The organism is Nocardia sp. NPDC058518 (assembly GCF_042719655.1).
In the GTDB taxonomy this organism is placed as follows: domain Bacteria; phylum Actinomycetota; class Actinomycetes; order Mycobacteriales; family Mycobacteriaceae; genus Nocardia.
The window spans coordinates 396,624-494,556 of the sequence record NZ_JBHXNJ010000001.1; the positions used below are offsets into that span (position 1 = coordinate 396,624).

General features: G+C 66.4%; 90 protein-coding genes and 2 pseudogenes. 45 read left to right on the forward strand and 47 right to left on the reverse strand.

Going from position 1 to position 97,933, the window contains the following annotated elements:
• Positions 1-121 precede the first annotated feature (121 nt).
• The 8 genes from ACFWPX_RS01755 to ACFWPX_RS01790 all read right to left on the reverse strand — a co-directional run bounded on the left by ACFWPX_RS01755 (position 122) and on the right by ACFWPX_RS01790 (position 9,587).
• The gene (locus tag ACFWPX_RS01755; protein WP_378925000.1) at positions 122-1,189 is read right to left on the reverse strand and encodes an ABC transporter ATP-binding protein; all 1,068 of its coding nucleotides are present in this window, start codon (positions 1,187-1,189) and stop codon (positions 122-124) included.
• A 34-nt stretch (positions 1,190-1,223) separates the two neighbouring features.
• Positions 1,224-2,108: an ABC transporter permease gene (locus ACFWPX_RS01760; RefSeq protein WP_378925002.1), complete on the reverse strand. Its 885-nt coding sequence runs from the start codon at positions 2,106-2,108 to the stop codon at positions 1,224-1,226.
• Positions 2,109-2,116: 8 nt separating this feature from the next.
• Positions 2,117-3,037, reverse strand: a complete 921-nt coding sequence (locus tag ACFWPX_RS01765; protein WP_378925004.1) for an ABC transporter permease — start codon at positions 3,035-3,037, stop codon at positions 2,117-2,119.
• Complete coding sequence (locus ACFWPX_RS01770; protein WP_378925006.1) at positions 3,038-4,162, reverse strand: ABC transporter ATP-binding protein; 1,125 nt, start codon at positions 4,160-4,162, stop codon at positions 3,038-3,040.
• Positions 4,159-5,577 carry an MmgE/PrpD family protein gene (locus tag ACFWPX_RS01775; RefSeq protein WP_378925008.1) on the reverse strand — a complete coding sequence of 473 codons (1,419 nt, stop codon included), beginning with the start codon at positions 5,575-5,577 and terminating at the stop codon, positions 4,159-4,161. Before ACFWPX_RS01775 ends, ACFWPX_RS01770 begins: the two co-directional genes overlap by 4 nt.
• Positions 5,578-5,627: 50 nt before the next feature.
• A complete protein-coding gene (locus ACFWPX_RS01780) occupies positions 5,628-7,298 on the reverse strand; it encodes an ABC transporter substrate-binding protein (protein WP_378925010.1) in 1,671 nt (556 codons plus the stop codon).
• A 288-nt stretch (positions 7,299-7,586) separates the two neighbouring features.
• A complete protein-coding gene (locus ACFWPX_RS01785) occupies positions 7,587-8,432 on the reverse strand; it encodes a helix-turn-helix domain-containing protein (protein ID WP_378925011.1) in 846 nt (281 codons plus the stop codon).
• Positions 8,433-8,711: 279 nt separating this feature from the next.
• A complete protein-coding gene (locus tag ACFWPX_RS01790; protein ID WP_378925013.1) occupies positions 8,712-9,587 on the reverse strand; it encodes a helix-turn-helix transcriptional regulator in 876 nt (291 codons plus the stop codon).
• Positions 9,588-9,689: 102 nt separating this feature from the next.
• Here ACFWPX_RS01790 and ACFWPX_RS01795 point away from each other — a divergent pair, with 102 nt between their 5' ends.
• The 6 genes from ACFWPX_RS01795 to ACFWPX_RS01820 all read left to right on the forward strand — a co-directional run bounded on the left by ACFWPX_RS01795 (position 9,690) and on the right by ACFWPX_RS01820 (position 12,765).
• Positions 9,690-10,022: a hypothetical protein gene (locus tag ACFWPX_RS01795; RefSeq protein WP_378925015.1), complete on the forward strand. Its 333-nt coding sequence runs from the start codon at positions 9,690-9,692 to the stop codon at positions 10,020-10,022.
• Between the two features lie 11 nt (positions 10,023-10,033).
• A complete protein-coding gene (locus ACFWPX_RS01800; protein WP_378925016.1) occupies positions 10,034-10,750 on the forward strand; it encodes an MFS transporter in 717 nt (238 codons plus the stop codon).
• 28 nt (positions 10,751-10,778) lie between these two features.
• Entirely contained in the window at positions 10,779-11,624 is an 846-nt protein-coding gene (locus tag ACFWPX_RS01805; RefSeq protein ID WP_378925018.1) for an aldo/keto reductase, read from the forward strand.
• Positions 11,625-11,655: 31 nt separating this feature from the next.
• Entirely contained in the window at positions 11,656-12,033 is a 378-nt protein-coding gene (locus ACFWPX_RS01810; RefSeq protein WP_378925020.1) for a DUF2255 family protein, read from the forward strand.
• Between the two features lie 4 nt (positions 12,034-12,037).
• Complete coding sequence (locus tag ACFWPX_RS01815) at positions 12,038-12,256, forward strand: hypothetical protein (RefSeq protein ID WP_378925022.1); 219 nt, start codon at positions 12,038-12,040, stop codon at positions 12,254-12,256.
• A gap of 260 nt (positions 12,257-12,516) precedes the next feature.
• Positions 12,517-12,765: a low temperature requirement protein A gene (locus ACFWPX_RS01820; protein ID WP_378926086.1), complete on the forward strand. Its 249-nt coding sequence runs from the start codon at positions 12,517-12,519 to the stop codon at positions 12,763-12,765.
• 363 nt (positions 12,766-13,128) lie between these two features.
• Here the strand turns inward: ACFWPX_RS01820 and ACFWPX_RS01825 are convergent, their stop codons facing one another.
• Entirely contained in the window at positions 13,129-13,380 is a 252-nt protein-coding gene (locus ACFWPX_RS01825; RefSeq protein ID WP_378925024.1) for a hypothetical protein, read from the reverse strand.
• A gap of 231 nt (positions 13,381-13,611) precedes the next feature.
• On the opposite strand from ACFWPX_RS01825, the gene ACFWPX_RS01830 reads away from it, so the two are divergent.
• On the forward strand, positions 13,612-15,213 hold the full coding sequence (locus ACFWPX_RS01830) for a hypothetical protein (protein ID WP_378925025.1): 1,602 nt from the start codon (positions 13,612-13,614) through the stop codon (positions 15,211-15,213).
• Positions 15,214-15,398: 185 nt separating this feature from the next.
• Positions 15,399-16,694: pseudogene (locus ACFWPX_RS01835) on the forward strand (transposase).
• 7 nt (positions 16,695-16,701) lie between these two features.
• Here ACFWPX_RS01835 and ACFWPX_RS01840 read toward each other — a convergent pair.
• The gene (locus tag ACFWPX_RS01840) at positions 16,702-17,535 is read right to left on the reverse strand and encodes a hypothetical protein (RefSeq protein ID WP_378925027.1); all 834 of its coding nucleotides are present in this window, start codon (positions 17,533-17,535) and stop codon (positions 16,702-16,704) included.
• 380 nt (positions 17,536-17,915) lie between these two features.
• On the opposite strand from ACFWPX_RS01840, the gene ACFWPX_RS01845 reads away from it, so the two are divergent.
• From ACFWPX_RS01845 to ACFWPX_RS01860, 4 genes are all read left to right on the forward strand, one after another.
• The gene (locus ACFWPX_RS01845; protein ID WP_378925029.1) at positions 17,916-19,748 is read left to right on the forward strand and encodes a GNAT family N-acetyltransferase; all 1,833 of its coding nucleotides are present in this window, start codon (positions 17,916-17,918) and stop codon (positions 19,746-19,748) included.
• 330 nt (positions 19,749-20,078) lie between these two features.
• On the forward strand, positions 20,079-21,146 hold the full coding sequence (locus tag ACFWPX_RS01850; RefSeq protein ID WP_378925031.1) for a TIGR03857 family LLM class F420-dependent oxidoreductase: 1,068 nt from the start codon (positions 20,079-20,081) through the stop codon (positions 21,144-21,146).
• Positions 21,143-22,234, forward strand: a complete 1,092-nt coding sequence (locus tag ACFWPX_RS01855; protein WP_378925033.1) for a phosphotransferase family protein — start codon at positions 21,143-21,145, stop codon at positions 22,232-22,234. Before ACFWPX_RS01850 ends, ACFWPX_RS01855 begins: the two co-directional genes overlap by 4 nt.
• A gap of 197 nt (positions 22,235-22,431) precedes the next feature.
• On the forward strand, positions 22,432-23,652 hold the full coding sequence (locus ACFWPX_RS01860; RefSeq protein ID WP_378925035.1) for an amidohydrolase family protein: 1,221 nt from the start codon (positions 22,432-22,434) through the stop codon (positions 23,650-23,652).
• Between the two features lie 108 nt (positions 23,653-23,760).
• On the opposite strand, the gene ACFWPX_RS01865 is transcribed toward ACFWPX_RS01860, so the two are convergent.
• Entirely contained in the window at positions 23,761-24,153 is a 393-nt protein-coding gene (locus ACFWPX_RS01865) for a pyridoxamine 5'-phosphate oxidase family protein (RefSeq protein WP_378917835.1), read from the reverse strand.
• A 172-nt stretch (positions 24,154-24,325) separates the two neighbouring features.
• Positions 24,326-25,240: a TIGR03619 family F420-dependent LLM class oxidoreductase gene (locus ACFWPX_RS01870; protein WP_378925037.1), complete on the reverse strand. Its 915-nt coding sequence runs from the start codon at positions 25,238-25,240 to the stop codon at positions 24,326-24,328.
• Between the two features lie 258 nt (positions 25,241-25,498).
• On the opposite strand from ACFWPX_RS01870, the gene ACFWPX_RS01875 reads away from it, so the two are divergent.
• The 7 genes and pseudogenes from ACFWPX_RS01875 (at position 25,499) to ACFWPX_RS01905 (ending at position 33,265) form a co-directional block, all read left to right on the forward strand.
• The gene (locus tag ACFWPX_RS01875) at positions 25,499-26,695 is read left to right on the forward strand and encodes a CaiB/BaiF CoA transferase family protein (RefSeq protein WP_378926088.1); all 1,197 of its coding nucleotides are present in this window, start codon (positions 25,499-25,501) and stop codon (positions 26,693-26,695) included.
• A 4-nt stretch (positions 26,696-26,699) separates the two neighbouring features.
• Entirely contained in the window at positions 26,700-27,503 is an 804-nt protein-coding gene (locus ACFWPX_RS01880) for an enoyl-CoA hydratase/isomerase family protein (protein WP_378925038.1), read from the forward strand.
• Complete coding sequence (locus ACFWPX_RS01885; protein WP_378917829.1) at positions 27,500-28,213, forward strand: TetR/AcrR family transcriptional regulator; 714 nt, start codon at positions 27,500-27,502, stop codon at positions 28,211-28,213. The genes ACFWPX_RS01880 and ACFWPX_RS01885 overlap by 4 nt, the downstream gene beginning before the upstream one ends.
• 40 nt (positions 28,214-28,253) lie before the next feature.
• A complete protein-coding gene (locus ACFWPX_RS01890) occupies positions 28,254-29,180 on the forward strand; it encodes an alpha/beta hydrolase (protein ID WP_378925040.1) in 927 nt (308 codons plus the stop codon).
• Between the two features lie 126 nt (positions 29,181-29,306).
• Positions 29,307-30,335: pseudogene (locus tag ACFWPX_RS01895) on the forward strand (AMP-binding protein); the annotation flags it as partial.
• A 156-nt stretch (positions 30,336-30,491) separates the two neighbouring features.
• Complete coding sequence (locus ACFWPX_RS01900; protein WP_378926090.1) at positions 30,492-32,039, forward strand: class I adenylate-forming enzyme family protein; 1,548 nt, start codon at positions 30,492-30,494, stop codon at positions 32,037-32,039.
• Entirely contained in the window at positions 32,036-33,265 is a 1,230-nt protein-coding gene (locus ACFWPX_RS01905) for a CoA transferase (RefSeq protein ID WP_378925042.1), read from the forward strand. Before ACFWPX_RS01900 ends, ACFWPX_RS01905 begins: the two co-directional genes overlap by 4 nt.
• A gap of 65 nt (positions 33,266-33,330) precedes the next feature.
• On the opposite strand, the gene ACFWPX_RS01910 is transcribed toward ACFWPX_RS01905, so the two are convergent.
• Positions 33,331-34,227, reverse strand: a complete 897-nt coding sequence (locus tag ACFWPX_RS01910) for an HpcH/HpaI aldolase/citrate lyase family protein (RefSeq protein ID WP_378925044.1) — start codon at positions 34,225-34,227, stop codon at positions 33,331-33,333.
• 235 nt (positions 34,228-34,462) lie between these two features.
• Between ACFWPX_RS01910 and ACFWPX_RS01915 the strand changes: the two genes are divergently transcribed.
• A complete protein-coding gene (locus ACFWPX_RS01915; RefSeq protein WP_378926093.1) occupies positions 34,463-35,326 on the forward strand; it encodes a TetR/AcrR family transcriptional regulator in 864 nt (287 codons plus the stop codon).
• A gap of 8 nt (positions 35,327-35,334) precedes the next feature.
• Here the strand turns inward: ACFWPX_RS01915 and ACFWPX_RS01920 are convergent, their stop codons facing one another.
• Both ACFWPX_RS01920 and ACFWPX_RS01925 read right to left on the reverse strand, forming a co-directional pair.
• Positions 35,335-36,141: an enoyl-CoA hydratase/isomerase family protein gene (locus tag ACFWPX_RS01920; RefSeq protein WP_378925046.1), complete on the reverse strand. Its 807-nt coding sequence runs from the start codon at positions 36,139-36,141 to the stop codon at positions 35,335-35,337.
• Positions 36,142-36,159: 18 nt separating this feature from the next.
• The gene (locus tag ACFWPX_RS01925; protein WP_378925048.1) at positions 36,160-37,008 is read right to left on the reverse strand and encodes an SDR family oxidoreductase; all 849 of its coding nucleotides are present in this window, start codon (positions 37,006-37,008) and stop codon (positions 36,160-36,162) included.
• Positions 37,009-37,183: 175 nt separating this feature from the next.
• On the opposite strand from ACFWPX_RS01925, the gene ACFWPX_RS01930 reads away from it, so the two are divergent.
• A complete protein-coding gene (locus ACFWPX_RS01930) occupies positions 37,184-38,869 on the forward strand; it encodes an FAD-dependent oxidoreductase (RefSeq protein ID WP_378925050.1) in 1,686 nt (561 codons plus the stop codon).
• Positions 38,870-38,929: 60 nt separating this feature from the next.
• Here ACFWPX_RS01930 and ACFWPX_RS01935 read toward each other — a convergent pair whose 3' ends face one another.
• The 4 genes from ACFWPX_RS01935 to ACFWPX_RS01950 are packed head-to-tail and all read right to left on the reverse strand — an operon-like array spanning position 38,930 to position 42,836.
• Positions 38,930-40,195, reverse strand: a complete 1,266-nt coding sequence (locus ACFWPX_RS01935) for an NAD(P)/FAD-dependent oxidoreductase (protein WP_378926096.1) — start codon at positions 40,193-40,195, stop codon at positions 38,930-38,932.
• A 2-nt stretch (positions 40,196-40,197) separates the two neighbouring features.
• Positions 40,198-40,389, reverse strand: a complete 192-nt coding sequence (locus ACFWPX_RS01940) for a rubredoxin (RefSeq protein ID WP_378917814.1) — start codon at positions 40,387-40,389, stop codon at positions 40,198-40,200.
• Between the two features lie 3 nt (positions 40,390-40,392).
• Positions 40,393-41,241, reverse strand: coding sequence for a mycofactocin-coupled SDR family oxidoreductase (locus ACFWPX_RS01945; RefSeq protein ID WP_378925052.1), 849 nt, complete (start codon positions 41,239-41,241; stop codon positions 40,393-40,395).
• 53 nt (positions 41,242-41,294) lie between these two features.
• Positions 41,295-42,836 (reverse strand): aldehyde dehydrogenase family protein, encoded by a 1,542-nt coding sequence (locus tag ACFWPX_RS01950; protein ID WP_378925054.1) that lies wholly within the window; start codon positions 42,834-42,836, stop codon positions 41,295-41,297.
• 91 nt (positions 42,837-42,927) lie between these two features.
• On the opposite strand from ACFWPX_RS01950, the gene ACFWPX_RS01955 reads away from it, so the two are divergent.
• The 5 genes from ACFWPX_RS01955 to ACFWPX_RS01975 all read left to right on the forward strand — a co-directional run bounded on the left by ACFWPX_RS01955 (position 42,928) and on the right by ACFWPX_RS01975 (position 47,571).
• On the forward strand, positions 42,928-44,148 hold the full coding sequence (locus tag ACFWPX_RS01955) for a CaiB/BaiF CoA transferase family protein (RefSeq protein WP_378925056.1): 1,221 nt from the start codon (positions 42,928-42,930) through the stop codon (positions 44,146-44,148).
• 25 nt (positions 44,149-44,173) lie between these two features.
• A complete protein-coding gene (locus tag ACFWPX_RS01960) occupies positions 44,174-44,320 on the forward strand; it encodes a DUF1059 domain-containing protein (RefSeq protein WP_378917807.1) in 147 nt (48 codons plus the stop codon).
• Positions 44,321-44,374: 54 nt separating this feature from the next.
• Positions 44,375-45,673, forward strand: coding sequence for an amidohydrolase family protein (locus ACFWPX_RS01965; RefSeq protein WP_378925058.1), 1,299 nt, complete (start codon positions 44,375-44,377; stop codon positions 45,671-45,673).
• A 78-nt stretch (positions 45,674-45,751) separates the two neighbouring features.
• A complete protein-coding gene (locus ACFWPX_RS01970; protein ID WP_378925060.1) occupies positions 45,752-47,272 on the forward strand; it encodes a class I adenylate-forming enzyme family protein in 1,521 nt (506 codons plus the stop codon).
• Positions 47,269-47,571 (forward strand): hypothetical protein, encoded by a 303-nt coding sequence (locus ACFWPX_RS01975; protein WP_378925062.1) that lies wholly within the window; start codon positions 47,269-47,271, stop codon positions 47,569-47,571. Before ACFWPX_RS01970 ends, ACFWPX_RS01975 begins: the two co-directional genes overlap by 4 nt.
• Positions 47,572-47,654: 83 nt before the next feature.
• Here ACFWPX_RS01975 and ACFWPX_RS01980 read toward each other — a convergent pair whose 3' ends face one another.
• The 10 genes from ACFWPX_RS01980 to ACFWPX_RS02025 all read right to left on the reverse strand — a co-directional run bounded on the left by ACFWPX_RS01980 (position 47,655) and on the right by ACFWPX_RS02025 (position 58,362).
• On the reverse strand, positions 47,655-48,272 hold the full coding sequence (locus ACFWPX_RS01980) for a cysteine hydrolase (RefSeq protein WP_378925064.1): 618 nt from the start codon (positions 48,270-48,272) through the stop codon (positions 47,655-47,657).
• Positions 48,273-48,309: 37 nt separating this feature from the next.
• Positions 48,310-49,323, reverse strand: coding sequence for an aromatic ring-hydroxylating dioxygenase subunit alpha (locus ACFWPX_RS01985; protein WP_378925065.1), 1,014 nt, complete (start codon positions 49,321-49,323; stop codon positions 48,310-48,312).
• 63 nt (positions 49,324-49,386) lie between these two features.
• Complete coding sequence (locus ACFWPX_RS01990; RefSeq protein ID WP_378917795.1) at positions 49,387-50,535, reverse strand: thiolase family protein; 1,149 nt, start codon at positions 50,533-50,535, stop codon at positions 49,387-49,389.
• A 17-nt stretch (positions 50,536-50,552) separates the two neighbouring features.
• Positions 50,553-50,969 (reverse strand): Zn-ribbon domain-containing OB-fold protein, encoded by a 417-nt coding sequence (locus ACFWPX_RS01995; RefSeq protein ID WP_378925067.1) that lies wholly within the window; start codon positions 50,967-50,969, stop codon positions 50,553-50,555.
• 9 nt (positions 50,970-50,978) lie between these two features.
• Positions 50,979-51,899 (reverse strand): alpha/beta hydrolase, encoded by a 921-nt coding sequence (locus tag ACFWPX_RS02000; protein ID WP_378925069.1) that lies wholly within the window; start codon positions 51,897-51,899, stop codon positions 50,979-50,981.
• Positions 51,896-53,554: an OB-fold domain-containing protein gene (locus ACFWPX_RS02005; RefSeq protein ID WP_378925071.1), complete on the reverse strand. Its 1,659-nt coding sequence runs from the start codon at positions 53,552-53,554 to the stop codon at positions 51,896-51,898. Before ACFWPX_RS02005 ends, ACFWPX_RS02000 begins: the two co-directional genes overlap by 4 nt.
• 20 nt (positions 53,555-53,574) lie before the next feature.
• Positions 53,575-54,777: an acyl-CoA dehydrogenase family protein gene (locus ACFWPX_RS02010; RefSeq protein ID WP_378925073.1), complete on the reverse strand. Its 1,203-nt coding sequence runs from the start codon at positions 54,775-54,777 to the stop codon at positions 53,575-53,577.
• A gap of 13 nt (positions 54,778-54,790) precedes the next feature.
• Positions 54,791-55,843: an acyl-CoA dehydrogenase family protein gene (locus tag ACFWPX_RS02015; RefSeq protein WP_378926099.1), complete on the reverse strand. Its 1,053-nt coding sequence runs from the start codon at positions 55,841-55,843 to the stop codon at positions 54,791-54,793.
• Between the two features lie 27 nt (positions 55,844-55,870).
• On the reverse strand, positions 55,871-56,710 hold the full coding sequence (locus ACFWPX_RS02020) for an amidohydrolase family protein (protein WP_378925075.1): 840 nt from the start codon (positions 56,708-56,710) through the stop codon (positions 55,871-55,873).
• The gene (locus tag ACFWPX_RS02025) at positions 56,707-58,362 is read right to left on the reverse strand and encodes an AMP-binding protein (RefSeq protein WP_378925077.1); all 1,656 of its coding nucleotides are present in this window, start codon (positions 58,360-58,362) and stop codon (positions 56,707-56,709) included. The genes ACFWPX_RS02020 and ACFWPX_RS02025 overlap by 4 nt, the downstream gene beginning before the upstream one ends.
• Before the next feature lie 303 nt (positions 58,363-58,665).
• Here ACFWPX_RS02025 and ACFWPX_RS02030 point away from each other — a divergent pair, with 303 nt between their 5' ends.
• Together ACFWPX_RS02030 and ACFWPX_RS02035 are read left to right on the forward strand one after the other, a co-directional pair.
• A complete protein-coding gene (locus ACFWPX_RS02030) occupies positions 58,666-59,484 on the forward strand; it encodes an enoyl-CoA hydratase/isomerase family protein (RefSeq protein ID WP_378925079.1) in 819 nt (272 codons plus the stop codon).
• Positions 59,485-59,534: 50 nt separating this feature from the next.
• Complete coding sequence (locus ACFWPX_RS02035) at positions 59,535-60,662, forward strand: NDMA-dependent alcohol dehydrogenase (RefSeq protein ID WP_378925081.1); 1,128 nt, start codon at positions 59,535-59,537, stop codon at positions 60,660-60,662.
• 54 nt (positions 60,663-60,716) lie between these two features.
• Here ACFWPX_RS02035 and ACFWPX_RS02040 read toward each other — a convergent pair whose 3' ends face one another.
• Both ACFWPX_RS02040 and ACFWPX_RS02045 read right to left on the reverse strand, forming a co-directional pair.
• A complete protein-coding gene (locus tag ACFWPX_RS02040) occupies positions 60,717-62,213 on the reverse strand; it encodes an acyl-CoA carboxylase subunit beta (protein ID WP_378925083.1) in 1,497 nt (498 codons plus the stop codon).
• Between the two features lie 70 nt (positions 62,214-62,283).
• Positions 62,284-63,513: a cytochrome P450 gene (locus tag ACFWPX_RS02045; RefSeq protein ID WP_378926101.1), complete on the reverse strand. Its 1,230-nt coding sequence runs from the start codon at positions 63,511-63,513 to the stop codon at positions 62,284-62,286.
• A gap of 279 nt (positions 63,514-63,792) precedes the next feature.
• Between ACFWPX_RS02045 and ACFWPX_RS02050 the strand changes: the two genes are divergently transcribed.
• On the forward strand, positions 63,793-65,013 hold the full coding sequence (locus ACFWPX_RS02050) for a cytochrome P450 (RefSeq protein WP_378925085.1): 1,221 nt from the start codon (positions 63,793-63,795) through the stop codon (positions 65,011-65,013).
• The gene (locus ACFWPX_RS02055) at positions 65,010-65,774 is read left to right on the forward strand and encodes an SDR family NAD(P)-dependent oxidoreductase (RefSeq protein ID WP_378925087.1); all 765 of its coding nucleotides are present in this window, start codon (positions 65,010-65,012) and stop codon (positions 65,772-65,774) included. Before ACFWPX_RS02050 ends, ACFWPX_RS02055 begins: the two co-directional genes overlap by 4 nt.
• Before the next feature lie 59 nt (positions 65,775-65,833).
• Here the strand turns inward: ACFWPX_RS02055 and ACFWPX_RS02060 are convergent, their stop codons facing one another.
• Positions 65,834-66,733, reverse strand: a complete 900-nt coding sequence (locus tag ACFWPX_RS02060) for an enoyl-CoA hydratase/isomerase family protein (protein WP_378925089.1) — start codon at positions 66,731-66,733, stop codon at positions 65,834-65,836.
• A 73-nt stretch (positions 66,734-66,806) separates the two neighbouring features.
• On the reverse strand, positions 66,807-68,054 hold the full coding sequence (locus ACFWPX_RS02065) for a CaiB/BaiF CoA transferase family protein (RefSeq protein WP_378925091.1): 1,248 nt from the start codon (positions 68,052-68,054) through the stop codon (positions 66,807-66,809).
• A 109-nt stretch (positions 68,055-68,163) separates the two neighbouring features.
• Here ACFWPX_RS02065 and ACFWPX_RS02070 point away from each other — a divergent pair, with 109 nt between their 5' ends.
• From ACFWPX_RS02070 to ACFWPX_RS02085, 4 genes are read left to right on the forward strand one after another with little or no spacing between them, the layout of a single operon-like run.
• The gene (locus tag ACFWPX_RS02070; protein ID WP_378925093.1) at positions 68,164-68,967 is read left to right on the forward strand and encodes an enoyl-CoA hydratase/isomerase family protein; all 804 of its coding nucleotides are present in this window, start codon (positions 68,164-68,166) and stop codon (positions 68,965-68,967) included.
• Positions 68,952-69,767, forward strand: coding sequence for an enoyl-CoA hydratase/isomerase family protein (locus ACFWPX_RS02075; RefSeq protein ID WP_378925095.1), 816 nt, complete (start codon positions 68,952-68,954; stop codon positions 69,765-69,767). Before ACFWPX_RS02070 ends, ACFWPX_RS02075 begins: the two co-directional genes overlap by 16 nt.
• Positions 69,767-71,272, forward strand: a complete 1,506-nt coding sequence (locus ACFWPX_RS02080) for a class I adenylate-forming enzyme family protein (protein ID WP_378925097.1) — start codon at positions 69,767-69,769, stop codon at positions 71,270-71,272. Before ACFWPX_RS02075 ends, ACFWPX_RS02080 begins: the two co-directional genes overlap by 1 nt.
• Positions 71,269-71,691: a PaaI family thioesterase gene (locus tag ACFWPX_RS02085; RefSeq protein WP_378925099.1), complete on the forward strand. Its 423-nt coding sequence runs from the start codon at positions 71,269-71,271 to the stop codon at positions 71,689-71,691. The genes ACFWPX_RS02080 and ACFWPX_RS02085 overlap by 4 nt, the downstream gene beginning before the upstream one ends.
• Before the next feature lie 128 nt (positions 71,692-71,819).
• On the opposite strand, the gene ACFWPX_RS02090 is transcribed toward ACFWPX_RS02085, so the two are convergent.
• The gene (locus ACFWPX_RS02090) at positions 71,820-73,331 is read right to left on the reverse strand and encodes a class I adenylate-forming enzyme family protein (protein ID WP_378925101.1); all 1,512 of its coding nucleotides are present in this window, start codon (positions 73,329-73,331) and stop codon (positions 71,820-71,822) included.
• Positions 73,332-73,350: 19 nt separating this feature from the next.
• Complete coding sequence (locus ACFWPX_RS02095) at positions 73,351-73,860, reverse strand: DoxX family protein (protein ID WP_378925103.1); 510 nt, start codon at positions 73,858-73,860, stop codon at positions 73,351-73,353.
• Between the two features lie 196 nt (positions 73,861-74,056).
• Between ACFWPX_RS02095 and ACFWPX_RS02100 the strand changes: the two genes are divergently transcribed.
• On the forward strand, positions 74,057-75,244 hold the full coding sequence (locus tag ACFWPX_RS02100) for an acyl-CoA dehydrogenase family protein (RefSeq protein ID WP_378925105.1): 1,188 nt from the start codon (positions 74,057-74,059) through the stop codon (positions 75,242-75,244).
• Between the two features lie 50 nt (positions 75,245-75,294).
• On the opposite strand, the gene ACFWPX_RS02105 is transcribed toward ACFWPX_RS02100, so the two are convergent.
• Positions 75,295-76,104: an NAD(P)-dependent oxidoreductase gene (locus ACFWPX_RS02105; RefSeq protein ID WP_378925107.1), complete on the reverse strand. Its 810-nt coding sequence runs from the start codon at positions 76,102-76,104 to the stop codon at positions 75,295-75,297.
• Positions 76,105-76,386: 282 nt separating this feature from the next.
• Between ACFWPX_RS02105 and ACFWPX_RS02110 the strand changes: the two genes are divergently transcribed.
• The 6 genes from ACFWPX_RS02110 (at position 76,387) to ACFWPX_RS02135 (ending at position 81,782) form a co-directional block, all read left to right on the forward strand.
• Positions 76,387-77,208, forward strand: coding sequence for a mycofactocin-coupled SDR family oxidoreductase (locus ACFWPX_RS02110; RefSeq protein ID WP_378925109.1), 822 nt, complete (start codon positions 76,387-76,389; stop codon positions 77,206-77,208).
• 29 nt (positions 77,209-77,237) lie between these two features.
• Entirely contained in the window at positions 77,238-77,966 is a 729-nt protein-coding gene (gene fabG, locus ACFWPX_RS02115) for a 3-oxoacyl-ACP reductase FabG (protein WP_378925112.1), read from the forward strand.
• Positions 77,963-78,856, forward strand: coding sequence for a hypothetical protein (locus ACFWPX_RS02120; protein WP_378925114.1), 894 nt, complete (start codon positions 77,963-77,965; stop codon positions 78,854-78,856). Before fabG ends, ACFWPX_RS02120 begins: the two co-directional genes overlap by 4 nt.
• Complete coding sequence (locus ACFWPX_RS02125) at positions 78,849-80,060, forward strand: acetyl-CoA C-acetyltransferase (protein ID WP_378925116.1); 1,212 nt, start codon at positions 78,849-78,851, stop codon at positions 80,058-80,060. The genes ACFWPX_RS02120 and ACFWPX_RS02125 overlap by 8 nt, the downstream gene beginning before the upstream one ends.
• A gap of 2 nt (positions 80,061-80,062) precedes the next feature.
• Positions 80,063-80,521 carry a MaoC family dehydratase gene (locus tag ACFWPX_RS02130; protein WP_378925118.1) on the forward strand — a complete coding sequence of 153 codons (459 nt, stop codon included), beginning with the start codon at positions 80,063-80,065 and terminating at the stop codon, positions 80,519-80,521.
• A 70-nt stretch (positions 80,522-80,591) separates the two neighbouring features.
• Complete coding sequence (locus ACFWPX_RS02135) at positions 80,592-81,782, forward strand: acyl-CoA dehydrogenase family protein (RefSeq protein ID WP_378925121.1); 1,191 nt, start codon at positions 80,592-80,594, stop codon at positions 81,780-81,782.
• 59 nt (positions 81,783-81,841) lie between these two features.
• On the opposite strand, the gene ACFWPX_RS02140 is transcribed toward ACFWPX_RS02135, so the two are convergent.
• Positions 81,842-82,639, reverse strand: a complete 798-nt coding sequence (locus ACFWPX_RS02140; RefSeq protein ID WP_378925125.1) for an SDR family NAD(P)-dependent oxidoreductase — start codon at positions 82,637-82,639, stop codon at positions 81,842-81,844.
• A gap of 137 nt (positions 82,640-82,776) precedes the next feature.
• A complete protein-coding gene (locus ACFWPX_RS02145; protein ID WP_378925127.1) occupies positions 82,777-83,832 on the reverse strand; it encodes an enoyl-CoA hydratase/isomerase family protein in 1,056 nt (351 codons plus the stop codon).
• 165 nt (positions 83,833-83,997) lie between these two features.
• Between ACFWPX_RS02145 and ACFWPX_RS02150 the strand changes: the two genes are divergently transcribed.
• Both ACFWPX_RS02150 and ACFWPX_RS02155 read left to right on the forward strand, forming a co-directional pair.
• Positions 83,998-85,146 (forward strand): CoA transferase, encoded by a 1,149-nt coding sequence (locus ACFWPX_RS02150; RefSeq protein ID WP_378926103.1) that lies wholly within the window; start codon positions 83,998-84,000, stop codon positions 85,144-85,146.
• A complete protein-coding gene (locus ACFWPX_RS02155; protein ID WP_378925129.1) occupies positions 85,143-86,555 on the forward strand; it encodes an amidohydrolase family protein in 1,413 nt (470 codons plus the stop codon). Before ACFWPX_RS02150 ends, ACFWPX_RS02155 begins: the two co-directional genes overlap by 4 nt.
• 234 nt (positions 86,556-86,789) lie before the next feature.
• Here ACFWPX_RS02155 and ACFWPX_RS02160 read toward each other — a convergent pair whose 3' ends face one another.
• Positions 86,790-88,007: an RNA-guided endonuclease InsQ/TnpB family protein gene (locus ACFWPX_RS02160; protein ID WP_378925131.1), complete on the reverse strand. Its 1,218-nt coding sequence runs from the start codon at positions 88,005-88,007 to the stop codon at positions 86,790-86,792.
• A gap of 84 nt (positions 88,008-88,091) precedes the next feature.
• Positions 88,092-88,301, reverse strand: a complete 210-nt coding sequence (locus ACFWPX_RS02165) for a hypothetical protein (RefSeq protein WP_378925133.1) — start codon at positions 88,299-88,301, stop codon at positions 88,092-88,094.
• A gap of 132 nt (positions 88,302-88,433) precedes the next feature.
• Between ACFWPX_RS02165 and ACFWPX_RS02170 the strand changes: the two genes are divergently transcribed.
• Complete coding sequence (locus ACFWPX_RS02170; protein WP_378925135.1) at positions 88,434-89,279, forward strand: acyl-CoA thioesterase; 846 nt, start codon at positions 88,434-88,436, stop codon at positions 89,277-89,279.
• Between the two features lie 60 nt (positions 89,280-89,339).
• Positions 89,340-90,596 carry an amidohydrolase family protein gene (locus ACFWPX_RS02175; RefSeq protein ID WP_378925137.1) on the forward strand — a complete coding sequence of 419 codons (1,257 nt, stop codon included), beginning with the start codon at positions 89,340-89,342 and terminating at the stop codon, positions 90,594-90,596.
• A 67-nt stretch (positions 90,597-90,663) separates the two neighbouring features.
• On the opposite strand, the gene ACFWPX_RS02180 is transcribed toward ACFWPX_RS02175, so the two are convergent.
• The 7 genes from ACFWPX_RS02180 to ACFWPX_RS02210 form a co-directional block, all read right to left on the reverse strand.
• Positions 90,664-91,815, reverse strand: a complete 1,152-nt coding sequence (locus ACFWPX_RS02180; protein ID WP_378925140.1) for a phosphotransferase — start codon at positions 91,813-91,815, stop codon at positions 90,664-90,666.
• Positions 91,815-92,243 carry a hypothetical protein gene (locus ACFWPX_RS02185; RefSeq protein WP_378925142.1) on the reverse strand — a complete coding sequence of 143 codons (429 nt, stop codon included), beginning with the start codon at positions 92,241-92,243 and terminating at the stop codon, positions 91,815-91,817. Before ACFWPX_RS02185 ends, ACFWPX_RS02180 begins: the two co-directional genes overlap by 1 nt.
• 42 nt (positions 92,244-92,285) lie before the next feature.
• Entirely contained in the window at positions 92,286-92,963 is a 678-nt protein-coding gene (locus tag ACFWPX_RS02190) for a hypothetical protein (RefSeq protein WP_378926105.1), read from the reverse strand.
• A 211-nt stretch (positions 92,964-93,174) separates the two neighbouring features.
• Positions 93,175-93,969 carry a CbbQ/NirQ/NorQ/GpvN family protein gene (locus ACFWPX_RS02195; RefSeq protein WP_378925143.1) on the reverse strand — a complete coding sequence of 265 codons (795 nt, stop codon included), beginning with the start codon at positions 93,967-93,969 and terminating at the stop codon, positions 93,175-93,177.
• The gene (locus ACFWPX_RS02200) at positions 93,966-95,489 is read right to left on the reverse strand and encodes a nitric oxide reductase activation protein NorD (RefSeq protein ID WP_378925144.1); all 1,524 of its coding nucleotides are present in this window, start codon (positions 95,487-95,489) and stop codon (positions 93,966-93,968) included. The genes ACFWPX_RS02195 and ACFWPX_RS02200 overlap by 4 nt, the downstream gene beginning before the upstream one ends.
• A 190-nt stretch (positions 95,490-95,679) precedes the next feature.
• Positions 95,680-96,288 (reverse strand): TetR/AcrR family transcriptional regulator, encoded by a 609-nt coding sequence (locus ACFWPX_RS02205; RefSeq protein WP_378925146.1) that lies wholly within the window; start codon positions 96,286-96,288, stop codon positions 95,680-95,682.
• 333 nt (positions 96,289-96,621) lie between these two features.
• Positions 96,622-97,617 (reverse strand): DUF3068 domain-containing protein, encoded by a 996-nt coding sequence (locus tag ACFWPX_RS02210; RefSeq protein WP_378925148.1) that lies wholly within the window; start codon positions 97,615-97,617, stop codon positions 96,622-96,624.
• Positions 97,618-97,933: the final 316 nt, after the last annotated feature.

The following is a 97,933-nucleotide window of genomic DNA, read 5'->3' on the forward strand; positions in this document are numbered from 1 at the left end:
CCGCGGCGCCCCCGGGGGGGTTTTGACCGCGCGGGTCGATTTGGGGGGGCCAACCCCGGGTAGTTCTAACTCCCGCCCGCGCGCCGCCCCCCCCCCCGTACGGGTCGAGGGCAGGCGTCGTTCAGGTCGCGGTGGGTGTTCGAACCGCGGCCTCGTCGGTGAAGTGGCACGCGGCCTTCACCTCGGAGCTCGGCCCGACCGGCGAGAGCGAGGGCACCTGCGTCCGGCACCGTTCCGGCGAGCCGAGCTGGCTGTACAGCCAGCACCGGGGGCGGAACCGGCACCCGGCCGGCTGGTCGTAGATCGACGGCGGCGACCCTCCGATCGTCACGAGTTCGCTTGTCGGCCTTCGGATATCCGGTACCGCACTGATCAGCGCCCGCGTGTACGGATGACGTGGCGTGTTGAAGATCGTCTTCGTCGGCGCGACCTCGGCGAGCATGCCCGCGTACATCACCGCTACCCGATCACAGACGCTGCGCACCACCCCGAAATCGTGGGTGATGAACAACATGGCCATCCCGGTCCGCTTACTGAGCTCGTTGAGCAGTTCGAGATAGGCCGCCTGTACGGTGACGTCGAGCGCGGTCGTCGGTTCGTCGGCGATGAGCAGTTCGGGTTCCGCGGCGATACCGATCGCGCCGACGACGCGCTGACGCATGCCGCCGCTGAACTGATGCGGATAGTTCGCCAACCGCTCGCGGGGCTGGGAGATCTTCATCTGCTGCAGCAGTTCCACCGCGCGCTCGGTGAGGCCCGCACCCCGCAGTGCGGTGTGCAGCCGCAGCGGGTCGCGCAGTTGCGCCCCGATGGTGAATACCGGATTCAGGGCGCTGAGCGGGTCCTGTAGCACCATCGAGATATGACGCCCGCGAACTCGGCGCATCTGGTCAGCGTTCTTGGTGAGCAGATCAGAGCCGTCGAACGTGATCGAGCCTGCGGTGACATGGGCGATGGGTTTGGGCAGCAACTGCAGGATCGCCGAGGCGGTCAAGCTCTTGCCGGAGCCGGATTCGCCGACCAGACCGAGCGTTTCGCCGCGGTGCACTTGGAAGGTCACCCCGGAGACCGCGTGGCCCACGCCCTGTCTGGACCGCATTTCCACGGTCAGATTGTCGACCGAAAGGATCGGGTCGCCGGTACCCGCTTTCGCCGGCTCGGCGCGTTGGTCGATGTCTAAGGAAGTCATTGGAGCCTGCCTTTCGCAGGTCGGACGCGTCAGGTCAGACCGTGTCACGGGTGCGTGGGTCGAGGTATTCGCGCAACCAGTCCCCGAGGACGTTGAGCGCCAACACGATCAGCGCGATGGCGATACCGGGGGTGATGGACACCCACCAAGCAACGCCGATGTAGTTCTGGCCTTCGGAGACGATCGCGCCCCACGAAGGCGTCGGCGGCGGAATGCCTGCACCGAGGAAGCTCAACGACGCTTCGAGCATGATGACGTAGCCCATATTGATGCTGAGCAGCACCATGATGCTGTTCATCACGTTCGGCAGAATGTGTACGAGCATCGTTCGCGCGCGCGAACAGCCTGTGACCTTGGCTTGCGCGATGAAGTCCTGTTCGCTCAGTGACATCACATCCGAGCGGATGACACGGGCGAAGCGGGCCCACAGAATGATCGACACCGCGATCACCACCGAGGCCGCGCCGGGTCCACGCGCCGCGGCCAGCGCCAGGGCGACGAAGATCGACGGGATCGCCAGCGTGGCGTCGACGGCCCTGGAGATGATCGCGTCGGCACGACCACCGAAGTATCCCGCCACGAGGCCGACGAAAATCCCGACCGCCGCAGAGATCGCGAGAGCGACGAGCACCACCATCAGGGTCACACGCGCACCGAAGATCAACCGGGTCAACAAGTCTCGGCCCAAAGTGTCAGTGCCGAGCCAATGCTCCGCCGACGGTGGCTCGAGCCGGTTGGTCAGGTCGGGTGCATAGGGGTCGCCCGGTGCAACCCACGGTGCGAAGACACCGGCGATGAGGAAGGCCGCGATGATGATGATCGCGGTCCACGGCAGGCGCCGTAAGCGCACGCCGCGCACGGCCGACACTCGCTTCGCCACGGCGTCGGCAACAGACGGTTTGGTCAAGGAAAGAGTCATCGTCTACCTCACACTCCCAATCGAATCTTCGGATCGAGGTAGGCCTGCAGCACGTCGAACACCGTGTTCACCGCGACGACCAGTACGGCCGAGATGAGGATGATCCCTTGTACCAGTGGGTAATTGCGGGCGACCACTGCGTCGTAGAGCAACAGTCCCACTCCCGGCCAGGCGAAGACCTTTTCGATCACCGTCGTGCCCGCGACCAGCACGGACATGTAGACACCGAGAAACGCCACCGCCGAGGACAACGAATTGCGCAGTGCGTGCTTCCAGCGCACCGAGCGCTCGGACGCCCCGGTGATGCGGGCAAGTTTGATGTAGTCGCGGCCGAGCGAATCGAGCATCGACGACCGCACCAGCCGCATCATGCCGGCGATCATCAGTAGCGACAGCGAGGCGACCGGCAGCACGTAGTGCGTCCAGTCCCCCATTCGCGATGCGGGCAGCCAACCGAGTTCGACCGCGAACACCCGAACGAAGACCAGCCCGAGCCAGAACACCGGCAGGGCGATACCCAGTGTCGCGAAGATCAAGACGGCCTTGCGGACAACGCTGAAGCGTGAGGTCGCACCGACGACGCCGAGCACAGGGCCCACGATGATCACCACGATGAAGGCGGGGATCACCAGCGCGAGACTGTTGAAGATGCGCTCACCGAACAGGGTCGAGACCGGGACGCGGTGGGTGAACGACATGCCGAGGTCACCGGTGAGCAGGTTGGCGAAATAGATGATGAATTGCTCGTGCAGGGGTTTGTCCAGGCCGAGCTGTGCGGCGATGGTGGCGCGCTGGGCCGGTGAAGCCTCGAGTGGAACGAGATTGTTGAGTGGATCGCCGGTCAGTCGCGACAGCACGAAGACCAGGACGGCCAGAATCAGGATGGTCAACGCGCCCTGGCCGACGCGTCGAACGATGAACGTACCCATCTACCGACCTTCTTCCGGCGACACGGCGGCAGGCTCCGCATGTTTCAGAGCGTCGAGCAATGCCACTCGCTGTGGGGCGAAGGCCGCCTGTTCGGTGAAGTGACACGCGGCCTGATGGTTGCCCGAGATCTGGCGCAGCACCGGCGCTTCGGTCCGGCAGCGATCGGGGTTGCCTAGATCGGTAGCCAGCCAGCAGCGGGTGTGGAACCGACAACCCTTCGGCGGGTCGACGGGTGACGGGATGTCGCCCTGCAGAATGATCCGTTCGCGGGAAGGCGCGGAATCGTCAGTGGGGATCGAGGCCGACAGCAGTGCCAACGTGTACGGATGCAGCGCGTTGTGGAAGATCTCGGCGTTGCCTCCCTTCTCGACCATTGTGCCCAGATACATCGCGGCTACTTGGTGCGCAAGGAACCGCACGGTAGCGAGGTTGTGGGTGATCAGCACGTAGGAGACGCCGAACTGGCCCTGAATGCGCTTGAGCAGGTTCAGGATCTCGGCGCTGGTGGACACATCGAGCGCCGAGACCGGTTCGTCGAGCACGATCACCGACGGTTGGGTGGCCAGCGCCTGCGCGATCGCCACCCGCTGTTTCATACCGCCGCTGAGCTGGTGCGGAAACCGGTCTGCCACATCGGAAGTCAGGCCGACCGGGGCGAGCAGCTTGTCGACATCGGCCACCGCGTCTCGGCTTCGCTTGCCGTCGATGGTGATCAACGGTTCGGTGACGATGTTCTTGACCCGTCGACGCGGACTCAGCGCGCTCGACGGATCCTGGAACACAGCCTGCACGGATCGCCGATAGGTCCGCTGGTCGTCGCCGTCGAGTGTCCAGATTCCCTGACCGCGGAAGAGCACGTCGCCCTCGGTGGGCTCGCCCAGTTGCAGCAGCAGTCGCGCTGTCGTGGATTTTCCGCAGCCGGATTCGCCGACGATCGCCAGGGTTTCGCGCTCGGCGAGGTCGAAGGACACGTCGTCGACCGCGTGTACCGCGCCGCGCGTGCCCGACCACGGCCAATTGCCGCGCAGTGGAAAGTGTTTGCGGAGTCCCCGCACCGACAGCAGTGGGGGCGGTTCGTCGTCCCGTGCGACGGCGGTCGGTGCACGCGACGGTGTGGTGGTCATGAGCGCCCCGAGACCGCGAGCAGACCGCTGACTTCGTTGACGTCGTCCACCGACTCGAGTGCCCGGCAGCCGTGGAAGAGCTGGTCGAATCGGTACTCGCCGATCCGGCGCACCAGCAGCTCCTCCCACTTGTCTCGCACGTCGTCCCAGGTCGGAGCCGGGGTCCGGAAGCGGTGGCCCCGTGGATGTTCGACCATGTGCGAGACCGGGCCGCCCGGCAGGTCGATCGTCACGTGCGCGCCACGCCCTTGCGGCTGAACCCGATCGAACTCCGCGTCGCCGATCAGCTCGACGAGCGATTTCAGGCGCAGCACCGTCGGGTCGTTGTGCAACAACGCCGAATGGGCTTCGTCGAAGCCGAGTTTGCCCGCGACCAGGGCGACCGCGACCATGTGCTGCAAACAGATGGTCGGCATCGACCGGTTGTCCACGACGCTGGCCGGGTGCGACGGCATCCGGACGGTAATCCCCGCGATATCGGCGAGGTCGAAGCCGTGTTCGGCGTGCAGCCCGAGTACGGCTTCGACCGGCGCGTGGATGGGATAGCCGGCGGAATAGAACTTGAAGTTCGCGCCCATCACCGCGTAGTCGGAGCCGAGGTCCTTCGCGAGGTGTTCCTCGCGACCCGGCACCGCCCAGGTGTCGATGATGCCACCGCGCGCCTCGAAGATATTGTCGCTGGCCTCGAAACCGGTTGCGGCAAGTACCGCGCCGCTGACACCCGCGTGTGCGGCCTGGCCGGTGACGAACGCCTTGCTCATGTGCCGGCGCTCGCCGTACGGTGCGTTGAGCGCGACACTCTGCTGCAATGCCAGTGCCGCGGCGAACAAGTGCCGGTTCGCGTCTAGTCCGAGCAGCCGCGCGCAGCCGAACGCCGCACCGAGCGAATGCAACGAGCCGGGATCTATGCCGTGGTCGCCCATCATCGGTGCCAGACCACCGGTCACCGAGATCGTCCGCGAACCGACGTCGTAGCCGAGAGCGACCGCGTTGACCAGCTCGCGGCCGGTGCTGAACTGCCGTTCGGCCAGTGCGGTCACCGCTGGCACGATGATCGCCGCCGGGTGGCCGGTGCCGAGGAAGTCCGAAGTGGCGTGCACGCTGTCGAATTCGTCAGCGTGGCCGGCGGTGCCGTTGGCCAGGGCAGCCAGCGGCGCCGGGCACCGGACCTGCGACCCGAGGACCGAGGACTGACCCGCACCACCGAACTCGGCGGCATAGCGACCGATGATCCGGCCTGCCGGCAGCTCCGCTCCCACGAACCCACAGGCCAGCTGATCGAAGATGATGAGCTTGGCGCGATCGGCGACCTCGGCCGGTAGGGCTTCGTAGCGGGTCGCGGTGGCATAGGTGGCCACCGCGTAGGCGGAACTCTCGGTCAGGGATTCCGCGGCGACTTCATGTTGTTTCAACACGTGATTTCCCGAATCTTTAGATGTGACAAAGGCCGAACGCACTGGTGTGCCTAGGAGGAACCGGCGGGCGCCTGAATGGTTTCGAACGTCCGCCCGAGGAACGGGTAGGCGGGGATAGTGGTCCACGCGCCGACCATCTCCGGGTTGACCGCGAAGACCGCGTCGGTGCTTGCCACTTCGAGCACCGTCCAGGTTCGAAGGAAACGCTGGTAAGCCTGCTCGATCAGACCTCGACGCTGGGCCGGGTCGATCGTCGCGGCAGCCTGGTCGATCAGCGCTTCCAGCTCGGGATCCTTGACGCTCTGCACCGCGCCGCCGTGCTCCCGGATGTAGGCCGCGAACGAGCCGATCACGTCGAATCGTGTTGCCGCGCCGTGCACATTCGTATCGCCGGCGTTGTAGGTGTCGTCGGGCTTGATGTTGACGAAGTGCGGCCGGTAGGAGTTGTAGTCGGTGGGCACGATATTGGCCTTCACACCGATCTCGGCCCACTGAGCGGCGACGATCTCGGCGATCTGGCTCAGTCCGGGAACACCGGGGCGCGCGTAGGAGAAGATCTGCAGCTCGAACCCGCCCGGGTAGCCGGCCTTGGCGAGCAGGTCGCGGGCGCGCACCGGATCGTAGGCGTTGGCTTGCGCAGCCCACTCCCGGTAGGCGGCCACATCGATGTCGGCGGTAGCCGGTGAAGTGTTGAACGGTGTGGTCTTCAGCCCCGCGTAACCCTCCAGCACGGAGTCGACGATCTCCTGACGGTTGATACCGAGCGAGAGCGCAAAGCGCACATCAGGATTGCCCGCGGGCTCCGAGCGCGACGCATCGCGCCATGAGCCGGGAAAGAAGATACCGATCTCGCTCGAATCCTCGACGGCACGGATCTCCATCCCGGCGGCTTCCAGCGGTCCGGCCTGATCCGGGGAGACGCTGGCGACATCGATTTCGCCTGCTTGCAGCATCGACACCTGCGTCGATTCCTCGCTCACCCGCAGTACTTCGACCCGCTTGATCGTCGGAGTGCGGCGCCAATGCGTACCGACCGCCTCGAAGTTCATCGAGTCGCCGGCCACCCGATCCACGAACTTGAACGGCCCGCTGCCGACTGGCGCCCGCTCGAGCAGGGCGCGCTGCTGTTCGAAGGACTGTCCACCCTCGTTGAGCAGGTAATCCTTCGGCATCACGATGCCGACCACCGACTCGTGCGGGGAGACCAGGTAGGGAAGCGAGGTCTGCACCCCCTTGGTACGAATGGCGATGGTGTCGGCGTCGACCAGGTCGACGCCCTCGATCTGTTCGCGGGCCAGTGACGCATTGCCCGTCGCCGCTTCGGGATTCATCATCCGCTCGAGGCTGAACTGCACATCGTCGGCGGACAGTTCCTCGCCGTTGTGAAACGTGATGCCCGGCCTGATGTCGAAGGTCCAGGTCAGGCCGTCGGTGGAGAGGTTCCAGGATTGCGCCACACCGGGGGCGATCTCACCGTTCGCGCCGATCTCGAGCAGCGAGTCCCACATCAGGTACTTCGCCACGCGCATCCCGCTGTTGGTTTCCATGGCGGGATCGAGCGCGTCGTTCTCGAAGTCCGAAACCGCAAGTCGCACAGTCTCACCGGGTACTCCCGAGACATTGCCGGTGCACGCCGCGACGCTCCCGACGCACGCCACCACGGCGGTCACGACCGCGACTGAACGCTTCTTGATATAGCCGACCATGTGTTGCTCCCTCATCGGTCGCCAGCAGAAAATCGCGAGCCACGGTTCGGCATCCGAAGGGGTCGAACCACTCGTGACATGTTCGCAATTACGAACATTTGCTTGTTATTTCGATCACGGCCAGCATAGGGCGCAGATCACATCTGTGTCAACGGTCACATCGCAGCAGGTAAGGGGCCTGATGCCGATTCTGTCGACGCCCACTTGCGTACAGGCATGGCTGCAAGCCCAGGAAACTCGAGGGCGAAGTCGCCTCGTGGCGAACGGAAGTCATCCGCGATCAGCACGCGGATGAGGAGGTAGCTAGGCCGAGCGCGCTGCGTCGTGCTCGAGCTGACGAAGCCGCTCTTCGGTCGGACTACCGGGCTGCGCGGGCACGAGCGCGAACATGAACCAGTCGGGATGGTCCGGAAGGATCATGGGTTCGTAGCTCAGTTCCAGGTCACCGACCTGCGGATGATTGATCCGTTTGGCGCCACTGCGGTGGAAGCGAACATTGTGTTCCCGCCAGCGAGCGCGAAACTCGGCACTGTGTGCGTCGAGCTCGTCGATGAGTTCCGCGAGCCCCCCGTGGTCAGGTGATTGGCCCGAGTAGGTGCGCAAAGTGGCGACGATTCCGTCGGCGCCTTCTTCCCAATCAGGGAAGAAGCTCCGCGATTCGGGACTGAGGAACGTGAATCGGGCGACATTGGCGCGACTGATCGGATCGGTCAGAACCGGGCCGTAGAGTGCTCGCCCCAGCGCGTTGGCGGCGACGAAGTCCAGTTGACGATCACGAACCCACACGGCCGCACCGGTGGCCACATCCAGGAATCGTCGCAAACCCGCGGGTACTGTTGTCGCGTCGTGCGGGCCGGGTCGCCCAAACGTCTTCCTCGCGCGCGCGAGATCGTGCAGATGCGCAGTCTCCGCCGCGTCCAAACGCAGCGCGAGCGCGATGCTGTCGATCACCTCGGGGGACACGCCGCTGATGTCGCCGCGCTCGATCCGCGCGTAGTAGTCCACGCTCACCCCGGCTAGCGCCGCCACTTCTTCACGCCGCAAACCGGCCACCCGGCGTCGCCCGCCACCCAGAATACCCGCCTTATCAGGCGTGATACGGCCGCGACGACTGCGAAGGAACTCGGCGACGTCTGCACGCTGGGGCATGCACATCACCCTAGCGCCGCCCCGGCACACACCTGACAAGGGTGAACTGGAACTCGCGGGCGCCGATGATCATGTCCACGTTTCCCGAGGGCCTGGACCTCACCGGCAAGACAGTGCTGCCGTTCGTCACCTATGTCATCAGCAGGCGAACCTGCACCGCTGAGAGAGATCAGCAGCCCAGCGACTCCACGAAGGTGGTGGCGGCGAGGACCGAGATCGCGACCCCCCACGCCCACGCGGCCAGCCGGTTCGGTGGGGGCGAATCGTCGTCGTGGGAGTTCATCGTTCGGAATCCTGGGTTTGCTCGGTGCGCGTCGCGGCCAGGCTGCCGAGAAGTCGAACACGTTCCTCGGTCGGCGATCCCGGTTCGCTGGTGAATCCGAACATCGTCCAGCCTGCGGTATCGAGCAATTCCATTGCTTCATAGGCGAATTCGAGGTCGCCGACCTCGGGGTGATGAATCCGCTTGATTCCGGTGCGGTGAATGCGGACGTTGTGCGCCGACCAACGCGCGGAGAAATCGTCGCTGCGGGTCACGAGTTCGCCGATCAGGTCGGTCAGATCTTTGTCGAGGGGATTGGCGCCCGCATAGGCATGCAGGGTGGCGACGATATCGTCGGCGCCCTTTTCCCAGTCGGGATAGAAACTGCGCGACGCGGGACTCAGGAAAACGAAACGGGCATTATTGGCGCGATTCGAGGGATCGTCCAGCATCGGCGCCATCAGCGCCTGACCCAACGGATTGCCCGCGATGAAATCCATCCGCCGATTACGGACCCACGTCGGGGTGCCGGTGATCGCGTCGAGGAAACGCTGCAGAGTCGGCCGCACGACCTGATCCTTGGCACTTTTGCGACGCCGCGCAGCCTGTGGCTCGGCGCCCCTGGTGAGCGCGCGCAGATGCTGGGTTTCGGCTTCGTCGAGTTGAAGGGCTCTGGCCAGGCTGTCGAGGACTTCGTCGGAAACCCCGGTCAGGTTGCCACGCTCCATTCGGGCGTAATAGTCGACGCTGATCCCCGCGAGCATCGCGACTTCTTCGCGCCGCAAGCCGGGAACACGCCGATGCCCGGCACCGGTCACCAGTCCGGCCTGCTGCGGGCTGATCCGCGCGCGCCTGGTCAGGAGAAATTCGCGGGTCTCGGTCCGGTTGTGCATACCATCGACCGTAGGTCGATTCCGCAGCGTGAAGAAGGACCTGCCAGTACCTGGAACAGCAGTCCCTTCCACCTCCGCTCACCCGAGCGTCCAATGGTTGGAATGCAGACCGAATGCCTCATCGACCGCCCGCACGCCACCCGAGCAGCGAACACCCGGGTGGTTCTGGCGATCGTCCTGGTCAGCTACTTCATGATCGTGCTGGACAATTCGATCATCTTCACCGGCCTACCTGATATCGCCGCCACCCTCGGCCTGTCGGAATCGGGACTGTCGTGGGTGCAGAACGCCTACACCCTGGTTTTCGGCGGCCTCTTGCTGCTGGGTGCGCGTGCCGGTGTGATCTCCTCGGCGCACTCACGTCGACCCTCGGTATGGGCGCGCTCGTCTACGGCATCGTCAATGCTGGCGAGCGCGGCCTCGCCGCCCCGATGAGCTTCGTACCCATGACGATCGGGGCCGTGGTATCGGCGGTGTTCGTCGCGAACGAGTCGCGGGCGCAGCAGCCGATCATGCCGCTGCGATTGTTCGCCAGCAGGCAACGCAGTGGCGCGGCGATCTCGCGATTGTTGTTCGCGGGCGCGATGATCGCCTTCTTCTTTTTCACCACCCAATTCCTGCAGGGCGTCTACGGCTGGAATCCACTCCAGGCCGGGCTCGCATTCCTGCCGATGACGATCGTGCAGTTCGTGTTCTCGCTGTTCGTGCCGCGACTCACGCAGCGATACGGCACCGGTTGGGTGCTCGTCACCGGATTGGCTTTTGTCCTTGCGGGCATGGCCTGGATGACGCAACTGACGGCCGACACGTCGTATGTTGTCGGAGTGACGTTGCCAATGGTGCTGATCGGATTCGGGCAGGGCTTGGCGTTCGGACCACTCACGGCGGCCGGAATCGCCGGCGCCCACATCGACGACGCGGGCGCCGCATCGGGCCTGGTCAACACCGCCCACCAACTGGGCAGCACCCTCGGCGTAGCCCTGCTCACGGCCGTCGCGGCGGGGGCCACGACCATCGCAGCCCGCGTCGTCGACGCCTACATCGGCGGCGCCGTCATGCTCGCCATCGCATTGCTCGCGGCCGTCGTGCTGATCCTGCCCGCCGAACGTACCGCCCGTTCCCGTCCCAAGGGCTCGGTCATCGAGTCCGCCGCCCATCACTGAGTTTCCACCGATCGAGAGGAAAATTTCCATGCAGACTGTCACCCTCAACAACGGCGTCGACATGCCGATCCTGGGATTCGGGGTCTTCCAGATCCCCGACGACGAAACCGAGAAGGTGGTCATCGAAGCGCTCGAAGCCGGATACCGGCATCTCGACACCGCCGCCAGTTACGGCAACGAAGAAGCGGTCGGCCGCGCGATCAAAGCCAGCGGCATTCCTCGCGAAGAGTTGTGGGTCACCACCAAACTGTGGGTTCAGCCCTCCGGGGAGGACAACACGAAACGTGCTTTCGAACGCTCGCTGCGCCGACTCGGCCTGGATTACCTCGACCTCTATTTGATCCATCAGCCCTTCGGTGACTACTACAGCGAATGGCGCGCCATGGAAGCGCTGCACAAGCAAGGCCTGGCCCGGGCCATCGGTGTCTCCAACTTTTACCCCGACCGGCTCGTCGATCTGATCGACCACAACGAGATCACCCCCGCGGTCAACCAGATCGAAACCCACCCGTTCTTCCAGCGCCAGGACTATCAGCAGCAGATGATCGAGCTGGGTGTCCAGATCGAGTCGTGGGGTCCTTTTGCCGAGGGCCGCAACAACCTGTTCACCGACCCCACCCTCACCACCATCGCCGCGGCGCACAACAAATCCGTCGGCCAGGTGGTGTTGCGCTGGCTCACCGAACGCGGCGTGGTCGCCATCCCGAAATCGGTTCGCCCGGAGCGCATGGCGGAGAATTTCGACATCTTCGATTTCACTCTCACCGCTGACGAAATGGCGCAGATCGCCGCCCTCGACACAGGCGCCTCACTGTTCTTCGACCACCGCGACCCGACCATGGTGCACCAGCTCGGCACCCGCCCGATCGACTGACCCGACCACCCACACGAAGGCGGCATCAGCAATGACGACCTGGACGCCCGAGGAACTCGACAGCCTCGGCAACGCCGAAGAACTGCACATCGCCTCGCGACGCCCCGACGACACGCTGCGCCCCTTCGTGACCATCTGGGTGGTCCGCGTCGACGACGACATCTACGTCCGTTCGGCCCACGGCGCGACCAACCCCTGGTACCGGCGGGCGATGGCCGTCGGAAGGGGCCGGATCCGCGCAAGCGGAGTCGAGCACGACGTCGAATTCACCACTCCCCCTGCCGAAGTCACCGGCGACATGGTCGACGACGCCTACCACGCCAAGTACGACCGGTACGGTCAGGCGATCGTCGGTCGCGTCACGGGCGCGGACGCACATGGACAGACCATCCGGCTGCTGCGGAGCTGACCGGATGACCCGCACCAAGCCTCCGAGCAAGGACATCTCACCGCTCGATCTTCGGCATCTGGTCAGTAACCAGCTGGGGCTCAACACTTCCCAGCGTTTCGCCGCGGGCAAACCGGTGGACATTGCTGGCCGTGATGATCGTCCGCCTGCTCATGAACGCCGGCATCGGATCCGCGTTCGACGAACACCCGATGCTGTTCGTGGTGCCGTATCTGCTTTGTAGGATCGGACCACCGCTGTCGTGGTCGATCACCAGTCATGAACTGCGCAAACACTATACGGCCATGGTGATCTGGTTGCGGTGCCGGAGTGCTCTGGATCGCGGGAGCCGCCGCTTCACCGCACGCGCGGCTGTGTGGTGGGTGCGGCAGCCGTCGTCGAAGTCGCGGGCACCTGGCTGGCACATCCACTACCCGCCAGCCGCTTTCACACCGGTGAGGTCGAGTACGCCCCAACACATGCGCGAACACAGCCCAGTTCCTGATCATCGCCCTCGGCGAAGCCGTCCTGACAACCGGCAACGCGGTGTCGGCCGCGAAACTCGCACTCCCGATGTTCATCACAGCCGGCCTGGGCATGATCGCGGTCATCGCACTGTGGACGCTCTACTTCAGCCTTTCGGACAAACTCGTCGACGAACAAGCCGCCGAAACCAGCGACCCCCTCCGCGTAGCACGCCTGGCAGTGAACACACGATTCTCATCCTCGCCAGCCTCATCCTCTTCGCCGTAGCCATCGAACTCGCCGTCGACGACCCCACCGGTGAAACAGCCACTGCCCAGGCCATGCTCATGTTCGGCGGCCCGACCCCGTACCTCACCGTCCAAGCGTGGTACCTCCACGCGATAACCGGGAGAACCGCGACTCCTCACGATCGCCGCGCTCGTCACGGCAGGAGGAATCTCCACACTGCTCCCGGTAATCGCGTCAGCAGCCCTGCTGTGCGTCATCCTCGTAGCCGCCGTCTGGGCATCTGCCGAGGCAACCGACGTCGGCAAGGGACGCGTTCGAAATCTGCACCCGACAACCGCAAATAGGCGCTCGCACAAGAAGCAGCGCCCCTCCGGTTGCCCGGTGGGGCGCTGACGTAGACGACTATGGATGAGTGCCGACGTGCATTATCGGCGGCGCGGCAGGGACGATGTGGATGTCGACCTGCGGCGCGTACCAGACGCTGACACAGCAGGCGCCGACTACCACGGGCCACTTCAGCTTCTTGGCGATCTTGCGGAAGCTGATGGTCAGTTTGCCGCGCACGGTGACGTCGACAGTGACATCTGCGGCATCGCCCTTCGACTTCGACGAATCTTTATCTGAGCGAGACGAGCCGGGCGTATTCTTGCCCACGTGGCGCACCTTCCTGGTTGGGGACCTGATTGCTGTTGGTGAACTAACCGGTGTGTTGCTGGTGGCGTTTCCCGGGCCATGGGAGGCGCCACTTTTTCTGTACCGAATTCGATGGCACGGCAACGAGATTACTGCCGGATCGGTGCAGTTCCACCAGCGCTGGACGACCCAAAGTGAGGGTCGAACACCAACGTGAGGTGGGCGTGGACGCCAGCACATCGACGCGGTGAATTGGCTTCACATTGGCTCAAGATCGATGAGGAGAACGACGGTTTCGTGGCTGGCTCCGGTGCACGTCCTTCGGACCAATCGCGCGTCCGCAACACCCAGAACCGCATCCTGAATGCGGCGCAGAACCTGGTAGACAACGCCGCGACCAGTGGCCGATTCCTGGCGACCCCGTCTCGCGCGCAGATCGCGGAACTTGCGAGGGTGCACCCGAACACAGTCCGTACCCACTTTCAAGACTGGAGCGCGATCTGCGCCGCGCTCTGCGAGCGATACCGGGTAACCCCCGGCGCACAGCCTCCCGAGAATGTTCGAACCTGGGCCCAGCAGCACTTCGACCGGGAGTCCACCGGCAGACCAGCAGCTGCACCGATAGGCATGGAAGAACTTCGCGATCGCTACGCGGCTGCCAGCATCGGATCTGACGACACCGAACTGGCCCTCGCTGCCACAGACTTGGTGGACAAGCTCTCCAGTGCCCCGGCCGACTTGCCAGCGCACGCCCACGAGATCGTCGACTGTGTTCGCACGGTTCGGGCACGCGTCGGCATCAATAGCTCCGAGTCCGCACTCCACACCGTGGCCGACCTTAGTGACGCTGCGGTTCAGGCGCACCGCCATCTCGCCACAGGCCCACAAGCCAACAGCGGATCCGGTGCGGAACCAGCGCGACTCGTCCTCGAAGCCGGGCAGCACGGCCGCGCTGGAGATGGTGCCGCGCGAGCGCACCAGATGGTCGATCAGGCACTGCACGAACCACAGAACCTGCAGGCGATCATCCAGATCAAACGCTGGGACAAGGAGATCAGCGAGAAGTTGAACTTGCGGGTTCGCGCCGTGTTGGCCCAGTTCCACATCGACCGCGCCGAGGCGATGATCTGCCGAAATCCTGAGGATGAGATCGCCTCGCTCAAGCGCGTTGTAGCCGCCCTCCGCCAACTCCAGCAAAACGAACGACCGGCTCTCCCCGAGCATGCAGACGTCGGCATGCTCGTCGCACGATTGGCGGGAGTCTGGCTGGCTTACACAGACCTGTTTGGAAACGGCGAACTCCGCGTCACCAGAGCCGAACTGTTGCGGCTATTCAAGACCGATGAGCACGAGTCTCGCCAGCTCAAAAAGGATGCCCAATCGCTGTTCAAGCTTGTCGACGACAAACCCGTCGAAGCTATCGAACTGCTGCGTGCTCTCAGATTCCGCGGCCCCGGCGACTTCCTGATCGCTCGCCATCTTGCCGCGCAGGCCGAGATGAGCGACGAACAGATCAAATACCGATTCGGTCAGGCGCTCGGCACTCCTGATCGCGTGCGGATCTTCCTGCTCAATCGCGCGAAGTCATGCTATCAGCGTGTGCAGGTGACGTCCCGGCTAACCGGGTGCGCCGCGGCCTTGGCAGGGATGGCGCAGGCAGAACTGATGCTCGCCGAGCACAGGATCGACGAACTCAGCCGCGGTGGACCGCTGCCGACGACACCGACCGGTGACCAGACGATCGAGCACCTACAGCGGAACATCAACGATCTGGTCCACCGCGCGATCATCGGCGAATCACTCGACCCCCGCCAGGTCGCCCTTCCTCGCGCCACGCGAGGTCTCCCGGTCTAGCTCCGTCATTCAACGGCGTAACCGCGTGACCGCCATCAGGAATGGCGAAGGGTATCCTGACCTGCGATAATGCGACTTGCGACAGTTGAATTGATCGAGGTTTGGAGCACCCTTCTGGTGAGGAAGCCTATCTCCCGTATCCGCGCCTGGTCATCGGTGGCGACGGCGCGGGTGTGGTGTCACACGTGGGTGCAGCACTACTGCTGCATACCGCCGAGAAAACCGGATTGACCAGGGATCTATCGCAACGGTTGGGGCCGTGGCACAAGCCGATGGCCATCCACGACCCGGGCAAGATCGTGCTGGATTTGGCGATTTGCCTCGCGATCGGCGGTGACTGCGCTGCGGACCTGGCGTTGCTGCGGGCCGAACCTGGCATGTTCGGCTCGGTGGCCTCGGATCCGACCGTGTCGCGGACCATCGCCGCGCTGGCCACTGATGCACCGAAAGCGTTGGCGGCCATCGCTGCTGCCCGCGCACAGGCACGCGCACAAGCGTGGACGCTCGCCGGTGACCACGCCATCGATCACGGGACCGGAATCGCCGATCCGTTGGTGATCGACCTCGATGCCACGTTGACCGACGCACATTCGGAAAACAACACGCCGCACCCACATTCAAGCGCGGCTTCGTGTTTCATCCGCTTTGGGCGTTCATCGACCACGGCGAGGCAGGCACCGGTGAGCCTGCCTCGGTGATACTACGACCGGGCAACGCGGGGTCGAACACCGCCGCGGACCACAAACAAGTTGAATGAGGCACTGGCACAGCTACCTCGGCGACGACCATGGCGGGTCGGGAGAAAAGTGCTGGTGCGCACCGATTCTGGCGGCGAAACACATGAGTTGCTCGACTACTGCCACCGTCGTCGGGTGCGGTACTCGATCGGATTCACCCTCACCGACGACATCGTCGCTGCCATGGATACCCACCTGCGCCCCGAGGACTGGACTCCGGCCTACGACTCCGACGGCCACGTCCGTGACGGCGCGTGGGTCGTCGAAGCGACCGGACTCACCGCGTTGGCCGGGTGGCCGTCGGGCATGCGTCTGGTCGTCAGGAAGGAGAGACCGCATCCCGGCGCTCAACTGCGGTTCACCGACCGCGACGGGCTGCGGTTGACCGCGTTCGTCACCAACACCACCCGAGGTCAGCTCCCAGGCCCGGAGCTGCGCCACCGCCGACGGGCCCGCCGCGAACACCGGATCAGAAGCGCGAAAGACACCGGCCTGCGGAATCTTCCGTTCCATAGCTTCGACGCCAACCGCGTCTGGCTCGCGCTGGTCGCGCTCGCGATGGACCTGACCACGTGGATGCAAACCGTTGCCCTGCACGACCACAGTGCGACAGTCGAACTCAACGCACCCGCCGACTTGACGTCGACTCGACCCATATCCAGGCGCCACCGCCGCGCCGCCGCCTCAACCGCCGCGATATCGGCGCTGCCGTCCTCGGAAACGTCGCTCGAAACCAGGCCGTAGGCGCGCATCAGATCGCCCCTCGCCGTGCCCGGACGCCCTGTACCGCAGGCAGCGCATCGCCAGCGACGGGTATCGGTAGCCGCGCCCAGGTCAACGTCCCGCCAGTCGGCGGGCAGTAACGGCCATGTGGGACATCCAGACCAAACCGGACCGGATCGTTGACCCGGATCGCGGTTTCCGACACCTGCACCTCGAGGTGGCCGCGTTGTCGTATCAGCCACACCTGCACCAAATTGTGGGGTGGCGAGAGCTGAGGGTACGCCGCTGACAGCTCCGAAAAGATCGACGGCTCGCCCACCGCTGTGATCTCGGCCAACACACCCAACACCAACTGTTCAGCCTGTTCGACCAACGAGCGCAGGCCCTCCCGAACGAGCACGTCATGGATCTGCATCCGCGCCGCGAGAACCGCATCCGGGAACAACGGAAGTTCGAACCTCCCGATCAGATTGCGCGGCACAAGGTCTCGCGCCTGCTGCGACGATCCTGAGATATCTCGACTGCGGCGCTGCGAGCGGTGCACAGCATCGACCTCGTTGTGGTCGAGGTACCAGAACTGAGTCCGGCGCCGTCCGGTCAACTCGTTGACGAGCTTGCTGCGCTCGGGATTCCTTCCTGGCGCGAGGTGCCCGGGATGAGGTGTGATGACATCGCGTGCACCGGTGTCGTAGGCAGCGTGCAAAAGCCGCCAAAGCTCCCCGGTCCTGGGCCCGTCTTCGCGGAAGATCTCCGGCAGGAACCAACCGTCACGCTCAGCAAACTCACCCATGGCGGCCTCGATCTCCCTCAGGTCGTCGCCAGCTAGCTCTAGCCGCAGATAGCCGTACATGATCGGCCGCATCAGGGTCTCCTTCGCGAAACGCACCCAGCATGCGCGGCGGGACGAACCGCGCACGCCGGAGAGGAAATACAGAAATCGAGGCACTCCGGCGGTTCACCGCCGCATGGTGCGTCCACCAGAGGGGCGACGCGCGACCGGCGCGAGGAATCAGAGGCATCCCCCCGGGATACGCTGATGCGCTGAGAGATGCTTTGGCTCAAGGGAAGTCCTCGGTGTCGGAGTGGCTGTGACCAAGCCCTTTGAGGACACCGTGAACCCCGTGTCGGCCGACAGTGGTGCACTTGGTGCAATCCGGTGCACTTGGTCCTATCGGACGGCAGCCGGGACTAGGCTCACCCGCATCACACCGCCGATGAGCTGGGGATCAGGAGGCAGACGCGGTGACCGAATCGCAGTTGGCGACGTCGCTACAAGACCTGGGGTGGCAGCCAGAAACCCTGGCGCGCAAGCTTGTTGAATACGCCGCTCTGCACGGGCGACGCGAGCATGTTCACGAGAAGACGCCCTACAAATGGCTGGCCGGTCACCGCCCCCGGGCTCCATGGCCACAGCTGATCGCGGCTCTGCTCAGCGCCGAACTCGCCCGCCCGATCAGCCCGGCAACGTTGGGCTGGGCCCCGAACGGCAAGTCCGATCAGCAGCCGTTGCTGCCCGCGTACAGCGGACTGGCACTACCGTGGACCGTCGAAGGGGCCATGCATGCAATGCGGGCAGTGACGGAGGCTGATCCTATGGACCGGCGAGTATTTCTCACCACGATGGGCGCCGCGATGAGCGCGCCTGCCCACGAATGGCTGCTGGCCGAGCCGGTCGCACACCTCACCCGCACAGGCAAGTCTCGCCGCGTGAATGTCAGCACCGTCGACGAGCTCGACCTCATGAACGCCAGCTTGCGCCGCCTCGATGACGGCGGTGGGGGTGACGCGCTGCTGCTGATGGTTCGCGCGCACCTGCGCCAGGTCGTGGCACTGATCGGTAGCGGCAGCTACAACGACCTTGTCGGACGACGTCTTTTCAGCAACGCCGGTGAGTTGTCGCGTCTGGCAGGATGGCTGGCGTTCGACGCCGGACAACATGCCCGCGCACAACGTTTTTGGCTGGCCGCGCTTCGCGCCGCACACACCGCGGGTGATCGCGCTCTGGCCGCCAACACCCTCGGCTTCATGAGCTGCCAGGCAAAAGACATCCGGCAGCCACATGAAGCCGTCACCCTCGCCGAAACCGCCCGCCGTGGCTACCTCGATGCCAGCCCGCGCGTGTCAGCGATTCTGGCGCTGCGCGCCGCGGAAGCACACGCCACCAACGGATCAACGACCCAATGCCGTCGCGCTATCGACGACGCCTTCGCCCATCTGGACTCCCCGACCACGACCGCGCCGGACTGGAGCTACTGGCTCAACCCCGGCCACGCCCACGGCCAAGCCGGCTTCTGTTATCTGAAACTCGGCGACCACTCCGCCGCCCGCCGACACTTCCGTCTAGCGCTACGTGTATCGGGCACCTCAACACGCTCCTGCGTGACCTCACCCCCCCCCACAATCGCCGGCCAGCGGTCCGCCGTCTCGCCGACCAAGTCCAATCACTTCGGGCGACGCCCTCGACTGTGGGATAAAAACATCGATATGACGTCGCACCCGAGCCCGATACCCGGGGCCTCGCCTCGGAATTCCTCCGCTGCACCCGTGAAGCACGCTCGGCAAGTCACCGAGGCCTCCATAACTACTACGCTCATCCCACATCGGTTCGACCACCCGGTCTCCGTCCAGCTGATGGCGGAGTACGCCAAGGAGCGGCGGCCGATGGTCGGCTTCGACGATCCCCCGAATCTCGATCGACCAGCGCAATACGAACCCCATCAAGGGCTGTTCATCGTCGCGTACGCCGCAGGCGAGCCGGTCGCCTGCGGTGGACTCCGCACGTCATCGCTTACCGAGCGGACAGCCGAGATCCGGAAGATGTTCGTGGTGCCGAACCATCGCAAACGCGGAGTGGCCCGACTCGTCCTCTGCGGTCTCGAGCAGTTCGCGTTCGAGCACGGCGTAGCCCGGATCATCCTGGAGACCGGCTCGTACAACCGGGCCGCTATGCGCCTCTACGCCTCGGCCGGGTACACACCGATCCCGCCCTATGTGCCAGGTCGGCCTGATTTCAACCGAGCCTTCGCTAAGCCGTTGAAATCAGAGCCCGTCCCCGCACCGACAGGATCGTGCTGAACGTATGGCTGCGGAACGCTGATTGCCCGCGACACGACGCTGACCGAACTACCCGACCCTTGGTTCGCTGAGAAGGCAGCCGGACCACGGGACACACCACGCGGCCGCTCGAGAACTCAGCGAGTCATCGGCGCATGGTTCGGACTACTGTTCATCAAACTGATAACAATACCGTTGCCCTATTGGTAGCGTCTCCGAGAGGCTTACTCGAACCCTCGTCGCGCTCGATAATGCGCCGAACCTCCGCCGAGCCGAGCTTCGCCCACGGCTGAGGCTCCCGCCAGGCGTGGGATCCCCTGTTGCGTCCACGCTTCCAGATCGAGGTAGACCATGGCCACCGAACAGCGGCAACTAGATGAGTTGGGTTACTACCTATTGGCCGGCTCAGGCGGGGGCGGTCCGGTCCACCTCACCGACGACGCCCGCAAGGGCGAGGCACTCGGACTCGGCACCGCGTTCATCTCCGAACGCTGGAACGTCAAAGAGGCCGCGTCGCTCACCGGCGCTGCCTGCGCGGTGACAGAGCGAACCCGGGTCGCTACCGCCGCGACCAACCCCAACACGCGGCACCCCCTGATCACGGCGTCCTGGGCCACGACCATGCACAGACTGTCCGGGGGACGATTCACTCTCGGTATCGGGCGCGGCGTCGCGGCAATGTATTCCGCGTTCGGCATCCCCGCGGTGACAACCGCACAGATGGAGGATTGGGCCGATGTCATGCGACGACTGTGGCGCGGAGAATTGATCATCGGCCATGACGGCCCCTTGGGCTCCTACCCCGTGCTCGTTCTCGACCAGAGCTTCGATGAGGACATCCCACTCGCGCTGGTCGCGTTCGGCCCCAACACCTTGTCGCTCGGGGGCCAGGTCTTCGACGACGTCATATTGCACACGTACTTCTCACCGGAAACTCTTCAACGGTGCGTCCAGACGGTCAAGCTCGCTGCCGAGAAGGCCGGTCGCGATCCCGGCTCGGTGCGGGTCTGGTCATGCCTGGCCACCGTGGGCGACCATCTCCCGGAACAGCTTCGCCTGAAGAAGACCGCCGCTCGGCTCGCGACATATCTGCAGGGCTACGGAGACCTGCTGGTGCGCACGAACGGCTGGGACCCCGGCGCCCTCCAGAGATTCCGCTCAGATCCGATTGTGACCTCGATCGCCGGTCCGATCGACGCCGTCGCTACCGCCGACCAGATCGAGCACATCGCCACAGTGCTGCCACAGGAGTGGCTGGCATCAGCGGCCACCGGGACACCCCAGCAATGCGCCGACCGCATCCGTGAGGAATTCAGCTACGGCGCCGACCGCGTGATCATGCATGGCTCGACCCCCGACGAACTCGCCCCCATCGTCGCCGCGTACCGCGACACGGAGCAGAAGAGGCCGGTGAGATGAGCGCGACCGTACCGATTCCGCGCGGCGCCGCGGACGTCACCCGCCGGTGGCTGCAGGCCGTGCTCGGATCGGATGACGCCACGGTCGTGGTCGAGGATGTCGAGATCTCCCGGATCGGCACCGGTCAGACAGGTGCGACGTTCCGAATCACGCCACGTTATGCCAGCGGAGAGCACGGCTTCCCATCGACTTTCGTCATCAAACTGCCCGCCGACGATGATGGCGTGCGCGCAGGTGTCACGCTCGGCTATCTCAGCGAAATCACCTTCTACAGACGGGCTGCCGAGCAGACCAGCGTGCCCACACCGCGCTGCTTCTACAGCGATATCACGGCGGACGGCACAGATTTCGCCCTGCTCCTCGCTGACCTGGCCCCTGCGATTCCTGGCGACCAGATCGCGGGCTGCGATACCGATGCGGCGCGTCAGGCCGTCACCGCATTGGCCGGCTTACATGGGCCGAGTTGGTGCGATCCGCGCTGGCTTGACCTCGCTGTAGCAATGCCCAAACCGGGTGATGTAGCAGCAGCGGGCGGCCTCGGCGAGGTGGCACGGATGGCCGCCGACATCACGCTCGGCAAGGTCGGCGCGCGCATGGATCGTCGCGACCGTGAAACTTTCTCGGAGGCGCTCGGCCTGGTGACGCCCTGGCTGCACGCCGGCACCGAAACCGGACGCTTCGCCTTGATGCACGGAGACTACCGACTCGACAACCTCATGTTCGACAGCACGACCAACAGCGTCAGCGTGGTCGACTGGCAAACACTCGGCATCGGACTACCTGCCCGCGACCTCGCCTATTTCACCGGCACCAGCCTGGACCCCGACACCCGAGCGGCGTGCGAGGAAAGCCTCGTAGAGGTGTACCACCGGGCACTCCTCGACTACGGCGTCACCGGATACACACCCGAAACATGCTGGCAGGATTACAGATTCGGGATGGTGCAGGCCCCGTTGATCATCGCTCTCGGTGCCGCCTTCGCAACTCCGACAGCACGTGGCGAAGAGATCTTCCTCGTCATGTTGGAGCGTAGCTGCCGGGCGATTCGGGATCTAGGGACACTCGCATTGATCGGCGCGACGGACTGACGCGCGGGACGAAGACCGCAGGCCGTTGAAGTCAGACTTGCGCAGGGTCGTACCGTAAGGGGTACAGTAAGTCAAACGTTTACGCCCGCGATGGTCTCCCCGGAGGTCTCGACGGCGTCGTCCGTGTTGGATGCCGATCGCCCGGTTTCGACGACGGAACGGCTCCGACGACACCACCGGATGCGAAAGGACAAAGAATGACAAAGCTGGACTATCAGGCAGTTGATGTCGACAACCACTACTACGAACCACTGGACGCGTTCACTCGCCATCTGCCCAAAGAGTTCAAGCAGCGCGGGGTGCAGATGCTCAATGACGGCAAGCGGACGCTGGCGGTGATGGGCGGAAAGGTCAATCAATTCGTTCCCAACCCGACCTTCGACCCGATCATCGAGCCGGGTTGCCTCGACCTGCTGTTTCGCGGTGAGATTCCCGAAGGTGTCGATCCGGCCTCGTTGATGAAGGTGGACCGACTGTCGGAGCATCCCGAGTACCAGAACCGCGACGCACGCGTGACCGTCCTGGACCGGCAGAACCTCGAGACCGTCTTCATGCTGCCGACCTTCGCCTGCGGGGTCGAGGAAGCGCTCAAGCACGACATTCCCGCGACGATCGCCTCGGTGCACGCTTTCAACCTGTGGCTCGATGAGGACTGGGGATTCGATCGTCCCGACCACCGCATCATCTCGGCGCCGATCATCTCGCTCGCCGACCCGGTGGCGGCGGTCGAGGAGGTCGAGTACGCACTGGGCCGTGGCGCCAAGATGGTGCTCGTCCGCCCCGCGCCCGTACCCGGCGTGACTCGCCCACGATCCCTCGGAGACCCCCTGCACGACCCGGTGTGGGCCCGCCTGGCCGAAGCCGGCGTGCCAGTCGGCTTTCATCTGTCCGACAGCGGATATCTCGCCATCAACGCGCTGTGGGGCGGCAAGGCGACATTCGAAGGGTTCGGGAAGAAGGATCCGCTCGACCAGATCCTCCTCGACGACCGTGCGATCCACGACACGATCGCCTCGATGATCGTGCACCAGGTGTTCACTCGTCACCCGAAGCTCAAGGTGGTCAGCATCGAGAACGGCTCGTACTTCGTCTACCGGTTGATCAAGCGTTTGAAGAAGGCCGCGAATACCGCGCCGTACCACTTCACCGAGGATCCGGTGGAGCAGCTGAAGAACAATGTCTGGATTGCACCCTACTACGAGGACGACGTCAAACTCCTGGCCGAGACCATCGGCGTGGACAAGGTCTTGTTCGGCTCCGATTGGCCGCACGGCGAGGGGCTCGCCGATCCGACGACCTTCACCGCGGATATTCCGCAGTTTCCGGAGTTCTCTTACGAGGACACACGAAAAGTGATGCGCGACAACGCACTCGACCTGATCGGCTCGAATATCGGCCTGGAATCACCCAGCCGCTGATCAGAGGGATGACCGAGAGAAAGCGTGCGGCTCCCCCGTCACCGACGGGGGAGCCGCATCGCGTTTCGGGGGTACTGCGACCATCGCGTCACAGTGATCGGACAGCAGTCACTTCGCCGTGAACTTGGTGACGTCGAGAATCAGCACGACGCGATCGTAGACATCGTCGGGCAGCCCGGCCTCGGTGTCACCGTACAAGTCGTTCAGCTCACGATAGAAATCCCCCTCGGCGTCTCCCAAGACCGTGACCAGCCATCCCTGGGTCTGCAGCGATCTGCCAGGGATCTCCGGATCGGTGATCAGGAAGGAGTAATTCGGGTTGGCCTGCAAACTGGTGAATTTGCGCCGTGGGATCGTGTGGCTCATCCGCAGATGCGCGCCATCCCATTTGAATCGCATCGGCGACAGGTCGGGGGAACCGTGCGGGGTCACAGTTCCGAGCACACCGACGATCGGGCGCTGGAGTAGGTCTTCGTACTCCGCGGGCACTCTCGAGTTCATGAGGGACTCCACTATCGATTCGCAGTGAGATATACGGTTCCGCACCAGCGTGCTGCTCTTCGCCGCAGCGAGAATCGGCATATCGTCCTAGTTACAGTATGTACTACTGTATACCATCATCGAGTCGGGGTCGTCTGAAGTTGCTTACTCGGCCCACCAGGCGCATCGCAGGTCAATCTCCTGCGATGACCCGCTCCCCGAAGCACTTCACGAATTGCGCGGCGGCGGTCGGACTCGAGCCGTCGACGTGCACAACAGCCCAGGTGGCGCCACGCTTTTCGAGGTCGGCCAGATACACCGACGCCGCCCGCACGGTATCGGCGTCGCCGAAGTCCAGGTGCGGGCACACGACCTGGATGTCAACCGTGTCGGCATCTCGGCCCGCTGCCTCCAGACCATGGCGAAGGTCGGCGACGGCGGCACCGAACGCCTCGGCGTTCTCGATAGCGGTCGTTCGCATGGCCGCGGCCATTCCCGCATCGGCGATGATCGGCATCCACCCGTTGCCGTGCCGGACGACTCGACGCCGAGCCGCCTTGCCGTTGCCCCCGATCCAGAGCGGCGGGTGCGGGCGCTGCGCGGGAGGTTGCAACCACAGAGGTCCCGGTGCACCGAAATCCATTCCGGCAACAGGCGTTTCCGGGTCGGTCCAAATTTGACGGAGGGCGCCGAGCGCCTGGTCGAGTAGTTCACCGCGCCGCTCATGGTCGACACCCACCGCGGCGAACTCGGCACGCAGGTATCCAGCTCCGACACCGGCGATCAAGCGACCGCCCGACACGATGTCCAGACTGCCCAGAGCTTTCGCGGCGAGGTACGGGTTACGAAACGGCAGCACATACAGATTGGTGAGCAATCGAATACGTGCGGTGAATCCGGCCATGTAGCTCAGTGCCGCGATCGGGTCGAGAGTGTTGTGACCGCCGTTGCGCCGCCACTTCAACGAAGGCGCCGGGTGCTCGCTGAGCGCCACCGCGGCAAATCCGGATTCCTCGGCCTGGCTGACGACATCACGGATAACCGCGGGCTCCAAGAATTCGTCGGATGCCGTCGGCAGCTCAGCGGGATACTCGAGAACGTACTTCATTGCGCGAATTCCTTTGTCCAGATCACCGCGCACGCCGTTGTGCACGACAGCGTGCCACTGGCCGACGAACCACATCGAGTGCAACAGTGGCCAACTCGGTCTCTCTTACTGTATACGTTACAGTACAATGTCCATGCCAGAGCGGCACGGTGACGAGCGATGATGAGGTGAGCTGTGCACATCCCTGTTCAGGACGAGTCGGGAGGTCCGCTCGCCGGGATCACCGTCGTCGCACTCGAGCAAGCGGTGTCGGCACCGATGTGCACCCGCGCCTTGGCCGACCTGGGTGCCCGGGTGATCAAGATCGAGAACCCACGCGGCGGCGACTTCGCCCGACACTACGACGACGTGGTGCACGGGCTCGCCGCGCACTTCGTCTGGGCCAACCGTGGCAAAGAGTCCATCGCTGTCGACCTCAAGCATCCGGACGGGATGGCGGTATTGCACCGGCTCCTCGCGACCGCGGATGTTTTCGTCGCCAACCTCGCACCCGGGGCGACGGCGGCACTGGGGATCTCACCGACCGAACTCGCGCAGCGCCACCCTGACCTGGTGGTGATGGAGATCGACGGATACGGCGCGGGCGGACCACTGTCGCACAAACGCGCCTACGACCTGCTGATCCAAGCCGAGTCCGGAGTCTGCGCGGTCACCGGTTCGCCGGGATCCCCGGCCAAGCCGGGCCCGCCCATCGCGGATGTGGGCTCAGGTCTGTACGCCGCGCTGACGATCCTGGCGATGATCTGCGGCAAACGCTCATCCGCCGGGCGCACCGGCGCTGCCACCGAACCCGCCCCGTTCACCCGCGCATCGGTGAGCCTGTTCGATACCGCCGCGGAGTTGATGGGCTACCAACTCACCTACACCCGGCATACCGGTGTAGATCAGCAACCACTCGGGATGAGCTCCCCCGCGGTCGCACCCTACGGCGCCTACCGCACCGCGGACTGCGAGACCGTGGTCCTCGGGACCACCAACGACCGCGAATGGCAGCGCCTCGCCCGGGATCTGCTCGACCGGCCCGACCTCGCCGAGGACCCACGCTACGCGGGCAACCTGGAGCGGGTCCGGCTACGGGCCGAACTCGACACCGAGATCGCCCAATGGTGTGCGCGCTACGACGCGGACACCATCCAGGCGCGGGCCGACGCGGCAGGCATCGGGAATTCTCGTTTCAGAACGCCGAGCGAAGTGATCGCGCACCCCCATCTGGCGGCGCGCCGCCGATGGCGGGAGATCAGCACTCCGGCGGGTCCGGTGACCGCACTGTTGCCGCCTCCGGTCATCGCGGGTTTCGCACCGCCGATGGGTGCGGTTCCCGGACTCGGCGAGCACACCGAAACAGTCTTGGCAGCAGCAGGATTCGCGCCATCCGACATCGCGGCACTCCGTGATCGCGGTGCGATCGGCACCACCACTTCCCGCCCGTCCGGTGTGACGGCGACGAAAGGATGATCCAGTGACAGACGAACCTGTTTTGCTCATCGACCACACCGCCGGCGTGCGCACGCTGACACTCAACCGCCCGCGTCGTAAGAACGCGATCAGCACCCCGATGTGGCACGCGCTGCGGGCGGCACTGCGTGACATCGCCAACGACCCCACGGTGCGTGCCGTTGTCCTCACCGGAGCAGGCGGATCATTCTGTGCGGGAGCCGATATCGCCGCGACCGAGGGAATGGACGAGTTCCCTGATCCGGCTCGCGAATTGCACACCATCAACGAGACCGTGCGGCTGTTGCACGAGCTACCGGTGCCGACGGTGGCAAAGGTGCGCGGCGTCGCGGTCGGCGCGGGGTGGAACCTCGCACTGGCCTGCGATCTCGTGGTCGCGACCCCCGAGGCACGGTTCTGCCAGATCTTCGCCCGCCGCGCGCTGTCGGTGGACTGCGGTGGCTCATGGCTGCTGCCCAGGCTCATCGGCTTACAACAGGCCAAGCGCCTGACCTTGCTGACGGAGATGATCACCGGCGAGCAGGCCGACGAGCTCGGGCTGGTCACCTGGCTGCAGCCCGTCGAGACGATCGACGAGTTCGTCGACGACATAGCAGGCAAGCTGGCGGCCGGACCGCCCCTCGCGCTGCGACAGACCAAAGACCTGCTCAATGCCGGAACCGAACGAACCTTGTCCGAGGCGCTGGATGCCGAAGCGCGGGCCGCGGGTGTCAACCTCACCGGTGCCGACGTGATCGAAGCCTTCGCCGCCTTCGCCGAAAAGCGTGACCCGGTGTACGCCGCCGCCGACCAGCAAGTCGCGCCATGACCGGTCGACAACTCGGGCAGCCACGTCGCCGCCGCGAACGCGGATCGCTCAATCCCGCTGACATCATCGACGGCGCGTTCGAACTGGCCGAACAGGTCTCGGTCGACGGGCTCAGCATGCCGTTGCTCGGCAAACACCTCGATGTCGGCGTCACGAGCATCTACTGGTATTTCCGCAAGAAGGACGACCTGCTCAACGCCATGACCGATCGCGCGCTGCGCCAGTTCATCTACGCGGCGCCGTACCCTTCCGTCGAAGCACACGACTGGCGGGAGTCGCTGATGCGCCACGCGCGCACCATGCGCCGCGCCTTCCTGAGCAATCCGATCCTGTGCGACCTCGTCCTGATCCGTTCGGCGCTCAGTCAACACGCGGCGAGGCTGGGTGCCGAACAGGTGGAGCGCACGGTCGCGAGCCTCGTCAAGGCCGGGCTCTCCGTCGACGAAGCCTTCACCGTCTACTCCGCGGTCAACCTGCACGTCCAGGGCTCGGTAGTGCTCCAACGACTCCACGACAAGAATCAGGAGCTCGGCAGCGACGCGACCGCCTACTACGACGTCATCCACGTCGACCCCGAGACGACTCCGCTGCTCGCGGCCGCCATGGCCAAAGGCAGGCGGACAGGAGCGCCGGACGACCGGAACTTCGAGTGGGGGCTGCAATGCATCCTGGATCACGCGAAGCGCACGATCGAGGGGCAAGATCGATGAGGCAGCCGAAGACTACGACGAGATGGTGGCCTGAGCATCCGTGGACGAACCTACCGACTTTCATCGCGACCTACGTTTGGCCCGATACCTGCCACAGACCGTCGTGGGAGCACGGTCGGTAGGGCTCATCAGGAAACTGCTCGCTCGCAGCGGCAAACGACCACCGTCGAAAGGCGTGCTCGCGCAGGTCGACGAGAATGTCACCGTCCGGCTGTTCCTGCCCCGCCGCGCACGGCCGAAAGCACCGGCGGTTCTGTTCGTCCACGGCGGCGGATATCTCATCGGCAATGCGGCGATGGGCGACGGATTCTGCCGGCAGGTCGCCGACGAACTCGGCGCGGTCGCGGCCTCGGTCGAGTACCGGCTGGCACCCGAACACCCGTTCCCCACCCCGCTCGAGGACTGTTACGCGGCGCTGCGCTGGCTGGCAGCTCGACCGGATGTCGATGCCCGGCGGATCGCGATCGTCGGCGAAAGCGCCGGCGGTGGGTTGGCCGCCGCGTTGGCCCACCTCAGCACCTGGGGCACTGAGGTCCGCCCCGTTCTCCAGGTGCTGTCCTATCCGATGCTCGACGACCGGACCACCGCCCGGACCTACCCCGCTCCCACCCGGTTGCGGATGTGGAACGAACAGAGCAACCGGCTCGGCTGGCGTTCCTACCTCGGCCCTGCCGGCGACGATATATCGCCGCTGGCCGCGCCTGCCCGCTGCGACGACCTGACCGCGCTCGCGCCCGCCTGGATCGGCGTAGGAACCAACGACCTGTTCTACGACGAGAACCTCGCCTATGCCGAACGCCTTCGGCAGGCAGGCATTGCCTGCACCCTGCGGGTGGTGCCCGGCGCCTACCACGGCTTCGACCTGGTCGAGAGGTGGGCGCCGGTCGCGCGCGCCTTTCAGCGTGCCCGACTCGAGGTACTCGACGAGGCGCTCAACGGCGATGCGGGCCACGCGCACGCCGAGTGAAGTCCGAGCCCGGTCCCGCTGCGCTTTCCCTGGCAGCCGATGCTTGCTACCTTGTTCAGTACAGGCCACGGTACTGCATACCGTATAGCAGACAGTATTGAGCGGAAAACGGAGTGCGAGGCCCCGATGAGCGATATCGACTACCACGAGCCTCTTACGCCCGACTCCCCCACGATCGTGGAGGTGCTGCACCGCACCGCACGCGCTCAACCCGACAAGCCGCTGCTGCTCTGCGCCGACGAAGAACTGACCTACCGTGCGGCCGAGCGCCGTTCGGCACACCTTGCCCGCGGCTTGATCGCACTCGGCGCCGGGAAGGGAACCCATGTCGGACTGATGTATCCGCGGGGAGCGCAGTTCGTCGTCGGCCTGCTCGCCGCGGCTCGCATCGGCGCGATATCGGTGCCCCTGGCCCCCTCCTCGACGTCGGAATTGCGAGAGCGCTTGGCGCACAGCGATGTTCACATCGTGCTTCGGGCCGCTGATGCACCACACGACGACATCCGCCGACTGTCCGAGGCGCTCACCGGCGCGGAGTTCGACGAGTCGGGCCGGTGGTACTGCACGGCCGCGCCACAACTGCGCCACGTCGTCGTGGACGCCTCGCCCACACCGTCGAGGTTCCTGCACAACATCGGCGAGCAGGCGAAGGCGATCAGCGAAGAGCTTCTCCACGCGCTCGAAGACGATGTGCACGGATCGGACCCGCTCGCCATCGTCTACACCGCCGCAGCGGGGAGCACACCGGAGGGCGTCGTCCACACCCACGCCGGGTTGCTGGGGAACCTGCGCGAGCTTCACGGCTCGTCCGAACACGATGTTCTGACCTGCGACGAACCGTTCTCCTCGATCGGCGGCCTGGCACTCGGACTGCTGGCCACCCTGGTCGCCGGATCGACCCTGCGGTACTCCGACAGCAACCACGCTGCCGCAGGTGTCGACCTGCTCGAGGTCGACACCGTCACCTCCCAGCGATCCGCGGTTCCGTACCCGAGCAACGACATCGGCGGTGTCACCGAAGCAGGCGGGGTCGTGCTGCTCGAACACGGAACTCCGGCACCCGGTCTCGACATCAAGATCGTCGACCAGCTCACGGGTGCGACCGTCGGTCCCGGTGTCGTGGGCGAACTCTGCTTCCGCGGACGCCACGTCATGCGGGGCTACCACCGCCGCAACCGCGAAGAGTGCTTCGACCGCGACGGCTGGTTCCACACCGGCACTCTCGCACGCAGCGACAGTGCCGGACTGATCTCCGTCACCGTCGCCGAAAGCGCCCGAATCGCGGCTCCCGAGGCTTCAACCGAGGGCACCATGGACCAAGTGATTCGCCGCACGGCCGCCCGGATCCCGGACCGGCAAGCGGTGGTCGAACCGACTTCGCAGCTCACCTACGCCGAGCTCGACTCGACCACTCGGGACCTGGCCGCCGTCTTCGTCGACGCAGGCGTCGGGAAGGGCACCCGGGTCGGGGTACTGCTGCCCAACGGCACCGCGTGGATCAAGATCGCGGTGGCGCTGACCAGGATCGGTGCGGTACTTGTCCCGCTGAGTACCCTGTTGCAGCCGCCGGAGCTCCGCGCCCAGTTGCGGGTGGCCTCGGTCCGAATTCTGGTGACAGTGAAGGAGTTTCGCGGCCGCCGATATCTGGACGACCTTCCCACCGCGGCGAGCGAGGACGACACCCTCCGCGACGCGGCACTGCCCGCGCTGCGCCGCATCTGGACCGTTGATCGTCTCCTCACCGCGCAGCCGAGCGCACCCGCCGTTCAGATCGTCGATGCCCTCGCCGAGACCGTCGCGACCGGCGATCCCTTGGTCATCCTGTTCACCTCGGGCAGTAGGGGCATGCCCAAAGGGGTCCTGCACTCCCACGGCAGTGCGTTCGGCGCGGTCCGGGCGGGACTCACCGCACGGTGCGTCGACTCCACAACGCGGTTGTACCTGCCGATGCCGTTCTTCTGGGTCGGTGGCCTCGGCGGCGGCGTCCTTTCCGCGCTCTTGGCGGGCGCCACCCTGGTCACCGAAGACATCCCGCGACCCGAGGCCACCCTCGAGCTGATCCGGCGCGAGCGGGTCACCCTGTTCCGTGGCTGGCCCGATCAGGCGCAAGCACTGGCACGGCGAGCCGAGGAGCTCGCCGTCACGGTGCCCACACTGCGTTCGGGCAGTCTCGAGGCCCTGTTGCCGCCGTCGTTGCGGGCACAGCCCGGAGCGCGCGCCAATCTGTTCGGGATGACGGAGTCGTTCGGCCCCTACTGCGGCTATCCCGCTGATACCGATATGCCGATTTCCGCGTGGGGCAGTTGCGGTAGACCGTTTCCCGGCATGGAGGTTCGCATCAGCGATCCCGGCGACGGTCGCCCGGTCCCGACCGGGGCCGTGGGCGTCATCGAGCTCCGCGGCCCGCACATCTTGCGTGGCATCTGCCGACGTGACGACGTCCTCACACCCGACGGCTTCTACGTCACCGGCGATCTGGGCCATCTCGACGCCCAAGGGTTCCTCTTCTATCACGGGCGGGCGGACGACATGTTCAAGGTCAGCGGAGCGACGGTGTATCCCAGCGAGGTGGAACAGGCACTGCGTGCGGTCGACGGAGTGACCGAGGCCTTCGTCACCGATGTGCCCGGCGTCCAGGGGGCCAGGGTCGGCGCGCTCGTGGTGTGTGCGAGTACCGAGATGACACCCGAATCTATCCGGGGTCAGGTCCGAGAATCATTGAGCGCCTTCAAGGTTCCGGCGGTGTGGGCATTGCTGGACTCCCCCGATCGTGTACCCCGCGGAACGACCGGCAAGGTCGACGTCGTCGGCCTGCGGGAAATCCTCGCCGCCGCCCAGCTCGCGAGCACCCTCCGATGAACGAGACCGGGAGATCGGCGGCGCGGCCGTTGGCCGGGGTTCGGGTGGTGGAGATCTCCAGTTTCGTCGCCGCACCACTGGCGGGGATGACGCTGAGCCAGCTCGGTGCCGACGTGATCCGGGTCGACCCCCTCGGCGGGGCGGCCGACTACCATCGCTGGCCGCTCACCGACGACGGTGCGAGCATCTACTGGACCGGCCTCAACAAGGGCAAGCGTTCGGTCGCGGCCGACCTGCGCTCCGACGCTGGGCAACAACTGATCTCGCGCCTGATCACCGGCAGCGGCCCAGGCGGCGGAATCCTGCTCACCAACACCGTGGGGCGCGACTGGCTCGACTACGACACGCTCGCCGCGCAGCGTCGCGATCTGATCCGGCTCGAAATCCTCGGGCGTGCCGACGGATCGAATGCCGTGGACTACACCGTCAACGCCGCGGTCGGTTTTCCGATGGTCACCGGACCCGCCGAGCACGCGGGGCCGATCAATCAGGTTCTGCCCGCGTGGGATCTGCTCTGCGGAATGTACGCCGCACTGGCGATCGCCGGGGCCGTGCGGCACCGCGAGGCGACCGGGGAGGGCAGCCGGATCACGCTGCCGCTGGAGGATGTCGCGCTGGCGACGGCGGGAAATCTCGGTTTCCTCACCGAGGCGATGCTGTGCGAGACGCCGCGGCCGCGCCTGGGCAACGCCATCTACGGCCAGTACGGTCAGCATTTCACCGGGGCCGACGGTGCCACGTTCATGATCGTCGCCCTCACGTCCCGGCACTTTCACGCACTCACCGAACTCACCGGAACCCGCGCCGCCGTCGACGCGCTCGCCACAGCTCTGGACGCCGACTTCACAGACGAAGGCGCCCGCTACCACCACCGTGATGTCCTCACCGGCCTGTTCACGCCGTGGTTTCGCGCCCGCACGGGCGTCGAGATCACTGCCGCGCTGGAACGCACCTCGATCCTGTGGGAGCGCTACCGGACATTTCACGAGGTCGCGGGTGATCCACGAGTCACCGCCAATCCCTTGTTCGCGCAAATGCTTCAACCGGGCGTCGGCACCTACCTCGCACCCAGCGCCCCCGCTTCAGTGAACGGCTCCCATACCGCGCCGCAGCCGGCGCCACGGCTCGGCGAACACTCCGAAGCCGTCCTACGCGAGCAACTCGGCCTGCCACCGACCGCCATCGCGCAATTGCGCGACGCGGCCGTGATCGCGACCGAGAGTTGATCTCGCGGGCGAGGGTGCGGAATCCGCCGCATCCTCGCCGAGTGCCGCTTCGGGGTGACCGAGGATCAGGAGTGCCGCCGGTTGGCGAGTAGCGCCTGCGCCCTGGCCAGATGGGGTCGATCGAGCAGAGCTCCCCGATAGCCGATCGCTCCGGCTTCGGGATCGGCGGCGAACAGATCCACGATCTCCTTGGCAGCGGCCAATTCCTGATCGCTCGGCGCGAAGGCCGCGTTGATGACCTCCACCTGGTCCGGGTGAATGGCCAGCATCCCCCGGAAGCCCTCGCGGCGGGCCTTTTCGGCACGCGCACGCGCACCGTCCAGATCGCGGTAGTCTCCGTAGATGGTGTCGACGGCGGCCACCCCGGCCGTCGCCGCGCCGACCAGACACAGACTCCGCGCCAGTTCGTAGGTGAAGCCGTAGCCTCCGTCGGGACCGAGGTTCGTACTGGCGCCCAGCGACTCGGCCAGGTCTTCCACACCCCAGGTGAGCGCGGTCAATCTCGGTGCGCCCCGATAGGTTCCGGTGGTGAAGACGGCTTCGGCGGATTCCGGTGCCAACACGATCACCTCGATGTCGCCGGGTTCGGCACCGGCGGCGACCTCCAACGCGGACAGATAGTGGTCCAGCGTCCGCACGTCGTGGCCACCACGCGATTTGGGCAGCATGATCCCACCCGGTCGCGCGGGCACGATCGCGGCCAGATCCGCCAGCGTGTGCGGCCCGTCGAGCGGATTGACCCGAATCCACAGTCGTCCGCGGTCCGAGTCCGAGTGTGCCGCCAGAAAATCCGCGGCTCGTTTCCGGGCGGCGGGCTTCTCGGCGACCGCGACGGCGTCCTCGAGATCGATGAGCACGATGTCGGCGGGGCCGGCGGCCGCCTTCTCCATCTTTCGGGCACTGTCACCGGGAGCGAACAACCAAGACCTGGCATCGAACCCGCTGAGTCCACTATCGGTCATGATCGACCCCTTCTTGATCGAAACTATTACTGTATTACCGACAGTAATTGATCTGCCGAATATTTTCGACGCGCTGCCGACACCGGTTCGCCCCCTCCCCGTGATCGGCTCGACGAGCCGATAGAATGCCCCCCGGTAGTATTTACTGTGGCGCGTACCACCGGTATCGGCGGCACAGCGTCGACAACAGGTGACGTCGGCAACCCAGGGACTTCACAAAGGTGGTTACGGCATGGTGAAACAGCAAGCGGCTACGGAGAAACGGCAGCGGCGCGAGCGGGGCTCACTCAACCCCGAGGACATCATCGACGGCGCATTCGAACTCGCCGAAGATGTTTCCCTCGACAATTTGAGCATGCCGATGCTCGGCAAGCATCTCGATGTCGGAGTGACCAGCATCTATTGGTACTTCCGCAAAAAGGACGATCTCCTCAACGCCATGACCGATCGCGCACTGCAGCAGTATGCGAGCGAGGCCCCGTTCATCGAGGCCAGTGACTGGCGCGAAACCATGCGCAACCATGCCAGGACCATGCGGGAGACGTTCCTGGGCAACCCCATTCTCTGCGATCTGATCCTCATCCGATCGGCACTCAGCCCACGAAGCGCGCAAATCGGCGCCCAAATGACCGAGCAGGTGATCGCCGGCCTCATGGAAGCCGGCCTGCCGCTCGACGACGCCGTCGACACCTACTCGGCGATCCAGTTGCACACCCGCGGATCCATTGTCCTGCAGCGGCTCTACGACAAGAACAAGGAATCCGGCAACGAGCGCGGCGCGTACTACGAGCACCTCACCATTTCCCCGGAAGCCACTCCGCTGCTGACCGAGGCGGGGGCGCGCGGCCACCGCAGCGGCGCTCCCGACGATCACAATTTCGAGTACGGCCTCGAGGCCATTCTCGAGCGGGCGAGCCGATTGATCGCCGCGGGACCGCCGTCGGCGCCGCGTAAGAAGGCCACTCCCGCCAAGAAGGCGGCCGCCGGACCGGCGAAAAAGGCCGTGGCCGCGAAGAAGACCGTGGCGGCCAAGAAGACAGTGGCAGCGAAAAAGGTCGCTGCCCCGCGACGCAGCAGGGCCGCCGCCAAGGCCGAATAACGAGCGGGCTATCGGTCGCCGTCGGGTCGGCGGACGTTCCACGCCCCGGTGAATGCGGCCTCTCGCTTCTGCGCGAACGCCGCATACGCCTCGGGGACATCGGCTGTCGCGAAGTTGACTGCTTGCGCACGCGATTCACTGGCCAGCGCCTCGTGCATCGTCCGGTCGACGCCCTCGTTGAGCAGTGCCTTGGTCTGTGCGACGGCGATCGGCGGGGCGGCCGCCAGCCGGTCGGCGATCCGGTCGACGAAGTCGTCGATCTCGGCCTCGGGGGTGACCCAGGTGAGCAGACCGAGCTCGAGCGCCGCGGCGGCGTCGATCGTCTCGGCCAGCAGGGCCAGCCGCTTGGCCTGCTGCACTCCGACGAGCTTGGGCAGCAACCACGATCCGCCGCAGTCCAGCGAGAGCCCGCGGCGGGCGAAGACCTGGGAGAACGTCGCATCCGGTGTCGCGACGACGAGGTCGCACCCCAACGCCAGATTCCAGCCGGCGCCGACGGCGACACCGCGCACTTTGGCGATGGTCGGCACCGACAGGTCGTGGAGCCGCTGGGCGACCTCCGAGATCGCCTGCAGTTTGGTGAACGGCGCGGCGTAGGGATCGCTGTCGACGACGTCGGCGCCGGAGCAGAACGATCCACCCGCCCCGGTGAGGACGACCGCCCGCACGGTGGGGTCGTGCGCGATCGTGTCCAGCGCCTCGCGCAGGGCGATCCACAGATCGATGTTGATCGCGTTCTTGCGGTGCGGGCGATGCAGTGTCAACGTGCACACTCCGCCGCGCCGCAGCTGATGCAGCACAAGCTCTTCCGTCATCTGCTCGGACTCCCTGCGCTAGAGGAAAAGATCGACGGACAGCGGAGCGTCCCCCGGCACCGCCCGATACCTGTCCAGGTCGGTGATCCCGTGCTCGGCCAGCACCTCCTCGTCGATCAGGAAGTTGCCCGTCGTGTGTTCGGCGGACGAGGTGAGCACCAGATAGGCGGCGTCGGCACAGATGGCAGGGGTGCGTGAGGTGGCGATCCGCTGCTCGCCGCCGGGCCGGTTCCGGATCGCTGCCGTGGCGATCGTGGTGCGCGGCCACAGCGAGTTCACGCCGATACCGTCGGCGCGCAGTTCTTCGGCCAATCCCAGCGTCGTCAGCGACATACCGTATTTGGCGATGGTGTAGCCGAGATGGGCTCCGGCCCAGCGTGGATCGAGATTCAGCGGTGGCGACAGGGTCAGGATGTGCGGGTTGCGTCCGGCCAGCGCCGACTTCTTCAGTGCCGAGATGGCGAGCTTGGACAGCAGGAAGCTGCCTCGACAGTTGATGTCGAGCATCAGGTCGTAGGCCTTCATCGACAGGGCCTCGGTGGTGGACAGGTCGATCGCCGAGGCATTGTTGACCACGATGTCGATCCCGCCGAAACGTTCGACCGTCCGATCGATCGCCGCCGCGACCACCGCGTCGTCGCGCACATCACCGATGACCTTCAGAACGGTCCCACCCGCCTGTTCGAGTTCCGCCGCCGCGGTGTGCACAGTGCCCGGCAACTTGGGGTGGGGCTGATCGGTCTTGGCGACGAGGGTGATGTTCGCCCCGTCCGCGGCCACCCGCTTGGCGATCTCGAGGCCGATGCCGCGGCTGCCGCCCGACATGATCAGGGTCTTGCCCGCGAGTGGCTTGTCACTGTCCGGCATCACCGGCTCCCATCTGTTCGACCTTCCGGGCCGCACGTCGTCGCCGAGGAATGACTACGAATGCCTTCCAGTTGCTATTACAGTAATACCACCAGTCAACGTCGCGCGCCAGCAGCTGGCGACTCGATCGGCGCCGACTGACTCGGCATTTCACCCTCCAGAAGGAGCAGCACACATGGCCTATGTCATCACCCAGCGTTGTTGCAACGACGCCACCTGCGTCGCCGAGTGCCCGGTCGATTGCATTCGCCCCCGGCCGGACCACCCCGAATTCGCGACGGCCGAAATGCTCTACATCGACCCCGACACCTGCATCGATTGCGGTGCGTGCGCGGATGCGTGCCCGGTCGAGGCTATCTTCCCCGAAGACAGCCTGACCGCGTCGCTGGCGCGGTTCCGCGAGATCAACGCCACCTATTTCCAGCATCATCCGCTCGGCCCGACGTTCGATTCGATCGTGCCGGCAACCCGCCCACCCAAGGATCTGGGCACGCTCCGGGTCGCGATCGTCGGCGCCGGACCCGCCGCGTGCTACGCCGCCGATGAGCTACGGCGCCGCTGCGGAGCCGAGGTCGAGATCTTCGACAAGCTGCCGACACCGTGGGGCCTGGTGCGCGCCGGAGTCGCCCCCGATCATCCGGGCACCAAGACCGTGACACGGTTGTTCGAGTCCGCGTTCCGTGGCGATGCGGTGGGCCTTTACCTCAATGTGGAAGTGGGCAAGCACATCTCACACGAGGAACTCATGGTCCACCATCACGCGGTGCTCTATGCCGTCGGCGCGTCGAGCGACCGCCGGATGGGTGTACCCGGCGAGGATCTGCCGGGTTCGCATTCGGCCACCGAATTCGTCGCCTGGTACAACGGCCACCCCGACTACGCCGACCGCGTATTCGACCTCTCCGGGCCGCGCGCGGTGATCGTCGGCAACGGCAACGTCGCGCTCGACGTTGCCCGTGTGCTGACCGTTTCGCCGGACGCGCTGGCCGGGACCGATATCGCCGACCACGCCCTCGCGGCGCTGCGCGACAGCAATATCCGCGAGGTCGTGTTGCTCGGGCGGCGCGGCCCGTTGCAGGCCGCCTACACCGGTCCGGAGTTCATGGCGCTGCGCCATCTCGACGGTGTCGACGTGATCATCGATGAGGCCGATCTCGCGCTGGATCCGCTCGACCGCGCTGTCCTCGACAACCCGGACGCCGGGCCGTCCCTGCGATTGAAGTACGCCCTGGCCGAGGAATACGCGGGCGACCGAGCCGATCCCGGGAACAAGCGGATCGTGTTCCGCTACTTGACTTCTCCGAGCGAGATTCACGGCAGCGATCGGGTCGAAGCCCTCGAGTTCGCCCACAACGAACTGGTCGACCGGGACGGACAGCGGGTGGCGCGGGCCACCGATCGCGTCGAGCGTCTGGAGACCGGTCTCGTGCTGCGGTCGATCGGGTATCGCGGAGCCGCTGTGGCCGATCTGCCCTTCGACGAGGCCCGAGGTGTGGTGCCCAATGAGCACGGACGCGTCATCGGCGCGGACGGGTTGCCGATCGCCGGCGTCTATGTCAGCGGCTGGATCAAGCGCGGGCCGCGCGGTGTCATCGGATCCAACCGCGTCGACTCGGCGGAGACCGTCGAGCACCTCGTCGCCGACTTCGTCGCGGGCAGACTCACCGCGCCCACCGGTGATCGGGCCGCACTCACGGCCCTCGTCGACGAGCGCCAGCCCGATGTCGTCGACCGCGCGGGATGGAAGGCCATCGATCTGGCCGAGCAGGCCGCGGGCACACCGGACGGCAGGCCACGGGTCAAACTCACCGACCACGACGACCTGCTCGACGCGGCACGGACAGCGAAGGTGCCGTCCTGAACGAACCGACCGCCGCTTCGATCGGCGAAGCGGCGGTCGGTCGAGCACTTCGGGCGAGCGTTACTCCCGCACTGCCGCGGCGAAATACTGTGGCGCCGAGGCCAACTCGACCAGGTCGATATCATCGGCCGCCAGCACGGCCCTCGGCAGATACGGGCCGTTCTTGATCAACGTCTGGGCCGCCCGGACATCCCTGGGCCTGCCGACCCCGAGCACGCCGACCAGGCGATCCTCGGAGAGCGTCAGCGCGAGGAACGGACCGGCATCGATGTCGCCGTAGACGATCGACTCCGTGCCGTGCGCCGGCCAACCCGCGATCTGGAGGTTGCGGCCGAACTGGTTCGTCCAGCACCACGGAACCTCCTCGTAGGGCACCCTCGCCCCCAACACGGTGCGTGCCACGGCAGCGCCGTGGGCTTGCGCGTGGTTCCAGTGCTCGATCCGGTCGGTCCCACCGAGAATCCGATTCGGCACCCGCGCGACATCACCGACCGCGTACACCCCGGCCGCCGAGGTCACGCCGAACTCGTCGACGACGATGCCGTCGTCGACCGTGAGGCCGGCGCCCACCGCCAGTTCGGTGGCGGGCGTCATGCCGACCGCCGCGATCACCACGTCGGCGACCCATTCCCGGCCGTCCTCGGCGATCACATGGGTCCGGCCGTTCTCCTCGTGCGCTGACGCGAGCCGTGTTCCGGTGTGCATCGAGACCCCTCGGTCCCGGTGCAACCGCTCATAACTCGCCGAGACCTCGGCGGGAACCACCCGCCCGAGCACCCGGTCCGCCGTCTCCAGCACCACGACATCGGCGCCGAGTGTCCGCACGGTGGCGGCCGCCTCCAAACCGACCAGTCCCCCGCCGACGACGAGGACCCTCGGCACGGCGCCGGTGGCACCGACGCGATCGAGAATCTGCCGCAATCGGGCCGCGTCGTGCAGGTGCCGCAACGTATCAGCGTCGGGCAGCAACGAATCCAGGCGCCGCGGCCTGCCTCCGGTCGCCAGGATGAGCGCGTCGTAGGCGAGCTCGGCGCCGCCGTCGAGCTCGACGACGGCCGAGGCGGTGTCGACCGCACGCGCGGTCACGCCCGTGCGCAACTCGATAGTCGTGTCCGCCCAGAACATCTCGGGCTTGAGCCGCGCCTTCTCCACGCCGACCGCGCCCGACAACAATTCCTTGGACACCATCGGTCGCCGATAGGGCGCCGCCGGATCGTCGCCGACCAGCACGATCGATCCGGCGAACCCGCCCTTGCGCAGCGTCTCGGCCGCAGTGGCGCCGCCGACACCCGTGCCGACGATCACCACCCGGCCGCGGCGCGACATCGTCACCGATCGACCTCGACCATGTCGAACTCGGCCTTCTCGGCGCCGCAATCCGGGCAGGTCCAGTCCTCGGGGATGTCGTCCCAGCGGGTGCCCGGTTCGATCCCGTCGTCCGGCCAGCCCAGTTCCTCGTCGTACTCCCATCCGCAGATGACACAGCGGTAGAGCTTGTACACCGTCGTAGTGTCGGTCATCGCTCACTTCCCCCAGGGCACGGCCTTGACGAAACCACCCGCATCCACCCGCAACTGGCTGCCGGTGATGTATCGAGCGTCTTCGGAGGCGAGGAAGACCACGAGGTTCGAGACGTCCTGTGGCTGGATGTAAGGGACGGGCATGGCCTGCATCGCGGGAAAGGCCGCCTCGGCGTCGGCGCGAGTGGGAGCCTCGAGATCCGGGCGGAAGATCTTGTACATGCCGTCGTTGTGCAGCATGTCGGTGTCGACGTTGGTGGGATGCACCGCGTTGACGCGAATCGACTTCTTCGCGAGCTGGATCGCCAGGTCGTTGACGTAGTGCGCGACAACCTGTTTCGCGAGACTGTAGGCGGAACCGCCCGGCCCCTGCTTGGTCGAACTGCCCAGCTGCGCGGCGAGGGAGCCCGTGGCGATGATCGACGATCCAGGGCCCAGATGAGCAAGGCTTGCCTGCACCACGTTGAACACACCGACGAGGTCCGTGTCGATGGTGTCCGACCAGGACTGGATGGTCTGGCCGCGCCCCAGCGGGGCGATACCCGCGTTGGCGACCACGATGTCGAGCCGTCCCAGCGCTTCGACCCCCTGGGCGATCGCCTGCCAGACGGCGCCGCGCTCGCGCACGTCGACGATCACCGGATGGAAACGCACACCTTCCTTCTCGACCAGCCTGCCCGTCTCCTCCAGGTCCTCGGGCCGCGAGAGCGGGTAGGTATTGCCTTCGAGGTCGGCGCAGATGTCCAAGGCGATGATGCTCGCGCCCTCAGCGGCGAGGTTCACCGCGTGCGAGCGTCCCTGCCCTCGCGCCGCGCCCGAGATGACCGCGACCTTGCCGTCCAATTTTCCCACTGGTGACAACCTTTCAGTTCTTCGATGGTGAATTGTTCTGCCCGACAAGCAATTCAGTGCTGTCGCGGCAACCGGGAGCCGATGGTCTTGGTCTCCAGGTACTGCTGGAATCCCTCGATGCCGCACTGGCGACCGACGCCGCTGTTCTTGTAGCCACCGAACGGTGCGTCGGCGCCGTAGAACATGCCGCCGTTGACGCCGACCGCACCGGTCCTGAGCCGACGGGCGATCCCCATGCTGCGTTCGTCGGACTGTGACAGCACCGCGCCCGCCAGCCCGAATGCGCTGTTGTTGGCGATCCGCACTGCCTCCTCGTCGTCGGAGAACGGGATCATCACCAGGACCGGGCCGAAGATCTCGTCCTGGGCGATGGCCGATTCCGGGTTCTGGGTGACGAACACCGTCGGCTCGACGAAATGACCGTCGGCCAGATGAGCGGGCAGATCGGCGGGCAGACCACCGCCGGTGACCAGCTGCGCGCCGTCGCGAATCGCCTGCGCGCACGAGTCGAGTACCCGGGCTCTCTGGGCCGCGTTGATGACCGGGCCGACCAGCGTGTGCGGCAGCACCGGATCGCCCACCGGGACCGCCGCGAACGCCGCCCCGACCGCCGCGACCATGTCGTCGAACATCGAGCGGTGCACCAGCATCCGGCTCGTCGCCGCGCAGGCCTGGCCCGCGTGCACGCACACACCGATGGCGCTGCGCACCGCGTGCTCCGGTTTCGCGTCGTCGAGCACGATGAGCGCGGACTTTCCACCGAGTTCGAGGAAGGTGCGCTTCATGGTGCCCGCACCCTGGCGCAGGAGGGTGCGGCCCACCGCGGTCGAGCCGGTGAAGGAGATGAGGTCGACCCTGGGGTCGGTCGCCAGCAGACCGGCCACCTCGTTGGAGGGGGTGGTCACGACATTCACCACGCCGGGCGGGAAGTCGGTGTGCTCGGCGATCAGCCGGCCGAGTCGGGTGGCGTTCCACGGCGTGTTCGGGTCCGGCTTGAGCACGACGGTGTTCCCGGCCGCCAGCGCCGGACCCAGCTTGTTGAGGATGACCTCGATCGGAAAGTTCGACGGGCAGATCGCGGCGACCACGCCCACCGGTTCCTGAACCACGGTGCGCCTGTTGCGATCACCGAACAGCCCACCGCCCTCGAGCACCCGCTCCCACTCGAAGTCATCGATCAGTCCCGCCGGGTACCGCAACGCCTCGGCCAGCGGCCATTCCAGTTGCGCGTTCTGTGTGGTCATCACCGGGCAGCCGACCTCGGCGACGAGTTCGGTGCGTAACAGCTCGATCTCCGATTCCAGCGCGCGCTGGAGTTGTTCGAGACACCGGCGACGCAGGTCGCCGTCGGTCGACCACGTGGTCTCGTCGAAAGCACGCCGAGCGGCGGCGATCGCGCGCAGCATGTCCTGCTCCTCGGCCGCCGCGGTGGTGCCGAGCAGCAGCCCGGTGGCCGGACTGCGATTGTCGAACGAGCCACCCGACGCCGCCGCCGTCAACTCACCATCGATGAGCATGCGGAACTCGGCTCGGGCGGCTGCCCGGTGACCCCACTCCGGGCTCAGGGCCGTCCGCTCTTCGACGACGTCGCTCACATTGCCTCCCGATGGCCATCCTGGATGAGTAACTGTAATGATTACCGTATAGTACTTCACGACACGTATCAATCGCGGGAGAGGAGCGCCGATGTCCGGTTTGCTCAGTGGCGTCACAGTGATCGAATTGGCATCGTGGACCTATGTGCCGAGTGCGGGAGCCGCACTGGCCGACTGGGGCGCGAATGTGATCAAGATCGAGGACACCAGCGGCGGCGATCCGTGCCGCAACCTGACCATCGGCGGTCTCGACGGAACCGGCACCGCGGTGCGCGCCAACTTCATGATGGAGCTCGGCAATCACGGCAAACGCAGCATCGGCGTCGATATCAAGTCCGAACAGGGCAGGCAGATCCTCGGCCGGTTGATCGCCGATGCCGATGTGTTCCTGACCAATTGGCTGCCCGGCCCGCTCGAGCGAGCCGGATTGACCGTCGAGCAGATCCGCGAGTTCAACCCGAACGTGATCATCGCCAGGGGCAGCGGCGCCGGCAGCCGGGGTCCGGAGAAGAACCGCGGCGGGTTCGACGCGGCGAGCTATCTGGCGCGCGGCGGCGTCGCCTACGCACTGACGCCGACGAACGCCGAATTCCCGATGATCCAGGGGCCTGCCTTCGGCGACCTCCAGGGCGGCATCACCCTGGCCGGTGGCGTCACCGCGGCACTGTTCCATCGCGAACGCACCGGACACGCCCCGCTCGTCGACAGTTCGCTGCTGGCGCAGGGAATGTGGGCTGTCGCACCGGATATCGCGGCCGCGGACTACTACGACATCGACCGCATTCCGATCGGCGTGGCAGGCACCGCCCCGAACCCCGCGGTGAACCGGTACCGAACCCGGGACAATCGCTGGGTCCAGCTCGTCCTGCTCCAAGCCGACCGCTACTGGCGTGGATTCTGCGAGCGCATCGGCAGACCGGATCTCGGTGTCGACGAACGATTCGTGCCGCTGGCGAACCTGGTCGTCAACCAGGAGGCCGCGACAGCCGAGCTGCGCAAGACCTTCGCCGAGCGCGATCTCGCCGACTGGCAGAAGGCACTCGCCGACGAGCCGGGCGTGTGGGCGGCGATCGCGAGCCCGCGCGAGGTCCTCGACGATCCGCAGGTCGTGGCCAACGGCTATCTCATGACGGTGACCGACAGCGCGGGCAACGACTACCGAACCGTGGCCGCCCCGGTGCAATTCGACGAACTGCCCGCACCGGCGAGCCGGGCCCCCGAGTACGGCGAGCACACCGAGACGATCCTGCTCGAGCTCGGCCTGGGATGGGACGACATCATCGCCGCCAAGGAGAGCGGGGCGATCCTGTGACCGCCACCATGGGCGGGGCCGAGCGATGAAGCGCTACCTGAGCTGCCCGTGCGGTGAATTCCTGAGCGGCGCCGACGAAGACGATCTGGTCGCTGTGGCTCGACGACATCTCGCCGAGCAGCACCCTGACCACGAATACAGCCGCGAGCAAATCCTGTTCATGGCCTACTGAGGCGGCCATGAGCTATATTGTAAGCCTTACTGTAATCATATAAGGAGTGTGATCGTGGATAAGAACGACATGATCCTGATCAGCGTCGATGACCACATCATCGAGCCGCCGGACATGTTCAAGAACCACCTGCCCGCGAAGTACGCCGCCGAGGCGCCGCAGTTGGTGCGTACCGACAACGGCGCCGACGTCTGGAAGTTTCGCGACACCGTCATCCCCAATGTGGCGCTCAACGCCGTGGCGGGGCGTCCGAAGGAGGAGTACGGGCTCGAGCCCGACGGCCTCGACGAGATCCGCCCCGGGTGTTTCGACGTCCACGAGCGCATCAAGGACATGAACGCGGGCGGGGTGCTGGCGTCGATGAACTTCCCGTCGTTCCCCGGTTTCGCGGGACGGCTGTTCGCGACCGAGGACTCGAACTTCTCCCTCGCCCTGGTGCAGGCCTACAACGACTGGCACATCGACGAATGGTGCGGCGCCTACCCCGGCCGGTTCATCCCGATGGCGCTGCCGGTGATCTGGGATGCCGAGTTGTGCGCCGCCGAGGTCCGCCGGGTCGCGGACAAGGGCGTGCACTCGCTGACGTTCAGCGAGAATCCCGCCGCACTGGGATACCCGAGCTTCCACGATCCGTTCTGGAATCCGCTGTGGAAAGCCCTCGTCGACACCGACACCGTGCTCAACGTTCACATCGGCTCCTCGGGACGGCTGTCGATCCCCGCGGTCGACTCGCCGCCGGATGTGATGATCACCTTGCAGCCGATGAACATCGTGCAGGCCGCGGCGGACCTGCTCTGGTCGCGCCCGGTCAAGGACTACCCGGACCTCAAGATCGCGCTGTCCGAGGGTGGCACCGGCTGGATTCCGTACTTCCTCGAGCGCGTCGACCGCACCTTCGAGATGCACTCCACCTGGACGATGCAGGACTTCGGCGGGAAGGTGCCCTCGCAGGTGTTCCGCGACCACTTCATGACCTGCTTCATCAGCGATCCGATCGGCGTGCGGCTGCGCCACGAGATCGGCATCGACAACATCATGTGGGAGATGGACTACCCGCACAGCGATTCCATGTGGCCCGACGCGCCCGAGGTGCTCGAGCAGGTCCTCGGGCGCGAGCAGGTGCCCGACGACGAGATCGACAAGATGACCCATCTCAACGCGATGCGCTGGTACTCCTTCGACCCGTTCCAGCACATTCCGCGCGAGCAGGCCACCGTCGGTGCACTGCGGGCGGCCGCGGCCGACCACGACGTGAGCATCCAGGCCCGCAAGCACAAGAACTCCAGCTCCGAGGACAAGCTCCAGGCGTTCCAGGCCCAGATCAAAGCGGCTACCGCCCAGAACGCGGGCTGACCGCACGACGACGCGGCCACCCTCGGCATCCACGCCAGGGGTGGCCGTTTCCTTCTCTGAAACCGATGAGGTGATGTATTGAGCATTTCGGTGATGCTCGAGATGGTCGCGGCCAGTGAACCGGAGCGGGCCGCGGTCGTCTCCGACGGCACGCGAACGAGCGCGGCGGAATTGAGCGAGCTGGCCGACCGGGCGGCCGGGCTGATCGGCTCCTCCGGCGCCGGGCACGTCGCGTATGTGGGAACGGGCGGCATCATGCTGCCGCTGTTGCTGTTCGGATCCGCGCGCGCCGCGGTGGCGTTCACGCCGCTGAACTACCGCCTCAGCGCGGCGGCGCTACGCGAACTGATCGACCGGCTGCCCACACCGCTGATCGTTGTCGACGCCGAATACCTCGACATGGTGGCGGGTTGCGGCAAACAGGTCATCGACTCCGCGTTGTTCTTCGCCGCCCTCCGGACCGCGAGCGGGGACCACGAAGTCCAGGACGCCTCGCCCGATGACGTTGCCGTGCTGCTGTTCACCTCCGGCACGACCTCGCGGCCCAAGGCCGTCGAACTGACCCATGCCAACCTCACCGGCTATGTGATGGGGACCGTCGAGTTCGCCTCCGCCGAACCCGACGACGCGGCGCTGGTGTGCGTGCCGCCCTATCACGTCGCCGGGGTCGGCGCGGCGCTGTCGAATCTGTACGCCGGCCGACGGACGGTGTACCTGCGGCAGTTCGACCCCACCCGCTGGATCGACCTCGTCCGCGCGGAACGGATCACCAATGCCACGGTCGTGCCCACCATGCTCGACCGCATCGTCACCGCGCTCCGCGCGAGGCCCGGCATCGACCTGCCGACGCTGCGCACCCTCGCCTACGGCGGATCCAAGGCACCGCTGCCGCTGGTCCGCGCGGCCATCGAGCTGCTGCCCGAAGTCGGCCTGGTCAACGCCTACGGTCTCACCGAGACCAGCTCGACCATCGCCGTGTCGACTCCCGAGGATCACCGGATCGCTCACGGCTCCGGCGATCCCGTAGTCGCCAGGCGGCTCGGATCGGTCGGCCGAGCCGTGCCCGGTGTCGAGTTGCAGATCCGCGACGCGACCGGCACCGTCCTCGGGTCGGGCGAAGTCGGCGAACTGTTCGTCCGGGGACCGCAGGTGTCGGGCGTGTACGCCGAGATCGGTTCGGTCCTCGATCCCGACGGCTGGTTCCCCACCAAGGATCTCGCCGAACTCGATACCGACGGCTTCCTGTTCATCGGTGGACGTTCCGACGACACCATCATTCGCGGTGGCGAGAACATCGCGCCCGCCGAACTCGAAGACGTTCTCGTCGAACATCCGCAGGTGCGCGAGGTCGCCGTGATCGGTGTACCCGACGAGCAGTGGGGACAGATCATCGTCGCTGTCGTCGTGCCCTCCCCCGGCACCACACCGGACCCGGAACTGCTGCGCGCGTATGTGCGCGAGAATCTGCGCGGCTCGCGTACACCGGACCGTGTCGTCTTCCGCGACCAGCTGCCCACCACACCGACCGGAAAGATCCTGCGGCGCACTCTCGTTCAGGAATTCTCGGCCGTCCCATCTATCGCCAAGGAGGCATCGTGATCAAGAGCGGCACCCGGCTGGCGAGCCAGGTCTGTCAGACACAGGTCATCGTCATCAAATCCACCGAGGCCATCGACGGCCTGCGCTGCGGCGGCGTACCGATGGTGCCGCTCGGCGCGGTGTCCGACACCGGCGCGGTTCTCGATCCCGCGTTCGCCGGCGGTACCGCGGTCGGTAAGCGCTATGTCCACGAGACCGGCGCCGAAATCCTCGTCACGCAGGCAGGCAGCGGCACCCTCGACGTGGACGCGGTGCCGCTCGAACTCAAGGAGGCCAAACAACTTCCGTCCAGTGACTGACCTCGACGTGCGCACAGGGCGCTCCCGCCTCGATGAGGCCGGAGCGCCCTTTGTTGTCGGGAAGTACTGTGGCCGAATGGTATTCAGCGCCAGGCGGCCAGCAACTCCTCGGTGGTGGTGACGGTGGCGATCAACGACAACGTGTTGTCGATGATCGCCTCGCCGTATTCGCGCGGAACGCCCGCCACCGCATCGCGCGGCAGCACCACGTCGTAGGCGGCGTTGACCGCGTCCATCACCAGGTTCGGTATCGCCACGTTCAACGAAACCCCGACCGCCACAATGGTCTTGATGCCGAGATTGCGCAGCACCGCATCGAGGTCGGTGCCCCCCATCGGCCCCAGCCCGTGCTGGCGGCCGAGCACCAGATCGGCAGGCTCCGGCCCGAATTCGGGCAGCAGCCTCGCGCCCTCGCTACCCGGGGTCACCGCGACGCCGCGGCGGCCGAGGGCGAACAGTTTCGCATTGTGATTGGAGCCGAGGCCGTCGGCGCGTCGCCACACCAGACAGTGCACGACCTGTACCCCGGCACTACGGGCCGCCGGGAGCAGTGCTCCGATGTTGGGCAGCGCCGTGCGGCGAGCCTCCTGGGCGAGCGCGGGCAGTCCGGCGGCGGCACCGACCACCGCACCCTGGCATTCCTGGGTGATCACGGCCGTGTGCACGGGGGCCACGAGCTCGGCCAGCGGCCGGGCACTCACCCGGGCACCGCGTCGGCCGCGCCGTCTACGGCGCGCGTCACGACGACACCGTGGCGGCGTCCACCGGCGGAACATCGTAGAACTGGGTGGCCCACTTACGCAGTGACAGATAGGGTTTGGCATCCTTCGGCGAGAGCGGCGGCCGCTCGACGTACTTCTGGTAGCGCCAGATGCTCAGATCCTCCCAGACCGTCACCAGGAACTGTTTCTCCACCCGCGCACGAACTTCCGGCGGCGGTACGTCGGAATCGTCGCCCGGATTCTTCGGCCACCAGATCGAGTAGAACAGGTCCGAGCACTCGTCGTCGACCGGGGTGGTGGCGAAGATCAGCCGATGTTTCGACGATCCCTCGAACGCGCTGATCGAACCGCCGAGCCCGAACATCTGCGCATGGATCTTCAACGCCATCTTGTCCGGATCATCGCTGCGCGCGTCGGGCCACCCGGTCAGGAAGTTCCAGGTGTGATCGACCGCGCTGTAGTCCAGCATCTGCGGGGTGACCGTCGCGCCGTGAACGTATTCGAAGTGCAGGCTGTCGGGACCGTTCTCGAGCACGACCTGCGGGTGCACCGGCTCGCGTTCGGTCTTGCTCGAGAACTCGGGATAGGGCCGGTAGTACTGCGTGGGATCGGAACCCAGCTCGGGAAACATCGTGAGGATGTCTGGCATCTCCCACTGCGGCGCCTTCCCCTCCGGGTGATGCCACATGAACACACACCCGTTCTGCTCGTTGACGGGATATACCTGCAGTTTCAGGCCACGGTTGACCCGGTTCTCGCCGGGGATATTGCGATTGGTGCCGTCTGGTCCCCACCGCCAGCCGTGGAACGGGCATTCCACACAGTCGCCGACGACCTTGCCGCCGTGGCCGATATGGGCGCCGAGATGCCGGCAATGCCCGGTCAGAATATGTACCTCGCCCGCCTCGTCACGATAGGCGACCAGGTCCTCGCCGAAGTAGCGCAGCGGCCGGGCCTCGCCGAGCGGGAACTCGGCCGACCAACCGACCATGAACCAGCCGGTGACCTTCCAGGTGAACGGAACTTTCACAACGCACCTCCAGTGCGGGACGATTATTCGAGGCTTCGGCACCGGGTAGCGGACCCGACCGGTTCATGTGGTGACGATCGTCGCGCCCGCGGTCCCGGGGGCGCCGTAGAGCAACGCGAACCCCGCCTTGGGGGCACCGGCGACTTGACGCTCACCGGCGGTCCCGCGCAGTTGCAGGACCAGCTCGTGGAGTTGACGCATGCCCGAGGCGCCGATCGGTTCACCGTTCGCGATGAGACCGCCGTCGGTGTTCACCGGCAGGGAACCGGAGATCTCGGTCGCACCCTCGGCGATCAGCCGCTCCTGGTCGCCGTCGGCGCAGAACCCTGCTTCGGCCATATGGATGATCTCCGCGCCGGCATCGGTGTCCTGCAACTGGACCACGTCGATGTCCTCGGGCGCGATGCCCGCGGACTCGAAAGCGCTGCGGGACGCGTAGACCGAGGGCGACACATCCTCCTGCACCGGCGCGTAGGTCGTGTTGACCTCGTAGGCACCGTAGGAGCGGGTCCGTACCTCGACGGCTCGCACATAGACGGGCTTGCTCGTGTACCGGTGCGCGATATCGGCACGGCACATGATCACCGCGGCCGCCCCTTCGTCCGGCGCGCAGAACATGTAGTGGGTCAGGGGGTAGTTGAACATCGGCGAATCGAGGATGTCCTGCTCGGCAATCGGCTTGCGCCGGAACGCATTCGGATTCAACCCGCCGTTGCGGTAGTTCTTGGCCGCCACCTTGGCCAGCGTCTCCTGGGAGATCCCGTGATCGTGGAGGTAGCGATTGGCCTTCATCCCGAAGAACTTCGTGGTCAGGTACTGGCCGTTCTCGCCGTACCACTTGGGCATCCCGACGAGCGTGGGATCCACGGTGAACGCCCCGCGCGGATGCTTGTCCATACCGATCGCGATACCGATGTCGTACTTGCCGAGCCGGATCGCGTCGGCGCACGCCTCGGTGGCGCTGGCCGAAGTGGCGCACGCATTGAAGACGTTCGTGAACGGAATGCCGGTCAGTCCCATCATCCCCACGATCGCGTCGGGATTGGCGACCTCCCAGCTGCCGCCGACGGCGAACTGGACATCTCGCCATTGCAACCCGGCGTCGGCGAGCGCGGCCCGAATCGCGTCGGTACCCATCTGCATGGCGGTCTTGCCGTCGAATCGGCCGAAGGGGTGCATCCCCACGCCGATGATCGCTACCTCGTTGGTCATGTAAGAACTCCTGTCCCTCAGACGGGTTGGAAGGCGAAGGTGATGACCTCGGTGCCTTCGGGGTCGGTGCCGAGCGACACGGTCGTGAGCTCGACGTCCATGCCGAACTCGAGCTTGGCGGGGTCGTTCTCGGTGAGCCTGGCTTCGACCCGGATCACGTCACCGAGCTGCACGAGTCCGACTCCGAACGGAACGAAGGTCTTCGGCGTCTCGTCTCCGAGATAGGGAGCGCCCGGCAGGAATCCCTGCGTCGTCCAAGCCACCAGCGTTCCGGTGCGCGGTAGCGTGATCTGCTCGATCGATGGGAGGCTGCACCGCGGGCACAGGTCCTGGATCGGGAACACCGAGGCGCCGCAGTCGGCGCACGAGCCACCGACGAGCCGGAAGTCCTCGGCCGGCCAGTTGGAAATCTCCGGGGCGATCATTCGTTGCATCTGTGGTTCCTAAACGTCGAATTGGTTGCGAGAGGGGGCAGACCGCAGGCCGCATTCCTCAACGAACGACAGCAGGCCGAGGTGATAGGCCGCGGCGCCGAAGCCGACGCTCACGTTGTGCCCGGATCCGGCCTGCTGGTTGTGCGCGAAATGTGGTGTCGCGGTGAAGAATCCTTCGATCTCGGCGCGTGCCGCAGGGTCGGTCCGCCACACCTGCTCGTGTTCGGCGTCGGTCAGCCGTACCGGCACCCGCACCTGCGCGGCCAGCACCGGGAAGTCGGTCGGCCAGTCGTGCACGACGGCTACTTCGTAGCCCGGTGTCCCCACGGTGAGCGAACGCCCGCCCACCACCTCGGGCGGATAGCTTTCCGCCGGACTCCAGAGCAGTTCCCGAATCCCGCCCGCTTTGCGGGTCTTGCGGATCTGTTCGATGACCCGGATCGCCTCGGGGCGTTTGTGGACGCCGGTGCCCGCCAGTTCCAGGCCGAGCAGTTCGTCGCCACGATGGTCGGCGGCCATCCGTGCGGCCAGATCGCAGCCGGCCGAATGTCCCGCGAGGAACACCCCCGCGCCGCGCCCGCTCGAGCCGAGGAGGGCGTCGATCGCGGCGTAGCTCGCGTCGACGCGGCGCTGCGGCACATCGAAGGTCGCGTCCCATGGCTCGGAAGCGCCGTATCCCGGCCGGTCGAGGGCGAGCACGGTGAAGCCGAGTCGCGCGCCGAGCCGCAGCAGCGACAGCCACGGTCGGCCAGGAACATCGAAGTAGCGCGCCGAGGTCGCGCCACCGTGTACCGCGACGAGCACCGCGCGCGGATCGGCGACCTCGGCGCACAGGGCCGACATCCGGATCCCCGCCACGTGGACTTCCCTGGCCACAACAGCATCCACAGCCGTCGGCTCGCGCAGCAGACCGGTGCCCTCGGCGCTCATGCGTGGGCCCGCAGGAGCATGACACCGCTGGGGGTGAGTCCCCCGCTGCTGACGACGGCGACCCGCGCATCCGGAATCTGGCGCTGCTCGGCTCGACCACGCAATTGGGTGATCGCCTCGTGGATCAGTCCCATGCCGTGGGTGCGCCCGTGGGAGAGTTGCCCGCCATGGGTGTTCAGCGGTAGCGATCCGTCGCGGGCGATGTTCTTGCCGCCCTGGAGGAAGTCCTTGGCCTCGCCGATTCCGCAGAAGCCCAACGCCTCGATCCAGGACAGGCAGTTGAAGGTGAAGCCGTCGTAGAGCTCGGCGACATCGACGTCATCGGGGCGCAGTGTGGTGCGCGACCACAGGTGCGCCGCCTGACCGAGGACCTGTGGTTCGTGGGTGAGTGTGCTCTGATCCCATTCGAGCCGTTCGATGATCTGGGTGCCGACCGCCTCCACGAACACCGGCGGTTGGGCGAGGTCGGCGGCGGTCTCGCGCGCCGAGACGATCACGGCGACGGCACCGTCGCACGGCACGTCACAGTCGTAAAGGCCGAAGGGCGTGGTGACCGGTCGGGCGGACAGATAGTCGTCCATGGTCAGTGGCTCCCGGTAGATCGCGGACGGATCGAGCGCCGCGTTGGCGCGCTGATTCAGCGCGATCCAGCCCAGCGTTTCCCGATCGGTGCCGTAGCGATGGAAATGGCGTTGCGCGGTCTGCGCGAGCAGGTGTGCTGCCGAGATGGCCCCGAACGGGGCGAGCCACGGGTCGGTGATGCCGCCGGACGGCGAAATCGTCCCGGCGCGAACGTGTTCGGCGTAGCTCGACTCCCACACCGTGCGGAAGCACAGCACGTGGCGAGCCAGCCCGCTCGCCACCGCCAGCATCGCCGCGATCACCGAGCCGCCGGGCCCGAAGGTCTCCGCACTGCCGTTGTACCAGGTCGGACGGATTCCCAGCGCCGATTCCACCGCCGTGACCCCTCCTTCGGAGAAAGGCCCGAAATCTCCCGAGCCCGGATAGGTGGACAGGCCGTCGATGTCGTCGAGGCCGAGTCCGGCGTCGGCTACCGCATTGCGGCAGGCCGTCAGGGTCAAGGTCAGCGGGTCGGTCATGAGCCGTCGCCCGATCCGGGACCTGCCGATGCCGGTGAGCGCGACCTTGTCCTCGAACTTCTCCCGCGACGCCATCGGCCGGACGTGCTCGCGAACGGCCGCTGGTTCGATCGGATCCACCGGCAGCGGGACCGGCGGCGACTGCGGGTCTGTGGGCCGGAACAGTGGTAGCCAGGCGGTGCCCGTCTGCTCGAACACCACCTCCATCCGCTGCCCGAGTACGAGATCGGCGGGGTCGCAGCCGATCACATTGGTGGTCAACCGGACCCGTGAGTCCTCCTCGAGCGCGACCTGCGCCACGACGTAGGGCGCGGGCAGCCCCGGAACGGCGAATCGGTGGTTGACGGTGAAGCCGATCAGTGTGGCGAATCCGGAGACCGCGCCGACCTCGAGGTCCTCGCTACGGCAGTATCGGCATACGGGTTGCGGCGGGTGGATCAGCGCCGTACAGGACCGGCACTGCGTGATCCGCAGGCGACCGTCGGCGCCGGAGGCCCAGTAGAACTGGGTCTCCGGCGTGATCGTCGGCGGCGGCCGTCGGGTGGACTCGGCCACGGTGCTCCTTCCGAGCTGAGTCAGCTCGCCGTTGCCTTCGGCTTGGCGGGCAGCGAGTAGTTGGGCCGCCCGAGCCCGAGGATGTGCTGGGCGATCATGTTGCGGAACACCTCGAGCGTGCCGCCGTAGATGCCGCACAGCGGGGCCCAGCGGTAGATGTATTCCATGGCGCCGTTGTCCACGGCGCCTTCGGTGTCCACCGGCAGCGCGGCGGCGGGGCCGAGGATGTCCATCAGGTCCGGCGAGATGTCGCGCATGGTCTGGGCGATGGCGACGCGGCCGAACATGTGCGGAGCCGAGAGCGCTGCCTCCATCCGCGCGATGCTGCGGCCGAGGCGATGGGCGACGGCCCGGTCGTCGAGCAGACGGCGCCCGTCAGGTCCGGTACCCGCCGCGATCGAGACCACCTTGTCGACCGAAGTCGCCATCATGGTGCCCTGATGGACGAGGATCGAGACATCCTGCAGGCCGTCGTCGTCGGCACCGACCACACCGTGTTCCTCGTTGAGCGGGCCCATCAGCACTGCCCAGCCGCCGTTCACCTCGCCGAGGCGGTACTTGTCGTCCACGCGGACATCGCTGTAGTAGACGATGTTGGTGCGGTCGCCGTCCACGGTGCGGATGCCCTGGATCTCGATGCCGGGGCTGTCCAGCGGAACCAGGAACATGGTGAGGCTCTTGTGTTTCGACCCTTCGGGGTCGGTGTTGGTGATCAGGAAGACGTACTGGCAGTTGTGCGCGCCGGTGGTGAACATCTTCGAGCCGTTGATCACCCATTGGTCGCCGTCGCGCACCGCGCGCGTCTTGCACATCGCGACATCGGACCCGCCGTCGGGCTCGGTGTATCCCAGGCACAACCGGACCTCACCGCGCTCCAGTGCGGGCAGGACCTCCTTCTGGAGTTCGGCGGACCCGTGTTTGCGGACGGACTTGGAGACGATCGCGGTCGTGCCCCAGGTGACCCAGGGAGTGTGGACCCGGCGCCGCTCGAGGTCCCACAACCGGCGCCGCAGGCGATTGAGCCCGCCTTCTTCCTCGGGGTTCAGTTCCGCGCTCAGCCAGCCGGCCTCGCCGAGAGCCAGGTGCACTCCCTCGTCGAAGTTGTCGCCGGTCTCGCGGTCGCGACGACGGACCTCGTCGGTGACGTGGGTGGCGAGGAAAGCCCGTGCCCCGTCCAGGAATTCCTGGTCATCGGCAGAGAGTTCGACTCGTGAGAAATCCATGTTCTACTCCGTCCTAGGCCGACGCTGCGGCGAAGAGTTCAGCGACCTGCACTGCGCTGGCGCCCAGATCGCCCGCGGCCAGCGGCCAGCCCCTGGCGCGCACCAGATACGCGGACGCGGCCGCTTCCGTCGCGACACCGAGTCCGCCCTGCACCTGCACCGCCGTAGTCGCCGCGCGTGGCGCCTCCTCGGCGATGAAGACGAACGCCGCGGCCGACAGACCGGGCTGCACGTCGGGCTCGTGTTCGAGGAACCACGCGGCGCGGCGGGTCAGATTGCGGGCGGCGTTGACCGTGATCGCGATATTGGCCAGTGGATGGGAAATGCCCTGCAGGGTCGAGATCGGGACACCCATCGTGTAGCGGGTGGTAGCGAATTCCGCTGCTATCCGGAGGGTCTCGTCGATCAGCCCGACCAGCGCCGCGGCAGTCAGCACGCGCCATTCGTCGAGCGCCCGGTCGTATTCGGCGAGTGCCACGGCACCACTGGCCAGCACGGTCCGGCGGTCGGCGGCGGCCGGGTCGACCCAGGCCATCGGCAGACGACCGATGTTGTCGACCTTGGTGGGCCGGGTGTCGAAACTCAACCGCACGATGTCATCGCCGTCCCGCACGACGATGTCGTCGGCGACCGAGCCCGCGGGGATGAGCCGAATGCCGGTCGCGAAGTCGACGCGGGTATCCAGCGCGATCAGGCGCTTGCCCTCGACCACGTCGGCACTGTCGCGATCACCGGCGCTCAACGCACCGAGGCGAGCCAGCAGCCGCGCCGCGCACAGATGATCGATCCACGGCAGCGGCGCGATCACCCGTCCGAGTTCCTCGGCGACCAGCGACAATTCGACCAGCGTGGCACCGTCGCCACCGACCGATTCCGGCAGCGCCATCGAGGTCGCGCCGGTCGCGCACAACTGCTCCCACAGATCCTTGTCGAATCCGGTCTCCTCGGCCGCGCGGACAGTGTCGAGTGAACACCGCGAGCGGAAGAACTTCGCGTAGACGGCTTGGAGTTCGGTTTGGTCCGCCGACAGGCTGTAGTCCTGCCGGCGCAATTCGTAACGGTCCATCATCGTATTTCTCCTGATTCCGGCGCGTCAGTCGCCGACGGATCGGTCGCCGAAGAAGAACTCCTGCGCGTTGTTGTAGAGGTAGTTGTCCAGCACATCCGCGGGCAGATCCAGGGCTTCAGCTTCGGGCACGACCCTGCGCATGGCCAGCACCGGCCAGTCCGAACCGAAGATCACCTTGTTCTTGCCCCGCGTGCGCATGAAGTGAACGAGACTGTCCGGCAGCCGTTTAGGCGACCACGCCGAGGTCATCAGGCGCAGATTCTCGTACTTGATGAGCAGCCTGATCGCGGTGTCCCACCATGGATCGGCGCCGTGGATCATGCACAGCCGCAGTTCGGGAAACTGGTAGCACACCCGGTCCAGATAGATCGGATTCTGCACCTCACCGGGAATGGGCGGACCCGGGATTCCGGTGTTCATGCACAGCGGCAAGCCGATTTCGGCGCACTTGTAATAGAGCGGGTAGTAGACCGCGTCGGTCGGCGGATAGCGCCCGTCGCCCCAGAAGCTCGGGCCGGTCGTGGTGTAGGTGACGGGGAGATCGCGCACCAGCGAGGTGAGTTCGCGCAGCGAGGCGACCGGGCGCAGGAGATCGACGCCGTTGACCGCCAGCGAGAACCGATCCGGTCGTGCCTCGACGAACGCGAGCGCGGTCTTGGACGGTTTCACCATCGAATACATCAGGACGGCCTTCTCCACGCCCTGTTCGTCCATCTCGTCGAGCAAGGCGGTGAGTTCGACCTGGGCGTACATCGAATCGGCGCCCTTGAAATAGTCGTCACGGACTTTGAGCATCCAGGTGGGTTGCTCGAGCTCACCGAAGTGAACATTGACCAGGCAGTCGTTGACCTTGCGCATCGTCATGCTCCGATTCCTTCGTCGGCGGCCTCGCCGGCTTCTTCGACGGCCCGCCGCATCGCCCAGCGGTAGTCCGGCTTGCCGTTGCCGAGCCGACGGATCTCCTCGACATAGATCACTGCCTTGGGCACCTTGAAGCCGGCCAACCGAGATCTGCACAACTGCCGCAACGCCGTCGGGCCCACCCGGTCCGCCGCGTCGATGAGGTCGCCGGAGTCGACGCAGATCAGCGCGACCACCTCGTTGCCCCATTTCGCACTCGGTCTGCCGACCACGAGCGCGTCACCGACAAGGGGATCCGAACGCAGCACCTCCTCGACCTCTTCGACGAACACCTTCTCGCCGCCGGTGTTCACCACGAGGGCGTCGCGCCCAAGTAGCCGCAACGATCCGTCGGCGTCGACAGTCGCCCGGTCACCGGGGATCGCCATCCGTACGTTGTCGATGACGGGGAAGGTGCGCTCGGTGGCCTCGCGGTCGTCGAGGTAGCCCAGGGGGACGCGGCCGGTACGGGCCGCCCAGCCGACCTCGGCGTCGCCCGGTGTCAGGAATCGGGTGCGGTCGTCGGAGACGGCTGTCCCGCCCGGCATCGGGGCGAAGCTGTCGACTTCGTTTCCCTTGGTACTGCGACCGAATCCCATGCCGCCGGTTTCGGATGACCCGTAGCCCTCCACGACGAACGCGTGCGGAAGCAGGTCGAGCAGGTCACGTCGGTGCACGGGGTTGGTCGCCGCGCCGCCGGTGCCGATCGCCATCAGCGCGGACAGGTCGTAGTTCCCTTCGCGCAGCGCGCGCACCAGCGGTCCGGCGTAGGCGTCGCCGACGATCGTCATGAGCGCGGCCCGTTCCTGTTCGGCCACTCGGAGTGCGCTGTGCGCGTCGAACTTGCGCTGGTCGTCGTAGAGCACGACCGTCTGCCCGGCGAGCAGTCCGGAGAACGAGGTCCAGATCCCGGCCGCGTGCGACAGCGGCGACACCGCGAACCAGACGTGACCGGTCATCAGGGCCAGCTGGCGCAGACCCTCGCCCGACTCGTGGTCGGCACCGTTCATCGATGAGACGTACATGTCGCTCTGGCGCCAGAGCACGCCCTTGGGCCTGCCCGTGGTGCCGCCGGTGCACAACATGACCAGATCGTCGGGCGAGGTCTCGATGACCGGCTCGTCGGCGCCGAGCGCCACCGCGTCCTCGTACCCGATCGCCCCCGCCAGCTCGGCGACGTCGCTGCCGTCGTCGACCGACACCAGCAGTTCGACTCCCGCGGGCGCGGCCTGCTCGACCACTGAGCCGAAGGACCGGTGATAGACGATGCCACGTGGCTTGATGTAAGCCAGCAGGTCCCGGATCTCGTGCGCGGTGTAGTGGTGGTTGATATTGACCGGCACGACGCGCGCCTTCATCCCGGCGAGCATCACATCGAGGTACTGGTCGTTGCGCATCACCAGCGCGATCCGGTCCTGACCGCATTCCCAGCGGTCGAGTTCCGTGCGCGGGGTGTGCGCACCGAATCCGCGCTCGGCGAGGAAGTTCGCGAACTTCCGTGTCCGCAGTGCCGTCTCACCGAAGGTGCGGCGGCGTTCGCCACACACCGTCACGGTCCGATCCGGTACCGCCGCCGCGACCTCGTCGAACACGGCACTGATCGTCCATTCGGTCAACAGAGCGCTCCGATGTCGACGCGGGGATTCGATTGTTCTGTCTGCATGGTTCGGTCCTCGATGTCCTAACGGGAGGTGGCGGGAAAGCTTGCCGCAAACCGAATAGATATGACTACTGTATACGTAACAGTAGCGACCTGCGCAAGGCATTGGGGCCAGGATTGCCCCGCACCGCCGGATGCGGAACGCGGGCGCCGACCCACCGAATCGGCCGTCGACTTCGAACCTTGACTGTACTCTTTACTGTATATCTAACGGTATGAATCACCGATACCGATCGACCTGGAAGAATCGGGGACGACAGTGACCACCGAGAACACGTCCGTCGACAGCGCCGGGACCGTGGGCGTCGAACACGACGGACCGATTCTGCGTCTCACCATCGACCGTGCGAGCCGACGCAACGCACTGTCCCCCAGCATGATCGACACCCTCGTCGCCACGCTCACCGCCGCCGCGACCGACGCCGAGCTGCGCGTCGTGCACATCACCGGCGTCGGCGCGGATTTCTGCTCCGGTGTCGACTGGGTCGCGACCAACAGTGCGGGCGAGCGCCCGCCGACCGGCGATCTGGTCCGGCGCATCCCGCACACGGCCCACCGCGTCATCGAACTGGTGCACACCCTGCATCTGCCGGTGGTGTGCACCGTCCGAGGCTGGGCCGCCGGACTCGGGTGCAATCTCGCGATCGCCGCCGATTTCACCCTCGCCGACACCGACGCGGTGTTCTGGGAGCCGTTCCTGCCGCGCGGCTTCAGTCCCGACTCGGGCTCCACCTGGCTGCTCCCCCGCCTGATCGGGTCGGCAAGGGCCAAGCGGATGCTGCTGCTCGGCGAGAAGGTCGGGGCGACCGACGCCGCCGACTGGGGGCTGATCCACGAAACCACCGCACCCACTGATCTCGATCAGGCCACCGAGGAACTGCTCGCCCGCTTGGCCACCGCGCCGACCGTCGCCTTCGGCCTGGCCAAACAGTCCATCCACCGCAATCTCGTCACGGGGCTCACCGAGGCGATGGACAACGAGCTCTACGCACTCGAACTCGCCTGCCGTACCGCTGATTTCAAGGAGGGGCTGGCCGCGTTCCGACAACGCCGTGCTCCCGAGTTCCACGGCCGGTGACACCACCGGGCCGGCCGACACCACTGCCCGAAACTATGAAGAGGTAACCGATGAAGACCAGAGGCGCGTTGATCTGGGACCGCAATCAACCGTGGTCGATCGAGGACATCGAGATCGGCGAGCCGCGAACGGGCGAGGTCAAGGTCAGGATGGAGACGGCGGGGCTGTGCGATGCCGACCACCATCTCGTCACCGGTGATATCGCCATGGCCGGCTTCCCGATCCTCGGGGGCCACGAGGGCGCGGGGGTGGTGGTCGAAGTCGGCGCGGGCGTGCACGATCTCGCCGTCGGCGACCATGTGGTGATGTCGTTCGTGCCGTCCTGTGGCACGTGCCCGCCGTGCCGTGCCGGACTGTGCAATCTGTGCGACCTGGGCGCAGGCCTGCTCGGCGGCGCGGCTGTCGCCGACGGCACCTTCCGGGTCACCGCGCGGGGACGTGGAGTGCATCCGATGGCGCTGGTCGGCGCCTTCGCGCCCTACGCCGTCGTCCATCGAGCGTCGGTGGTGAAGATCGACCCGTCGATCCCGTTCGAGATCGCCTGCCTCGTCGGCTGCGACATCACCACCGGCTACGGTTCGGCCGTGCACACCGCACGGATCCAGCCGGGCGAGGATGTCGCGATCATCGGGCTCGGCGGCGTCGGCGCGTCCACGCTCCAGGGCGCGGTGCTCTCCGGCGCGTCGCGGATCTTCGTCGTCGATCCGGTCGAGTGGAAGCGCAAGCAAGCCGAGAAACTCGGGGCCACCGACGTCTATCCCGATCTCGCCACCGCCGCCGATGGTATCGCCGCCGCGACCGGGGGACGCATGTGTCACAAGGTGATCGCGTCGATGGGGCGGCGAGACGGTGACGACCTCGAAGCGTGGATGGACCTCACGGCCCGAGCGGGCACCTGCGTACTCACCGCCATGGGCGCCACGCTGGCGGCCGAGGTACCGCTCAAACTGTCGATGCGGACACTGTTGCAGAAGAACCTGCAGGGCAGCCTGTTCGGCGGCGGGAATCCGCACGAGGACATCCTCGAGGTGCTTGCCCTCTACAAACTCGGCGACCTCGATCTGGACGGTACGGTCACCAAGGCGTACCGGCTCGACCAGATCAACGAGGGCTACGAGGAGATCCACCGCACCCACGATCTGCGCGGCATCATCCGCTTCACCGACGCCGACCGTTAGCCCGCACGAGAACGGGGGCCGGACGATTCGTCCGGCCCCCGCTGTGTCGGCGGTTCAGGGAATGATGACGGTGCGCTGCACGGGAGCCGCGGGGGTCTGGCGCCCGTAGAGGCCCCGCTGCAGCGATCGAAGCAGGACGTTGCGTGTCTCCTCGGGCCGGATCAGTTCGTCGAAACCCATGTGCTCGGCGGAATGGTAGGACGCCTTCAGCTCCATGTCGCGCAGTTCGGCGGCCAGATCCGCTTCAGCGTGGGAGGCGTTGCTCAACGCGGCGGCGCCCATGGCGCCCATCGTGGCCCCCGGGTAGGCGAACGTGCCCGCCTGACCGTCGAATCCGATCAGCGACATCACCATCGAGCCGAATCCGTAGGCCTTGCGCAGTGTCACATGCAGTTTCAGCGTTGTCGCCGCGGTCTGTGCCACGAACATCCGCGCGCCGCTGCGCAGCACGCCTTCCCGCTCGGACTCGCTGCCGGGCAACATGCCCGGGTTGTCGGCGAGGAAGATGATCGGCAGGTGGAAGGAATCGGCGACCATGATGAAGTGGGCCGCCTTGTCCGCGGCCTCGGCGTCGATCGAGCCGGCCAGGACCTGCGGCTGATTGGCCACCACCGCGACCGGGTGCCCGCCCAGATGTGCCAGCGCGCAGATGATCGGAGTACCGCGTTCGGGCTGCACCTCGAACCAGTCGGTGCCGTCGAATACGACATCGAGCACGGCCCGCATGTCGTAGCTCTGCACATTGTCCCGGGAGACGATGTCGAGCAACTCCGGTGTCACGCGCGGCCCCGTTGTCTCGTCGGCGAGGTACACCGGCGGATAGGACCACGCGCTCGGCGGGAAATAGGACAGGTAGCGGCGGATTTCGTCGAGGACGTCCTCGTCGGTCTCGGCGACGTTGTGGACCACACCGCTGGGCAGCGCGACGTCGGGCCCACCGAGGTCTTCTTTCGAGATGTCCTCGCCGGTCGAGACTTTCACGACCGGCGGTCCCGCGGTGAAGATACAGCCCTGCCTGCTCATGATGGAGAAGTCGGCGACCGGGGCGACCAGTGCGCCGTGGCCCGCCGAGGGCCCGAGCACGCCGGTGACCATCGGCACCTTGCCCGAGCATTGCGCCTGGGCCAGCAGGTCGGTGGGTGTTCGGCCGTAGTGGTCGCCGGTCGGCCGGAATCCGGCCCCCTCCAGCAGCATCACCAGCGGAACCTTGTCGCGCACCGCCAATTCCGCGAGCCGGTACCGCTTGGAATTGCTGCCGGGTGCGATCGTGCCCGCCAGCGTGGTGAAGTCCTCGGCGCCGACCATCACGGGGACACCGTTGATCAGGCCGGAACCGGTCACGATCGCGTCGGCGGCCACATCGCCGCCGACGAGTGTGCCGAACTCCTGGAACGTCCCGGGGTCGAGCAGCCGTTCGATGCGCGCTCTGGCATCCAGCTTCCCCTTCCCTCGATGTTTGGCGACCCGGTCGGGGCCGCCCATCTCCAGCACGCGCGCGCGGCGACGACCGAGATCATCGAGGGTCTCGTCCCAGGTGTTGGCAGTTGTCATGTCGGGCCTGTCTTCTGTGATCGGGTACGCCGGAAACGGCGCGGAAACTCGGGAAAGCGGGACTGTTCGCTCAATCGATGGTGAAGCGGATCGGCAAATGCTTGAGCCCACCGACGAAAGTCGTCGCCGTCAACTCCGGCTCCCCCGCCAACTCGATCGACGTCAAGCGCGGCAACAACTCCCCCAGGAATTTGCTGATCTCCATCCGAGCCAACCCCGCACCCAGACAGAAGTGCACGCCGTAACCGAACGCCACATGCTTGTTCGGCGTCCGCTCGATATCGAAGCGGAACGGATCATCGAACGCATCCTCGTCACGATTCGCCGACACATACGACAACAACAGCGAATCGCCCGCCGGGATCGACACCCCGTTCACCACCGAATCCTCAGCAGCCGTTCGCATGAACGCCTTCACGGGCGTCACCCACCGAATGATCTCTTCGACCGCACCCGGCATCAACTCCGGATTCCGCCGCAACCGATCCAGCTGATCAGGATGCTCGATCAACGCCCGCAGACCGCCCGAGATACTGCTACTGGTCGTATCGTGGCCCGCTGTCGCGATGATCGCGTAATACGACACGATGTCCACATCCGACAACGGCTCACCATCGACCTTCGCGTTCGCGATCATCGATGCCAGATCATCGGTCGGATTCGCCCGCCGCGATTCCGTCAGCGCCTGGAAGAACGTGAACATCTCCACCAACGCGTTCATCGCCTCATCCGGTGGCGTCGACCGCTTCAGCTCCTCGTCATCGGAGCCCATCAACTCCTGAGTCAGCTTCAGCATCAGCGGAAAATCCGACTCCGGCACTCCGAGCAGCGACATGATCACATACAGCGGGAAATTCACCGCGATCTCGGACACGAAATCGCACTCACCACCGGTGTCGCGCATCCGGTCGACATATCGCTTCGCGAGCTCCTCGATCCGCACACCCATCGCCTTCATCGCTTTGGGCCCGAACCAATCCGCCGCGATCGCCCGCACCACCCGATGCTGGGGATCATCCATATGAATCAAGGTCCGGATCCCGATGGCGGCCTGCATCTCGTCGGACTCCGCGGTCATCAACACCGGACGCGGCCAGTTCGTGAACCGGCGATTCGCGCGCTCCACCGCCATCACATCCGCATGCTTGGTGATCGCCCAGAACGGCTTGTACCCGGCCACCTCCACCCTCGCCACCGGCTGATCCGCCCGCAACGCGGTCAACGCCGCATGCAACCTCGCCTCGTCGGCATAGGCGGAGGGATCCGCCAAAACGTTCGCAGCCTCATCAACGATCGGCATCCGTATCAGCACCTTTTCCCGTTCCGAGCTGGCAACCCAGCAATCCACCACCTCGCACGCACCCGTACCGATGGCGTTGTCTCGTTCACAAGACTGATTTATAGTTACCCTTACTGTCAAGCTTTCCATAACAGCGGCCACAGCGGGCCCACGGCGACCCCGGGCCGCCCGCTACCTCGACAGTCGCATTGCCGACCTGGATGTTGATCATATACTGTATGTCTTACAGTAAGTATTACTCCGAATAGTCGTACGGTGTGACGAAGCCAGAGGTGAGCTGTGAACAGCCCAGTTGAGGACCAATCAGAGACGATCGGGGACGTTCCCGATCCCCACGATCCCTACCCCTTCTTCGCCGCGCGGCGGCGAGCGGGCGGCGTGTTCCACGGGACGGTGATGGACTACTCCAGAACCCCGAAGGAACTGCGCCCCACCGACACCTACGCCGCCATGTCCTGGACCGCGGTGAACAAGGTCTTGCGCAACAACACGGTGTTCAGCACGAAGCTCTACGACACGACGATCGGCGTGTTCATGGGGCCCACCATCCTGGCGATGGACGGGTCCCCCCACCGGGCACACCGCAACCTCGTGTCCGCGGCCTTCAAGCCGCAGTCGCTGGCCGTGTGGGAACCCGAGGTCGTGCGCCCGATCTGCGAGGAACTCATCGACGAATTCATCGACGAGGGTCGCGCGGATCTGGTCCGCGACTTCACCTTCGAGTTCCCCACCCGGGTCATCGCCCGCCTGCTCGGACTGCCCGCCGAGGACCTACCGTTCTTCCGCGACGCCGCGGTGGCCATCATCAGCTACGCGGGCAATGTGCCGAGGGCGCTGCAAGCCTCCAAGGAACTCAAGGAATACTTCCTCGGTCATATCGAAAAGCGACGGACCGCCCCCAGCGACGACATCATCAGCAACCTGGTCACCGCCGACATCGACGGTGAGAAGCTCAGCGATCGCGCGATCTATTCCTTCCTGCGGCTACTGTTGCCCGCCGGTCTCGAAACGACCTACCGCTCATCGGGGAACCTGCTGTACCAGTTGCTCAGTCACCCCGAGCAATTCGCCGCGGTCCAGCGAGATCCCAGCCTGCTCCCACAGGCGATCGAAGAGGGTTTGCGATTCGAGACGCCGCTGACCCTGGTGCAGCGCTACGTCACCGAGGACACCGAATTGGAGGGCGTCGCCATCCCCGCGGGCGCTGTGGTCGATGTCTGCCTCGGCTCGGCGAACCGCGACGAGAGCCGATGGGAACGTTCGGAGGAGTTCGACATCTTCCGTCCCCATATCCCGCACATCAGCTTCACCGCGGGAGCCCACACCTGCCTCGGCCTGCACCTCGCCCGCCTGGAGACTCGCGTCGCCATGGAGTCACTGCTCGCGCGCCTGACCGACATCACCCTGCTGCCCGACGGCGACCCCCACATCTTCGGCCAGCCGTTCCGTTCGCCGAGCGCGCTGCCGGTGACCTTCGATGCCGTCCGAGGAGCCCTGTGACCACCCGTAACATCTTCGATCTCACCGGCCGTTCTGCGCTGGTCACCGGCGCGGCGGGCGGTATCGGCGCGGCGGTCGCCGCGGCCATGGCCGCCCAGGGCGCCGCGGTGCTCGTCACCGATATCGACGGAGCCGCAGCGGCGGTCACCGCCGAGAAGATCCTCGCCGACGGTGGCCGAGCCGCCGCGGTGGCTCTCGATGTCCGCGACCGGGCCGCCGCCGACGCGGCGGCGAGTGCCGCCGCGGCGCTGGCCGGCGGGACACTGCACATCGTGGTGAACAACGCGGGAGCCACCGAGCCCGCGATGTTCGGCGCCACCACCGAGGAATCGGTGGTGCGGATGCTCGACATCCACCTGCTCGGCGCGTTTCGCTGCACGCAGGCCGCGTTGGCGTATCTGCCGACCGACGGCACCGGTCGCGTCATCAACGTGACCTCGTCGGCGGGGTTGGTCGGCACGCTCGGACAGGTGAACTACTCGGCGGCCAAATCCGGCATCGTCGGCATGACGAAGTCGCTGGCGCGTGAACTGGCGCGCAAGCAGATCACGGTCAACGCGCTCGCTCCTGCGGCGGCGACACCGATGACCGAGACGATCCGTACCGATCCCAAGTTCGCCGAACAGATGCTGAATCGAATTCCCCTGCGCCGCTGGGCCGAACCGCAGGAGGTGGCGGGCGCTTTCGTCTTCCTCGCCTCCGACGCGGCATCGTTCGTCACCGGTCAGGTACTGCCGGTCGACGGTGGCCTGGTGATGTGACCGCACCGAATCCTCAGGCCCGGGCCAACACGGCCCGGGCCTGAAGTCGTTTGCGCACGCTAGCCCAGGTCCGGTTCCGGCACGTGGAAGTGCGCGTCCCGCAGACGGAATGCTTCCTTGGTGCCGTGTTCGGCTCTGGTCTTCACGAAATTGAATTCCCCCGGAGAGAATTGCAGATTGGTGCCGTAGGCGTGGAACAGGTAGCTGGCCACCTCCTCGCCCTGATATGCCTGGCTCTGCTCGACCATCCGGAACGCCTCCTTGGCGATGACGACACCGTCGGCCGGCATCTTCGCCGCCTTCTCGGCCCAGTACCGCGCACGGGCGGTAACGGCGTCCGGGTCGCAGGTCTCGGTGAAGACGCCGAGATGTTCCAGCGTTGCCGCCTCGATGATGTCGCCGGTCAACAGCATTCGGCGCGCGAGAACCGGGCCGAGCCGATGGAAGAACATGTGCAGGCTGCCCAGCGCCGGACCGAGGAACCGGGCCGCGGGCATGCCGATCTTCGCGTCCCGCGCGATGACCGAGATATCGGTCATCAAGGCCATCTCGAACCCGCCACCCAGCGCATAGCCGCTGATCTCACCGACGGTGACCTTCGGGAAGCCCATGAAATTGTGGTAGAAGCCGAAGGACTTGCGATCCACCGTGAGTCGCCTGCGCTGACTCGGCCTGCTCTTGGCGGGCCGGTCACCGTTGGCCGCCGGTCGCTCGCCGTACCAGCCGTAGGCGTTGTTCATATCGGCACCGGTGCTGAACACCAGCTCGGCACCGCGCAGCAACACGACGGTGATGTCGTCGTCCTCGGCCACTTCGTCGAGGTAGCGCGCGATCCCGTCGCGCATGGCCGCGTCGTAGGAATTGCGCTGCTTCGGGTTGTTCAGGGTGATGGTGGCGATCCTGCGGTCCGGATCCACCTCGTAGAGCACACGGCCCTCGGCGGTGCTGGAACTGGTCATCGGATGTCTCTTCCTTCTCGTTCGAGGGGGATGTGCGCGCGCTGTCCGTAGCGCGCGGTGGTCGGTGTGGCCATCAGACGACCTGCCGCTCGCGCAGGTCGGCCACCTCGTCGGGGCTGTAACCGAGATCGGCCAGGATCTGCCCGGTGTGCTCGCCGAGCAGCGGCGCGCGCCGACGAATCCGTCCCGGCGTGCGCGACATCCGGAACGGCGTTGCGACGATCGGCACCGGCTTCGACGCTCCCGGATAGTCGATCCGCTCGAGGTAGCCCAGCTTCTCGACGTGCGGGTCCTCGAGCACGTCGTGGGTGCTTTGCATCGGCGCCGCCGGCAGTTTGAACTGCTCGAGCGCCGCGAGCACCTCGGCCTTGGTGCGATCCCGGCACCAGTCCTGCATGAGGTCGTTGAGGAAGTCGCTGTGCTGCCAGCGCAGGTCGTCACCGGCGAAGCGCGGGTCGTCCATGAGATCCTCCCGACCGATCAACCGGCACCACCGGCGGAACATCGGCTGCCCGGCCACCTGGAGCAGCACCCAGCCGTCGGTGACCTCGTAGAGGTCGCACGGCGCGACCGAGGTCCCCCGATTGCCCATGCGCGGTTTGTCGACGCCGAGCAGGTCGCGCTCGATCAGGAACGCGTTGCTCATCATCAGCGCGGTCGGCAGCAACGCGCCCTCGACGTGCTGGCCCTCGCCGGTGGCGCGATGGTGGAACAGGGCCATCATGACCCCGATGGCCAGTGTCATCGCGGTGCCGAAGTCGGTGTAGGGGACCGTGGTGCGGATCGGCTGCTCGGGCAGGCCCTGGCGGTGGGTGGCGCCCGACATGACCTGGCCCGCACCGTCGAAACCGATCCGGTCGCTGTAGGGACCGCCCTCGCCGTAGGCCGTGGCGCTGGCCAGGATGATGTCGGCCTTGACCGCGCGCAGGGTGTCGTAGTCGAGTCCGCTGGCCCGCATTCCGGCCAACGGCATGTTGGCGACGACGATGTCGGCGCCTGCCACGAGGCGCCGGGTGATCTCGGCGCCCTCGGGCGTGGTCGAGTCCAGGGTCAGCGACCGCTTGTTCCGGTTGCACTGCAGGAACGTGCCGCCCTCGCCGCCCTCGGTCACCGCCTGCACCCAACGGTCCTCACCGCCCTCGCGCTTCTCGACTCGGACGACGTCGGCGCCCATGTCGGCCAGGATCGCGCTGCACCACGGGGCGGCGATGAACCGGCCGTAGTCGAGCACCCGCACACCGTCGAGGACGCCCCTGGTCGTACTCCCCCCGGCGGGCCGGTCGGCTCCTGCGTCCGAAGGTGTGCTCCCGTTCTCGGCCATCGCCACTCTTTCCTCGTCGGTACTTCACGTCACCCTGGCAGAACCATAACGGTATTGTCTACTGTATCTCTAACAGTATGGGCCACGCCCTGTCCCCCAGGAGGAATGCATGCCGTTCGATACCATCGGCTACGAGGTAGACGGGCACACGGCCACGATCACACTGAACCGGCCCGAGGCCCTCAACGCGCTGAGCCCGCACATGATCACCGAACTGCGCGCCGCCTACGACGAGGCCGAGACCGACGACAAGGTCTGGCTGCTGATCGTCACCGCGAACGGTCGTGCCTTCTGCACCGGCGCCGATGTCAAGGCGATCCCCGGCGACGGCAAGGTCCTCAACGAGAAGCCGTACCTGTCGACCTACGAACAGTGGGAGGCTCCGCAGGAGGGCACCCCGCCCTTCCGGACCATGACCAAACCGATCCTCGTCGCGATCAACGGAATCTGTTGCGGAGCGGGCCTGGACTGGGTGACCACCGGCGACATCATCATCGCCTCGGATCGAGCGACCTTCTTCGATCCCCATGTGAGCATCGGGCTCGTCGCGGGCCGAGAGGTGGTCCGTCTGGCGCGGGTGCTCCCGCGCACCGTGGCCCTGCGGATGGCGATGATGGGCAAGCACGAGCGGATGAGCGCCCAGCGCGCCTACGAGCTGGGCATGATCACCGAGGTCGTCGAGCACGACCGTCTGCTCGAGCGGGCTCGCGAGATCGCCGACACCCTCAATTCCAATGCGCCGCTGGCGGTTCGCGGCACCCGCCTGGCGATCGTCAAGGGCCTGGACGTGCCGATGCACGAGGCCGAGATGCTGGCCGAGTCGTTCCGCGAACGGGTCACCCGCACCGAGGACGCGCTCGAGGGACCGCGCGCGTTCGTCGAGAAGCGCGCCCCGGAATGGCAGTGCCGATGAGCGCCGACTACAGCACGATTCTGCTCGACGTCGACGCAGACGACCGGGTCGCGACCCTCACCCTGAACCGCCCCGAACGGCTCAACGCCTTCGACCGCACCATGTGCGAGGAGGTCCGCGACGCGTGGCGCCGGATCAGGCTCGACGACTCGGTGAACGCGGTCGTTCTGCGCGCGGCGGGCACACGCGCCTTCAGCGCGGGACTCGACATCAAGTCCGCCTACGGCCAACCCGCCGGGATCTGGCACCACGAGGACCCCGGCGAGGCATTGAGCCCCAAGTGGCAGAAGATGTGGAAGCCGGTGGTCTGCGCGGTCAACGGCCTGTGCACGGCGGGAGCGTTCTACTTCGTCAACGAATCCGACGTGGTGATCTGTTCCGACGATGCCACCTTCTTCGACTCCCACGTGTCGGCGGGGTTGGTCTGCGCGCTGGAGCCGATCGGACTCATGCGCCGGGTCGGGCTCGGAGAGACCCTGCGCATCGCGTTGATGGGCAACGACGAACGGGTTTGCGCCGAGACCGCGCTGCGCATCGGCCTTGTCTCGGAAATAGTGACCCGCGAACAACTCTGGGAACGCGCGCACGCCATCGCCGCCACCATCGCGGCCAAGCCGCCGACAGCGACCCAGGGCACGGTGAAGGCGATTTGGGAATCGCTGGACAAGCCCTATCGGGCCGCACTCGATCAGGGCCTCATCTACACCCGCCTCGGCAACCCGATCGCCAAGGCGGAGCTCGCCGCGACCACGGAAGATCGGCAACGCCAGGCCATTTCGACCGAACCGAGGATTCGTTGATGACCGACACCCATGACCATCCACTGAGCGGGCGCATCGCCGGAGTCCTCGACCTGGCGCCGAGTTCACGGGCCATCGAATTCGACGGAACCTGGCACAACTGGGGCGAACTCGCCGAGACCGCGCGGCGCGTCAGCGCGCTGATCACAAGGCCGTGCCAGGTCGGCATCCTGTTGCGCAACCGCCCCGAACACGTGGCCGCGTTCCTCGGCGTTCTGCTCAGCGGCGGCACCGTCGTCGTGATCAACCCCGCCCGTGGCGACGACCGCACCCGGTCCGATATCGCCGCGCTGGACCTACCACTGGTGATCGGCGGGCAGGCGGACCTGGCCGGGCTCGTCGAGTCCGGTGCCGCGACAGTCACCATCGCCGACCTCGGCACCGCGCCGATCGCCAGCGAGGCGGCACGCGAGCGCGACGCGGGCACCCCGCTGCCGGGGATCGCCGTGCGCATGCTCACCAGTGGAACCACCGGTCCGCCCAAACGCGTCGAGATCACCTACGACATGCTGGCGCGCAGTGTCATCGGCACCGACTTCGAGCAGGCCGCCGCACCGACCGCGCCGCGCGGTGGCGTCGCGATCGTCAATGCTCCGCTGGTACACATCGGCGGCATCTTCCGCATTCTGCAGTGCGTCGTCGACGCCAGACCGTTCGTCTTCCTGCCGCGCTTCGACCTCGACCGCTGGGCGGCGGCGGTGCGGGCGCATCGTCCGGGCGCGGTGTCACTGGTACCCGCTGCGCTGCGGATGGTGCTGCACTCGAGCCTGGGCGCACAGGATCTGGACGGTGTCCGGGTGGTCACCTCGGGCACCGCGCCGCTCTCAGCCGCCGACGCCGACGCCTTCCAGGACAAGTTCGGCATCCCGGTCCTGACTTCCTATGCTGCCACCGAATTCGGCGGCGGTGTCGCCGGCTGGACGCTCGACGACCATCGACAGTTCTGGAATGCCAAGCGCGGCAGCGTCGGCCGGGCCAGTGGCGGCGCCCGCCTGCGGGTGGTCGGCGAGGACGGCACCGCGCTCGGGCCGGACGAGTCCGGCCTGCTCGAGGTCGCACCCGGTCAGCTCGGCCCCACCGCGAACTGGGTGCGAACCACCGATATCGCCCGCATCGACGCCGACGGATTCCTCTGGATTCTGGGACGTGCCGACCAGGCCATCATCCGAGGTGGTTTCAAGATCATGCCCGATGATGTGCGCGCCGCCCTCGAGGAACATCCCGCCGTCGGTGGTGCCGCGGTCGTCGCCAGAGCCGACGACCGGCTCGGCGAGACCCCGGTCGCCATGGTCGAACTGCGGGCGGGTCGCCACACCGAACTCGACGAACTGGTCGAATACCTGAGCACTCGGTTGGCCCGCTACGAAATCCCCACCGCGATCGCCGTCGTCGATGCCATCCCGCGCACACCGTCGGGCAAGGCGGATCTGTCCGCGGTCCGCGATCACTTCACCGCAACCGCCATCGGCCGACGGCCACCTTCCGAAAGTGGTGATCCGACATGATGTCGACCATCCGAGAGATCAGCGGGCTACTCGACCACATCGGCTTCCGCAAGGCGACCGACGCCGACGGCTCGCTCGTCTGGGAACTGCCCGTCGCGCCACACGTGGTCAACACCTCCGGTGGGCTACAGGGCGGTCTGATCGCGACACTCGCCGACATCGCGGCAGGCACACTCGCTCTGGAGTCCCGTCCACCGAACACCGGCGTGGTCACCTCGGATCTCAGTGTGCGGTACTTCCGCCCGATCACCGACGGCACGGCGCGCGCGGTGAGCAAGGTCGTGCACGCGGGCAAACGGTCGATCGTCGTCCAGGTCGAGGTATTCGACGTCGTAGACGGCACGTTGGCCGCTCTGGCGACCGTCAATTTCGCCACGGTGAGCTTCGCGACCGACCGATCAGCCGCAGCGAACAGCTAGAACCACAGCCGGTGCACGACAGGCCGGCGTCGGTCACACGATGCGGAGGCCGGATCGGAATTGCCCCGATCCGGCCTCATCGAATCCAGTTGGCGCAGAGATGCTCCGGCGGCCGGAACCCGCAGACGTCAACTCCCGGAGTACAGGGCGGCCACCGCGTCCGTCCTGGCCTTCAACGCGGCATTGCGCGGAAGGTTGTCGACGACGGCGATCGCGACCGGAACATGGTGGCTCGGCAGCCGATCCCGCACGTGCGCGACCAGATCCGCTTCCGAGGGCACCGGCATCCCACGACGCGGCTGCACCGCGGCGAACGGCACCTGACCCAATCGGCGATCCGGGACGCCGACGACACACGCATCGCGAACCCCGGGATGGGTCAGCAGGGCGGCGCGCACCGTTTCCGGCAGGATCTTGAAACCGCCGCGGTTGATCGCGCCATCGGCTCGCCCGTGCACCGTCACGAACCCGTCGGCATCCACGGAGGCGAGGTCGGTGGTCCGCACCCAGGTGGCACCGAGCGCGGCCACCTCGGCCTCGAGCAGTCCCGTCGCACCGACGCCCACCTCCGACCCGGTCACCGCGTCGACGATGCGTACCCGCACGCCGGGCAGCGGCACACCGACGCTGCCCGTCTTGGTCGCGCCGAATCGCTGGTGCAACTGCGGTGTCCACGCACACACCGAGCCGGCGAACTCGGTGGCACCATAGGCCCACAGCAGCGGAATGGCGTAGCGGCGTTCGAATTCCGCACGCAGTTCCGGCTCGAGCGGGCCGGAACCACCCGGCAGATACTCCAGGGACGAAAGGTCCTCTGGCGGCACCTCGGCTTCCAGCAGCATGCGAAGAATCGTCGGCTGCACGCCGGTCCGAGTGACCCGGTAGGTCTTGACCGCCCGCACCCATTCCTCGACCGTGAACTTCTCCAGCAACACCATGCGTTTGCCGAGGAACGGCGCCGCGAGCAGCTGACAGATACCGATGCTGCCGAACGGCCAGTACACCAATTCCGGTGGATCGTCGGGATCGGCGACGGTCGCCCCGCCGGTCATGGTGCGGACCGTATGTCCCAACGCCGACAGGGGGATCGGCACCCGCTTGGGTGGGCCGGTCGTTCCGCTGGTCAGGATGTGCAATCCGGGCACGGTTGTCACCTGATCGGCGACTCGATCGGTCGACCGGTCACCGCGCACGATGGTCTCGACCGAGGGCTCGTCCAGCGCCACCGCGATCCCGACACCGCCCACCCGCTCGCAGGCGGCCACGACCGGCGCCGTCCAGTCCCGCCGATCGGCGATCACCGCGACCGGACGTGTCTGTTCGATGTCGCGGGCGATGCCCGAGGCCGACTGATACGAGTTGATCATCGTGACCGGTCGACGTTGAGTGATGAACCCGAGGATCGCGGCCGCGTGCGGCACCCGATTGCGGACGACGATCCCGATCGGGTCCTCGGCGCGCACGCCCGCACGGTCCAACTCCGCGGTGATCCGGTGGACGTAGGCTCGCACGGCGTTGCCGGAATACCAGCGCCGCTCGAACTCTATGCACGGCCGCTCGCCGAAGCCCGCGAGCCCCTCGGCGAGTGTTGTCACGAGCTCGGTCGCGGCGGAGCTCTCGTCGTGATCCTGTATCGACATCGGTGGCTCTCCGATTCACTCAGGACCGGGCGGGAGCCGGCGGCCGGTAGAACAGCGCGAGCTGGCCGACACCGACCGCGAGGCCGAGGCCGACGGCGAGGCCGAATCCCCACCAGCCGTCCACTCGGTCGGTGCCGAAGATCAGCTGGTCGAGGCTGATCCGGCCGGGACCGAGGGTGGCCACACTCACCGCGCCCACCGCCAGCACCAGGTTGTACTCCCAGCCCTCGCCCACGATGAAGAAGCCCTTCGACCTGTGCACCGTCCAGGCGGCGACCAGCATGAGCGCGACGAAACCCGCGGCCGCGAGGGGAGTGAGCAACCCGAATGCCAGCGCGAGGCCGACGCCGACCTCACTGCTCGCGGCGAGGCGCGCGTGCAGGATGCCGGGGCGCATCCCGATGCTGTCGAACCAGCGGGCCGTGCCCGGTATCCGACCACCCCCGAAGAACTTCTGGTAGCCGTGCGCGGCCATGGTGAGGCCGAGACACACCCGCAGAATCAGCACACCCGTGTCGTACGCAGTCATCGCTTTACCGCCCTGTCCATCGAGTTCCGCGCCGTGAGCACGATCCTCGACACATCTCCCGTATTACTTACCGCTGGTATTACAGTAATGTTAGACATAACGCGCGTCCGGTCAAGACGGCGCATCGGGCCACGCATGCCCACCAGACATATCGAGCACGACGGCGCCACTACGCCGCGAACGAGGAGGCCCTGCCATGACGAGCGCATCCACCGCCACCAGCGCGGTCAACGCAGAAGACTTCAGCGAAATCCTCGCGCAGACCAAGGATTTCGTACGAAACGTGGTCGTGCGGCGAGAGCGCGAGATCGCCGAACAGAACCGGATGCCCGACGAGATCGTGCACCAGGCCAAGGCCATGGGCCTGTTCGGCTACGCGATTCCCCAGCAGTGGGGCGGCCTCGGACTCGACCTCGCCCAGGACGTGGAACTGGCCATGGAACTCGGCTACACCACGCTCGCGCTGCGCTCACTGTTCGGCACCAACAACGGTATCGCCGGTCAGGTCCTGGTCGGGTTCGGCACCGAGGATCAGAAATCCCGATGGCTCGAACACATCGCCTCCGGCGCTGTCGTCGCGTCGTTCGCGCTCACCGAGTCCGGCGCCGGCTCCGATCCCGCGGCGCTGCGCACCACCGCGTCCAGGTCGGGCGAGGACTGGATCATCAACGGCGAGAAGCGCTTCATCACCAACGCGCCGGTCGCCGACCTGTTCGTCGTGTTCGCTCGCACCCGCCCCGCCGACGAGGACGGCGCGGGCATCTCGGTGTTCCTGGTCCCCGCCGCGACCCCCGGCGTGGAAGTCGGCCCGAAGGACCGCAAGATGGGCCAGGAGGGCGCGTGGACCGCCGAGGTGTATTTCCGCGATGTCCGCGTCGGTGCCGACGCGCTCGTCGGCGGCAACGAGGACATCGGCTACCGCGCGGCGATGACCTCGCTGGCGCGGGGTCGTGTCCATATCGCGGCACTCGCGGTGGGCACGGCGCAGCGGGCACTCGACGAATCCGTCACCTACGCCGCGAGCGCCACCCAGGGCGGTACCCCCATCGGGCGATTCCAGTTGGTCCAGGCCCACCTGGCGGATATGCAGACCGGGGTGATGGCGGGCCGCGCGCTGGTTCGTGATGCCGCGCGGGCATGGGTGGCGGGCGAGGACCGGCGGGTGGCGCCGTCGGTGGCCAAGCTGTTCTGCACCGAAATGGCTGGGCGGGTGGCCGATTCGGCGGTGCAGGTCCACGGCGGTACGGGGTATATGCGCGATGTCGCCGTGGAACGGATCTACCGTGATGTCCGGTTGCTGCGGCTGTACGAGGGCACCAGCGAGATCCAGCGCCTGATCATCGGCGGCGGACTGATCCGGAATGCCGAGCGGGCCGCGAGGTAACGGGCCGGGTCGGCCACCGCATCGGTGGCGGCCGACCCGGTCGCCGGATATCAGCTCAAGTCGAACGGACCGTCGGCGATCACAGCTCCCAAGCCGCCGAGGTCGATACCGAGCTCGGCGGTCGCGCTCACGCAGGCCGCGACGTCCTTGCGCAGGAACGGCGCGGCACGTTTCTCGAATTTCGCCAGACCACCGGTGCGCCGGATCGAATCGGCCGCGTAGCTGTTGCCACTGGCCACCGACAGCGCCTGCAGCAGTTGGCCTTCCTCGATGCCCAGCTTGCGGCCGACCTCGGCCGCCACGGCAACCAGTTGCGCGTTCGCGGCGAACAGCGCGTTGTTGACCAGCTTCACGCCGAGCGCGCTACCGAGCGCACCCGTGGCCAGAACCGAACTCGCGTAGGCGGACAGCACCGGACGGACGGCTTCGACGGCCACCGACGGTCCGCCGAGCAATACCGTGAGCCGCCCGGCGGCGATGTCCTCGGCCGACCCGCTGACCGGCCCATCGAGCAGGACCGGACCATCGGGTCGCGCGGCGGCAAGCTCCGTGATCGTCGAGACCGTGCCGGTCGTGTGCGAGACCACCACCGCGTCGGCCCCCGCCGACGCCAACACCCCGTCCGGGCCCGAGAGGACCTCGCGCAACTGGTGATCCGAGAACAGGCAGGCGATGATCACCTCGCTGGATACCGCGGCTTCCCGCACCGAGTCGACGACTTCGGCCCCCGCGGCCCGCAGGCGTTCGCGCACCGCGTCCTGGCGCGCGTAGACCACGGTCCGATGACCTGCCGCCACCAGTCGAACCACCATCGGCTCGCCCATCTGGCCCGCTCCGATGAACCCGACAACCTTCGACATCCGCGCCGCTCCTCACTCGCGTTGAACCCGTTCGCTACCGAGAACGATGCGACGAGCCACTGATCGACAGTGATCCAGTAATACCAACTGTAACAGCGTCGCCCAGCGCGGAACAGCCGCGCCTTGTGCCGCGAACGTCCGCGAAATAGGGTGACCCGGCACAGTACTGTTGCCTTTACGATAAAACATACGATAATAAGTTTCGGCGCGCTGGTGCACGGACTCGGGATCGCGATCCCTGTCCCACACTCCAGCGATCGCCCGAGAGCTCGAGGAGAAGACGTGACCGGCCGACACAGCGACAAAGTCGCCTTCATCACCGGCGCAGCGCGCGGACAGGGCCGCGCGCACGCCGTGCGCCTGGCGCGTGAGGGCGCCGATATCATCGCTGTCGACCTCGCGGGCCCGCTGCCCGCGGCGGTTCCCTACGATTCCGCCACCCCGCAGGACTTCGAGGAAACGGTGCGGCTGGTCGAGTCGACCGGCCGCCGGATCGTCGCCGCGACCGTCGATACCCGGGACCTGGACGGGCTGCGCACAGCGGTCGACGAGGGAGTTGCCACCCTGGGCCGACTCGACATCATCGTCGCCAACGCAGGCATCTGCATCCCACAGCGGTGGAACGAGATCACCCCCGAGTCGTTCCGCGATGTCATCGACATCAACGTCACCGGCACCTGGAACACCGCGATCGCCGGCGCCGACCACATCATCGACGGCGGGCGCGGCGGCTCGATCATCCTGATCAGCTCCGCCGCCGGGCTGAAGATGCAGCCCTTCATGGTCCACTACACCGCCAGCAAGCACGCGGTGACCGGCATCGCCAGGGCGTTGGCCGCTGAACTGGGCAAACATCGGATCCGGGTCAACAGCGTGCATCCGGGCGCCGTGTTGACCCCCATGGGCAGCGGGGACATGGTCGCCGCGCTCGGCCGCTCGCTCGAGTCCAATCCCCAGCTCGGACACATGACGACACCGTTCCTGCCGGACTGGGTGGCCCAACCCGAGGATGTCGCCGCCGCTGTCAGCTGGCTCGCCGACGACGAGTCCCGCTACATCACCGCCGCCCAGATCGCGGTCGACCTGGGCTCGACTCAGTACTGAACGCCCGTCACGCCGAAAGGATCAACACCATGTCACTTCTCGAGGGCCGCGTCGCGGTCGTCACCGGCGGGGCGCAGGGCATCGGCCTCGCTATCGCGTCGACCTTCCTACGTGAGGGCGCGCGGGTGGTCGTGGGTGACCTCAATCCCGAGGGAGCACGAGAAGCACTGGGCTCGGAGAACGTTCGCGCGGTCCACTGCGACGTGACCCGCGCCCAGGACGTCTCGGAGCTGCTCGCCACCGCGCTCACCGAATTCGGTTCGGCCGACATCATGGTCAACAACGCGGGCATCACCCGCGACGCCTCCATGCGCACGATGAGCGAGGAGGATTTCGACCAGGTCGTGTCGGTGCATCTGAAGGGCAGCTGGCACGGGACGAGGTTCGCGTCGACGATCATGCGAAATCAGGGGCGCGGCAGCATCATCAACATCTCCTCGTTGTCGGGCAAGGTCGGGATGGCAGGCCAGACCAACTATTCGGCCGCGAAGGCGGGCATCATCGGTCTCACCAAGGCCGCGGCCAAGGAGACGGCCCGATACGGCGTGCGGGTCAACGCGATCCAGCCCGGCCTGATCCGCTCCCCGATGACCACGGCGATGCCCGCCGATATCTGGGACAAGAAAATGGCGGAGATCCCGATGTCGCGAGCGGGTGAACCGGAGGAGGTCGCCGGTGTCGCGCTGTTCCTCGCCTCCGACCTGTCCTCGTATATGACGGGGACCACGCTGGAAGTGACGGGCGGGCGGTTCATGTGACCGGCTGGCAGCCACACACCGTCGTCACCGACGAATTCGTCGACCCCGCACCGGTCGCGGCGCTGCGCGCGGTTCTCGACTCCGGTGCGCCGCCGATCGGTGTCGGCGATCCCCTACCGCCGCTGTGGCATTGGGCGGCGCTGGCGCACTGGCCCGTGTCGTCGGAGATCGGAGCCGACGGGCACCCGGCCCGTGGTTCCTTCCTGCCTCCGGTGGATCTGCCGCGGCGCATGTTCGCCGGCGGTGACGTGGTGCTGCACGAAGCGGTGACCATCGGGTCGACGGTGCGCCGCGAGTCGCGAGTCGTCGCCCTGACGCCCAAGACCGGGCGAACGGGGCCGCTGGTGGTGGTCGATGTCGAGATCCGGCTCTACACCGGCGCGGACACCCTCGCCGTGGTGGAACGTCAGAATCTGATCTACCGCGAGGCCGTGGCGCCCGGCTCGATCGGTCCCGCGACGCCGTCCGAGCCCGAGCCCGCGGGCACTCCCCTGCGCCGCGTGGCCGAATGGGACTGGGAATTGCGCACCGATCCCACCGTCTTGATGCGGTTCAGCGCCGCGACGGCCAACCCCCACCGCATCCACTACGACTGGCCGTACGCGACCGGCGTCGAGGGATACCCGGCGCTGGTGGTGCACGGACCGCTCATGACCCTGTCCATGGCCGAGACCATTCGACGGGAACGGCCCGATCGGGCACCGACCCGGCTGCACCACCGCAACCTCGCGCCGTTGTTCTGCGCCGAAGCGGCCCGCATCCAGCGTCGCGACACCGCCGATACCGACCTCGAACTCGCCGTCCGTACCGGTGGCGGCACCGACCGAACCGTCGAACACACCGTTCTGACCGCCGATTTCGACCATGACGGAGACCGAACCCATGCGTGAAGCAGTGATCTGCGAACCTGTCCGTACCCCCATCGGACGCTACGGCGGGGTGTTCTCCTCGCTCACCGCGGTCGATCTCGGTGTCAGCGCACTGCGCGGGCTGCTGGAACGAACCGGGATCGACCCCGATGTCGTGGACGACGTGATCCTCGGCCACTGCTACCCCAGCAGCGAGGCTCCCGCCATCGGCCGCGTCGTCGCCCTCGACGCCGGACTGCCGGTGACCGTCGGCGGCATGCAGATCGACCGGCGCTGCGGATCCGGGTTGCAAGCGGTCATCCAGGCGGTCATGCAGGTCGCCTGCGGCGCAAGCGAAGTGGTGGTCGCCGGCGGTGTGGAGAGCATGACCAACACCCCGTTCTACTCCCTCGACATGCGCTGGGGCGGTGCGCGAGGTGGCGTCCGCGTCCACGACGCGCTGGCTCGCGGACGTGAGACCGCCGGTGGCAAGACCTATCCGGTGTCGGGCGGCATGCTCGCAACCGCCGAGAACCTGCGCCGGACCTACTCGATCCCCCGCGAGGAACAGGATCGGCTCGCGGTGACCTCCCATCAGCGTGCCATCGAGGCCGCGCGCACCGGTGCCAGCGCCGAGCAGATCATTCCGGTCACGGTGTCCGCGCGCCGGGGAGATTCGGTGGTCGACACCGACGAGCATCCCCGCGCCGACACCACCCTCGAATCCCTGGCCGCGCTGAAACCGATTCGGGCGCAGATCGATCCGGACTCGACGGTGACCGCGGGCAATGCCAGCGGCCAGAACGACGCGGCGTCGATGTGTCTGGTGACCACCCGGGACAACGCCGAACAACTCGGCCTCACCCCCCTGGTCACCCTGAAGTCGTGGGCCGTGGCCGGGGTGCGACCCGATGTCATGGGTATCGGACCCGTCCCCGCCACCGACGCCGCCCTCGGCCAGGCGGGGCTCGCGCTCGCCGACATCGACCTGATCGAACTCAACGAGGCGTTCGCGGCGCAGGCACTCGCGGTCATGCGGGAATGGGAGTTCGGCGAACGGGATCTCGACCGCACCAATGTGCACGGCTCCGGCATCTCCCTCGGACATCCGGTGGGCGCCACCGGCGGCCGGATGCTGGCCACCCTCGCCAGGGAACTGCACCGGCGCGAGCTGCGCTACGGGCTGGAGACGATGTGCATCGGCGGCGGCCAGGGCCTGGCCGCTGTCTTCGAGCGGGTGGTGTGAGCATGGCCGCGCGCGCCTTCACCTCACTCGATGATCTCTCGGCCGCGATCGGCGACACCGTCGGTCCCGGGCCGTGGTGCACGATCGACCAGGAACGAGTCGACGCGTTCGCCGAGTCCACCGGCGACGATCAGTGGATCCACGTGGACCCCGCGCGCGCCGCCGACGGCCCCTACGGCGCCACCATCGCGCACGGCTACCTCACCCTGTCGATGCTGCCGTTCCTCGGCCGCGACCTCTACACCATCGAATTCGGCTCGGCGCGAATCAACTACGGCAGCAACAAGGTTCGGTACCCCTCCGCCGTGCGTGTCGGCACCCGGGTGCGTGCCTCGGCCACCCCTGTCGACTTGTCGGTCGAGACGTCGCGGTGCCTGCTCACCGTGCGATGGGCCGTCGAGAACGAGGGACAGGACAAACCGGTGCTGGTGGCCGAAACCCTCACGGTGGTGGTGTTGTGACCCGCGCCGAGCCCATCGCATCCGCCGACCCACGCCACGAAGGCGCCGATTCCACCGAACGGATATCCCGATGAAACTCGGACAAACCCACGGCCTCACCGAGGTGCAGACCGAAATCCTCACCACTGTGCGCACGTTCGTGGACAAGGAGATCATCCCGGTCGCGCAGGAACTCGAACACGCCGACACCTATCCGCAAGCCATCATCGATCGGATGGCGGAGATGGGTTTGTTCGGGCTGATGATTCCCGAGGAGTACGGGGGTCTCGGCGAATCCCTGCTGACCTACGCGTTGTGTGTCGAGGAACTGGCGCGCGGCTGGATGAGCATCTCCGGTGTCATCAACACCCATTTCATCGTCGCGTACCTGCTCGCCCAGCACGGCACCGTGCAACAGCGGCGACATTTCCTGCCGCGCATGGCCACCGGTGAGGTGCGCGGGGCGTTCTCCATGTCCGAACCCGAACTCGGCTCGGATGTGGCCGCCATCCGCACCAAAGCCGTCCGCGCGGAGTCGGGCGAATACACGCTCAACGGCCGAAAGATGTGGCTGACCAACGGATCCACGGCCACTGTCGTCGCCACCCTGGTACGCACCGATGAGGGCCACGAACGCCCGCACGACAATCTCACCGCCTTCCTGCTCGAGAAGCCCGCCGGATTCGGTGAGGTCGCACCCGGGCTGAGCATTCCCGGCAAGATCCACAAAATGGGTTACAAGGGCATCGACACCACCGAGATGCTGCTCGACAACCATGTCGTGCCCGCGGACGCCGTCCTCGGGGGCGAACCCGGTCATGGCTTCAAGCAGATGATGGACGGCATCGAGGTCGGCCGGGTCAATGTCGCGGCCCGCGCCTGCGGAATCGCGCTGCGCGCGTTCGAACTCGGCGCGCGCTACGCCCAACAGCGCTCGGCCTTCGGCAAACCCATCGTCGAACACCAGGCCATCGGGTTCTCGCTGGCCGAAATGGCCACCAAGGTCGAGGCGGCCCATCTCATGATGGTCAACGCGGCTCGTCTCAAGGATTCCGGCCTGCGCAACGATGTCGCGGCGGGCATGGCCAAATATCTGGCCAGCGAGTTCTGCAACGAGGTCACCCAGGCCAGTTTCCGGATCCACGGTGGCTACGGCTATTCCACCGAATACGAGATCGAACGTCTCATGCGCGAGGCGCCGTTCATGCTGATCGGCGAGGGCACCAGCGAGATCCAGAAACGGATCATCGGCAAGGGTGTGCTGCGCGACTATCGGCTCTGAGATCGTCGTGGGCGGGTGACGGCCGGACCAGTCGATGGTCCGGCCGAAACCCTTGCGGCTCAGACGAAATCGGAGCCACCGTCCACATTCACATTCGCGCCGGTCATATACGAATTGCGGCGCGAGGCCAGGAAGGCGGCGACCGGGCCGATCTCCTCGGGCAGCCCGGCCCTCGGCATCTGCGCGGGGTGCCCGTAGTGGGTGCCGATCGCCTCCATGAGGCGGTAGGGATCGTCGTCCTCGATGCCCACCGAGCGCGCCCAGTCGGTGAGCGCAGGGGTGACGAAGGTGCCCGGAGACACCACGTTGACCAGGATCTCCTCCTTGGCCAGCAACAGCGACAGGTTCTTCGAGATGCTGGTCACCATCGCCTTCGCCGCGGTGTAGGCGACCAGGGACACGGTCTGGCGCTGGGTCGAATGCGCGGAGAAGTTCACGATCCGCCCCCACTCGGCCTCGCGCAGCAACGGCAGCGCCGCGTTGACGCAGTGCACAATGGCGAGCGCCCCGTGATCGACTGCCTCGTGCCACTGCTCGTCGGACAGGTCCTCCACCGTCCCCTGCACATTCGGGCCGACGGTGGTGATCAGCGAATTGAGTTCACCGCCCCACCGTTGCCCAAGTCGGGTGAAGGCCGATTCCACCTGCGCGAGGTCGCGCGCGTCGGCGACGAGACCGACCGCGTCCGGACTCCCCCGATCCACCAGGCTCGCGACCGCGCGCTCGACGTCCTCGGCGGACCGGCCGACGACCGCGACCCTTGCCCCCTCCTCCGCCAGGCACTGCGCCGTGGCCAGCCCCATCCCACGACTTCCCCCGACCACGACGGTCGCCGCGTCCCGCAATCCCAGATCCATACCGCTTTCCGCCTCACCTCGAGAGAACCGCCGTTCCGGGTCGGACCGCTGCGGACTGTCGTCGGCCCACGGCACGACCGGACGGCTCGAGCCACTACTGTAATACATTCAGTATGGCTTACGAGAGTTCGGTGGGACTACCCGACGGCGTTTTCCTCGATGCCGTCGATCAGCTTCCACCGCAACGCGGTAGCGGTGTCGACGCGATCGCCGGTCAGCATCATCCATGCCGCGCGCCAACGCCCGATCCGGCGCGGGACGCTGATGGTACCGCCTGCCCCCGGCACCAACCCCATCTCGATCTCGGGCAGTCGGAAGTAGGTGTCCGGCGCCGCGATCAGCTGCCCCGCGAAGGCCGTCATCTCGATGCCCGCCCCGATGCACGCCCCGTGTACCCGGGCGCAGACACGGTCGCGCAGCCGGTCGATGATCCGCCACGGCGCGCGCTCGAGTCGCACCTGATACGCGGCCACCACATCGACAGCGGTGCCGAACTCGTCGAGATCGCCGCCGCTGCAGAACACCGGCCCCGCGCCGCGCAGGAGCACCCGGTCGATGCTGTCATCGAGTTCGGCGAGACGAAGCGCCTCCAGAAGTTGTTCGCGCAGCGGCGAACTCAGTGCGTTTCGACGCTCCGGATGGTCGAGAACGACCGACAGCACGTCGGCGTCGCGGTCCACCCGCACCAGCGCTCGATCAGGAAAGCGCACCGGCTTCGGTCCGCCTCGTTCGGCCAGCCACCGCTCGAACTCCCTGCCCGCCAGCAGCATCGAGTAGACCGCGGCCTCCGCCCCGAGTCCCGCGGTCGTATCCGGCACCGTCGTCTGGCGCAGCAGTCGCCCCAGCGCCACGCTCGCCTGCGGATTGCGCCACACCGCTGCCGTCAGGTGCTCCACCGCGGCATCGGGGTCGGGATGGTCGACGATCATCGGCGAGGTTCCGGCGTCCTCGGCCAGCGTCAGGGTGAGTGCGCGCAGCAGCGGCACCAGGCTCGGCGAGGCCGGTCCCCGCAACACCCCGATCGACAGCCGCAGCGAACCGGCCAGCGCTTCGGCGACCCGTGCGATCCGCTCCGTCGATTCCCCCGCCCACACGTCCAGCGGAACGACCAGTATCGGGTTTCTCGGCGTGCCCTCCGGGCTGATGTCCAGTTCCAGGGCATCCAGGGCCAGATCGGTAGCGTCACGGCTCACCGCGCAATACTGACATGGTGTCGGCTCCGTAGTGACCGAGACCGCGCGGGCCCCTCGACCTACTATCGAGCCGTGCAACCTAGGACAGCGTCGGTTCCCGGTCCGCCCGCGGCGGACTGGGCGGCGAGCGGGGTGGTCGCCCTCTCCGGTCGCCCCGACGGACCGATGCTGGTACCACCGGGGCGCGCGGCCACCAGGGCCCGCGAACTGACCTCGGCGCTGGCCGACGTCTCAGGCCAGGCGATCACCGTCGACGGCGCCCACCTGCTGGGCGAACGCGCCGCGCTTGCCGGCCTGCGGCGCCAGGGATCGGTGTCGGCGGGCGGCCGTTGCCGGTTGCTGCCCACCGCCGACGGGTGGGCGGCGGTCTCCTGCGCCCGGCCCGATGATCCGCTCCTGCTCGGCGCGCTGATCGGGGACGAGCTCGACGCGGTGAATCCGTGGCCGGCGCTTGCCGACTGGGTGCGCACACATCGCGGCGCCGAACTCCTCGAACGCGCCGAACTCCTCGGCGTGGCGGCCGGCCCGGTGCAGCATCGCGAACGCGTGCACTGCCCGACACCGATGACGCCGAGGCCGGTCGAAGGGCTGCTCGTCGTCGACTTCAGCGCCTTGTGGGCGGGTCCGCTGTGCGCCCATCTCCTCGGGCTGGCAGGCGCGCGCGTGGTCAAGGTCGAGACCCCGGGACGGCCCGACGGCGCCCGACGCGGAAACCCGGAGTTCTACGCGCTACTGCACCATGGGCACGAATCGGTGGTTCTCGATCCTGCCGACAGTGCCGGACGGTCGGCGCTGTCGACCCTCGTCGACGCCGCCGACATCGTCATCGAGGCGTCAAGGCCCCGCGCGCTGGCTGGGTTCGGACTCGACGCCGAGGCTGCTGTCGGACGCGGCGCGAGCTGGGTGTCCATCACCGCGGCCGGTCGAGCGTCGAACCGAATCGGTTTCGGGGACGATGTCGCCGCGGCCGCCGGACTGGTCGCCCACGAACCCGGTTCGGACACACCGGCTTTCGTCGGCGACGCCATCGCCGATCCACTCACCGGTCTCACCGCCGCCGTGCTCGCGATGTCCTCGCCCACCGACGGTCGCGGAGTGCTGTGGGACATCTCGATGACCGATGTCGTCGCGAGCACCCTGACAACCGATCCGGTGCCGCGCACGTCACAGCGCGGCGACAGCTGGTTCATCGATTCCGGCGCCGGACCGATTCCGGTCGCACAACCACTGTCTCGCACCCCGATCGGCCCCGCCGCAGAATCGGGTGCTGATACCGCGCGAGTACTCGAATCGCTCCGGATCCCAGTGCCGTGACCGATACCCACCTACCCGCGGCCGACCGGACCATCATCGTGCGCGACGCGGAGATCGACGGCATTCCAGGTCTCGATCTGCGGGTGCGGGACGGCAGGATCGACGACATCGGGCCGTCACTGTCCACGGACGGGGCCACGGAGGTGATCGACGCGCGCGGCGGTGCCGTCATCCCCGGACTGCACGATCACCACCTGCACCTGCACGCCACGGCCGCCGACGCGGCGTCGGTACATTGCGGCCCGCCGGCAGTCCGCGACCGCCGCGCACTGGGCACGGCCCTCGCCGAGGCATCGGGAGACGACCATGGCTGGGTCCGCGGCGTCGGCTACGTCGACACCGTCGCGGGCGATCTCGACGCCGTCGCCCTCGACGCCCTGCACGCGACCCGACCGGTGCGAGTACAGCACCGCAGTGGCGCGATGTGGATCCTCAACTCCGCCGCTCTCGCCGCAGCGGAAATCACCGACGCGGCGCATCCCGGTGTCGAATGCGCTGCCGATGGCGTCCCGACCGGCCGGATCTGGCGCGCGGACAGCTGGTTACGCACACGGCTACCACCGGCGAGGCCACCGCATCTCGGCTCACTCGGCTCCACCCTCGCCGAGTACGGCATCACCGGTGTCACCGACGCGACCCCTGATCTGTCGACCGGGTCGCAAGCCGCGCTGGTCACCGCCGTGACCGAGGGTGACCTACCGCAACGGTTACACCTGCTCGGGGTCCCCGTGGGCAGCGCGCCTTCGCTGCCGGAGCGGATCGGTGTCGGACCGTACAAGATCGTCATCGCCGACTCCGGGCTCCCTCCGTTCGATGATCTGGTGGAACAGATCAGCGCGGCCCACCGCGGCGGACGGGCCGTGGCCGTCCATTGCGTCAGCCGCGAAGCACTGCTCCTGCTGCTCGCGGCATTGGACGTGGCGGGCGATTTCCCCGGCGACCGCGTCGAACACGCAGCGCTGGTTCCCGCCGACACCATCGGCGATCTCCACCGTCACGGCCTGCGGGTGGTGACCCAACCAGGTTTTCTGTCCCGGCGCGGCGACTACTACCTCGAGCATGTCGAACCCGACGACATCGACGATCTGTACCGCTGCCGAAGTCTGCTCTCGGGGGGTGTCCCCCTCGCCCTGTCCAGCGACTCCCCCTACGGCCCGCTCGACCCGTGGGCGGTGATCGCCGCGGCCAGTCGCCGATCCACCGAAACCGGCGCGACCATCAATACCGGCGAATGCCTCACGCCCGCACAGGCGCTCGCGGGATACCTCACCCCAGCCGATGACCCGGGTGGGCGCACGCGCCGGATCCGACGCGGGGCGTCTGCCGATCTCGTCCTGCTGCGCGCGCCGTTGGAGCAAGTACTACGCGACCCATCGGCCGATGTCGTCGCTCGCACCCTCTTTGCGTGAGCGCCGGCGCAACCGTGATCGGCAGCTAGGTGGCGGGTAGCGCAGCCGCCGGAACCGTGTCTGCGACCTCGAAAGACGAATCGTGCCAACCACACGGCAACCCACACGTGCGATACAGCCTGCGCTCGACCAACCCGCTGGAATAGGCGCGGACCGTCTCCGACGCCTGCGCCGCGTAGCCGCATCGTGGACATTTCGCGAAGTAGTCGAGCAGGTCTTGACATCCTCCCCATCCTAAAGGGCGGGGACTCCTACCAGCACCTTCTGGCGCTCTCGGCGGGTTCCTGCTTCACCGCGCAGCGCCGGAACACGTCCCGGACTCACCCGCACTCCACAAGCGTTTAACCTCTCCACCTGACCAGCGGCGAGGATATTCTTGGCGGCGTTGACATCCCGGTCGTGGGTGACGCCACACCGACACGTCCACGACCGCACCGACAACGGCTTCTTCCCATCGACAACCCCACATGCCGAGCACAGCTGCGACGATGGGAAGAACCGGTCGACCTTGGCGAAATACCGCCCGTGCCGGGCCGCTTTCTCCCCGACCATGCGGATGAACATCGACCACCCAGCGTCATGCACCGACTTCGCCAGACGGGTTCGCACCAACCCCTTCACACACAAATCCTCGACATACACCGCTTGGTTATCACGGACAATCGTCGTGGACAGTTTGTGCGCGAAATCGCGACGCTGATCAGCAACTTTTGCGTGTGCCCGGGCAACCCTGATCCGAGCTTTACCCCGGTTACTCGACCCCTTCTGCTTACGCGAGAGTGCCTGCTGAGCTTTACGAAGTTTGCGTTCGGCCCGACGGAACAACCTGGGGTTGTCGATGACCCGCCCATCGGAGAAGACCGCGAACGCGGTCAAACCCAGATCGATACCCACCTCGGCATCGACCTCGGGCAGCGGCCGGGTTTCCGCTTCCACCACGAAGGACGCGAAATAGCGTCCGGCCGCGTCCTTGATCACCGTGACCGACGAAGGTTCCGACGGCAGCCGCCGCGACCACACCCCCTTCACGTCCCCGATCTTGGGCAACCGCAACTTCTCCCCGGCGGTGACCGCGAACCGGGCGTTACGGGTGAACCGGATCGCCTGCCGATGGTCGCGACGCGATCGGAACCGCGGCACCGCGACCTTCGACCCCTTCCGGGTGCCGGTGACCGAGCCGAAGAAGTTGCGGTAGGCGGTATTCAGATCCGCTAGGGCCTGCTGCAACACCACCGCTGACACCCCACCCAACCATGCTCGCTCCGGGGTCTTCTTCGATTCGGTCAACAGCTTCGACAGTTCCGCATCAGTAACCCGGCGTCCCTCCCGGAACGCCTGCTGCCGGGCGGCGAGGGCGTCGTTGAACACGACCCGGGCACAGCCGAATGCTTGCGCCAACGACTGCTGCTGCCCCACTGTGGGGTAGAGGCGGAAGTTGTATCGCAGCTGCATAACCGACAGTGTGGCACCGGGGTACGACAACAAACCAGCCACTGGGAAACACCTGGTCGCGAAAGCTATGCAGGACCATCGCGTTCAGGGCACGCTCGGCCCTGGCGGGCCTCCCGCGTGGGCCTTCACCACCGCGCTGAAGGGCGGCACACTGGCCCACACCCGGTAGCTGACGGTACGCACCACCTCGCCGGGGATCCGCGCACCGTGCTCGTAGGCCGTGCCGGGTGGCGCGGCCGATCGTGGGTGCGCGATTGTCAGCGCCGTGCGTCGAGAGTCCTTGTTCTTCGTCATCGACCGATCACCTCGGCACTCGCGAAACCTCAGAGGGAACTACTGTTGCTACGACAGTAGCTGAGAATATCCAAGCCCGGGTGCTGATCAGAGATATACTGTAAACCTTCCCGTATAGCTTATGATCGGCTCGTGCCGGATACCTGGAACGACCTCATGGCTTGCCTCGACCTCCGCTCGCTGCCCACCGATGCCACGCCGCCGGCCGATCCCTTTCTCGCCTTCGCGGGATCGAATCAACAGCTGCCCCATCGACGCCTCTTCGGTGGGCAACTACTCGGCCAGTTCGTGCGCACGGCGAACGCGGTGAACCCGGACAAGACGGTCAAGTCACTCCATGCGTCGTTCTTCCGAGAAGGCACATCCGACACTCCCGTTCACTACATCGCCGACCCACTCCACGACGGACGCTCGTTCGGCGCACTGACCGTGACCGCGACGCAGGGCCGCCGCCCGATCGCCACTTGCGCCGTCTCGCTGCATGCCACCGAAGCGGGCCCGACACACCAGCCGATTCGCCCCACCGCAGCACCGCCCGGTCCCGAAAACCGCGTCCGGTTCGATCTGCTCCCCTGGGACACCCGGTCGGTCACCGATCTCGACGCCCATGACGATGGGCGAGCCGACTACGACCTCTGGATGCGAATCCCCGACACAGAGGTCGCCGGAGCCGCCGCCGCACTGCTCGCCTATTCCACCGACCTGAACGTCATCGGCACCGCGCTACGCCCGTTCGACGGCATCGACCAGCGCGGCAACGGCACCGCGTTCACCTCGGCGACGACCTCGCACACGGTCTGGTTCCATCGACCGTTCGCCACCGGCGATTGGCTGCTCCTGCGCCACTACGGCGCGATGGTCGCGCATGGGCGCTGCTTCGGACGAGGGGATGTCTTCACCGCAGACGGCACGTTGGTCGCCTCGTTCGCCCAGGAGGCCCTGCTCAGGTTTCACGTCGACGCCGTCCCGGCCAGGTGAACCACGACTCATACTGTATGCATTACAGTAGATAGGACTGCAGTGATGGAAGGGAACCAGATGACGAACACCGCCGACCCGGCCGCAAGCCGGACCGAGGAACAATTTCGCGATGCGCCGATCTTCGACGCCGACCAGCACATGTACGAGACCCCGGACTCGCTGACGAAGTACCTGCCGGAGAAGTACGCACGTGCGGTGCAGTTCGCGCAGATCGGGCGCCAGACCCGGATCGTGATCAACAACAAGGTCACCGACTTCATCCCCAACCCGACCTTCGAGCGCGTCGCCGCGCCCGGCGCGCACGAGAAGTTCTTCGCGGGCGAGAACTCCGACGGGCTCACGCTGCGAGAGATGCAGGGGCCCGCGATCGAGGCACCCGCGGCCACCCGCAACCCGGTGGACCGGATCACCGAGCTCGACCGCCAAGGTGTCGTCGAGGCGCTCAACTACCCGACGCTGGCCAGCCTGGTCGAGCATTCGGCGGCCGACGATCCACAGCTCACCCTGGCGATCATCCACGCGCTCAACCAGTGGATGGCCGAGCACTGGTCCTACAACTACGCCGACCGCATCTACTCGACCCCGATCATCAATCTCTCCGAGGTCGACGCCGCCCAGCGCGAACTGGAATACATCCTCGACAACGGCGCGAAGGTCGCCTTGATCAAGCCGGGCCCGGTGAACGGCCTGCACGGCTGGCGCTCACCCGCGCTGCCCGAATTCGATCCGTTCTGGCGTGATGTCGAAGCGGCGGGCCTGCCGATCGTGCTGCACGCCAGTTACCCACCGCTGGACGGCTACATTGCCTCCTGGGAACCGCCGCACACCGCGAACTTCATGGCGCAGAGCCCGTTTCGCTGGATGGCGCTGGGGCACCGCGAGATCTCCGACATGATCACCAGTCTCATCTGTCACGGCACGCTGACCCGTTTCCCGAAGCTGCGCGTGGCCAGCGTCGAGAACGGCAGTTCGTGGATCTACCCGCTGTTCCACGACTTCGAGGACCTGTACAAGAAGATGCCGCAGAACTTCCCCGAGCATCCGCACGAGGTGTTCCGCCGCAACATCTGGGTCAGCCCGTTCTGGGAAGGGTGCGTGGCCGATGTCGTCGACACGGTCGGCTGGGACAAGGTCCTCTTCGGCTCGGACTACCCGCACCCGGAGGGTCTGGCCGAGCCGAAGGGTTTCTGGAAGTACGCCGAGGGCATGGACGTCGGGCGCACCTATGACTTCATGGGCGACAACGCGCGCCGCTTCCTCGGACTGCCCATCGCCAACCCTGATCCGCGCGTCGCGACCACGAAAACCAGCTGATCCAGGCGACTTCAGCCGCCGCCGAATCGGATTCGGCGGCGGCTGTTTTCATCGGCTCGCCTGATGCTCAGACGCGCATGTCATCGAGAAGTGCGGCGAGCAGTGCGAGGCTGTCATGTGCCTCGACGCCCGCGACAGCGCGCGCCACACCACAGCGGGTCACCGCCACCGACTGCATTCGTTCACCCGCCTCAGCGGTACAGACGATGGCGAGCAGCAACTCGGCGATGCCGACCTTGTACAGCGTCCACAGCTGCTCCGGGTCTGCCGTGATGCCCGCGGCGTCGAGCCGGGCGGCGTAGCGCTCGACGAGTCCTCGTTCGATCTCGCGCAGCAATTCCGGTTCCACCGACGAGTTCGCGAAGTAGGCGACATCGCGCATGCCGCAACCGGTCGTCGAGATCTGCCAGTCCAGGAAGCCCGGCGTCGAGCCTTCGAAGAACAGGTTGCCCAGATGTGGGTCCCCGTGGATCAGGGTCTGCGGTTGGTGGACCCAGAAGGCGTCGATCTCCCTGCCACGCTGATAGAAGATCCGGATCTGCTCCCGGACCGTCGCCGGGACCAGGTCCGCGGCGTGCCCGGTGAGTGTGCCGAGCAGCCGGCGCCGGATCAGGATCCCGAGTTGGGTTTCCACCTCCGATCGTGGCGCGGTACCCACCGCAGCTGCTGGGTCCTGCCAGAAGGCGGCGTGCAGATCCGCCATGGCGTCGACCACGGCCTCCGCTTCGCTTCGGTCGAGAGGATCGCCGACCGTGCGAAACCGCGCGGTCGGCGACAGATCCTCCAAGACCAGCACAGCGCGACCCCGCACCGGGTCGAACCGCGTCGCATAGCAGCGGGGCACCCGGATCGGTGGTGCGCCGCCCAGGGCGCGATAGGCGTCGATCTCTCGTGCCCCGAGGCTGAACAGGTTCATCAGCACATGCTGGAAGTAGTTGCGCGGCGGCATTTTCAGGAACAGGGAGGCCGGAATATCGGCATCCGAGGTCACTTCGATGCGCGCCCGCGCCGCCGTACCGGAATGGGCGTCCACGACCCGGATCCGGTGGATCGCCTCCGGTGCCACGCCGAAGACCTCGGCGAGCCAGGCAACGGTCACGTCCTCCACGCGCAGCGGTGCGCGCGCACCACCCGTCGGCACAGTGCGATCGAACGCGACCCGCAATGCCTGCCCAGCCACCGAACCGGCGGCTCGGGCGGTAAGGACCGAAGCCCGCACTATCGCCCCCCTCCACCTTCTCGGGCGATCCGCTCGTCGTGGCGACGGACCAGTTCCCGGAACCCGATGGGATCCCAGCCGGGTTTGGGTTGGACGCCCCATTCGTCACGTGCGGTGGTCTGCCCGGCCGCTTCGGCCTGCCCGCCGAGCGGCGGTGCGTTGAAATCGGCGGGATACTGGCATTCCAGGGTGTCGTCGGAGTAGCGGACCTTCATCATCTCGTCGCAGATCTCCTGCAGTGACAAGGTCGGCCAGCCGTACCAGAGCGCGAGCGCGGGTACGGTGAACGCCCCTTCGACCACCAGCGCCACCAGGCAGATCATGATCCCCCGTTTGAGCCAGCGATGCATGCGCGCGAAAGGTGGCGTGGTGCCCAACGGAAGTTCTTCCGGTGGAGCCGATCCCGATTCGGACGACGGTGTGCTCATCGCGAAATTCTCCTTCAGCAGATAGATCGAGTCGAACCGCGGTCAGTCGGCGAATATCTCGCGGTTGACCGTGTGCAGATAGGGGATTGCCAGGAATGGCGTGATGTAGAAGATGTCGTACAACCACCAGCCGAATACCGGCAGCACCGCACCGTCGAAGCGGATATCGGCGTACACGGTCATGTTCACGATGTAGCCGACCCAGATGACCACGCCGAACCAACAGGTGACCGTCAGCCATTGATGACCCCACCGTTTCATCTGCAGGAAGGCGATCGCGGCGGCGATCCGCATCGGGAAGACGACGAGCACACAGGCGAACTCCCAGCCCTTCTCACCGGGCGCGCCCGTCCCGCCGATCCATAGTTCGTTGTAGTGCCACCAGTAGCCTGCGTCGAAGAAGTTGCCCCATGCGGCGAAGAAGACCCGCGTGACCAGGGTGTGGCTGGCGAAAACGTCGAGCACCCAGCCGACACTGTTGAGGAAGGCATCGAGAATGACGAGATATCCGATCAGCGTGACCATGAGCGGCCGCACGGACAAGCCGTCTCGCTGCGCTCGGCGCTGCAACCAGACGCCGCGCAGAAAGATCGGCAGGCCGATCGGGCCCAGGATAAAGGTGCCCATCAGTGCTGTGCCCGCGGTGAGCCAGATGTCGGCGCGGCGCTGACTCGCCCGGCTTTCCGCTTCGTGCTCGTCATAGCTTCCGGCGGTTCGGATATCGGCGCTCGGTGGGTTCGCCGAGCCGGTACGGCGCTTGACGAATGTCGGCAGATTCACGATTTTCTCCTACCAGTCATTGGTCATCAGCATCCGCAACTGAATGCAGAACATCAGCAGCAGAAACCCATAGATGGTGAATTGGAAGACGATCAGCGCACGCTTACGTCTACGGTCTTGCTCGTTCATGAGAGCGTTCTCCTCGAGGTGATCACACGGGTTCTTCGTCGGCGAGCAAGCCGGCGGTGGCGATCTGGCGCAGGCCGTCACCGATGGCGGCATCGGTGCTCAGCGGCGCCAGCACACAGGCCTGCACCGCGTCGATTTCCCGCGCGCCGGCGACGATGAGCCGGGCCGCCGCCACCAGCACGCGCGTCGACGGTGGCTCGAAGTGGAATATCTCGTCCGCGCCACGAATAGTGTTCGCGCAGTGGACCAGTCGCGTCGCAACGGCCGAATCGACGCCGGATTCCGTCACCACCACCTCGGCTTCCCGATCGGGCGGCAGGTAGTCCATGGTGATGGTGACGAAGCGCTGTCGAAATGACGGTTTCAGCACTTTGAGTGAACTGCGGTAGGCCGGGTTGTAGGAGCAGACGAGCATGAACGATTCGGGGGCCTCCACGACCTCACCCGCGCGGTCGAGGAACAGCGCGCGCCGGTGGTCGGCGAGCGAATGCAGCACGGCCAGTGAATCGTGGCGCGCCTCGATTACTTCGTCCAGGTAGCAGATGGCTCCGTCTTTCACAGCCCTGGTCAGGGGTCCGTCGTTCCAGACCACATCGCCGCCCGTGACGAGCAACCGGCCGACCAGGTCCGAGCTGGTGATGTCGTCATGGCAGCTGACGGTGACCACCGGGCGACCGAGCAGCGAGCCCATGTGCTCGACGAATCGCGTTTTGCCACACCCGGTCGGCCCGGTGAGCATGACCGGAAGGCGCTGCTGGAACGCTCGTTCGAACAGTTCGACCTCGCCGCCGCCGGCGAAATAGGAATCAGATGTCATAAATCGACCAACTCTCGGTGAATATGTGCGAGAACGCGGGGAAGTTCCTCCACCCGCCGGATGCGTTGCGAGCGTGTGGGTCCGAATACTTCGGGCAGTGGATCGACGCGAACCGGGCCGATGCCGATGTAGTAGACGGCGATCCCGGCGGTGACGGCCTCCTCGACGGCATGGGCCACATCGGCCCACGCGTAGCGGCCCTCGTACCCTTCGTCGGAGATGAGGCCGTCGCCGATGATGATGAGCTGGCGACGCTGCGCCGGTTGTTCGAGTAGCCGACCGGTCAGGTGCCGCAGGGGCGCGCCGAGGCGGGTGTAGCCACCGGCCATCAACCCGAGACCGCCGACATCGACGAAGGTCCGGTCGTCGAAGTCCTTCAGACACCGGACTTCCACGCGGTGGCGGGTGTTGCCGGTGAACACGAAGATCCCGTGCCGTTCCCTGGCGACCGTCATAGCCCGGGAGAGGGCGTCCGCGCAGGCCAGCTCCAACCGGAAGGTCGCGCCGCCGTTGATGCCGAGCGAGGAGCTGCCGTCGAGCAGCACAGCGGTCGTCACATCGCGGGCGCTGGGCAGCAATTCACGGAACACCCGTGGCTGCGGCGTCGCGCCGACCTGCGTGTCGACGTAGTGACTGATGTAGCGGTCGATGTCGAGATCGGACCCGTCCACCAGTCCACCGCGCATGGTGCGATGGGTGAGTTCCTCGAACCAGCGACGCACCTCGGGCGAGGCAGGCGCGATCGGGCTCGACGAGGTGGGTTGTCGGCGTTCCATGACCGCGACGTGGTCGCGTAGAAAGCTCATCGTCCACTGGTTCCACTCCGGGTACGGAATCCCCGCGCGTTGATCGGCGCGGATCTCGATGTCCTCGTTCTCGGGTCGGCTCGGTGGTGGCATGTTCGAGGCGCGGCTGCCGCCTTCACCACCGACCGGTACCGACCAGACGCGGTAGCTGTCGCTGCGATTGGATGTCCACGGCATGCGGCCGTATATCCGCCGCGCCGCCATCGCCATGCGGCTGCGCGGCGGCGCGGCCAGCGGCAGACTCCCGAGCAACGGATATTCCCCCAGCGCTCGCGGCGACCGTGCGAGCGCGACGGCGCGCTCGATGATGTCGTCACCGGGCAAGTCGGGATCGGTGAACTCGAGTGCAGGCAGCCACCGGCGCAGTTCGGGTACCAATCCGGGAAACCGCTCGCCGACCCAGGTCGCGGCGACGTCACCCTCGACGATCGAGAGTGCAGCACGCTCACGCGGTGACAACTCGTGCAGCAGATACTGCGCTATCCGGTCTTTGGAAGGCGAACACTGCAGTGCGACACCGCAGGTCATGGTGATGCGGTTCCAGTCGGCCGACGGCGGATACGGCACGTGCACGAAGCTGAGCCCAGGGCTCAGGCCGAAGCCGCGTCGCTCGCCGGTCACCAGGCGGACGCCTTGGCGGCGTCGGCCCGACAGCGCAACCGCCGTCACCGCGTAGCTGCGCTCGATCGACGCCGCGGGCCCGGTCGCGGTCATCCTGGATCTCCGCGGGTATACGCGGACGCACGAACAGCACCCATGATCAGAATGTCCCGATATTGCTCATGATCCAGTACCAGAACGCGATGATGAGCAGCACCGCGCCCCAGGCGAGGGCAAGTCGGACGATGTCGAGCAGCATGATCGGGATTCCCTATCTGTCGGCGAATGGTGGGTTGCGTCGCGGTCATCGGGGCTCCAGGCTCCGCAGGGTCGCCGTCACGTAGTCGGCCAGCGCCGCTGTACGGACGGCTTTCGAGCCGCTCGTGGTGGTGAGCAGGGCGTAGAGACCGAGCAGGAAGAACACGGCGCTGTGGTAGGACTGGACGACGAGTTGGGCTTGTCCGCGCGCGGCGGCCTGTTCGATCTCCACGGCGACCAGTCCGATCACGGAATGTTCGCGCCAGGTCTCGTCCAATGGCCGGGTCGGCGAGAAGTGCACGGCGAGTAGGTCTTTGAACAACTTGCTGCCTAGGCGTCGTTCCATCGCCGAGACCAACCGGACGACTTTCGCCAGCACGTCCGCCAGATCGTGGGGCGTACGGAGGTACCGTTCGAGCTCCCCGGCGATGCGCGCCTCCTCGCGCTGCTCGAGTTCGAGGAGCACGTGTTCCTTGGTCGGGAAGTGGAAGTAGAAGGTCCCGCGTGCCACGCCCGCGTCCTCGACGATCGCGGCGATGTCGGCCTCGGCCGCGCCGGCTCTACCGAATTCCGCAACCGCCGCATCGAGCACTCGCTTCCGTGTGAGTAGACGCTGCGCCTGTCGCCCCTGGGGCTTGTCCTGGATTTCGCTCATGCCGCGAGCTAACTCCCGTCATTGACTTGCGTCAATCAGGCACGCAAAGAGGCACGGCGCGATTCGCCAGAGCCCTTCTCCTGCTTGCTGATCGAGTCAGCTCGAGTGAATCCCGGCTGGTCATCGACCGCGTGACCCAATACTGACACATGTCATTGAAATTCGTCAATAGATTTTCGGATCGCGAACCGGCGGTTCACCGACGCCCGGCCACACCACCGAAAACACCCAAGGCTGACATACCGGAAGGCATACTGTATTCACGCGAATGAGGCTCCCCGGCGGAGGCAGTGCCGGGGAGCGTATGCGCGGCGGGGATGTTGCCAGACGCGGCTATCCGGCGCGGTGACGAACCCTCGCGAGGACGGCGGTACCGACGAGCAGCAACCCCACCACAGCCAGACCGATCGGCAGCCACACGAAGAGCCCACGGATCAGCTGACGACCGTCCTTCGCATCACCGAGCAGGGCGTCGAGGGTGGGCTGGTCGAATCGGAGCTCCCCGGCGAACGCGGTCACCTGGTGCGGATTGTCCGCGGTCTGCGCGTAGTAGATCCGCGGGCTGGTCACCAGGTCGACGGTCGCACCGGTAGTCGGCTCCACCCACATATCACGGACATTGGCGTAGTACTGGTTCATCGTCACCATGTCCATGCCGCCCGGCAGGCCCCATTTCGCCGCGGGCAAGGTCAGCTGGGTCTGCTGCGTGATGCCCACGGTCTGGGTCATATCCACCGGTGGCAATTCGGAGCGGAAGTGATACAGCTGCATCCCGTCGATGCTTCGGTCGTCGTCGATGTAGCGCGCCGTAGTCGGCGCGTGGGCCATCAGTTCGTAGAATCGGTATTCCGTTTTCTGCACATCGGGGGTGAAGGAGAACAGCGTTCCGATGCGGGCAGGCTCCTCCGCCGGCGGAGCGGGCGGACCCGTCCACGTCGGTACCGGTTCGGCGCCGACCAGATAGTTCTGCCGGTCGACCTGCACGACATCGGTCGTGTTGATGAATACTGCGGAGTCTCCCGCGACGTCGCTCCGTGCCCCGAGGAGACTGCCGTGGATCACGGCCGACGAACTGTCGGCCGATTCGGCCAGTGTCGTTCGCGCGGTAATGGATACCGGGATATCCTTCGATGTCTGCACCGGTGTCGCCGAGAAGAAACTCGACCGATCGATCAACTCACCCTTACCGACGACAACGGTGGTCTGGTCCAGTTCGTCCGGTAGACCGACGACCGAATCCCGTACGTATGTCGGTAGCACTGCGGCTGCGACGAGAAAGGCGACTCCCGTAACGCCTGCCGCGATCCCGGCAAATGACCTCTTTGTCATGAAATCCTCTATCCCTGGCGGAGATTTCGTGGCATCCCGTTTTCCTTTTCATGGATGACCACTGTGATCCAACACACTGACGATAGTTCAACGGTTGGCCTTACGGGATAGATTGCGATAAGTGTTCCGATATAGATCCGATCGCGGGCACAGGAGCCGTGTCCGCGTCGAAAACCACCCGAACAGCCGATGTCCGCCGCCCCCGATTTGGTGCGGGCGGCTTCGTCGGAGTTTCCGTCACCGGAGTAAATCGGCGGGGGTACTTTGGGGGGGAAAGCGTGCCCCCCGCCGTTCGAACGACGTGACCCGTTTTATA

Coding starts and splice junctions, on each gene's coding strand:
- ACFWPX_RS01755 (WP_378925000.1), bottom strand. CDS start 1,189: ATGACTTCCTTAGACATCGACCAACGCGCCGAGCCGGCGAAAGCGGGT.
- ACFWPX_RS01760 (WP_378925002.1), bottom strand. CDS start 2,108: ATGACTCTTTCCTTGACCAAACCGTCTGTTGCCGACGCCGTGGCGAAG.
- ACFWPX_RS01765 (WP_378925004.1), bottom strand. CDS start 3,037: ATGGGTACGTTCATCGTTCGACGCGTCGGCCAGGGCGCGTTGACCATC.
- ACFWPX_RS01770 (WP_378925006.1), bottom strand. CDS start 4,162: ATGACCACCACACCGTCGCGTGCACCGACCGCCGTCGCACGGGACGAC.
- ACFWPX_RS01780 (WP_378925010.1), bottom strand. CDS start 7,298: ATGAGGGAGCAACACATGGTCGGCTATATCAAGAAGCGTTCAGTCGCG.
- ACFWPX_RS01785 (WP_378925011.1), bottom strand. CDS start 8,432: ATGCCCCAGCGTGCAGACGTCGCCGAGTTCCTTCGCAGTCGTCGCGGC.
- ACFWPX_RS01790 (WP_378925013.1), bottom strand. CDS start 9,587: ATGCACAACCGGACCGAGACCCGCGAATTTCTCCTGACCAGGCGCGCG.
- ACFWPX_RS01795 (WP_378925015.1), top strand. CDS start 9,690: ATGCAGACCGAATGCCTCATCGACCGCCCGCACGCCACCCGAGCAGCG.
- ACFWPX_RS01800 (WP_378925016.1), top strand. CDS start 10,034: ATGACGATCGGGGCCGTGGTATCGGCGGTGTTCGTCGCGAACGAGTCG.
- ACFWPX_RS01805 (WP_378925018.1), top strand. CDS start 10,779: ATGCAGACTGTCACCCTCAACAACGGCGTCGACATGCCGATCCTGGGA.
- ACFWPX_RS01810 (WP_378925020.1), top strand. CDS start 11,656: ATGACGACCTGGACGCCCGAGGAACTCGACAGCCTCGGCAACGCCGAA.
- ACFWPX_RS01815 (WP_378925022.1), top strand. CDS start 12,038: ATGACCCGCACCAAGCCTCCGAGCAAGGACATCTCACCGCTCGATCTT.
- ACFWPX_RS01840 (WP_378925027.1), bottom strand. CDS start 17,535: ATGCGGCCGATCATGTACGGCTATCTGCGGCTAGAGCTAGCTGGCGAC.
- ACFWPX_RS01850 (WP_378925031.1), top strand. CDS start 20,079: ATGGCCACCGAACAGCGGCAACTAGATGAGTTGGGTTACTACCTATTG.
- ACFWPX_RS01855 (WP_378925033.1), top strand. CDS start 21,143: ATGAGCGCGACCGTACCGATTCCGCGCGGCGCCGCGGACGTCACCCGC.
- ACFWPX_RS01860 (WP_378925035.1), top strand. CDS start 22,432: ATGACAAAGCTGGACTATCAGGCAGTTGATGTCGACAACCACTACTAC.
- ACFWPX_RS01865 (WP_378917835.1), bottom strand. CDS start 24,153: ATGAACTCGAGAGTGCCCGCGGAGTACGAAGACCTACTCCAGCGCCCG.
- ACFWPX_RS01870 (WP_378925037.1), bottom strand. CDS start 25,240: ATGAAGTACGTTCTCGAGTATCCCGCTGAGCTGCCGACGGCATCCGAC.
- ACFWPX_RS01875 (WP_378926088.1), top strand. CDS start 25,499: ATGTGCACCCGCGCCTTGGCCGACCTGGGTGCCCGGGTGATCAAGATC.
- ACFWPX_RS01885 (WP_378917829.1), top strand. CDS start 27,500: ATGACCGGTCGACAACTCGGGCAGCCACGTCGCCGCCGCGAACGCGGA.
- ACFWPX_RS01900 (WP_378926090.1), top strand. CDS start 30,492: ATGGACCAAGTGATTCGCCGCACGGCCGCCCGGATCCCGGACCGGCAA.
- ACFWPX_RS01905 (WP_378925042.1), top strand. CDS start 32,036: ATGAACGAGACCGGGAGATCGGCGGCGCGGCCGTTGGCCGGGGTTCGG.
- ACFWPX_RS01910 (WP_378925044.1), bottom strand. CDS start 34,227: ATGACCGATAGTGGACTCAGCGGGTTCGATGCCAGGTCTTGGTTGTTC.
- ACFWPX_RS01920 (WP_378925046.1), bottom strand. CDS start 36,141: ATGACGGAAGAGCTTGTGCTGCATCAGCTGCGGCGCGGCGGAGTGTGC.
- ACFWPX_RS01925 (WP_378925048.1), bottom strand. CDS start 37,008: ATGCCGGACAGTGACAAGCCACTCGCGGGCAAGACCCTGATCATGTCG.
- ACFWPX_RS01930 (WP_378925050.1), top strand. CDS start 37,184: ATGGCCTATGTCATCACCCAGCGTTGTTGCAACGACGCCACCTGCGTC.
- ACFWPX_RS01935 (WP_378926096.1), bottom strand. CDS start 40,195: ATGTCGCGCCGCGGCCGGGTGGTGATCGTCGGCACGGGTGTCGGCGGC.
- ACFWPX_RS01940 (WP_378917814.1), bottom strand. CDS start 40,389: ATGACCGACACTACGACGGTGTACAAGCTCTACCGCTGTGTCATCTGC.
- ACFWPX_RS01955 (WP_378925056.1), top strand. CDS start 42,928: ATGTCCGGTTTGCTCAGTGGCGTCACAGTGATCGAATTGGCATCGTGG.
- ACFWPX_RS01960 (WP_378917807.1), top strand. CDS start 44,174: ATGAAGCGCTACCTGAGCTGCCCGTGCGGTGAATTCCTGAGCGGCGCC.
- ACFWPX_RS01990 (WP_378917795.1), bottom strand. CDS start 50,535: ATGACCAACGAGGTAGCGATCATCGGCGTGGGGATGCACCCCTTCGGC.
- ACFWPX_RS01995 (WP_378925067.1), bottom strand. CDS start 50,969: ATGCAACGAATGATCGCCCCGGAGATTTCCAACTGGCCGGCCGAGGAC.
- ACFWPX_RS02000 (WP_378925069.1), bottom strand. CDS start 51,899: ATGAGCGCCGAGGGCACCGGTCTGCTGCGCGAGCCGACGGCTGTGGAT.
- ACFWPX_RS02010 (WP_378925073.1), bottom strand. CDS start 54,777: ATGGATTTCTCACGAGTCGAACTCTCTGCCGATGACCAGGAATTCCTG.
- ACFWPX_RS02015 (WP_378926099.1), bottom strand. CDS start 55,843: ATGGACCGTTACGAATTGCGCCGGCAGGACTACAGCCTGTCGGCGGAC.
- ACFWPX_RS02020 (WP_378925075.1), bottom strand. CDS start 56,710: ATGACGATGCGCAAGGTCAACGACTGCCTGGTCAATGTTCACTTCGGT.
- ACFWPX_RS02035 (WP_378925081.1), top strand. CDS start 59,535: ATGAAGACCAGAGGCGCGTTGATCTGGGACCGCAATCAACCGTGGTCG.
- ACFWPX_RS02040 (WP_378925083.1), bottom strand. CDS start 62,213: ATGACAACTGCCAACACCTGGGACGAGACCCTCGATGATCTCGGTCGT.
- ACFWPX_RS02045 (WP_378926101.1), bottom strand. CDS start 63,513: ATGCCGATCGTTGATGAGGCTGCGAACGTTTTGGCGGATCCCTCCGCC.
- ACFWPX_RS02060 (WP_378925089.1), bottom strand. CDS start 66,733: ATGACCAGTTCCAGCACCGCCGAGGGCCGTGTGCTCTACGAGGTGGAT.
- ACFWPX_RS02065 (WP_378925091.1), bottom strand. CDS start 68,054: ATGGCCGAGAACGGGAGCACACCTTCGGACGCAGGAGCCGACCGGCCC.
- ACFWPX_RS02070 (WP_378925093.1), top strand. CDS start 68,164: ATGCCGTTCGATACCATCGGCTACGAGGTAGACGGGCACACGGCCACG.
- ACFWPX_RS02075 (WP_378925095.1), top strand. CDS start 68,952: ATGGCAGTGCCGATGAGCGCCGACTACAGCACGATTCTGCTCGACGTC.
- ACFWPX_RS02080 (WP_378925097.1), top strand. CDS start 69,767: ATGACCGACACCCATGACCATCCACTGAGCGGGCGCATCGCCGGAGTC.
- ACFWPX_RS02085 (WP_378925099.1), top strand. CDS start 71,269: ATGATGTCGACCATCCGAGAGATCAGCGGGCTACTCGACCACATCGGC.
- ACFWPX_RS02090 (WP_378925101.1), bottom strand. CDS start 73,331: ATGTCGATACAGGATCACGACGAGAGCTCCGCCGCGACCGAGCTCGTG.
- ACFWPX_RS02095 (WP_378925103.1), bottom strand. CDS start 73,860: ATGACTGCGTACGACACGGGTGTGCTGATTCTGCGGGTGTGTCTCGGC.
- ACFWPX_RS02100 (WP_378925105.1), top strand. CDS start 74,057: ATGACGAGCGCATCCACCGCCACCAGCGCGGTCAACGCAGAAGACTTC.
- ACFWPX_RS02105 (WP_378925107.1), bottom strand. CDS start 76,104: ATGTCGAAGGTTGTCGGGTTCATCGGAGCGGGCCAGATGGGCGAGCCG.
- fabG (WP_378925112.1), top strand. CDS start 77,238: ATGTCACTTCTCGAGGGCCGCGTCGCGGTCGTCACCGGCGGGGCGCAG.
- ACFWPX_RS02125 (WP_378925116.1), top strand. CDS start 78,849: ATGCGTGAAGCAGTGATCTGCGAACCTGTCCGTACCCCCATCGGACGC.
- ACFWPX_RS02130 (WP_378925118.1), top strand. CDS start 80,063: ATGGCCGCGCGCGCCTTCACCTCACTCGATGATCTCTCGGCCGCGATC.
- ACFWPX_RS02135 (WP_378925121.1), top strand. CDS start 80,592: ATGAAACTCGGACAAACCCACGGCCTCACCGAGGTGCAGACCGAAATC.
- ACFWPX_RS02140 (WP_378925125.1), bottom strand. CDS start 82,639: ATGGATCTGGGATTGCGGGACGCGGCGACCGTCGTGGTCGGGGGAAGT.
- ACFWPX_RS02150 (WP_378926103.1), top strand. CDS start 83,998: ATGCTGGTACCACCGGGGCGCGCGGCCACCAGGGCCCGCGAACTGACC.
- ACFWPX_RS02160 (WP_378925131.1), bottom strand. CDS start 88,007: ATGCAGCTGCGATACAACTTCCGCCTCTACCCCACAGTGGGGCAGCAG.
- ACFWPX_RS02165 (WP_378925133.1), bottom strand. CDS start 88,301: ATGACGAAGAACAAGGACTCTCGACGCACGGCGCTGACAATCGCGCAC.
- ACFWPX_RS02175 (WP_378925137.1), top strand. CDS start 89,340: ATGACGAACACCGCCGACCCGGCCGCAAGCCGGACCGAGGAACAATTT.
- ACFWPX_RS02185 (WP_378925142.1), bottom strand. CDS start 92,243: ATGAGCACACCGTCGTCCGAATCGGGATCGGCTCCACCGGAAGAACTT.
- ACFWPX_RS02195 (WP_378925143.1), bottom strand. CDS start 93,969: ATGACATCTGATTCCTATTTCGCCGGCGGCGGCGAGGTCGAACTGTTC.
- ACFWPX_RS02200 (WP_378925144.1), bottom strand. CDS start 95,489: ATGACCGCGACCGGGCCCGCGGCGTCGATCGAGCGCAGCTACGCGGTG.
- ACFWPX_RS02205 (WP_378925146.1), bottom strand. CDS start 96,288: ATGAGCGAAATCCAGGACAAGCCCCAGGGGCGACAGGCGCAGCGTCTA.
- ACFWPX_RS02210 (WP_378925148.1), bottom strand. CDS start 97,617: ATGACAAAGAGGTCATTTGCCGGGATCGCGGCAGGCGTTACGGGAGTC.